This is a genomic window from Ruegeria sp. HKCCD8929 (genome assembly GCF_013031405.1).
Lineage (GTDB): Bacteria > Pseudomonadota > Alphaproteobacteria > Rhodobacterales > Rhodobacteraceae > Ruegeria.
Genome location: NZ_WPZY01000004.1, coordinates 343,532 through 440,880, shown reverse-complemented (window position 1 = coordinate 440,880; position 97,349 = coordinate 343,532). Strand labels below are relative to the sequence as shown.

The 97,349-nt window shown below is 62.4% G+C and carries 96 protein-coding genes (1 of these 96 cut by a window edge); 45 read left to right on the top strand and 51 right to left on the bottom strand.

Going from position 1 to position 97,349, the window contains the following annotated elements; translation table 11 throughout:
* Positions 1 to 397: 397 nt before the first annotated feature.
* Positions 398 to 1,015, bottom strand: coding sequence for a TetR/AcrR family transcriptional regulator (locus GOX53_RS09240; RefSeq protein ID WP_171175570.1), 618 nt, complete (start codon positions 1,013 to 1,015; stop codon positions 398 to 400).
* 129 nt (positions 1,016 to 1,144) lie between these two features.
* Between GOX53_RS09240 and mbfA the strand changes: the two genes are divergently transcribed.
* The 8 genes from mbfA (at position 1,145) to GOX53_RS09200 (ending at position 8,671) form a co-directional block, all read left to right on the top strand.
* Positions 1,145 to 2,119, top strand: coding sequence for an iron exporter MbfA (gene mbfA / locus GOX53_RS09235; RefSeq protein WP_171175569.1), 975 nt, complete (start codon positions 1,145 to 1,147; stop codon positions 2,117 to 2,119).
* Positions 2,120 to 2,164: 45 nt separating this feature from the next.
* A complete protein-coding gene (locus GOX53_RS09230; protein ID WP_171175568.1) occupies positions 2,165 to 3,094 on the top strand; it encodes an AEC family transporter in 930 nt (309 codons plus the stop codon).
* Between the two features lie 114 nt (positions 3,095 to 3,208).
* Complete coding sequence (gene fghA, locus GOX53_RS09225) at positions 3,209 to 4,042, top strand: S-formylglutathione hydrolase (RefSeq protein ID WP_171175567.1); 834 nt, start codon at positions 3,209 to 3,211, stop codon at positions 4,040 to 4,042.
* Positions 4,043 to 4,045: 3 nt separating this feature from the next.
* A complete protein-coding gene (gene sthA / locus GOX53_RS09220; protein WP_171175566.1) occupies positions 4,046 to 5,527 on the top strand; it encodes a Si-specific NAD(P)(+) transhydrogenase in 1,482 nt (493 codons plus the stop codon).
* Positions 5,527 to 5,979, top strand: coding sequence for a YaiI/YqxD family protein (locus GOX53_RS09215; protein WP_171175565.1), 453 nt, complete (start codon positions 5,527 to 5,529; stop codon positions 5,977 to 5,979). Before sthA ends, GOX53_RS09215 begins: the two co-directional genes overlap by 1 nt.
* Before the next feature lie 228 nt (positions 5,980 to 6,207).
* Entirely contained in the window at positions 6,208 to 6,828 is a 621-nt protein-coding gene (locus tag GOX53_RS09210) for an HAD family phosphatase (RefSeq protein WP_171175564.1), read from the top strand.
* Positions 6,825 to 7,739, top strand: a complete 915-nt coding sequence (locus tag GOX53_RS09205) for an ornithine cyclodeaminase family protein (RefSeq protein ID WP_171175563.1) — start codon at positions 6,825 to 6,827, stop codon at positions 7,737 to 7,739. The genes GOX53_RS09210 and GOX53_RS09205 overlap by 4 nt, the downstream gene beginning before the upstream one ends.
* Entirely contained in the window at positions 7,721 to 8,671 is a 951-nt protein-coding gene (locus GOX53_RS09200; RefSeq protein ID WP_171175562.1) for an alpha/beta fold hydrolase, read from the top strand. The genes GOX53_RS09205 and GOX53_RS09200 overlap by 19 nt, the downstream gene beginning before the upstream one ends.
* On the opposite strand, the gene GOX53_RS09195 is transcribed toward GOX53_RS09200, so the two are convergent.
* Positions 8,672 to 9,913, bottom strand: a complete 1,242-nt coding sequence (locus GOX53_RS09195) for an MFS transporter (RefSeq protein ID WP_171175560.1) — start codon at positions 9,911 to 9,913, stop codon at positions 8,672 to 8,674. It lies immediately after the preceding gene.
* Positions 9,914 to 10,060: 147 nt separating this feature from the next.
* Here GOX53_RS09195 and zapE point away from each other — a divergent pair, with 147 nt between their 5' ends.
* Entirely contained in the window at positions 10,061 to 11,119 is a 1,059-nt protein-coding gene (gene zapE, locus GOX53_RS09190; protein ID WP_171175558.1) for a cell division protein ZapE, read from the top strand.
* 148 nt (positions 11,120 to 11,267) lie between these two features.
* On the opposite strand, the gene GOX53_RS09185 is transcribed toward zapE, so the two are convergent.
* Genes GOX53_RS09185 through GOX53_RS09170 form a run of 4 tightly spaced genes read right to left on the bottom strand, consistent with a single transcriptional unit; the run spans position 11,268 to position 17,530 of the window.
* On the bottom strand, positions 11,268 to 12,542 hold the full coding sequence (locus GOX53_RS09185) for a folylpolyglutamate synthase/dihydrofolate synthase family protein (RefSeq protein ID WP_171175557.1): 1,275 nt from the start codon (positions 12,540 to 12,542) through the stop codon (positions 11,268 to 11,270).
* Complete coding sequence (accD, locus tag GOX53_RS09180; protein ID WP_171175555.1) at positions 12,539 to 13,474, bottom strand: acetyl-CoA carboxylase, carboxyltransferase subunit beta; 936 nt, start codon at positions 13,472 to 13,474, stop codon at positions 12,539 to 12,541. The genes GOX53_RS09185 and accD overlap by 4 nt, the downstream gene beginning before the upstream one ends.
* A gap of 59 nt (positions 13,475 to 13,533) precedes the next feature.
* On the bottom strand, positions 13,534 to 14,433 hold the full coding sequence (locus GOX53_RS09175) for a CPBP family intramembrane glutamic endopeptidase (protein ID WP_171175552.1): 900 nt from the start codon (positions 14,431 to 14,433) through the stop codon (positions 13,534 to 13,536).
* Positions 14,423 to 17,530, bottom strand: a complete 3,108-nt coding sequence (locus GOX53_RS09170; RefSeq protein ID WP_171175551.1) for an ABC transporter transmembrane domain-containing protein — start codon at positions 17,528 to 17,530, stop codon at positions 14,423 to 14,425. Before GOX53_RS09170 ends, GOX53_RS09175 begins: the two co-directional genes overlap by 11 nt.
* Before the next feature lie 273 nt (positions 17,531 to 17,803).
* Here GOX53_RS09170 and GOX53_RS09165 point away from each other — a divergent pair, with 273 nt between their 5' ends.
* Complete coding sequence (locus GOX53_RS09165) at positions 17,804 to 18,565, top strand: DUF6478 family protein (protein ID WP_171175549.1); 762 nt, start codon at positions 17,804 to 17,806, stop codon at positions 18,563 to 18,565.
* 13 nt (positions 18,566 to 18,578) lie between these two features.
* Positions 18,579 to 18,950 carry a metallophosphoesterase gene (locus GOX53_RS09160; protein ID WP_171175547.1) on the top strand — a complete coding sequence of 124 codons (372 nt, stop codon included), beginning with the start codon at positions 18,579 to 18,581 and terminating at the stop codon, positions 18,948 to 18,950.
* Between the two features lie 95 nt (positions 18,951 to 19,045).
* Here GOX53_RS09160 and GOX53_RS09155 read toward each other — a convergent pair whose 3' ends face one another.
* The 9 genes from GOX53_RS09155 to GOX53_RS09115 all read right to left on the bottom strand — a co-directional run bounded on the left by GOX53_RS09155 (position 19,046) and on the right by GOX53_RS09115 (position 27,121).
* Complete coding sequence (locus GOX53_RS09155) at positions 19,046 to 19,510, bottom strand: PTS sugar transporter subunit IIA (protein ID WP_171175545.1); 465 nt, start codon at positions 19,508 to 19,510, stop codon at positions 19,046 to 19,048.
* A gap of 61 nt (positions 19,511 to 19,571) precedes the next feature.
* On the bottom strand, positions 19,572 to 20,135 hold the full coding sequence (gene hpf / locus GOX53_RS09150) for a ribosome hibernation-promoting factor, HPF/YfiA family (protein WP_171175543.1): 564 nt from the start codon (positions 20,133 to 20,135) through the stop codon (positions 19,572 to 19,574).
* Between the two features lie 252 nt (positions 20,136 to 20,387).
* The gene (lptB, locus tag GOX53_RS09145) at positions 20,388 to 21,146 is read right to left on the bottom strand and encodes an LPS export ABC transporter ATP-binding protein (protein ID WP_171175541.1); all 759 of its coding nucleotides are present in this window, start codon (positions 21,144 to 21,146) and stop codon (positions 20,388 to 20,390) included.
* Complete coding sequence (locus GOX53_RS09140) at positions 21,146 to 21,637, bottom strand: LptA/OstA family protein (protein ID WP_171175539.1); 492 nt, start codon at positions 21,635 to 21,637, stop codon at positions 21,146 to 21,148. The genes lptB and GOX53_RS09140 overlap by 1 nt, the downstream gene beginning before the upstream one ends.
* 3 nt (positions 21,638 to 21,640) lie before the next feature.
* Positions 21,641 to 22,240 carry a hypothetical protein gene (locus GOX53_RS09135; protein WP_171175537.1) on the bottom strand — a complete coding sequence of 200 codons (600 nt, stop codon included), beginning with the start codon at positions 22,238 to 22,240 and terminating at the stop codon, positions 21,641 to 21,643.
* A gap of 12 nt (positions 22,241 to 22,252) precedes the next feature.
* The gene (locus GOX53_RS09130; protein WP_171175535.1) at positions 22,253 to 23,221 is read right to left on the bottom strand and encodes an SIS domain-containing protein; all 969 of its coding nucleotides are present in this window, start codon (positions 23,219 to 23,221) and stop codon (positions 22,253 to 22,255) included.
* On the bottom strand, positions 23,218 to 23,832 hold the full coding sequence (locus GOX53_RS09125; protein WP_171175533.1) for a ribonuclease D: 615 nt from the start codon (positions 23,830 to 23,832) through the stop codon (positions 23,218 to 23,220). The genes GOX53_RS09130 and GOX53_RS09125 overlap by 4 nt, the downstream gene beginning before the upstream one ends.
* Positions 23,833 to 23,902: 70 nt before the next feature.
* On the bottom strand, positions 23,903 to 24,805 hold the full coding sequence (locus GOX53_RS09120) for a hypothetical protein (protein ID WP_171175531.1): 903 nt from the start codon (positions 24,803 to 24,805) through the stop codon (positions 23,903 to 23,905).
* A gap of 63 nt (positions 24,806 to 24,868) precedes the next feature.
* Positions 24,869 to 27,121, bottom strand: a complete 2,253-nt coding sequence (locus GOX53_RS09115) for a glycosyltransferase family 2 protein (RefSeq protein WP_254446511.1) — start codon at positions 27,119 to 27,121, stop codon at positions 24,869 to 24,871.
* A 254-nt stretch (positions 27,122 to 27,375) separates the two neighbouring features.
* Between GOX53_RS09115 and glf the strand changes: the two genes are divergently transcribed.
* From glf to GOX53_RS09060, 11 genes are all read left to right on the top strand, one after another.
* On the top strand, positions 27,376 to 28,533 hold the full coding sequence (gene glf / locus GOX53_RS09110) for a UDP-galactopyranose mutase (RefSeq protein ID WP_171175529.1): 1,158 nt from the start codon (positions 27,376 to 27,378) through the stop codon (positions 28,531 to 28,533).
* A gap of 116 nt (positions 28,534 to 28,649) precedes the next feature.
* On the top strand, positions 28,650 to 28,901 hold the full coding sequence (locus GOX53_RS09105) for a metal-sensing transcriptional repressor (protein WP_171175527.1): 252 nt from the start codon (positions 28,650 to 28,652) through the stop codon (positions 28,899 to 28,901).
* 3 nt (positions 28,902 to 28,904) lie between these two features.
* Positions 28,905 to 30,224 carry an MFS transporter gene (locus tag GOX53_RS09100; RefSeq protein WP_171175524.1) on the top strand — a complete coding sequence of 440 codons (1,320 nt, stop codon included), beginning with the start codon at positions 28,905 to 28,907 and terminating at the stop codon, positions 30,222 to 30,224.
* A 59-nt stretch (positions 30,225 to 30,283) separates the two neighbouring features.
* Positions 30,284 to 30,712: an Lrp/AsnC family transcriptional regulator gene (locus GOX53_RS09095; RefSeq protein ID WP_171175522.1), complete on the top strand. Its 429-nt coding sequence runs from the start codon at positions 30,284 to 30,286 to the stop codon at positions 30,710 to 30,712.
* A gap of 114 nt (positions 30,713 to 30,826) precedes the next feature.
* Positions 30,827 to 31,933: a saccharopine dehydrogenase family protein gene (locus GOX53_RS09090; RefSeq protein ID WP_171175520.1), complete on the top strand. Its 1,107-nt coding sequence runs from the start codon at positions 30,827 to 30,829 to the stop codon at positions 31,931 to 31,933.
* A 3-nt stretch (positions 31,934 to 31,936) separates the two neighbouring features.
* Positions 31,937 to 33,451 (top strand): aldehyde dehydrogenase family protein, encoded by a 1,515-nt coding sequence (locus GOX53_RS09085; protein ID WP_171175518.1) that lies wholly within the window; start codon positions 31,937 to 31,939, stop codon positions 33,449 to 33,451.
* A gap of 140 nt (positions 33,452 to 33,591) precedes the next feature.
* Positions 33,592 to 34,287, top strand: coding sequence for a transglycosylase SLT domain-containing protein (locus GOX53_RS09080; protein WP_171175516.1), 696 nt, complete (start codon positions 33,592 to 33,594; stop codon positions 34,285 to 34,287).
* Between the two features lie 69 nt (positions 34,288 to 34,356).
* Complete coding sequence (gene flhA / locus GOX53_RS09075) at positions 34,357 to 36,384, top strand: flagellar biosynthesis protein FlhA (RefSeq protein ID WP_217351723.1); 2,028 nt, start codon at positions 34,357 to 34,359, stop codon at positions 36,382 to 36,384.
* The gene (locus GOX53_RS09070; RefSeq protein WP_171175512.1) at positions 36,381 to 37,154 is read left to right on the top strand and encodes a flagellar biosynthetic protein FliR; all 774 of its coding nucleotides are present in this window, start codon (positions 36,381 to 36,383) and stop codon (positions 37,152 to 37,154) included. The genes flhA and GOX53_RS09070 overlap by 4 nt, the downstream gene beginning before the upstream one ends.
* Positions 37,151 to 38,239: a flagellar type III secretion system protein FlhB gene (gene flhB / locus GOX53_RS09065; RefSeq protein WP_171175510.1), complete on the top strand. Its 1,089-nt coding sequence runs from the start codon at positions 37,151 to 37,153 to the stop codon at positions 38,237 to 38,239. The genes GOX53_RS09070 and flhB overlap by 4 nt, the downstream gene beginning before the upstream one ends.
* Positions 38,236 to 38,664, top strand: coding sequence for a hypothetical protein (locus GOX53_RS09060; protein ID WP_174867710.1), 429 nt, complete (start codon positions 38,236 to 38,238; stop codon positions 38,662 to 38,664). Before flhB ends, GOX53_RS09060 begins: the two co-directional genes overlap by 4 nt.
* 39 nt (positions 38,665 to 38,703) lie before the next feature.
* Here the strand turns inward: GOX53_RS09060 and GOX53_RS09055 are convergent, their stop codons facing one another.
* From GOX53_RS09055 to GOX53_RS09015, 9 genes are read right to left on the bottom strand one after another with little or no spacing between them, the layout of a single operon-like run.
* On the bottom strand, positions 38,704 to 39,246 hold the full coding sequence (locus tag GOX53_RS09055) for a flagellar basal body-associated FliL family protein (RefSeq protein ID WP_171175508.1): 543 nt from the start codon (positions 39,244 to 39,246) through the stop codon (positions 38,704 to 38,706).
* Positions 39,247 to 39,255: 9 nt separating this feature from the next.
* The gene (gene flgH, locus GOX53_RS09050) at positions 39,256 to 39,993 is read right to left on the bottom strand and encodes a flagellar basal body L-ring protein FlgH (protein ID WP_171175505.1); all 738 of its coding nucleotides are present in this window, start codon (positions 39,991 to 39,993) and stop codon (positions 39,256 to 39,258) included.
* Entirely contained in the window at positions 39,993 to 40,409 is a 417-nt protein-coding gene (gene flgA / locus GOX53_RS09045) for a flagellar basal body P-ring formation chaperone FlgA (RefSeq protein ID WP_171175503.1), read from the bottom strand. Before flgA ends, flgH begins: the two co-directional genes overlap by 1 nt.
* Entirely contained in the window at positions 40,409 to 41,194 is a 786-nt protein-coding gene (gene flgG / locus GOX53_RS09040) for a flagellar basal-body rod protein FlgG (protein WP_171175502.1), read from the bottom strand. Before flgG ends, flgA begins: the two co-directional genes overlap by 1 nt.
* Before the next feature lie 18 nt (positions 41,195 to 41,212).
* Positions 41,213 to 41,926: a flagellar hook-basal body complex protein gene (locus GOX53_RS09035; protein ID WP_171175500.1), complete on the bottom strand. Its 714-nt coding sequence runs from the start codon at positions 41,924 to 41,926 to the stop codon at positions 41,213 to 41,215.
* The gene (locus tag GOX53_RS09030) at positions 41,926 to 42,198 is read right to left on the bottom strand and encodes a flagellar biosynthetic protein FliQ (RefSeq protein ID WP_171175498.1); all 273 of its coding nucleotides are present in this window, start codon (positions 42,196 to 42,198) and stop codon (positions 41,926 to 41,928) included. Before GOX53_RS09030 ends, GOX53_RS09035 begins: the two co-directional genes overlap by 1 nt.
* 3 nt (positions 42,199 to 42,201) lie before the next feature.
* A complete protein-coding gene (gene fliE / locus GOX53_RS09025) occupies positions 42,202 to 42,492 on the bottom strand; it encodes a flagellar hook-basal body complex protein FliE (RefSeq protein WP_171175496.1) in 291 nt (96 codons plus the stop codon).
* Between the two features lie 12 nt (positions 42,493 to 42,504).
* Positions 42,505 to 42,891 (bottom strand): flagellar basal body rod protein FlgC, encoded by a 387-nt coding sequence (flgC, locus tag GOX53_RS09020; protein WP_171175494.1) that lies wholly within the window; start codon positions 42,889 to 42,891, stop codon positions 42,505 to 42,507.
* Between the two features lie 11 nt (positions 42,892 to 42,902).
* Positions 42,903 to 43,283 carry a FlgB family protein gene (locus GOX53_RS09015; protein ID WP_171175492.1) on the bottom strand — a complete coding sequence of 127 codons (381 nt, stop codon included), beginning with the start codon at positions 43,281 to 43,283 and terminating at the stop codon, positions 42,903 to 42,905.
* 87 nt (positions 43,284 to 43,370) lie between these two features.
* Between GOX53_RS09015 and GOX53_RS09010 the strand changes: the two genes are divergently transcribed.
* Both GOX53_RS09010 and GOX53_RS09005 read left to right on the top strand, forming a co-directional pair.
* The gene (locus tag GOX53_RS09010) at positions 43,371 to 44,705 is read left to right on the top strand and encodes a FliI/YscN family ATPase (protein ID WP_171175490.1); all 1,335 of its coding nucleotides are present in this window, start codon (positions 43,371 to 43,373) and stop codon (positions 44,703 to 44,705) included.
* 87 nt (positions 44,706 to 44,792) lie between these two features.
* Positions 44,793 to 45,644: a flagellar motor protein MotB gene (locus GOX53_RS09005; protein ID WP_171175488.1), complete on the top strand. Its 852-nt coding sequence runs from the start codon at positions 44,793 to 44,795 to the stop codon at positions 45,642 to 45,644.
* Between the two features lie 15 nt (positions 45,645 to 45,659).
* Here GOX53_RS09005 and GOX53_RS29795 read toward each other — a convergent pair whose 3' ends face one another.
* Complete coding sequence (locus GOX53_RS29795) at positions 45,660 to 45,815, bottom strand: hypothetical protein (RefSeq protein ID WP_254446522.1); 156 nt, start codon at positions 45,813 to 45,815, stop codon at positions 45,660 to 45,662.
* Here GOX53_RS29795 and GOX53_RS09000 point away from each other — a divergent pair.
* From GOX53_RS09000 to GOX53_RS08985, 4 genes are read left to right on the top strand one after another with little or no spacing between them, the layout of a single operon-like run.
* Positions 45,751 to 47,028 carry a flagellar hook protein FlgE gene (locus GOX53_RS09000; protein ID WP_254446520.1) on the top strand — a complete coding sequence of 426 codons (1,278 nt, stop codon included), beginning with the start codon at positions 45,751 to 45,753 and terminating at the stop codon, positions 47,026 to 47,028. The genes GOX53_RS29795 and GOX53_RS09000 overlap by 65 nt on opposite strands.
* 34 nt (positions 47,029 to 47,062) lie before the next feature.
* Positions 47,063 to 48,514 carry a flagellar hook-associated protein FlgK gene (flgK, locus tag GOX53_RS08995; RefSeq protein ID WP_171175484.1) on the top strand — a complete coding sequence of 484 codons (1,452 nt, stop codon included), beginning with the start codon at positions 47,063 to 47,065 and terminating at the stop codon, positions 48,512 to 48,514.
* A gap of 3 nt (positions 48,515 to 48,517) precedes the next feature.
* A complete protein-coding gene (locus GOX53_RS08990) occupies positions 48,518 to 49,525 on the top strand; it encodes a flagellin (RefSeq protein WP_171175482.1) in 1,008 nt (335 codons plus the stop codon).
* On the top strand, positions 49,522 to 50,619 hold the full coding sequence (locus GOX53_RS08985; protein ID WP_171175480.1) for a flagellar basal body P-ring protein FlgI: 1,098 nt from the start codon (positions 49,522 to 49,524) through the stop codon (positions 50,617 to 50,619). The genes GOX53_RS08990 and GOX53_RS08985 overlap by 4 nt, the downstream gene beginning before the upstream one ends.
* A 139-nt stretch (positions 50,620 to 50,758) precedes the next feature.
* Here the strand turns inward: GOX53_RS08985 and iolB are convergent, their stop codons facing one another.
* The 9 genes from iolB to GOX53_RS08940 all read right to left on the bottom strand — a co-directional run bounded on the left by iolB (position 50,759) and on the right by GOX53_RS08940 (position 61,567).
* A complete protein-coding gene (gene iolB, locus GOX53_RS08980) occupies positions 50,759 to 51,583 on the bottom strand; it encodes a 5-deoxy-glucuronate isomerase (protein ID WP_171175478.1) in 825 nt (274 codons plus the stop codon).
* A 46-nt stretch (positions 51,584 to 51,629) separates the two neighbouring features.
* Entirely contained in the window at positions 51,630 to 52,805 is a 1,176-nt protein-coding gene (locus GOX53_RS08975; protein WP_171175475.1) for a phytanoyl-CoA dioxygenase family protein, read from the bottom strand.
* Positions 52,802 to 53,737: a myo-inosose-2 dehydratase gene (gene iolE / locus GOX53_RS08970; RefSeq protein ID WP_171175474.1), complete on the bottom strand. Its 936-nt coding sequence runs from the start codon at positions 53,735 to 53,737 to the stop codon at positions 52,802 to 52,804. Before iolE ends, GOX53_RS08975 begins: the two co-directional genes overlap by 4 nt.
* A gap of 85 nt (positions 53,738 to 53,822) precedes the next feature.
* Positions 53,823 to 55,649 carry a 3D-(3,5/4)-trihydroxycyclohexane-1,2-dione acylhydrolase (decyclizing) gene (gene iolD, locus GOX53_RS08965; RefSeq protein WP_171175472.1) on the bottom strand — a complete coding sequence of 609 codons (1,827 nt, stop codon included), beginning with the start codon at positions 55,647 to 55,649 and terminating at the stop codon, positions 53,823 to 53,825.
* Positions 55,646 to 57,556: a 5-dehydro-2-deoxygluconokinase gene (gene iolC / locus GOX53_RS08960; protein ID WP_171175470.1), complete on the bottom strand. Its 1,911-nt coding sequence runs from the start codon at positions 57,554 to 57,556 to the stop codon at positions 55,646 to 55,648. The genes iolD and iolC overlap by 4 nt, the downstream gene beginning before the upstream one ends.
* A complete protein-coding gene (locus GOX53_RS08955; protein WP_171175468.1) occupies positions 57,553 to 58,332 on the bottom strand; it encodes an ATP-binding cassette domain-containing protein in 780 nt (259 codons plus the stop codon). Before GOX53_RS08955 ends, iolC begins: the two co-directional genes overlap by 4 nt.
* A 1-nt stretch (position 58,333) precedes the next feature.
* Complete coding sequence (locus GOX53_RS08950; RefSeq protein ID WP_171175466.1) at positions 58,334 to 59,458, bottom strand: ABC transporter permease; 1,125 nt, start codon at positions 59,456 to 59,458, stop codon at positions 58,334 to 58,336.
* 78 nt (positions 59,459 to 59,536) lie between these two features.
* Entirely contained in the window at positions 59,537 to 60,487 is a 951-nt protein-coding gene (locus GOX53_RS08945) for a sugar ABC transporter substrate-binding protein (protein ID WP_171175464.1), read from the bottom strand.
* Positions 60,488 to 60,745: 258 nt separating this feature from the next.
* Positions 60,746 to 61,567 carry a MurR/RpiR family transcriptional regulator gene (locus GOX53_RS08940; protein ID WP_171175462.1) on the bottom strand — a complete coding sequence of 274 codons (822 nt, stop codon included), beginning with the start codon at positions 61,565 to 61,567 and terminating at the stop codon, positions 60,746 to 60,748.
* A 112-nt stretch (positions 61,568 to 61,679) separates the two neighbouring features.
* On the opposite strand from GOX53_RS08940, the gene iolG reads away from it, so the two are divergent.
* The 4 genes from iolG (at position 61,680) to GOX53_RS08920 (ending at position 65,033) form a co-directional block, all read left to right on the top strand.
* The gene (gene iolG / locus GOX53_RS08935; RefSeq protein WP_171175461.1) at positions 61,680 to 62,669 is read left to right on the top strand and encodes an inositol 2-dehydrogenase; all 990 of its coding nucleotides are present in this window, start codon (positions 61,680 to 61,682) and stop codon (positions 62,667 to 62,669) included.
* Between the two features lie 212 nt (positions 62,670 to 62,881).
* Positions 62,882 to 63,511, top strand: a complete 630-nt coding sequence (locus GOX53_RS08930) for a glutathione S-transferase (RefSeq protein ID WP_171175459.1) — start codon at positions 62,882 to 62,884, stop codon at positions 63,509 to 63,511.
* A 19-nt stretch (positions 63,512 to 63,530) separates the two neighbouring features.
* Positions 63,531 to 64,220 carry a cupin domain-containing protein gene (locus GOX53_RS08925; protein ID WP_171175457.1) on the top strand — a complete coding sequence of 230 codons (690 nt, stop codon included), beginning with the start codon at positions 63,531 to 63,533 and terminating at the stop codon, positions 64,218 to 64,220.
* 243 nt (positions 64,221 to 64,463) lie between these two features.
* Complete coding sequence (locus GOX53_RS08920) at positions 64,464 to 65,033, top strand: TetR/AcrR family transcriptional regulator (protein WP_171175456.1); 570 nt, start codon at positions 64,464 to 64,466, stop codon at positions 65,031 to 65,033.
* Positions 65,034 to 65,132: 99 nt separating this feature from the next.
* Here GOX53_RS08920 and fliP read toward each other — a convergent pair whose 3' ends face one another.
* The 4 genes from fliP to fliF are packed head-to-tail and all read right to left on the bottom strand — an operon-like array spanning position 65,133 to position 68,344.
* Positions 65,133 to 65,864, bottom strand: a complete 732-nt coding sequence (gene fliP / locus GOX53_RS08915) for a flagellar type III secretion system pore protein FliP (RefSeq protein WP_171175455.1) — start codon at positions 65,862 to 65,864, stop codon at positions 65,133 to 65,135.
* Positions 65,864 to 66,151 carry a FliM/FliN family flagellar motor C-terminal domain-containing protein gene (locus GOX53_RS08910; protein ID WP_171175454.1) on the bottom strand — a complete coding sequence of 96 codons (288 nt, stop codon included), beginning with the start codon at positions 66,149 to 66,151 and terminating at the stop codon, positions 65,864 to 65,866. The genes fliP and GOX53_RS08910 overlap by 1 nt, the downstream gene beginning before the upstream one ends.
* The gene (locus GOX53_RS08905; protein ID WP_171175453.1) at positions 66,144 to 66,743 is read right to left on the bottom strand and encodes an ABC transporter ATP-binding protein; all 600 of its coding nucleotides are present in this window, start codon (positions 66,741 to 66,743) and stop codon (positions 66,144 to 66,146) included. Before GOX53_RS08905 ends, GOX53_RS08910 begins: the two co-directional genes overlap by 8 nt.
* The gene (fliF, locus tag GOX53_RS08900) at positions 66,743 to 68,344 is read right to left on the bottom strand and encodes a flagellar basal-body MS-ring/collar protein FliF (RefSeq protein ID WP_171175452.1); all 1,602 of its coding nucleotides are present in this window, start codon (positions 68,342 to 68,344) and stop codon (positions 66,743 to 66,745) included. The genes GOX53_RS08905 and fliF overlap by 1 nt, the downstream gene beginning before the upstream one ends.
* A gap of 118 nt (positions 68,345 to 68,462) precedes the next feature.
* Between fliF and fliL the strand changes: the two genes are divergently transcribed.
* From fliL to thpR, 10 genes are all read left to right on the top strand, one after another.
* Positions 68,463 to 68,951 (top strand): flagellar basal body-associated protein FliL, encoded by a 489-nt coding sequence (gene fliL, locus GOX53_RS08895; RefSeq protein WP_171175451.1) that lies wholly within the window; start codon positions 68,463 to 68,465, stop codon positions 68,949 to 68,951.
* A gap of 9 nt (positions 68,952 to 68,960) precedes the next feature.
* On the top strand, positions 68,961 to 69,398 hold the full coding sequence (locus tag GOX53_RS08890) for a DUF6468 domain-containing protein (RefSeq protein ID WP_171175450.1): 438 nt from the start codon (positions 68,961 to 68,963) through the stop codon (positions 69,396 to 69,398).
* 47 nt (positions 69,399 to 69,445) lie between these two features.
* Positions 69,446 to 69,988: a MotE family protein gene (locus GOX53_RS08885; protein WP_171175448.1), complete on the top strand. Its 543-nt coding sequence runs from the start codon at positions 69,446 to 69,448 to the stop codon at positions 69,986 to 69,988.
* A gap of 42 nt (positions 69,989 to 70,030) precedes the next feature.
* A complete protein-coding gene (motA, locus tag GOX53_RS08880; protein ID WP_171175446.1) occupies positions 70,031 to 70,900 on the top strand; it encodes a flagellar motor stator protein MotA in 870 nt (289 codons plus the stop codon).
* Positions 70,897 to 73,074, top strand: coding sequence for a hypothetical protein (locus GOX53_RS08875; RefSeq protein WP_171175444.1), 2,178 nt, complete (start codon positions 70,897 to 70,899; stop codon positions 73,072 to 73,074). The genes motA and GOX53_RS08875 overlap by 4 nt, the downstream gene beginning before the upstream one ends.
* A 265-nt stretch (positions 73,075 to 73,339) precedes the next feature.
* Positions 73,340 to 75,442: a hydantoinase/oxoprolinase family protein gene (locus GOX53_RS08870; protein WP_171175442.1), complete on the top strand. Its 2,103-nt coding sequence runs from the start codon at positions 73,340 to 73,342 to the stop codon at positions 75,440 to 75,442.
* Positions 75,439 to 77,088 (top strand): hydantoinase B/oxoprolinase family protein, encoded by a 1,650-nt coding sequence (locus tag GOX53_RS08865; RefSeq protein WP_171175440.1) that lies wholly within the window; start codon positions 75,439 to 75,441, stop codon positions 77,086 to 77,088. Before GOX53_RS08870 ends, GOX53_RS08865 begins: the two co-directional genes overlap by 4 nt.
* Entirely contained in the window at positions 77,085 to 78,152 is a 1,068-nt protein-coding gene (locus GOX53_RS08860; RefSeq protein ID WP_171175438.1) for a histidinol-phosphate transaminase, read from the top strand. The genes GOX53_RS08865 and GOX53_RS08860 overlap by 4 nt, the downstream gene beginning before the upstream one ends.
* Entirely contained in the window at positions 78,149 to 78,886 is a 738-nt protein-coding gene (locus tag GOX53_RS08855; protein WP_254446510.1) for an Asp/Glu racemase, read from the top strand. Before GOX53_RS08860 ends, GOX53_RS08855 begins: the two co-directional genes overlap by 4 nt.
* Positions 78,887 to 78,891: 5 nt before the next feature.
* A complete protein-coding gene (gene thpR / locus GOX53_RS08850; RefSeq protein ID WP_171175436.1) occupies positions 78,892 to 79,410 on the top strand; it encodes an RNA 2',3'-cyclic phosphodiesterase in 519 nt (172 codons plus the stop codon).
* Positions 79,411 to 79,461: 51 nt separating this feature from the next.
* On the opposite strand, the gene GOX53_RS08845 is transcribed toward thpR, so the two are convergent.
* From GOX53_RS08845 to betB, 3 genes are all read right to left on the bottom strand, one after another.
* Positions 79,462 to 80,814, bottom strand: a complete 1,353-nt coding sequence (locus GOX53_RS08845) for an MmgE/PrpD family protein (protein WP_171175433.1) — start codon at positions 80,812 to 80,814, stop codon at positions 79,462 to 79,464.
* Positions 80,811 to 83,255, bottom strand: coding sequence for an FAD-dependent oxidoreductase (locus tag GOX53_RS08840; RefSeq protein ID WP_171175431.1), 2,445 nt, complete (start codon positions 83,253 to 83,255; stop codon positions 80,811 to 80,813). The genes GOX53_RS08845 and GOX53_RS08840 overlap by 4 nt, the downstream gene beginning before the upstream one ends.
* A 149-nt stretch (positions 83,256 to 83,404) precedes the next feature.
* Positions 83,405 to 84,859 carry a betaine-aldehyde dehydrogenase gene (betB, locus tag GOX53_RS08835; RefSeq protein ID WP_171175429.1) on the bottom strand — a complete coding sequence of 485 codons (1,455 nt, stop codon included), beginning with the start codon at positions 84,857 to 84,859 and terminating at the stop codon, positions 83,405 to 83,407.
* 197 nt (positions 84,860 to 85,056) lie between these two features.
* Here betB and GOX53_RS08830 point away from each other — a divergent pair, with 197 nt between their 5' ends.
* Entirely contained in the window at positions 85,057 to 85,386 is a 330-nt protein-coding gene (locus tag GOX53_RS08830) for a hypothetical protein (protein WP_171175427.1), read from the top strand.
* An 11-nt stretch (positions 85,387 to 85,397) separates the two neighbouring features.
* Here the strand turns inward: GOX53_RS08830 and GOX53_RS08825 are convergent, their stop codons facing one another.
* Positions 85,398 to 86,303: a rhodanese-related sulfurtransferase gene (locus GOX53_RS08825; RefSeq protein WP_171175425.1), complete on the bottom strand. Its 906-nt coding sequence runs from the start codon at positions 86,301 to 86,303 to the stop codon at positions 85,398 to 85,400.
* Positions 86,304 to 86,400: 97 nt separating this feature from the next.
* Between GOX53_RS08825 and pncA the strand changes: the two genes are divergently transcribed.
* Positions 86,401 to 86,994, top strand: coding sequence for a bifunctional nicotinamidase/pyrazinamidase (pncA, locus tag GOX53_RS08820; protein ID WP_171175423.1), 594 nt, complete (start codon positions 86,401 to 86,403; stop codon positions 86,992 to 86,994).
* Positions 86,995 to 87,113: 119 nt separating this feature from the next.
* Here the strand turns inward: pncA and GOX53_RS08815 are convergent, their stop codons facing one another.
* On the bottom strand, positions 87,114 to 87,665 hold the full coding sequence (locus GOX53_RS08815) for a hypothetical protein (RefSeq protein ID WP_171175421.1): 552 nt from the start codon (positions 87,663 to 87,665) through the stop codon (positions 87,114 to 87,116).
* A gap of 161 nt (positions 87,666 to 87,826) precedes the next feature.
* Here GOX53_RS08815 and pncB point away from each other — a divergent pair, with 161 nt between their 5' ends.
* Entirely contained in the window at positions 87,827 to 89,119 is a 1,293-nt protein-coding gene (gene pncB, locus GOX53_RS08810; RefSeq protein WP_171175419.1) for a nicotinate phosphoribosyltransferase, read from the top strand.
* Here pncB and GOX53_RS08805 read toward each other — a convergent pair.
* The 8 genes from GOX53_RS08805 to GOX53_RS08770 all read right to left on the bottom strand — a co-directional run.
* Positions 89,116 to 90,027, bottom strand: coding sequence for a DMT family transporter (locus tag GOX53_RS08805; protein ID WP_371810270.1), 912 nt, complete (start codon positions 90,025 to 90,027; stop codon positions 89,116 to 89,118). The genes pncB and GOX53_RS08805 overlap by 4 nt on opposite strands.
* Positions 90,024 to 90,542 (bottom strand): hypothetical protein, encoded by a 519-nt coding sequence (locus GOX53_RS08800; RefSeq protein ID WP_171175417.1) that lies wholly within the window; start codon positions 90,540 to 90,542, stop codon positions 90,024 to 90,026. The genes GOX53_RS08805 and GOX53_RS08800 overlap by 4 nt, the downstream gene beginning before the upstream one ends.
* Positions 90,535 to 92,454: an aldehyde dehydrogenase family protein gene (locus tag GOX53_RS08795; RefSeq protein WP_171175415.1), complete on the bottom strand. Its 1,920-nt coding sequence runs from the start codon at positions 92,452 to 92,454 to the stop codon at positions 90,535 to 90,537. Before GOX53_RS08795 ends, GOX53_RS08800 begins: the two co-directional genes overlap by 8 nt.
* A complete protein-coding gene (locus tag GOX53_RS08790; protein WP_171175413.1) occupies positions 92,451 to 94,049 on the bottom strand; it encodes an ABC transporter ATP-binding protein in 1,599 nt (532 codons plus the stop codon). Before GOX53_RS08790 ends, GOX53_RS08795 begins: the two co-directional genes overlap by 4 nt.
* The gene (locus GOX53_RS08785) at positions 94,046 to 94,861 is read right to left on the bottom strand and encodes an ABC transporter permease (protein WP_171175411.1); all 816 of its coding nucleotides are present in this window, start codon (positions 94,859 to 94,861) and stop codon (positions 94,046 to 94,048) included. Before GOX53_RS08785 ends, GOX53_RS08790 begins: the two co-directional genes overlap by 4 nt.
* Positions 94,858 to 95,805: an ABC transporter permease gene (locus tag GOX53_RS08780; protein ID WP_171175408.1), complete on the bottom strand. Its 948-nt coding sequence runs from the start codon at positions 95,803 to 95,805 to the stop codon at positions 94,858 to 94,860. Before GOX53_RS08780 ends, GOX53_RS08785 begins: the two co-directional genes overlap by 4 nt.
* Positions 95,806 to 95,845: 40 nt before the next feature.
* Positions 95,846 to 96,919, bottom strand: a complete 1,074-nt coding sequence (locus GOX53_RS08775) for a hypothetical protein (protein WP_254446509.1) — start codon at positions 96,917 to 96,919, stop codon at positions 95,846 to 95,848.
* Between the two features lie 68 nt (positions 96,920 to 96,987).
* Positions 96,988 to 97,349, bottom strand: the end of a protein-coding gene (locus GOX53_RS08770) for an ABC transporter substrate-binding protein (RefSeq protein WP_171175406.1). Its footprint extends 1,126 nt past the window's final position; the window shows 362 of its 1,488 coding nt (coding positions 1,127–1,488); its start codon lies beyond the right edge, outside the window; its stop codon occupies positions 96,988 to 96,990.

Genomic DNA, 97,349 nt, shown 5'->3' with positions numbered 1-97,349 from the left:
GACACCCAACCGGAAGATTCCAGATCAAACCGGCCCTGATCGCGGGGGAAGGTCACTTGCAGCCCTATGCGCGGCATGGGGCCACGCCCGCGTTTGAACGAGCCAAGTCCAAACATCGTTTGTCTGGTTATCTGGATTTGAATTACCGCGTTTAGGCGATTGCCAGTCACAAAACTGAGCAACCACCTTCGCAGGCGCCTTAAGTTCTTTTTTCATGGATTTAGTCGGCCAACCCGACTGTATGATGAACTACGATCATTGTCGTATATTCGTCGCCTCGTCCAAATCCAACCACGTTTCTACCAATAAAGCGGTCATTGGTGGAGCATGCAGCATCTGTCAAAATGGGCCCAAACCATTCATCAAGACATTCGACGCATATCCGCCCTGGAACGCTTCACGCGCCATACCGCGCCATGAAGGTGTCGACGGCGTGTTTGGCGACGTCGTCGATCTCGTCCTGGGTAAAGCTGTTCTGAATCCCCAAGACGGCCCGCATCCAAAGACGCACCTTGCAAAGCTCCGAGAACTGTTCGGCGGCCATCGGGATGTCGTCGATCACCAATTCACCCGCCGCCACGGCCTTTTCCAGGTACTCGCACATCTGGCGCTGGCCGTTTTCGGGGCCTGCCGCGTAGAACGCGCAGCCCAGTTCGGGGAAGCGGTCGCGCTCGGCCACGCAGATGCGGAACACCTGCTGCGCGAATTCCGAGGTCAGGAAGGCCACCAGCTGCGTGGCGGCGATTGTCATCACCTCGCGCACCGGTTTGGTCTCGTCGATCATCGACAGGATGCGCTCGGACATCAGGCGGCATTCGGTCTCGGCCACCTCCATGAACAGCAGCCGCTTGTCGGGGAAATAGCTGTAGAGCGTCGCCTTGGACACGCCTGCCGCGCGGGCGATGTCGTCGACGCTGGCGCCTTCGAACCCGTCGGCCATGAACACCTCGCGCGCGCCCTTCAATACCTGGTCGAATTTCCGGCCCGTGCGCAGGATGGTGGCTGGCTGGTTCATGGCTTCTCCTGGGGAATGTCACCTTTCAAACTTATAAACCGGGCGGTTTAGTTTCAATGATTTTCCGGGGCCGGGTTGCAGGGGTACACGCAATTGCTATGTTAGAATCATTCTAAACAGGGGCAGCAGATGCGATTTCTTTCTCACCGTAAACATTTTCGCGACCTGTCCGGGCAGGAGGTGATCGCGCTGGCGATTTCGTCCGAAGAGGATGACGCGCGCATCTACCGATCCTATGCCGAGATGCTGCGCGCGGACTATCCGGCGACCGCAAAGCTGTTCGACGGGATGGCGGCGGAAGAGGATGAGCATCGCGCCCAGTTGATCGCGCTGCATGAGGCGCGGTTCGGCCCGGTCATCCCGCTGATCCGGCGCGAGCATGTGGCGGGCTATTACGCCCGGCGTCCGGTCTGGCTGGTGGAGAACCTCGGGATCGAGCGCATCCGCGAAGAGGCCGAAGCGATGGAGCGCGATGCCGAGCGGTTCTATCTGGCCGCCGCCGCGCGCACCTCGGACGCGGCCACCCGCAAGCTGCTGGGCGATCTGGCGGCGGCGGAGGCCGGGCATCAGGCGACGGCGTCCGAGTTGGAGAACACTCATCTCGACGACGACAGCCGCGCCTCGGAAGAGGCCACGGCGCGGCGGCAGTTCATCCTGACCTGGGTGCAGCCGGGGCTGGCGGGGCTGATGGATGGCTCGGTCTCGACCCTGGCGCCGATCTTTGCCACCGCCTTTGCCACGCAGGACACCTGGACGACCTTTCTGGTCGGTGTCGCGGCGTCGGTCGGCGCGGGGATTTCGATGGGGTTCACCGAGGCCGCTTCGGACGATGGCGAACTGTCGGGGCGCGGCTCGCCGGTCAAGCGCGGGATCGCGTCGGGGGTCATGACCACGCTTGGCGGGCTGGGCCATGCCCTGCCCTATCTGATTCCGGATTTCTGGACCGCCACCACTGTTGCCATCATCGTCGTGTTCTTCGAGCTGTGGGCGATCGCGTGGATTCAGAACAAATACATGGAGACGCCCTTCTTCCGCGCCGCGTTCCAGGTGGTGCTGGGCGGGGCTCTGGTGCTGGCGGCGGGCATTCTGATCGGAAGCGGCTGACGGGCCGCCATTGCGGATCGGTCAAAAACTGTTACCAATCCCGCCATGGTCGAGATCTTTCTGCGCACCCTGCCCTTCTTTGCGATCATCGGCCTGGGCTACTGGGCTGGGCGCAGCCGGTTTTTCAGCGAAGACGCGACGGCCTATTTGACGAAGTTCGTTTTTTACTTTGCGCTGTCGGCGATGCTGTTCCGCTTTGCCGCAACCCTGCCCTTTGCCGAGATCTTCGACGCCCGCCTGATGCTGGGCTACCTGCTCGGCACGGTGGGGGTCTACGCGCTGGCCACGCTGGTGGCGTTCCTGCGTGGCCTCGATATCCCCACGGCAGCGGTTGAGGCGCAATGTGCGGCCATCGGCAATGTGGGCTTTCTGGGCCTGCCGATGCTCGCACTGCTGTTCGGTGAGGCCGCCATCGGGCCGGTGATGCTGGTGCTGACGGTGGATCTGGTGGTGTTCTCGTCGCTCATCGTGATCCTGATCAATGGCGGGCGCGACGGGCGGCTGACGGCAGGGACGCTGAGGCTCATTGGGCTGGGTCTGCTTAAAAATCCCATGATAGTATCTATTTCGGCTGGTTTGATCTGGTCCGCCCTGCGCCTGCCCGTGCCTTCGCCGCTGAGTGATTTCCTCACCATCCTCGGGGGCGCGGCCACCCCCGGTGCGCTGTTTGCCATCGGCGCATCGCTGGCCAGCAAATCCGCCGAGCGGGTGCAGATCGCCGGTTGGCTCAGTTTCTGCAAGCTGACCATCCACCCCGCCCTGGTCGCCATCGTCCTGCTCTGGCTGATCCCCGTCGCCCCGTTCTCTGCTGCCGTTGCCATCGCTGCCGCCGCGCTGCCGGTTGCGGGCAATGTCTATATGCTGGCCGCGCATTACGGCGTGGCCCCGCACCGCGCCTCGGCCGCCATCCTGCTGTCGACCGCCGCCAGCATCCTGACCGTGCCGCTGGTGATCGCCTGGGTCGGCACGCCCTGACTTCATCTTTTCGAAAAATACTCCCGCCGGAGGCTCCCGCACTTTACGCAAGCGCCTCGGACCGGTAGCGATAGCCAAGCACCAACGCCCGATACCAGACAAGGACCAAGCCAGATGGAAACCGTTTCGGAAAACACCTGTTTCGGAGGCGTGCAGGGCGTCTACCGCCACGCTTCGACCGCCTGCAACTGTGACATGACCTTCGGCCTGTTCCTGCCGCCCGAGGCCAAGGACGGGCCGGTTCCGGTGTTGTGGTATCTGTCGGGCCTGACCTGCACCCATGAAAACGCCATGACCAAGGCGGGCGCGCAGGCCTGGGCCGCCGAGCAGGGCATCGCGCTGGTCTTTCCCGACACCTCGCCGCGTGGCGAAGGCGTGGCCGATCACGAGGATTACGATCTGGGACAGGGCGCGGGGTTCTACGTCAACGCAACGCGAGACCCCTGGGCGCCGCATTTCCTGATGTGGGATTATGTGGCCGAGGAGCTGCCCGCGCTGATCATCGGGAACTTCGCCATCGACGCCGAGCGGCAGGCGATCACCGGGCATTCCATGGGCGGGCATGGCGCGCTGACGCTGGCGATGAACCTGCCGGGGCGCTACCGCTCGGTCTCGGCCTTTGCGCCGATCTCGAACCCCACGGGCAGCGACTGGGGCCGCAAGCAACTGAGCGCCTATCTGGGCGATGACGAGGCTGCGTGGGCGAAACACGATTCCTCGCTGCTGATGAAGGACAAGGGCTTTGACGGGCCGATCCTGATCGACACCGGCACCAGCGACCAGTTCATCGACCTGCTGCGCCCCGAGGCGCTGGCCGGGGCCATCGCCGAACGCCGCCAGCAGGCCACCAACCGGCTGCAGCCCGGCTATGACCATTCCTATTTCTTCGTCTCGACCTTCATGGAGGATCACGTCGGTTTCCATGCCGAGGCGCTGTACGAGGGCTGAGCGATGAGCAAATACGACTACGATCTGATCATCATCGGGTCCGGTCCCTCGGGCAGAGCCGCCGCCATCCAGGCGGGCAAGCTGAAGCGTCGGGTGCTGGTGATCGACCGCAAGGACCGGCTGGGCGGGGTGTCGGTGCATACCGGCACCATCCCGTCGAAGACGTTGCGCGAGACTGTGCTGAACCTCTCGGGCTGGCGCGAGCGCAGCTTTTATGGCCGCTCCTACCGGGTAAAGGACCAGATCAGCGCCGAGGACCTCAAGGCGCGCCTGCACATGACGCTGGACTACGAGGTCGATGTGCTGGAACACCAGTTCAACCGCAACCATGTGGACACGCTGAACGGGCTGGCGAAATTCGTCGGGCCCCATGAGGTTGAAGTGGCAACCGAGGCCGGGGACACCACCCGGCTGACGGCGGCCAAGTTCCTGATCGCCACCGGCACCAAGACCTATCGCCCCGATTACGTGCCCTTCAACGGCAAGACCGTGGTGGACGGGGACGATTTTCTGGAGATGGGCGAGATCCCCCGCTCACTGGTCGTCATCGGCGCCGGGGTGATCGGGGTGGAATATGCCACCATGTTCTCGGCGCTCGATGTGCGGGTGTCGCTGATCGAGCCGCGTGACAGTTTCCTCGACTTCATCGACCGCACTTTGATTCAGGAGTTCACGCATCAGATTCGTGAGAACGGTGTCGATCTGCGGTTGGGCTCAGCCGTCGAAAAGATCGAGGATGCGGGAACGCATATCGAGGTGAGCCTGGACAATGGCCGTCATGTGCGGGGCGAAATGCTGCTGTTTGCCGCTGGGCGGATGGGCGCGACCTCGGCGCTCAATCTCGATGTGGTGGGGCTGGAAACCGATCATCGGGGCCGGCTGGAGGTGGATCGCAAGACCTATCAGACCGCCGTGCCGCATATCTATGCCACCGGCGATGTGATCGGGCATCCGTCGCTGGCCTCGACCTCGTTGCAGCAGGGCCGCGTGGCTGCCTGCGACGCGCTGGAGACGCCGACCCTGCCGGAGAGCCCGTGGTACCCTTATGGCATCTATTCGGTGCCCGAGATGTCCACCTGCGGCATGTCCGAGGAGGAATTGCAGGAGCGCGGTATTCCCTATGAGGTGGGCGTGGCGCGGTTCCGCGAGACCTCGCGCGGGCATATCATGGGGCTGGAGCACGGCATGCTGAAGATGCTGCTGAGCCTCAAGACCCGCCGGGTGCTGGGGGTGCAGATCGTCGGTGAAGGGGCGACCGAGCTGATCCATATCGGTCAGGCGGTGATGAACCTGAAGGGGACGGTGGATTACTTCGTCCAGAACACCTTCAACTATCCGACGCTGGCCGAGGCCTACAAGATCGCCGGGCTCGACGCATTCAACCGGATGCCGATCCCGGATGAATTCAAGGTCCGCAAGCCCGCGAAACCGGCGAAGAAGGCCGAGCCCAAGGCAGAGGTCAAGCAGGACAAGGCGGCGGAGTAATGGCGCTTTATGTCGACGCCGATGCCTGCCCGGTCAAGCAAGAGGCCGAGCGGGTGGCCACCCGTCACGGGCTGACCATGTATCTGGTGTCAAACGGCGGGTTGCGCCCGTCGCAGAACCCTCTGGTTCAGGTGGTGATCGTGTCCGAGGGTGCGGATGAGGCCGACAAGTGGATCGCCGAGCGCTGCGGCGCGGGCGATGTGGTGGTGACCTCGGACATCCCGCTGGCCGCGAAATGCGTCAAGGCCGGGGCGCGGGTGCTGCGCCACAATGGCGAGGCGTTCACGGCGGCCAATATCGGCCAGCAACTGGCGATGCGTGATCTGATGGCCGACCTGCGTGCCGCCAACCCGCTGGGCGCGGGCGGTGGCGGCAAGGCGTTCTCCAAGGTCGACCGCTCGCGGTTTCTGGACGCGCTGGAACGGGAAATCCGGGCGGCTTCGCGCACCTGAAGGGCCAGAGGCTCCCGCCCGTCGGCGCCGCATCGAAGATGCGACCCCTCCCGTTGGGCCCGGCAGCGCGCGGGCAGGCCCGCGCGCTGGTGCCCCGAATTTCGCAGGTTTCAGCGATGTTTGGCCCGGTTGTGGCTTGATCATTGGCACAAGGATTGTTTCAGTTCGGCGCAAGGTATTCTGTTTGCTGCGGGAACGCCGCGGCCTGTTCAATTGGGAAGGCACTTCATGCCCGTCAACGCCGTCATTTTCGACATCGGCAATGTGCTTATCGAATGGCAACCCGAACGCTATTATGACCGCGTGATCGGCGCGGACCGCCGCAGGGCGATGTTTACCGAGGTCGATCTGCATGGGATGAACGATCTGGTGGATCAGGGGCATCACTTCACCGACACCATCTATGGCTGGGCCGAGAAATACCCCGAATGGCGCGACGAGATCCGCATGTGGCACGACAACTGGATCGAGCTGGCGGCACCGGATATCCCGCACTCGGTCCGTCTGCTGCGGGCGCTGCGCAGCAAGGGCTTGCCGGTCTTTGCGCTGACCAATTTCGGGGTGCAGAATTTCGATTATGCCACCACCGTCTACGCCTTCCTGAACGAGTTCGACCGGCATTATGTTTCGGGTCGGTTGAAGGCCGTGAAACCCCATGCGCCGATCTATGAGATGGTCGAGGCCGATTGCAGGCTGGCGCCCGAGACGCTGCTGTTCACCGATGACCGGATGGAGAATATCGACGCGGCCACCGCGCGCGGCTGGCAGGCGCATCACTTCGAAGGTCCTCAGGGCTGGGCCGCGCGGCTGGTATCCGAAGGCCTGTTGACCGAAAGCGAGGCGGCATGAGCGTTCTTCACATCCCCTTTGCCGAAGGTGAGGCGAACCTGGACTGGCTGGAACTGACCCGCGCGCTGGCCGACGGACACACTCTGCCCAAGGCCGAGATCGGGGATACGTTCCTCTATCGCGATCCGGACACCCTGCTGTCGCGGGCGGCGTGGATCGACGGGCTGGGCATGGCGGTCAAGACCGCGACAGTGTTTCCGGGCAATCCGAACCAGGGGCAGCCGATGATCAACGGGGCGGTGTGCCTCTATGGCGATGGCGACGGGACGCTGTCGGCGCTGATCGACTTTCACCTCGTGACCAAGTGGAAGACGGCCGGAGACAGCCTGCTGGGCGCGCTGCGGCTGGCCGATCCCGGCAGCCGCGAGGTGCTGATCGTCGGCGCGGGCACTGTGGGCCGGTCGCTGTGCGAGGCGTTCGGGGCCGGTTTTCCGCAGGCGCGCATCCGCATCTGGAACCGCACGCTGTCAAAGGCCGAGGCGTTGGCGGAGACGCTGGAGGGCGTGGGTGTTGCCGAGGATCTGGCAGAGGCGGTGACCCGCGCCGATATCGTGGTCTCGGCCACCATGTCGACCGAGCCGGTGATCAACGGCGAGTGGCTGCGCCCCGGTCAGCATCTGAACCTGATCGGTGCCTACCGCCCCGACATGCGCGAGGCCGATGATACGGCGCTGAGGCGGTCGCGCATCTTTGTCGACAGTTTCGACACCACCATCGGCCATATCGGCGAGATACAGATCCCACTAGACGACGGCACCATCACACGCGGCGATCTGATCGCCGATTTCTACGATCTTGAGGCTTTTGTGCGGCGCGCGGATGAGATCACACTCTTCAAGAATGGTGGTGGTGCCCATCTGGACCTTATGACCAGTCGCTATATTCTGGACAAATGGCAAGCGGTATCCTGATCCTTATCCTCGTTCTTCTCGTTGTCGTCATCGGGGCGGCTGCCCTACCCTATTGGGCAGAGGCTCGGCGCAGGCCCATGGACGAGTGGGAGCGACGAGACGCGCCCGGTACATGTGTGCAGCTGTCGCAGGGTGTCACCCATTACCAGTGGCATGGGGCGGTGCGCGGACCGGTGGCAGTCTGTGTCCACGGGCTGAGCACGCCGTCCTTTGTCTGGAACGGGCTGGCGCGGGCGCTAGGGGCGATGGGATACCGGGTGCTGACTTATGACCTTTATGGGCGCGGCTATTCGGACCGACCCGAAGGGTCGCAAAACGACGACTTCTTCATCAAGCAACTCGAAGACCTGCTCGACGATCAGGAGATCGAAGAGGATTTCACCCTGTTCGGCTATTCCATGGGCGGGGCGATTGCCACGGTGTTTGCCGCCAAGCACCCCAACCGGGTCCGGCATCTGGTGCTGCTGGCCTCGTCCGGCATGGTGATGACAACCGACCGGGCCACCCAGTTCATCCGGCAGAAGCAGGGGCTGGGTGACTGGCTGATGCTGGCGCTGTTTCCCGGGCGCCATCGCCGGGGTACCGAGGCCGAGCGTGCCCTTCTCAGTTCGGTTCCGGACATCGTGGACCTGCAACAGCGCGAACTGCACTATCGCGGGTTTGTTCCTGCGGTGCTTTCCAGCCTGCGCGGCATCCTCTCGCGCGAGTTGCAGGACGAGCACCGCACCATCCACCGCGCCGGTGTGCCGGTGCTGGCGATCTGGGCGCGCGAGGACGACGTTATCCCGCTGTCCGCCATGGGGCGCCTGACCGAATGGAGCCGCGACGCCTGGCAGGAGGTGATCGAGGATGCCGGGCATGGGATGACCTATACCCATACCGATCAGATCGCGGCGATCCTGGGCGAGCGGCTGCGCGACGGGTTGAACTGATCAGGCCGGTTGCGCTGCTGGCCCACGGTTTTCCCGGATCGGCAGGTGCACGATGGCGCTGAAGGCGCCGACGCCCACGCCGACCCACCAGACCATGGTGTAATCGCCGTAGAGGTCATACATGCGACCGCCCAGCCAGACGCCCAGGAACCCTCCGATCTGGTGGCTGAGAAACACGATGCCATAGAGCGTGCCCATGTAGCGCAACCCGTAGAGATGCGCGACCAGCCCCGAGGTCAGCGGTACCGTGGCCAGCCACAGCGAGCCCATCACTACCGAGAAGATGATGACCGACATCGGCGTGATCGGCAGCAGGATGAAGGCAGCCGCCACGATGGTACGAGCGGTGTAGATGCCTGCCAGCAGGTATTTCTTGGGGAAATGCTTGCCCGCCCAGCCCGCCGCCAGCGTACCGCCGATATTGGCCAGCCCCACCAGCGAGATCGCCACCGCGCCCAGCGCCGAGGTGGTGGTGATGCCCATCGAATGCAGCACGCCACCCGGCTGGATCGGCCCGCACATCTCGGTCACGAAGGCGGGGAAGTGAGCGGTGATGAAGGCCAGTTGGTAGCCGCAACTGAAAAAGCCCAGGAAAATCAGCGTGTAGGACGGGTCGCGAAAGGCCTTTTTCAGGATCTGGCCCATGCTTTCCTCAAGCTCCTGCTTGCTGGCGGGTTCCGGTGCACGCATGAAGGGCAGCGTCAGGATCAGGGCAAGGATCATGGCTGCAAAGACCAGAAACACCTGTTGCCATGGCAGAAAGCTCAACAACCATTCAGCGGCTGGCGCGCCGATCACCTGTCCGGCGCTGCCTGCCGCCGTCACGATGGCCAGCGACATCGAACGGTTCTCGTCCGACGACGCCCGTCCGACCACGGCCAGCACCACGCCAAAGCCGGTCCCGGCGATGCCGAACCCCACGAGCCAGGCGTAGATCTGGTGCCCCAGCGGCGTGACCGACCACGCCGACAGCACCATGCCGGCGGCATAGGTCAGCGCGCCGAGGATAATGGCTCGGCGGTCGCCGATCTTTTCGGCGATGGCACCGAAGATCGGCTGGCCGATACCCCAGGCGAGGTTCTGGATCGCGATGGCCAGCGAGAAATCGGTTCTGAGCCAGCCGAACTCCTGAGCGATCGGAATCTGGAACACTCCGAAGGACGCGCGCACGGCAAAGCTCGCGGTGATGATGATGCATCCGACGATCAAAACGGGGGTCATCAGGCGGGCCGAGCGGTCCATGCAAATCTCCGGTTGCGTGTCCGTCGGACCCTAAGCTGAATCCCGTTTACGTCAATTCAGGAGTTTTGCGCCCACACTTAACCAAAATTGATGCGGGCTGCCCCGGCACCGCTTTTCAAGCCGAATCCGCCGCGCTATGGCTGCGATATGTTGGACGTTTCCGCATTCTACGCCACCCGGGTGGCCGATGGCATCCTGCAGGCCGATCCCGCGCAGGAGGCGGTGCTGCCCGAATTCGAGCGCATCCGCGCCGCCATATCCGCTCCGGTCAAGCGCGGGCTGTTCCGCAAGGCGCCGCCGCCGCCCAAGGGCCTGTATCTGTGGGGCGGAGTCGGGCGCGGCAAGTCGATGCTGATGGACATGTTCGTGGAAACGCTGGGTGACGTGCCGGTGCGGCGGGTGCATTTCCACGCCTTCATGCAGGAGATTCACGCCAAGATGCACGAGGCGCGGCAGCGCGGGGTCGAGGACACTCTGGCCCCGGTTGCGGCCGAGGTGGTGAAATCGGTCAAGGTTCTGGCCTTTGACGAGATGCAGATCACCGACATCACCGATGCGATGATCGTGGGACGGCTGTTCGAGTTCTTGTTCGACGCGGGCGTGGTGGTGGTGACCACCTCGAACCGGGTGCCGGATGATCTCTACAAGGACGGGCTGAACCGGCAGCTGTTTCTGCCCTTCATCAAGCTGATCAAGGAGCAGTTGGTGGTGTGGGAGATGGTCTCGCCCACCGACTACCGGCAAAACCGGCTGGAGGGTGCGCAGGTTTATTTCACGCCGATCGGGCCCGAGGCGCGCGAGAGCATCCGCGGGGTCTGGCGCGATCTTTCGGGCGGGCCGGCCGAGCCGCTGACCCTGCATGTAAAAGGGCGCGAGGTGGTATTGCCCGCCTTCCGCAACGGGGTGGCGCGCGCCTCGTTCTATGATCTCTGCGGGCGGATGCTGGGACCGGGGGATTATCTGGCGATCGCCGAAGAGGTGAAGGTGCTGGTGCTGGAAGACATCCCGCGCCTGTCGCGCAACAATTTCAACGAGGCCAGGCGGTTTGTGACCCTGATCGACGCTTTGTACGAGGCGAAGGTGCGACTGATCTGTTCGGCGGCGGCGGAGCCGGAGATGCTGTATGTCGAGGGCGAAGGGACGTTTGAATTCGAACGCACCGCGTCGCGTCTGCGGGAGATGCAGGCGAAGGACTGGGGAAAATAGGGGGCGCTGCCCCCGTCACGACAAGCCGTGACTCCTCCGGGATATTTTTGAACAGAAGAAGCTGCGGGATCGCCGCGCAGCGGCGCCCGGCCCAACCGCCCCGGAGCGCAAGGTCCTTGGGTGGGCGGGAGCAGCCCCTGTCCCGGTGTCAGCCGTTTTCGCGCAGTATGTTTCCAGCGAGGTAAAGCGAGCCACAGATCAGGATACGGGCCTGCGGGTCCTGGGCGGTTATTCGGTCGACGGCAGAGGCGACGTTGAGCGCGATGATTGACGGCAGGTTGACCGACTCGGCGGCCGATGCGGTGTCCTTGGCGCTGAGCGTGTTGGGCTCGCCGGGGATGGAGACCGCCGTGAGGCTGTCGGCGTGTTCGGCCAGCGGCGCGAGGTAGCCGGTCACGTCCTTGGTGTTGAGCATGCCGCAGATCATGTGGGTGGGCCGTTTGGGGAGCTTGTCCAGCACATCCGCCAGCGCCTGTCCGGCGGCGGCGTTGTGGCCGCCATCGAGCCACAGCTCGGCCTGCGGCGCGGCCTCGACAAGCGGCCCGGTTTTCAGGCGTTGCATGCGGGCGGGCCAGTGGGCCTCGGTCACCGCGCCCTCGTAGGCACTATCGCCAAGACCGAGATGGCGCAGCACCGCCAGCGCGGCGCCGGCGTTCTGGACCTGGTGCGCGCCCATTAGGTTAGGCAGCGGCAGGTCGCGCAGGCCGGTTTCGTCCTGATAGATCAGGCGGCCATTTTCCTCATGCACCTGCCAGTGCTGGCCATGCGCCAGCAGCGGGGCGCCGAGGCGGGCGGCGGTGGCCTCGATGACCTCCATCGCCTCATCCGGCTGCGGGCCGACGATGCAGGGCACGCCGCGCTTGATGATCCCGGCCTTTTCGGTGGCAATCTTGGTCAGCGTGTCGCCGAGGAACTGCTCATGGTCGATGGAGATCGGGGTGATCACGGTGACGGCCGGTTTGTCGATGACGTTGGTGGCGTCGAGCCGCCCGCCGAGGCCCACTTCGAGCAGCGTGTAGTCGGCCTGTGTGCGGGCAAAGGCCAGCAGGGCGGCGCAGGTGGTGATCTCGAAATAGGTGATGTTTTCACGCGCATTGGCGGTGTAGCACTCGTCCAGAACCGCCGTCAGATCGGGTTCCGAGATCAACTCTCCCGCGACTCGGATGCGTTCGTGGAAGCGTGCCAGATGGGGGGATGTATAGGCATGTGCGGTCAGCCTCACACCTTCGAGACCGGCGCGGATCATCGCCTGGGTCGAACCCTTGCCGTTGGTTCCGGCGAGGTGGATCACCGGCGGCAGCTTGTCCTGCGGGTTGTCCAGTGCGGCCAGCAGACGCCAGACGCGATCCAAGGTCAGGTCGATGATTTTGGGATGCAGCGCCATCATCCGGTCGAGGATGACGTCGGATGTTGGCGGGGTCATTTTTCGGCCTTGGCCTCGGCGGGGGCCTCTTCGGCGGCCGGGGCTTCATCTGCGGGCGCGGGCAGATCGCCCATGATCGCGGGCGGCAGGCCCATCAGCATCCGGGTGATGGTGATCAGCTCGTCCCGCATCTCGGTACGTTTGGTCACGCGGTCGAGCATGCCGTGATCCAGCAGGTATTCGGCGCGCTGGAACCCTTCGGGCAGTTTCTCGCGGATGGTCTGTTCGATGACGCGGGGACCGGCGAAGCAGATGAGCGCGTTGGGTTCCGAAATATGCACGTCGCCCAGCATCGCGTAGGACGCGGTCACGCCGCCCGTGGTCGGGTGGGTCAGCACGACGATATAGGGCAGATCAGCCTCTTTCAGCATCTGCACCGCGACGGTGGTGCGGGGCATCTGCATGAGGCTCAGGATCCCCTCCTGCATCCGGGCACCACCGGCGGCGGAGAACAGGATCAGCGGGCGCTTGAGCTTCACCGCCTCTTCCGCGGCGGCGATGATGGCGTTGCCCACATACATGCCCATGGACCCGCCCATGAACGAGAAATCCTGCGCTGCCGCCACGATGGGGGTTCGGCCGATCTCACCCGAGGCGACCAGCATCGCCTCTTTCTCGCCGGTCTTTTTCTGCGCCGCTTTCATGCGGTCGGGATATTTCTTCTGATCGCGGAACTGCAGCGGGTCGTCCTTGGGCGCGGGCACCGCAACCTCGGTGAAGATGCCGCCGTCGAACAAGTGACCGAACCGGTCGCGCGGGGTGATCGCCATGTGGTGGTCGCACTGGGTGCAGACATTCTGGTTTTCCGCCAGTTCGCGGTGGAACAGCATGGTTCCGCATTCGTCGCATTTGTGCCAGAGGTTTTCCGGCATCTCCCTGCGCGAGAAGATCGAGTTGATCCGGGGGCGGACGTAATTGGTGATCCAGTTCATGACGGAACCTTGGTTGTGCTGCGTTCTGGTCAAATAAGACGCTGCGTCAGGAAATGCAATCAGCGCCGCAAGGCAAGACGTGCCACCAGCCAGGCAATCAGCATCAGCACGAAATCCACCCCAAGCCAGACGCGCAGGTTGGTTGTGTCCGACATCTCGTAAGGAATGAGGAACAGCGCCAGCCCGTCCAGGCTGCCCGGCAGGGCAACGAACAGCAGCGCCACGATATTGTTGAAGAGGTGCAGCGCGATGGCCGGGCCCAGGGTTCCGGCGCGCGCGGTCAGGTCGGCCATCAGCAGGCCGAACACACCTGACCACAATGCAATCAGCAGCGCGTTGTCCCCGGCCTCGGACGGCACATAGTGGCCCATGGCAAACAGGATCGAGGGCAGGCCCATCCAGATCACCGGCGAGCGGAACCGGGCGGCGAGGCTTTGCTGCAGGTAGCCGCGGAACAGAATCTCTTCGGCGCTGGTCTGGATCAGCACGGCAAGCAGCGAAAACGGCAATACGGCCAGCCAGACGGTGACGGGCAGGTTCGGCTGCATCGGCGCGCCCATGTCATAGGGCGGCAACACCAGAAGCACCGCCCCCAGCAGCAGGAGCCCGCGCAGGACATGCCAGAACTGGGTCAGCGCCAGATGGTACGGCCCGACAATCGTCTGCAGCGAGCGCCGCTGCAGCTGCCGCGCGGCCAGCGTCACCCCGAGGGTGACAAAGGCGAAACTGGCCAGCAGGATCAGCATGGCCACAGGCGTCGCTCCGGCCAGGAAATTGCGCAGCCACAGCTCGGACCCCAGGCTGCCGGCCACGGCAAGCACGCCGGCGTTGAGCGCAAAGACCACGACGGCGATCAGTCCGAGCCCGGCCAGAAGGCGCCAGATTTCGGGCCGGAGCCGGGCCGGGGCGACCAGCCGTTCGTGCGCAGCGTAAACGCCCTTGGTCGTGTCAGCGTCCATGCATCTGTTCCACCTGCATCGGCTCGTCCTCGGGGTCGGCCAAATCGGCCAGGTTGATGCCTGCCGACTGCAACCGCCCGGCCAGACCGCCCAGATAGCCTGCAACGGTCTCAAGCAGCTGCACTGCCACCGTCGGGTCGCTTTCCACCACCGCGCGGAACTCTTCATCGCCGATCCGCAGGAAACTGCTGTCCTCTTCGGCGATCAGATCGAGCTGCCGGGGTTCGCGGGTGATGATCGACAGATCCCCGATCAGGCGTCCGGGTTCGACGGTTGAGATCGGGCGGGGCACGCCGTTTTCGTCCGGCCAGACCAGTGCGGCGCGCCCCTTGAGGCACAGATAGGCCGCGTCCGGCGCCTGTCCCTTGGAAAAGATCACCTGCCCCGCCGCCACGTCGTACCATTGCGCCGAAAAGGCCAGCAGCCGCTGGTTGCGGGCGTCGAGTTTCGAGAACAGCTCGGTCGCGGCGATGATCTTGAGCTTGCGGCTGAGATCGGCGGCCGCGCCCTCGCCCAGTTCCAGTTGTGAGCGCGACACACCGTCGATGCGGCCATCCTTGATCTCGATGAACAGGTCATAGGCCTCGGGGTGGGCGAAGTGATCCTCCATGAATATCATGATCGACTCGGGCAGCAATTCGCGCAGTTTCTGCCGGGTGCGCAGGCGGCTTTCCGAGTCGTGGCTGGCCAGCGCCTTGTCCAGCACCAGAATGTCGGGCCGCTTGATACCGGCGCGGGAAAAGGCGGCGCGTTCCTGGAACACGGTGGGCAGGTTGGTGCCGCCCAGCCCGGAAGGCAGGTCGTAGATGATCGAGGCGATGCGGCGGCGCAGCCCGGCCTCGTTCAACACCTCGGCCACCACATCCTCGATCTCGTCCGCCCGCGCGCCCGCCATGATCGACACCCGCCCGAACAGGGCGTTTTCGGTCACCGTCAGGCGCGGCACGTATTGTCCGGGATCGACCGCCACGAACAGCCCGCCCATCGAGGCGCGCAGCCTGTCCGCCTGACCGCGCCGGATGGCCAGGATCTTGTCCTTGTATTCTTCGGGGAAGCTGGGCCCGATCTGCTCGGCGGTCAGCAGGAACGGCACCGTCAGCAGCAGCGCGCGGTCCTCGTCGCTGAGCGCGGCATTGCCCTTGGCCGAACGGCGCTCGACGATGTCGAGCAGGCGGCCAAACATCTCTTCGGACATGCCGAGGCGCAGGAACAGCGGGTGGTCAGTGCCGTCGCGGCCAAAGGTCTGTTTCAGCGTCTCGATCACGCCCAGCGCGATGCCCTGCGCCTCATCCGCCAGCCCCTGAGCCTGCAGCATCCCGATAAAGCGCGGATCGCCCGCCAGAAGCTCGGGCGCGATGTCGCGGGTGGGCGCGGCGTAGAGCAGGTTGCCGCCAAGCGGCACCGCCGGGTTGAACCGGTCGGGTTCGAACCGGTGTACGAATTCGTCCAGACCCCGCGCCCGGATGCGCTCGGCCACCGTATCGCGCAGTCGGACGATCTCGCTGGCCAGACGCGGGTGCAGCAGCGGGTCGAACCGCGACCGCAGGGTGCGGCGGAACATGAACTCGTCAATGCCCATCGCCTCGACCAGCTGGAACCACCAGTCGCGGATCTGGTCGCCGTCGCTCAGACCGGCAAGTCCGGGATCGATCCAGTCGGCATCGAGCACATCCGCGCTGTTGCCTGCCCGCACCGCATCGATCTGTTTTCGGCTGGGACGCGGCAGGCCGTCGCCCTCCTTTCGGGGACCGGTGCGCAGCGGCATCAGCAGGTTGTCACCCAACGTGCCGTCGAACAGGTAGGGCCGGGAATGGGCATAGCCGACCCGCGCCGCGATCACCGCCTGATGCAGTTCGTTCAGCTTGTGATCCGCGATGATCACCTCACCGCGCACCGGCAGAACCTCGCGCGTCAGAAGCTGCGCGATTGCCGTGCGTTCCGAGGCGCGGCTGGACTGGATCGCAACCCGCGCGCCGGGCGGGATGGTCAGGTCGATATCCTCGAGAATCGTGTTGCCGTCCTGATCGCGCACGGTCACGTCGCGCAGCTCAACCGTGCCGTTCAGATGCGGGATGTGGTCGGGCTGACCCAGAAACAGCTCTTCCGGGATCATGTCGCGGGGCGCGAAGCGCTCGGTCACGATATCCCAGCGCAGCGACATGTCCTGCACCTGGTTGTAGTAGAACAGCAGCTCCTTCCACGGGCTGGAGAGGTCCTTGTACGCCCCCAACGCGGCGACCAGCGCGCCCACCGTGATCTCACCCTTGATCGCCAGATAACCGCCCACCGAGTAGAACAGGAACGGCGTCATCTGGGTGATCAGATTGTTGAGGAACTTCATGAAGAATTTCTTGTTGTAGATCCGGAACCGGATCTCGAACAGCCGCCCCAGCCGGTCGGTGAACTGCGCCAGCCGGTAGCGCCAGCCGCCATTGGCGCGCAGGTCGCTGATGCCCGCGGCGCTTTCGCCGATCTCGGAACTGAGCCTACGCACCTCCTGAATCCGTTCCTTGTTCAGCAGGTTGATCTGGCGCTGCAACATCGGAATCAGCCAGGCCTGAAGGGGAATAAGCGCGATCGAGGCCAGCCCGAACCACACGCTCTGCATGAACAGGAAGGTCACGATGGTCAGCATCTGCCCGGCCTGGAACACCGGCTGGGCGATGGCGTCGCCCATCAGCCCGCCCATCGGCTCGGCCTCGGAGGTGATCATCGACACCAGCTCACCCTGGCTGGTGGTGGCGAAATAGGTCTTGGGAAAACGCATCATCCGGCTGATGAGCTTGAAGCGCAAACGCCGTAGCATCCGCTCGGACAACACACCCTTCATCGTGTTGATCCGCATCTTCATGAGGCCGCTGACCAGCACCGTGGCCAGGAACGCAAAGCACAGCGCCATCAGGTACTGCACCTGTGTCAGCGAAACACCGAGTAACGTGACATTGTCGGTGGTGGCGCCGATGGCATCGTTGATGATCCGCTTGGGCAGTTCCAGCGAGGCGTAGAGGAACGGGAAGGACAACACCGTCAGGAACAGCAACACGAATTGCTGCCGCTTGGAGTATTTCCATATGAAGGAAAACAAGCTGGATTCCATGCCCGGTCCTTATCTTGGCTTGAGCGCTCCGCGGCACGGCGCGGAAAACCCACTGCTACCGGGACCCAGACGGTAAGCACTGGTCCGTGCGATTACAAGAACACCCCGGGCCATCCGGTTGGATTGAATTTGGCCAACGATCGCGGAGCCGGATCGCGGGCATCGCCTGACAAGGTCACAAAAATATTCTACAAATCTTCGTTACGTGCTTTAACTCGATAACGTCCCTTCGATAAAGAAAGGCCAACCCGGCCCCTGCGCGACGGACAGGTCATGAACACGTTATTGGACAGATGGTTTCACAAACGGACTCTGCAGCGCTGGCGCAGCGTTGCGGGCAGTCTGGAAGTGTCCGATCCGGCCGATTTGCGGGTATATCGCGACCGCGCGCGGGCCTTGCTGACTTATATCGACCGGACGATCCATTTCGCGGACGGCCAGCTTGCCCTGCCGCGCATCGGCTCGTCCAGTTTTCCGAAACCGCATGGCACCGACTGGTCGTGGCGCCCCTCGCTGTGGCGGGGGCCGCTGGCGGCCCGCGGACTGGCGTCGCCGGACAGAAAGGTCAGGCTGGATGAGGACGTGGTGCTGTTTCACGACTGCGACACGTCCGAGATAACCCTGCGCCAATTGCGGAACACGCGGGTGGCCGATCTGGCGCCCTTTGGCCTCAAGCTGGACGTGTTCAAGTTCAACGGATCGTTTCTGTCGCTGGCCATCACTCTGCCACCCGAGGCGCGCCAGGGGATCACCCGGTCGCATCTGTTCCGGCTGGATACGATTGTCGAAAAGGAACAGCCGGTGGGCATGATCGCCCGTCTCAACGTTCAGCATGGCCCGAACACCGAGCAGATCGTGCGTCAACTGCCGCACGACGCCACCGAAGCCAGCGCCGAGTTCGATCTGGCCTACACCAAGATGAACGACAAGCGGATCGAGAAAATCTGGCTGGACCTGATCCTGGAGCAGCCTGCGATGAACCAGGTCGTCCTGCGTGACCTGACACTCTGCCGCCACCATCGTGCCGATTTGTGAGAGCCCGCCAGACATGAGCCCCCTGACACTGACCAAGACGCGGCTGAACAACGGCATCTGGGAAGGCCGCCTTTCGGGTGATTTGCCCGTGGGCCAAAACCCCGAGATCCGTGTCGACTATCGCGACCGGCCGGTTGAGGGGGTCGATCTGACCGAGAGTCCAGAGGGATGGAACCTGCGCATTCCGGTGCCGCCCCGTGCGATGGCCGATGGCGTGCACAGCTTTCTGATCTATGACGGCGCGACCGATACCAAGCTGGGCGATTTCGTGGTGATCGCGGGGGATATTGCCCACCACAGCCTGCGCGCCGAAGTCGAGCTGCTGCGTGCCGAACTGGACATGCTGAAACGGGCGTTTCGGCGGCACTGCATGGAAACCCAGTGAGATACGTGGGTCACCTGCAAAGGCAATAGTGCTGCTGTCCTTTGGCAGCAGGACCGCGCCTATTAGCTGATTTGTCCGTCGGGACCGGCCCGTTTTTAGGCGGCCTGGACCGAATGGCTTTCGGTCAGGATCGCATAGAGCTTGGTGGGGTCCGGGTTGGCGCGCAGCTTGGTGCAGACGGCGGAATCGCGCAGGGTGCGCGATACCAGCGCCAGTGCCTTGAGGTGTTCAACCCCGGCGTCTTCCGGTGCAAAAAGCGAAAAGGCCAGATCGACCGGCTGGCGGTCGACCGCGCCGAAATCGAGCGGTTTTTCCAGCAGGACGAAGACACCGGCCACCGCATCCAGACCCGGCAGGCGGGCATGGGGCAGCGCAACGCCGTGACCGACCCCGGTGGGGCCGAGGCTTTCCCTCTCAAGCAGCGCCTCGACGGTGGCCTGGGCATCGAGGCCCAGCGCACTTGCGGCGACATCGCCGATTTCTTGAAACAGCCGCTTCTTGCTCGAAGCCGCAGACATAGTGCGAACAGCTTCGGATTTGAGGATGCTCGAAAGCTCCATTTATCAACGCTCCATGATGGTGCCCCCGCGTGGCGGAGGCACATCCCGCTTTGCTTGCCTGTTACGGATCGATCCAGCCGATATTGCCGTCATCGCGACGGTACACGACATTCAACCCGTCCTTGTTTTCGTTCCGGAACACCAGCACCGGGGCCCCAGCCAGTTCCATCTGCATGACGGCCTCCCCGACGCTGAGAGACGGGATCTTGGTTTCCATCTCGGCCACAATGATCGGTTGCAGCGACTCCGGCTCTGCAACCGCACCCGATTCTTCAGAAGCGAGGATATAGGATGAGGCTCCGAAGAGTTCAACCGGCTCGGCCCGATCGCGGTGGTGGTCCTTAAGGCGGCGTTTGTAGCGCCGCATCTGTGTCTCCATCTTGTCGCAGCATGCCTCGAACGCCGCATAGATTTCGTTTGCATATGCCTTGGCCTGCGCGGTCAATCCGGTGGACATGTGGACCGTGGCCTCGCACACATATTCATGCGCCGAACGGGAAAAGACGACATTGGCGTCGGTTGGCCTTTGGGCATATTTGCCCACAACCTCGCCCAGCTCGGTCTGCACGTGTGTCTGCAGCGCTTCGCCGATGTCGATCTGTTTTCCGCTGATTTGGTAACGCATGTGATCTCCTTCACAATTCGCACCCGTTTTGACGCCACGGAACGCGGCGTGCCTGTTGTTATCGGGTGGTGGGTAGAAGCACAGTCCCCGGTAGCCTGCCATCCGTCCCTTCCGAGAAGGGGCATCGAGATCCAGCATGGAGCCGAGGAAATGCCATACGCCAATTGAGGCAAGAGACGCGGGCAGAGTCAATCAAAACAGGTGTGATTCCATAAGAAATCCGCCGTGCAGCAGGCGGGTGTCTGCCAATGGTCAGGAAATCCGGAAGTTTTCGCCCAGATAGACGCGGCGGACATTTTCGTTCTCGACCACCTCTTCGGGGGTTCCCGACATCAGAACCTGCCCGTCATGCAGGATATAGGCGCGGTCCACGATCTCGAGCGTCTCGCGCACGTTGTGGTCGGTGATCAGGACGCCGATGCCGCGTTTCTTGAGGTCGGCCACCAGATGTCGGATATCGCCGACGCTGATCGGATCGACCCCGGCGAAGGGTTCGTCCAGCAGCAGGTATTTCGGATCGGCAGCTAGGCAGCGCGCAATCTCGACCCGACGCCGCTCCCCGCCCGACAGTGCCAGCGCGGGCGCGCGGCGCAGATGTTCGATGGAGAAATCCGACAGCAGTTCCTCAAGCCTTTCCTTGCGCTTGTGGCCGTGCTTGACGGTGATATCGAGCACGGCGGCGATGTTGTCCTCGACGCTCATGCCGCGAAAGATCGACATTTCCTGCGGCAGATAGCCGATACCCATCCGGGCGCGGCGGTACATCGGCAACGTCGTGGCGTTCTGCCCGTCGATGGTGACGGTGCCCGCCTCGGGGAAGACCAGCCCGGCCACCGAGTAGAACGTGGTCGTCTTGCCCGAGCCGTTCGGCCCCAGCAGCGCCACAACCTCGGACCGGCCCAGCGACATGGACACGTCCCGAATCACCGTCTTCTTGCGGTAGGACTTGCGCAGCTTCTCGATCTTGAGGCCCGAGGAGCCTTCGGCGACTGTCAGTTTCGGACGGTTCATCAATTGCCGTCCGTTTTTAGAATTGTCTTCACACGGCCAACCATCTGGGCCGTGCCGGTGATCAGATTGACCGTCATCTTGTTCGAACTCAGCGCGTTTTCGCCCTGCGTCAGCAGCACATCGCCGGTCATCACGATGACCCCGGATTCGATGGTGTAGTCGGCGCGCTGCGCCTGCGCCGCGTCAGGCCCGTTCACCAGCACGACGTCGCCGGTGGCTTCCATCCGGTCGATGCCCGAGTTTTCTTCGTTGTAGATGACCAGCACCCGCTGCGCCGACAGCCGCATTTCGCCTTGCCCCACGAGGACATTGCCCTTGAACTCGGCCGAGCCGTCCTCTTGGTTGACATCAAGGGAATCCGCCGTGACCTCGACCGGCAATGTCGGGTCCGCCTTGATCGATCCGAAGGCGACGTTGGTTTCCTGCGCAAGGGCCACAACCGGGCCCAACGCCAAAGCAATACCGAAACTCAAAGCACGAAAATGGATCACAGGTTATCTTTCTGACTTCTGAGGGTCATATAGCAGCTTCACGCCGTCTGTAAAAATAATATGCAGCGGGCCGCCCTTTTTTTCCTCGCCGAAGACCATGGTTCCAGCGGTAAAATCCCCGATCGGGCCGGTGCCGGTGACCTGGCCCGGAGTGTCGCCGCGGATCTCGTTGAGAGAGGTGTTGAGCGTGTCCGTGGTGACCCGGATGCCGTCGGCGGTGGTCATGATCACATTTCCGGAAAACGTGGCCATACCGCGGTCCACGGCCACCGATCCAAGGTCGGAATCCAGCGTCAGTTCGCGCCCGTTGACCAGCCGGAAGCGGGCGCGCAGATCCGTGGCCTCACCCGGAACCCGGTCGCCGCCGGGGCGGACCAGATCGGCTGAGACCAGGATCTCTTCGCCCTTTTCGGTGACACCGGAAAAGAACGGGCGCGTCACCTGCTGTCCGCTGAGCCGTTTTTCGATGTCGTTTTCGGCAAAGGGCACCGGAGTGTTGGTGTCGATGCTGCGCGACAGCAGGAACATGGTGGACAGCAGCACGATGGCGGCCAGCGGCAGCAGCACCTTGAAGAACTGCACCATGCGCGAATAGCCGTCCACCGGAGCGCCCCCTTATCCCAGCCCGACGCGCAGGCAGTCGTGGATGTGCAGCAGGCCTTCGGCCCGCGCAGGGCCGTCGGGGTCCACCACGAAGAGCGAGGTGATCTTGCGCTCGTTCATGATCGCGACCGCCTCTTCGGCGAGCGCGCCGGGGGCGATGGTCGTGGGGTTTTCGGTCATCACCTGGGCGGCAGTGTTGTTCAGCAGCCCGTCCATGTGGCGACGCAGGTCGCCGTCGGTGATGATGCCGGTCAGCGCGCCGTCCGCATCGGTGACACCGGCGACGCCGAAGCCTTTCTGGCTGATCTCGATCAGGACCTCGCCCATCGGTGTATCGGACCCGATCAGCGGCAGGGCCGTGCCCGTGTGCATCAGGTCGCGCACCTTGCTGAGCCGCGCTCCCAGCTTGCCGCCGGGGTGGAAATCGCGAAAATTCTCGGGCCGGAAGTCGCGGTATTTCATTAACGCAATCGCCAGCGCGTCGCCCATCGCCAGTGTCAGCGTGGTCGAGATCGAGGGCACCATGCCGAACCCGCAGGCCTCACCCATCGACGGGATCAGCAGATGCACGTCGGCCTGTTTCATCAGCGTGCTTTCAGGCTTGCTGGACAGACCGATGAGCGGAATGCCGAAGCGGCGGGTAAAGGCCAGCAGGTTGGCCAGTTCCGGCGCCTCGCCCGAGTTCGAGATGGCAAGCACCACGTCGCCCTTGGACAGCATCCCCAGATCGCCATGGCTGGCCTCGGCCGGGTGCACGAAATAGGCCGGCGTGCCGGTGCTGGCCAATGTGGCGGCGATCTTGTGCCCGATATGGCCCGATTTGCCGATGCCGCTGACGATGATGCGGCCCGTGGCGTTCAGGATTGTGCGCACGGCTTCGGCAAACCGCTCATCCAGCCCATCGGCCAGCACCTCAAGCGCCTTGGCCTCGTCGGTGATGACTTGGCGGGCCGTTTTCAGAAAGGACTCGTTTTCGGTCATGAGTGGGCAAAGATATCCGTTTCGGGCCATCCGGCGAGGTCGAGCCGGGCGCGCATGGGCAGGAAGTCGAAACAGGCCTGCGCCATGTCGCTCCGGCCTTCGCGGGCAAGGCGCTTGTCCAACTCCTCGCGCAGGCGGTGAAGGTAAAGAACGTCCGAGGCCGCATAGTCGAGCTGCGCGTCCGTAAGGGTCTCGGCACCCCAGTCGCTCATCTGCTGCTGCTTCGAGATATCGACGCCGATCAGTTCCTGACACAGGTTCTTGAGCCCGTGCCGGTCGGTATAGGTGCGCACCAGACGGCTGGCGATCTTGGTGCAGTAGACCGGCGCGGCCAGCGCGCCGAAGGTGTGGTACATGGCGGCGATGTCGAAGCGGCCAAAGTGAAACAGCTTCAGCACATCGGGGTTTTCCAGCATGGCACACAGGTTCGGGGCATGCGCCTGACCCTTTTCCACCTGCACGATGTGGCTGTTGCCATCACCGCCCGACATCTGGATCACGCAGAGCCGGTCGCGATGCGGGTTCAGCCCCATGGTTTCGCAGTCGATGGCCACGATCGGGCCAAGATCCAGCCCGTCAGGCAGGTCGTTTTTGTAGAGATGGTTAGCCACGCAAATGTCCTTTGTGCCGTACCGGCCCCGAGATAGGAGGTTTGGTGGGCAAACTCAACTGCGCGCGGATTCAGGCGGCGATGTGATCAACACCTTCGAGTGCGGCGAGCGCTTCCACGTCGGCGGCGTAGCGCGCCTCCATCTCTTCGTGCTTCTGATCGTCCCAGCCTGGGATCACCAGTTCTTCCTCCAGCTTTTCGGGGGCCGCGAACTTGTCCAGGAACAGCGAGATGACCCGTGCCCGCATCTCGTCCGAGAAATCGGGGCGGTCCTGCAGATAGGAGTCGAGCCGGGCCATCGCCTCGGGGTCCAGAACGCTTTCTAGCGGGGTCAGCTTTCCGGGGACATCCGCGTCAGGCGGGAGGGCAGCGGCGGCGCGCAGCACGCGTTCCCAGACAAACGGAAGTTCCTCGGCGCACCAGGTGGTGATCGGCACATCGGGCAGCTCGGTGCGCAGTTCGTTGACCAGACCGCACCAGCTGAGGGCAAACGGATCGGGATCGTCGGGCAGTTTTGAGCCGCGGGTCAGCGCATCCGAGAGCAGCCGGTCTGGGCTGCGCAGGCTGAGGAGGAACCGAAGCTGTGCGTCGGGGAACAGCGCGCGGATCTGCGCGGCCCGCCGCCCCAGACCGGGAAACCAGGTGTGACCGTCCCACATGCGCAATCCCGGCTCCATCAGGTCGATATCCGAGAGGACCAGATGCGTGCCCTCGTCCAGCGTTGGGAGCCGCTTGGCCACTTCCTCGGCGTTTGCCGTCTGAGGGGACTTTATGAACTCGGCAATTGCGGCGCGATAAGCCGCAGGTCTTGGCGTTTTGACATTATGCGATCCGTAGTCGTCGGCGTCGCGGCGCAGCGCCCAAGGCAGGTCCCGGCACCCGTCGAACGGATGGCCGATCTGATACGAAATGCTGCCCTGCCCGCCCAAGTTCTGGCCCTTGTCCCGTGTTTTGACGCGGGCTTTGCTGCACACGCCCTAGTCCTCATCCGGATATAGCCCCAGAGCCTGCGGCGCACAACGCCGCGGCCGCTGGGGCTAGTGCTCGGTTTCTCCGCGCTCGACGGTGAAAAAGAACTCCTCATCCGGGTTTTTCTTCAGCACCTCGTCCGGAACCGATTCTGGACCCTGCAAGAACACGTTTGCACCGAAATGCGCGTGCATATGAGACAGTTTCTCCATCCGTGCGCCCGTCAGTTCCGCATAAAACTGCGCCTGTTTTGGCATCGCCTGTAGTTCGGCGATCTTGTCCCGATGCGCCTGGATCGCCGCGCTATGTGCAGCCGCCAGTTCCGGGTTCTCCATAAGCCGGTCAAATTCGGCCCGCACCCGGGGCAGCATCCGCTGGATCGAGGTGTCGCTGTCGGCGTTGTTGTTCATCCGGAACCAGTAGGCCAGACCCTGATCGCGATCCACATGGTTCACCCGGCCCCGGTCGCGCTTGACCAGAAAGCTCTCGGCCGAGCGGACCGCATAGTGGTTGAGCTGCACAAGATCGTAGCCGTAGCTGTCGATGGTCGAGCGCCAAGCGTTGCGGAAGGTATGGCGTGGCATCGGTTTGCCCGACCCGTTCACCCAGCGGATTTCCTCCCACAATTGCGGCTTCAGGCCCTTGGGGCGGTGCACGCCCATCTTGCGGTAGATGCCGGTGTTCTTGAACAGCGTCTTGAACCCCCAGGCCTGATGCGGTTTGCGGGTGTATTCGGGCGCGCAGCGGGTGAATTGCCGGGTGATGAAGTCCGGATCGAAGGCGTGAATGCCGGCATTGCCGAACAGACGCCATGTCATCGAGATCATGTTGACGTCGCCCAGTTCGGCAAACAGCGCGTCGAGTGTCCCATCGCCGCATTTGATGTTGATGTATTCATCGACATCCATGCACATAATCCATTCCGCTTCGGAAATCACCGGCTCGGATTCAGCCGCGCCCAGCGCTGCGTGCTGCGGTTTCAGATCGGTCTGCCGGAACGGGTTTTCGCGATGCTGAACGACCCCCATCTGCTGCAACAGATCGAGGATCGTGTCGGTGCCATCCGTGCAGTCATTGGTGTAGACGAGGAAATCGTCGATGCCGATGGCCCGGTGATAGGCAATCCACTCCAGAATGAACGGGCCTTCGTTCTTCATGGTGGTGACGATTGCGCGCTTGCCATTGGTTTTGACCTGCAGCTTTTCGGGCGGCGGGCGAACCGGGTCTTTTTCGAAATGCTGCGACAGAGTTTGCAAGAGCGGCGGATGCTTGACCAAGCTGGATCTGGGCACGATCAGGGTGACCGGCTTGGCGGGATGGCGGAGTGCCATGCAGCGGTAGAACTCCTGAACCTGATCCGGCTCTGGCGCCGCGCCGCCGATACGGAGAAAGCGCCAGACACAATCGTCCGGCAGCTTGTGCGGAGCGACACACCAGCGGCGGCGGATCTGGGGCGTGTCAAACTGTACGCAGGCATGATCCGCGAATTCGGGCGCGTCGCCATTGCGCACGCGCCACGGATAGCAATGGCGTCCATGCAGGGAGATGTACCCTGTCTGGGCGTCAGCCGCCCGGTCGAAAATCCCCGGTCCCTCAGGCTCGGGCAGCAGATCATGCACGTCGATATTCGCCACGGCCCTTGCGGCACCCAGATATCGCGCGCGTGCCCATTCGTAATACAGCACATCGGCCAGCGGCGCGTGCCACGGGTCTGGCTCAGGTATCTCCATCCGGTCCTTGCCCGGCGCTTCGGGCACGCAATAGGGATGCGCTTCGGACGGCAGGGTTTTGTGGCCCAGAGGGTGATTCACATCGACCAGCAGAACAGCGCAATCAAGCCCGCTCTCGGTGATTGCTGCGCTCAGGTCCTCGGCAAATTGCGGATCGGAGCCCGGTCGGGCGCGCGACAGGATTACGGCGCCGTTCATCCCGTGTAAGCGGTGATTGCAGCGCAGCCAGTCCATTACCAGGGACGCCCGCTCTCCGTTGCGGATGGCAAGCGCCACGTTGCGCGCCTCCATCAGGTCCCTTTGCCGGGGAGAGGGCGAAACCGTCACCGGCACCTGGTCGAACAACATGGGGATCGGGCCGTCTGCCTCATACGACACCGTGATCCTTGGGGCGCCGCCGACAGAATGTGCCATGATGACTGACACGCCTTCACCCGGCGCGATCCGGTCCATGGGCGTGTCGTGGGTGAAGAACAGGTGGGTGATGCCCGGAGCATCTCCGGTCACCGCGTCCAGCAATGTCACGGGCCCCTGACGCACGGCGTGCAACGTGCACAGCGACATGTTGCCGGATGATGCCGCCTCAGCCATTCCTCTGCGCTTACCTCTGTCTCGTTTGCCCGTTTCGGCCTGTTCTGCCCTATTTAAGAAGGCTTGCTGGCGAAAGCCAACGGGAAACCGCGATCCGACCCGTGTGTTGCAGTTAGATCGAATGCGACTGGCAGAGACTTGCCGGGTTGCAAGCCAAGGTTGCACTCCCCATTCGCAACGGGCACAAGGCCCCGACCGATGGCTGCGGTCCCGGACCGGCCAAGGTGCGTTGAGCCAAGCGAGAGGTACTGAGCATGCCCAAGGGCAAGTTGTTGATGGTAGGAGCGGGTCTTTCCGGCGCGGTGATCGGGCGTGAACTGGCCGAGCAGGGATACGAGATCACGATTGTGGACAGCCGCGACCATATCGGCGGCAACTGCCACACCGAGCGCGATGCCGAAACCGGGGTCATGGTGCATGTCTACGGGCCGCATATCTTTCACACCGACGATGAAGAGGTCTGGACCTATGTGAACCGGTACACGACCTTTCAGCCCTACAAGAACCGGGTCAAGACCACCTCGCGCGGGCAGGTGTTCTCGCTGCCGGTCAACCTGCACACGATCAACCAGTTCTTCGGCAAGACCATGCGCCCGGACGAAGCGCATGCCTTTATCACCGAAGAACAGGCCGATACCTCGATCGAGGACCCTCAGACCTTCGAGGAACAGGCGATGCGGTTCGTGGGCCGCGATCTCTACGAGGCGTTCTTTAAGGGCTACACCATGAAGCAGTGGGGCTGTCACCCGTCCGAACTGCCCGCCTCGATCCTCAAGCGCCTGCCGGTGCGGTTCAACTACGATGACAACTATTTCTTTCACAAGTTCCAAGGCATGCCCGAGAACGGCTATACCGTGATGATCGAAGGTATCCTGGACCATCCGTCGATCACGGTGAAGCTGAGCACCAGTTTCGACCGCAGCATGGCCGACGGGTTCGATCATGTGTTCTATTCCGGGCCGCTGGACGGGTATTTCGACTATGAGCTGGGCCGCCTCAGCTATCGCACGCTGGATTTCGAACGCTTCACCTATGAGGGCGACTATCAGGGCTGTGCGGTGATGAACTATGGCGAGGAATCGGTGCCCTATACCCGCATCACCGAGCACAAGCATTTTTCGCCTTGGGAGAGTCACGAGGGCTCGGTCTGCTACCGCGAGTTTTCGCGTGCGGCGGAACCGGATGACATCCCCTACTACCCGATCCGTCAGATCGAGGAAAAGGCGCTGCTGGGGGAGTATGTCGAACTGGCCGAGCAGGCCAGCGGCGTGACATTCGTGGGTCGTCTGGGGACCTATCGCTATCTCGACATGGACGTGACCATTCGCGAGGCGCTGGACACCGCGCGTGGGTTCCTGGACCGGAGCGGCAGGGGCGAGGCGATACCGGCCTTTTTCAAGTCACCGCTGTAAAACGGGCATCGCATCCCAAAGAACCGCTGATCGGCGCGCCATCCGGCGCGCCTTTTTCCTCGGCGTATCCCATTTCCGCTTTGACTCTATCCTTATGGGGAGGATAGGGATAAGACATGACACAGCCACACGCATCCCACCCGCAGATCACCGCCCGACTGAAGCGGGCGCATGGACACCTGGCCAAGGTGATCACCATGCTCGACGCGCAAGCGCCCTGCACCGATATCGCGCAGCAGCTCTTTGCCGTGGAAAAGGCGATCACCAATGCCAAACGGGCGCTGATCCACGATCACATCGATCATTGCCTTTCCCCAGGCGCCGAGGCCGACACCGCGGATTTCAAAACCATCACCAAGTTTCTGTGAGCCGTGCTGAGTGTTCTGGGAAACCGGGTCTATCGCCACCTGTTCGCGGCCCAGATCGTTGCGCTGACCGGCACCGGGCTGGCCACCGTGGCGCTGGGCCTGCTGGCCTACGATCTGGCCGGAGACGCGGCAGGGCTGGTGCTGGGCACGGCGCTGACCATCAAGATGGTGGCCTATGTGGTCGTGGCGCCCATCGCGGCGGCCTTTGCCGAGCGGATCAACCGCCGCCGGATGCTGGTGGCGCTGGATCTGGTGCGCGCGGCGGTTGCCGTCTGCCTGCCGTTCGTGACCGAGATCTGGCAGGTCTATGTGCTGATCTTCGTGCTGCAATCGGCCTCGGCCGGGTTCACGCCGGCGTTTCAGGCGACCATCCCGGACGTGCTGACGAATGAGGAGGACTACACCCGGGCGCTATCCCTGTCGCGGCTGGCTATGGACATGGAAAGCCTGCTCAGCCCGATGCTGGCGGCTGCGCTGCTGATGCTGGTGAGTATTGACAGCCTGTTCTGGGGCACGGGGTTCGGCTTTGTCGCCTCGGCCCTGCTGGTGGTGTCGGTGATCCTGCCATCGCCGAAACCGGCGGCCCCGCGCGGGATCTATGACCGGACGACCCGGGGGATACGTATCTACCTGAAAACACCCCGCCTGCGCGGGCTGCTGGCGCTCAGCTGGGTGGCCGCAGGACTGAGTGCGATGGTCATCGTCAATACGGTGGTCATCGTGCGCGCCGATATGGGCCTGGGCGAAAGTGCGGTGGCGCTGGCGCTGGCCGGATTCGGCGGCGGCTCGATGATCGCCGCGCTGCTGCTGCCGCGTCTGCTGGCCCGGATTGAGGATCGGCGGGTCATGCTGGGCGGCGCGGTGATCGGGACCGGGGCGATGGCGGTGATGACGGTACTGACCGTGACGGCGCCCCTGACCCTGCCGGTTCTGGTGGCGGGCTGGGCCGCGATCGGGTTCGGCTATTCGGTCACGCTGACCCCCTCGGGCCGGTTGCTGACACGCTCGGCCCACCCCGAGGACCGCCCGGCCGTCTTTGCCGCGCAGTTCACGCTGTCGCATGCCTGCTGGCTGGTCTTCTATCCCCTGTCCGGCTGGCTGATGACCACAAGCGGTGCCACAGTGGTGATGGCCGCGGTCACCGTCGCGTCGGCGGCGGGCATTATCGCAGCATTGATGGTCTGGCCCAGAAACAGCGCCCGGTCGATGCAGCACAGCCATCACGATCTGCCGCTGGATCATCCGCATCTGGCGGGCGGCGCTCCGCACAGCCACGCCATCATCATCGACGAGTTGCACCCTCGTTACCCGCAACAGCCTTGAGCGCCGGGCGTGATCTGCCCTAAACCGGGACAACACACGACCCGCAATTCGGAGCCTTCATGGACCAGCTCGACCGCCGCATCATTGCCGCCCTGCAGCACAATGCGCGGGACTCGACCACCAGGATCGCGGCAAAGCTGGGCGTGGCCCGCACCACCGTGCATGAGCGTATCAGCCGGATGGAGGATCGCGGGGTGATCGCCGGATACTCGGTGGTCCTGCGCGAGCCACAGGATGAGGGCAAGGTGCAGGTGGTGGTGATGCTGGAGGTTCAGCAGAAAGAGACCGCGCGCATCATCAAACGGCTGGAGGCTTACCCGGAAGTTAAGCTGTGCCTGTCGATCAATGGCGAGTTCGACCTGCTCTTGTCGGCCGAGGCGCCACGGATCGAGGATCTGGATGTGCTGGTCGATGAACTGGCCGAGATCCCCGGCGTGCAGCGCACCAATACCAGCGTGGTGTTTGGGCGGAGGATCGACCGAAGCTGACGAATTGAAGGAATTGTCGTCATTTTGACGGCATGATGAGTCATTCCGTCACTCTGATCCCTACAGACCGAACAGCGGATACGTCACACTTTCTGACAAAGAAGGAGACGTGCCATGCAATGGAATATCTGTGTCGTCGGGGCCGGGAAGATCGGCCAGATGATCGCGACTTTGCTCAAGACCTCGCCCAATTATTCCGTCACCGTTGCCGATCACGATCTGGCGGCGCTGTCGGTGCTCAAGAAGATGGGCGTTGCCACCAGACAGATCGACGCCGGGGATGAGGCTGGGCTGGCCGAGGGGCTGAAAGGCTTCGATGCGGTGATCTCGGCTGCGCCATTTTTCCTGACCCCGGCGATTGCCAAGGCCGCCAGGGATGCGGGCGCGCATTATTTCGACCTGACCGAGGACGTGGCCGCCACCAACGCGGTGCGTGAGCTGGCGCAGGACAGCGATACGGCCTTCATGCCGCAATGCGGGCTGGCACCCGGTTTCGTGGGCATCGCAGGCGCCGCGCTGGCGGCGGAGTTCGATGCGCTGGACAGCCTGCACATGCAGGTGGGCGCCCTGCCGCTCTATCCGACCAACGCACTGAAATATAACTTGACCTGGTCCACCGACGGTCTGATCAACGAATACTGCAATCCGTGCGATGCCATCGTGAACGGCGAGCGGGTCAAGACCGCACCGCTGGAGGATTATGAAATCCTCGGCCATGACGGGGTGGAGTATGAGTGCTTTAACACCTCCGGCGGTCTCGGCACCCTGCCCGAGACGCTGGAGGGTAAGGCCCGCGCGGTGTCTTATCGGTCAATCCGTTACCCGGGCCACCGCGATATCCTGAAGCTGCTGCTGAGCGATCTGGGGCTGGAACGCCGCCGCGACCTGCTCAAGGAGATTTTCGAGGCCGCCCTGCCGCGCACCGATCAGGATGTGGTTCTGGTCTATTGCACCGCCAAGGGTACGATTGACGGGCAGTTGCGCGAGAAATCCCTCATCAACAAATCCTTCAGCCGCCTCATCGACGGACAGGTCTGGAGCGCCATCCAGATCGCCACCGCCGCCGGTGTGCTGGGTGTCGTCGACCTGATGCGGACCAGCGCGCTGCCCGCCCGCGGCTTTGTCCGGCAGGAGCAGGTGAAGCTCTCCGATTTCCTCGATACCGAATTTGGCCGCCTCTACCGGGCGGGGGACGTAACCGAACAGAACAAGGCAGCCTGAGACATGAAAGACATCGTCATGACCGCTGAAACCACCCTTTCGAACCTGGGCCTGACCGCTGCCGAACTGACCGGCGGTACGCTCAAGATACATTCCCCGATCGACGGCAGCCTGCTGGGCGAAGTGCCCGAAACGCCTGCCGCCGAGATGGGCGCGATCCTTGCCAAGTCCAAAGCCGCCTTCACGGCATGGCGCACCGTGCCCGCCCCACGCCGGGGCGAGTTGATCCGCCTGCTTGGCGAAGAACTGCGCGCGGCCAAGGATGACCTCGGCGCGCTGGTCAGTTGGGAAGCGGGCAAGATCACCTCGGAAGGCTTGGGCGAAGTGCAGGAAATGATCGACATCTGCGACTTCGCCGTGGGCCTGTCGCGCCAGCTCTACGGCCTGACCATCGCCAGCGAGCGCCCCGGCCACCGGATGATGGAGACGTGGCATCCGGCAGGGCCTGTGGGCGTGATCACCGCCTTCAACTTCCCCGTCGCCGTCTGGTCCTGGAATACCGCGCTGGCGCTTGTCTGCGGCGATCCGGTGATCTGGAAACCGTCCGAGAAAAGCCCGCTGACCGCGCTGGCCTGCCAGAAGATATTCGAGCGCGCCGTGGCCCGGTTCGGTGATGCGCCCGAGGGCCTGCTGCAGACCCTGATCGGGGGTGCCGATCTGGGCAAGGCTCTGGTCGAATCGGAAGACGTGCCGATCATCTCGGCCACCGGCTCAACCCGCATGGGCCGCGCGGTTGCGCCCATCGTGGCGGCGCGTTTCGGCAAGTGCATTCTGGAACTGGGCGGCAACAACGCGATGATCGTCGGCCCCTCGGCGGATCTGGAAATGGCGGTGCGCGCCATCGTGTTTTCGGCTGTCGGCACCGCCGGTCAGCGTTGCACGACCCTGCGCCGCCTGATCGTGCATAACTCGATCAAGGACGATCTGGTTGCGCGGCTGAAAAAGGCCTATTCGGGTCTGCCCATCGGCAACCCGCTGACCGATGGCACCCTGATCGGCCCACTGATTGATGAGGCCTCGGGCGCGGCCATGACTGCCGCGTTGGAGGCCGCAAAGGCTGAGGGCGGCACGGTGCACGGCGGCGCCCGCGTGACCGATCGCGTGCCCGCGGGCGGCGTCTATATGGAGCCCGCCATCGTCGAGATGCCCGCCCAGAGCGAGACGGTGAAGACCGAAACCTTCGCCCCGATCCTCTATGTGATGGGTTACGACGATTTCTCGGGTGCGCTTGAGATCCAGAACAACGTGCCGCAGGGGCTGTCCTCTTGTGTCTTCACCCTGAACATGCGCGAGGCCGAGCAGTTCCTGTCGGCGGCAGGCTCGGACTGCGGTATTGCAAACGTCAATATCGGCCCTTCGGGCGCCGAGATCGGCGGTGCCTTTGGTGGCGAAAAGGAAACCGGCGGCGGGCGTGAAAGCGGCTCGGACGCGTGGAAAGCCTATATGCGCCGTCAGACCAACACCGTGAACTACTCTGCAGAACTGCCACTGGCGCAGGGCGTGAAGTTCGACATCTGAGCCCGTACGGCCTTAGACCCACCCCGGACGCGTTTCGGGGTGGGTTCTTCATGACAGGTTCGGGAATGCGCCGCCGCTAACCCTCTGTAAACAAGTGGCGACTAGCTTGGCCGGGAGAGACAGAATCCCGGACAGGCAGAATGCCCAGACCCCTCTTTGCGTTTGTTGTGCCGTTATTGTGGCTGTGCCAGCCCGCTTTGGCGGCTGTTGACGCCCGCACCGCCGAAATCTGCGATGCCGCCGCGCGACGGGCTGCGGTGGCCGAGGATGTGCCGCTGGACATCCTGCGCGCCATCACACGGGTCGAAACCGGGCGGCAGGTCGGTGGGCAGATTACCCCCTGGCCCTGGGCCGTGAACCTCGAAGGCAAGGGATACTGGTTCGCCACCGAGACCGAGGCCAAGGCCTATGTCTACAAGGTGTTCAAGGCTGGCGCGCGCAGTTTCGACGTGGGCTGCTTTCAAGTCAATTACCGCTGGCATGGTCGCGCCTTCCGCTCGATCGACGCCATGTTCGATCCCGACGAAAATGCGGCTTATGCGGCGCGCTTCCTGCGCCAACTTCATGCTGAGCTTGGGTCGTGGCCCGAGGCGGCGGGCGCCTATCATTCCCGCACGCAGGCCTTGGCCGCCTCGTACAGACATCGGTTCGAGACAACGCTGGCCGAATTGCGGGACGATCCACCGCTTCGCGTAGCCATTGCGCCGCGCGATCTGATGGCAGGACCGGGACAGCCGCTCTTTGCCCGCCCGCAGGCGTCTTCCGTTCAGCGGGGCACATTGGGGTCGCTGGTGCCGGTGAGCGGCGCCCAGACCGTCTTTATCAGCTTCAACTAGGAGCGCGCGGTGCCCCGGATCGACAAACAGGCCCTGTTTTCTCCGACCGTGCTTCTGGCGCTGGCGCTGATGGCGATCATCGTGATGATGATCCTGCCGGTGCCCGCCTGGGTGCTGGATGTCGGGCTGGCCGCCTCGTTCGCGCTGGCCATCCTGATCTTCACACTGACACTGTTCATCGAGCGTCCGCTGGATTTCTCGTCCTTCCCGACCATCCTGCTGGCCTCGCTGATGCTGCGCCTGTCGCTCAACGTGTCCTCGACCAAGCTGATCATCGGGCAGGGGCATACCGGCCCCAACGCGGCAGGCGATGTGATCGAAGGTTTTGCCCAGTTCATCATGAGCGGCAGCGTCTTTCTGGGCCTGGTGGTGTTCGGCGTGCTGCTGATCGTCAATTTCATGGTCATCACCAAAGGTGCTGCCCGCATGGCCGAGGTTGGCGCGCGATTTGCGCTGGACGGGATGCCGGGCAAGCAGCTCGCCATCGACAGCGACATGTCCGCAGGCGCCATCGACCACCAGCAGGCCAAAGAACGCCGTGAGCTTGAGCAGCAGGAGACCACGTTCTTCGGCTCGCTCGACGGGGCTTCGAAATTCGTCAAGGGCGATGCCATTGCCGGGCTGCTGATCACTTTGCTGAACTTGGTGATGGGTCTGGTCATGGGCGTGGTCGTGCACGGCATGCCCATCGCCTCGGCCTTTGAAACCTATGCGATCCTGACCGTGGGCGACGGGCTGGTCTCGCAAATCCCCGCCGTCATCATTTCGATCGCCTCGGCCCTGCTGCTCGCGCGCGGCGGGGCACAGGGCGCGACCGACAACGCCATCTTCTCGCAGCTTGGCCGCCATCCCGCCGCGCTGGTGACAGTCGCGATGCTGATGGTGGTCTTTGCGCTGGTGCCTGGGCTGCCATTCCTGCCCTTCATTCTTGGGGGTGGCGTGTTGGGGTTTGCCGCCTATTCCGTGCAGAAGCGGCAGACGGAAGAGCAAACAGCGGCAGAGGATGCATCTGCAGAAACGCAGGAACCGGTCTCGCAGGCCATTGGCGACATTCTGGACCTGGATGACGTGCATCTGGAATTCGCCCCCGATCTGGTGGGTATGGTGCTGAACCCGGGCACTGGGCTGGACGCGCGGATTGCGAATATGCGTACACACGTGGCCTCGGTTTTCGGGCTGATCCTGCCCGACATCCGCCTGACCGATCAGGCCGAGCTGCCCACCGGCACTTATGTGATCCGCGTGCAGGGTGTTGAGCAAGTGCGCGGCGTGCTGCATCCCGAACTGGTGCTGGCGCTGGTGCCCGAAGGGCCGGACCTGCTGCCCGACGGTACCGACGTGACCGAGCCGGTTTATGGCGCCCCGGCCCGCTGGATTCTGCCGCAGGATCAGGAGACAGCAGCCATGTCCGGCGCGACCATCGTGACGCCGCCGGAAATTCTGGCCACGCATCTGCTTGAGGTGATCAAGCAGAACTTCGCCCGTCTTCTGACACTCAAATCCCTACGACGCTTGCTGGCTGAAATGACCCGCCTCAGCGATCCGGTGCGAGCGGAGGCGAACCGGAAACTGCTGGACGAGTTGATCCCCGACAAGGTGCCCATCGACACGCTGCACGCCGTCCTGCGCCTGCTGCTTGAGGAGCGGGTGTCGATCCGCAACATGCCGTTGATCCTGGAAACTGTGGCCGAGGCGCGGCTGATGACGACCCAGCCCGAGTCGATATGCGAACAAGTGCGGCAGCGGCTCGGCTTCCAACTGGTGGCTGAGATGAAGCGCGAGGACGGGTCGATCCCGCTGGTACAACTCGCCCCCGAGTGGGAGGAGACATTCGCGACCTACCAGATCGACGCCAATCCTTCGGGCCTCGATATCGCGCTGCCGCCGGATCTGTTCAATAAGCTGGCCGACGGCGTGGCCGACCGGATGGCGCGGTCGGCGGAACAGGGGCTGTTCCCGGCCCTCGTCACTTCGACCCGTCGCCGCCGGTTCCTGCGCACAATCATGCGGGCCCGCGGCGTGTCAAACCCGGTGCTGTCGTTTGAGGAAATTGGAATCGAAGCACGCCCGGCCCTGGTGGGGATGGTCGCGGCATGATCGACCTGCCACCGGATCTTTTGACCTATCTGACGGATGAATTCTGGCGGCTCTTTGCCATCTTCCTGCGCGTCTCGGCGCTGGTCTCGGTGCTTCCGGCCTTTGGTGAGCGCTCGATCCCGACGCGGGTGAAGTTCACCATCGCATTGGCCTTCACCCTGATCGTCGCTCCGGCAGTGGCAGGGCCGCCCGGGATCCCCGATCCTCTGGCCTTTGCGTCGCTGGCCGGAACCGAAATCCTGATTGGGTTAGCCATGGGCGTCGCCATGCGCCTTTTCGTCCTCGCCTTGCAGACCGCCGGGTCGATCGCCGCGCAGGCGACCTCGCTGTCGCAGCTCCTTGGCGGGGCCGCCGTCGAGCCGGTTCCGGCCATGGGTTACTTGCTGGTTCTGTCGGGCCTGACGCTGGCGGTGTTGCTGGGGCTGCATGTGAGAGTGGCCGAGTTCCTGATCCATTCCTATGATCTGTTCCCCATCGGCACTCTGCCCGCAGCGCCGGATCTGAGCGAATGGGGCGTGCGGCAGGTCTCACGTATGTTCGCGCTGGCCTTTGCGCTGGCCGCGCCTTTCGTCATCGCCTCATTGGTCTATAACCTGGCGCTTGGCGTCATCAACCGCGCCATGCCGCAGCTTATGGTCGCTTTCGTCGGCGCCCCGGCAATCACCTTTGGCGGTCTGTTCCTGCTGTTTGCCGGGTCTCCGCTGATCCTGTCGGTCTGGACCGACGCCTTGTTCGAGTTCTTCCAGGACCCGGTTGGGATGCGGCCATGAGCGGGCAGGACGACGACAGCGAAAAGTCCTTTGACCCGACACCGCAAAAACTGCTGAAGGCACGGGAAAAGGGTGAGATCGCCAAGTCGAATGACCTCTCGGTCGTGGCAGGTTACGCCGGGCTGCTGCTTGCGCTGCTGGCCGTCGGTAAGGTCACGGTAGAGCAGTTGGGCACCACGCTGATGGTGCTGATCGACCAGTCGGACCAACTGTCGGCGCTTGTTCTGGATGGCCCGGCGGGCGGTTCGGTCGATGGCATCCTGGGTCGGGTGGCGCTGTCGGTTCTGACCCTCTTCGCCGTCCCCGCTGCCGCCGTGGTGCTGAGCCTTCTGGCGCAGCGCGCGCTGGTTTTTGCGCCCAGCAAGCTCAAGCCGAAACTGTCCCGGATCTCGCTTGTCTCCAATGTGAAAAACAAGTTCGGTCGTGGCGGGCTGTTCGAGTTTGCCAAGAGCTTTGCCAAGCTCCTGCTTTATTCGGTCTGCCTGGCCCTGTTTCTGCGTGCGAACCTGACCGAGATCGTGGCGGCCAGTGCGGCGCAGGCACCGATCGCGATCATGCTGATGATGAGCCTGCTGACACGCTTCATGTTCATCGTGATCGCCGTGGCGCTGGCGATCGGAGTGGTCGACTATCTGTGGCAATATTCCGAACACATCCGCAAAAACCGGATGTCCCGCAAGGAGATCATGGACGAGACCAAGGATGCCGAGGGTGATCCGCACATGAAACAGCAGCGCCGTCAGCGCGGGCAGGAGATCGCGATGACCCAGATGATGGCGGATGTGCCGACGGCGGATGTGGTCATCGTGAACCCGACGCATTTTTCTGTGGCGCTGAAATGGTCCCGCGCGCCGGGGGCGGCGCCTGTCTGTGTCGCCAAAGGGGTGGACGAGATCGCGGCGGCGATCCGGGCGGCAGCAGGCGAGGCCGGCGTTCCGATCCACTCCGACCCGCCAACCGCGCGGGCGCTGCATGCCACGGTGGAGATCGGGCAAGAGATCGCCGAGGAGCACTACCGACCCGTCGTCGCCGCCATCCGGTTTGCCGAAGCCATGCGCAAACGTGCCAAGGGAAGCATCCGATGAAACTGTCCAACCTATCCCGGATAAAACAGGTTACCGAGGCACTCTATCTCGACGAATACGACCGGATGCGGCCGGTTCTGCAGGAAGAGGCGCGGCTGCGCGGTCAGCTTGCGCAGCTCGACGCACAGATGGCACATGCCAGGCATGATGGCGAGCATACACCCGGTTTCAAATCACTCGGCGCCGACGTCCTGTGGCAGGGCTGGGAATCCCGGACGCGTCGGGCGTTGAACACCGATCTGGCACGGGTTCAGGCGCAGAAACTGACAGCAATGGATCGCCTGCGCGCGGCGTTTGGCCGGAAAGAGGCGCTGGTCCGGTTGACCGAAGCGGCGGGATCCGAGGCGGCTCGCAAACGCCGGGCAGCGGAAAGTGCCGCGCTGCGTCAGGATGCCGTTCTCAAACACGCATCGCGCGGCAATTGAACCAGAAGATCGGGCCAGCGAGCGGCTCGACCTGCTAGGTCACGTGTCCTGCCGTGCAATGCTGGTGATCAGCACCTTCGTCACGTCGTCTCCGAACTCACTCTGGACCACAGTCAGCAGGGCCGAGCGGAGCGTTTCCAGGTTCCTGGACTGCGTGAATGCGCCGTCGAACCCGCCCATATTGGCGTGATCGAACAGAATCTGCAGAAACCCGTCCCGCAGCTTGGGCTCGACGGCATAGAAGGCCTCGCTGATCCCGGGATTGGCCTCGAGGCTCAGCGACAGGGTGACGAGCCCCGAAATCCGGTCCTGTTCGACGATGGGAACGACGAACTGCTTGGTCAACTTCAGGTATTCATAGTCCGAGCTGTCGTGATCCCCGTTGTCCTTGGATGCGGAATGTGAAGCGGGCTTGCGTGCCTTGTGATCCGCCTTTTCGGCCGCTGGCTCTTTCTCAACATGCGCGGGGTCTTTTTCTGACGAGGTCTTGTCAGACCCGGCAGGCCCCAGGACCAACCCGGCACCAGCACCGGCGCCGAGACCCACGATCAGAAACACAACGGGAAGCAGTTTCTTGATCATCGCGTCACCTCAGAACGGTAGAATGGCATCGAGGATCTGCTGGCCATAGCGCGGCTGTTGCACATCGGTGATCTGGCCACGACCGCCATAAGAGACGCGCGCGGAGGCGATCTTATCATAGGTGATCTCGTTCTGGCGCGAGATATCCTCGGGCCGCACGAAACCCGAAACCAGCAGTTCGCGCAGCTCGAAATTGACCCGCAGCTCCTGCGAGCCGGATATCGACAAAACCCCGTTGGGCAGCACATCCACCACGGTGGCCGCCACCCGCAAGGTCAGCTTTTCCCTGCGCTTGACCGACCCTTTGCCCTTCGTCGAACTGGTGGAATCGATCGAGACCGCGTCTGATAGCGAAGCACCGTCAGGCAAATGTTCATCGGCCCGCTGAGGCAAACCCAGCAGGTGCGGGACGCCCAAGCTCTCGGACCCGGTGCGCGACCGGTTGGTGTCGTTGGAAATCTCGGCCTTTTCGTCCAGTTCGATCACAACCGTCAGAATGTCTCCCTTTTTCATCGCGCGCTGGTCGCCCAGCAGCGAGTTCTGCCCGCCGCTCCAGAGTGACGCCCGGTCGACCGTGCGTTGCGGCTGGCTGTGCAGAGGCAGGCCGGGCCAGAGCATGGCCACATGTTCAGTGGACTCCGCGTTCGGCGTGAAGCTGGGCGGTTTGCCCAGATGATCAGCGCGGCCACAGGCGGTGACCAGTAGCAGCGCGGCGAGAAGCGGTTTGGTGAAGAAAAAGTGTTTCATCAGTTGACCTCGATGCTACCGTCAGGCCGGATTCGGCCGGAAACGGTTGTTCGGGAAGACAGGTTCATGACCCGGATGACCTCACCCGCTGAACCGCGGCCAAGCGCCCGTCCTTCGGTTTTGATCGACAGCGCGCCGTGGTCGAAGATCAGGGTGACCAGATCGTTGCGATCGACGATTGCAGGTGGGCCCACATCGGTAAGACGGATGGGGCGGCCGGCATAGAGTGCCACGCGGGCCTCAAGACCTATCACATCGTTGGGGTCGCTGACGGCCCCTTCGACATCGGCTGAGTTGACGGCCAGATCCTCGGTCGAGATGACCTCTTTGGCGCGGATCGTTCGGGCCGGGACCACGATATCGGCCCAGGCAGGTAGAGCTGAGATCACCAGGAGTATCTGAAAAAGCCGCCGCATCATCGCACCTGTGTGGTGGCGCTCATCATCTGGTCGACGGCGGTGATCACCTTGGCGTTCATCTCGTATCCGCGCTGCGCCTCGATCAGTTCAGTCACTTCGCGCACCGCGTCGACGGAGCTGTCCTCCAGATAGCCCTGCCGCAGCGTCCCCAGCCCGTCCTCGCCCGGGGTGCCGACCACCGGCGCACCCGACGCCTCGGTTTCCTTGAACAGGTTGCTGCCAATGGCCTCGAGCCCCTTGGCGTTGGAGAAGCTGGAGAGAGTGAACTCCCCTAGTAGCTGGCCCTCGGCGGCATCGTCGAAATAGGCATAAACTTCGCCTGCACCATTGATCGAGATCGAGCGGGCGTCGCTGGGGATAGTGATTTCGGGTGAAACCGCGTAGCCGTCCGAGGTGACGATCAGCCCTTCGGCGGAGCGTTTTAGACTGCCATCACGAGTGTAGGCGGATTGGCCGTTGGGCAGGCTGATTTCAAGATAGCCACGCCCTTCGATGGCCACATCCAGGTCACTGCCGGTGGCCGACAGGGTCCCCTGCGTCAGGTTCACCGTGACTGCGGCGGGTCGCACGCCCAGACCAAGCTGGATGCCGGTGGGTAGAACGGTGCCGTCGGAGGCGTTCACCGTCCCGGCGCGGGCCATCTGCTGATAATGCAGGTCGGCGAACTCTGCCCGGCGGGCGTTGTAGCCTGTGGTGTTCATGTTGGCGAGGTTGTTCGAGATCGTCTCGACCCGCATCTGCTGGGCGGTCATGCCGGTGGCGGCGATTTGCAAGGCACGCATGAGTAAGGCTCCTTATGATCAGCGCATCAAGGCCTTGACGGCGTTGCGGATGCGTTCGTCTTCGGTTTCGAGAAAGCTTTGGCCCAACTCGTAAGCGCGCTGGATTTCGACCAGGCGGGTGACCTGTTCGATGGCGTTGACGTTCGAGCCTTCGAGGAATCCCTGCAGGATGGTCGGCTCATCCACCGGCTCGGTTCCGCCGTCGGCGCGGAAGGTCACGCCGCCCTCGCGGATCAGCCCGTTCGGGTCGGTGGGCCGGTAAACGCCGATCTGTCCCAGAAGTTGCCCATCGGCGCTGAGGGTCCCGTCGCTGGCCACATAGACCGATTGCGCGTCGGGCGGGACAAACAAGGGGGCGCCATTGGCATCCAGAACCCGCTGGCCATCCATGTTCACCAGATCGCCATCGGCATTGGGCGTGAAACTGCCCGCGCGGGTCAGACGGTTGCCAGCGTCGGTTTCGAGCATGAAGAACCCGTCGCCCTCGATGGCGAAGTCGAACCGGCCCATGGTCTGGGTCAGCACGCCTTGCTGCAACGATGTGTTGCGCACCTGCGCGCGCGCCATCGACAGCGAGGGCTGATGCCGGCTGTCCTGAATGTACTCAGAAAACACGAGGCCCTGTTGCCGGTAACCGGTGGTGTTGGCATTGGCGATATTGTTGGCGACCGCGCGGATTTCATTCATCAGACCGGTTTGGCGGGACAGGGTGATATAGCTGGTGGAACCCATCAGAGACCTCCTGCAATCAGGGGAAGGATCGTTGCGGTGAAAAAGGTGACCAGCGTCTGGGTCATGAAACCCATCGAGATCCAGAACACCACGACGATGGCGGCAAGCTTGGGAACGAAGGTCAGCGTCATTTCCTGAATTGACGTCAGCGCCTGAAACAGGCCCACGACCAGACCCGTCACCAGCGCAACCGCCAGAATCGGGACCGAGGTGATGACCGCGATCCACAGCGCCTGGCGCAGGGTGTCGTAGAAGAGACCTTCGCTTAGCATGGCTCAGACCGGCATGCGCAGGATTTCCTGATAGGCCTCGACCACCTTGTTTCGGACGGTCACCGCGGTTTCGACCGCCAGCTCGGTCTGGGCCAGCGCCTGCACCAGCGCGTGCGGGTCGGCCTGTCCGACCATCGCAGATTGCGCCACCTGTTCGCTGTGCTGCAGAGTGGCCGCAAAGTCGCGGAAAGTGTTGCGCAGCCCTTGTGTGGCACCCTCGTGGGTGGGATCGGCCTGCGTGGCCGGGCGCGCCGAGGCATAGCTCTGTGCGGCAGAGAGTGAGCGGATATCCATTCTGGTCGTCCTTTATTTGCGGAGAAGGTCCATCAGGCCCGACGACATCTGCCGGGTCTGATCGAACATTTTCAGGTTGGCCTCGTAACTGCGCTGCGCCTCACGGGCGTCGGCGATCTCAATCATCAGATCGACGTTGGAGCCTTCATAATTCCCGGACGCATCAGCCATCGGATGCGAGGGGTCGTAGATTCGGGCCAGTTGCGTGCGGTCGAGGCGAACGTGGCCAGTCCTGACCATATCGCCGTCATCCCCCTTTGCGGTTTCAAACGGCACGGTCTTGCGCCGGTAGCCCGGAGTGTCGGCGTTCGAGATGTTTTCGGACACATGACGCAGGCGGGTGGCCTGGGCGCGCAGACCGCTGGCCGAGACCGCAAGGGATTTGGAAAAATCACTCATGAGCTGCCTCCTCAGACCTTGCCGAGGCTGGCGCGCAGGATAGTGAGCGACGAGCGGTAGATTGCGAGGGCGCGGTCATGCTGGCGCTTGACGTCCACGGCCTTGAGCATCTCATCTTCGATGGAAACGCTGTTACCGTTGGGATCAGTCGGGTTTTCGGGCGTGAACTCGGCCCAGTCCCCGCGTTCGATCCCGTTCAGGTGACCGTTGCGCGAGGCGATCATTTCGGTGCGAGGACCGCCAGAATAGACGCTATCAAAGGCTTCGATATCCCGCGCTTGGTAGCCGGGCGTGTCCGCATTGGCCATGTTGCGCGAGATCACAGCTTGTCGCTGTCCCGCATGTGTTGCCATGGCGTACGCCGTCTTAAAGACGTTCAAATCAGAGAACATCGGGGCTTCTCCCTCGATCAATTTCAATCAAGGCTTAACCCCGATTCCTTTAGAAACCGTTTTCAGGAAACAGATGGAGGTGGCGCGATGACAGCCCCTGACCCGATGCTGCTGAAAGCGGAGTTCGACAGCCTGAGCCTGGTGCGCCATGTGGGTCGCGTGACCGGCGTTGCCCGCGGCGTGATCGAGATTGGAGGGCTGGCCGACAGGGCGCGGATCGGCGACCGTCTGGAGTTGCAACGCGATGCAAGTTCGCCGCTGGTGGGTGAGGTGCTGCACGTCGAGCGTGATACTATCCACATGCTGCCCGATAGTGCGCCTGAGGGCGTATCACTGGGCAACCGGGTGATTTTGCGGCAGATGCCCGCCTTTGCGCCCGGGCCGCATTGGCTGGGGCGCGTGGTGGACCCGTTCGGGCGGCCCCTGGACGGTCGGCCTCTGCTGCGCGGGGGCGATGAGCGGGACATTATGCAGGCGCCACCGCGCGCGGTCGAGCGCAAGCCTCTGGGCGAGCGGATGGCGACCGGGCTGGCGGTGCTGAACACGATGCTACCGGTTGTGCGGGGGCAACGAATCGGTCTGTTTGCCGGGTCAGGCGTCGGGAAATCGACCCTGATGGCGACGCTGGCGCGGTCGGTGCAGGCGGATGAGGTGGTGGTCGCGCTGATCGGCGAGCGAGGTCGCGAGGTGAACGAATTCGTGGAGAACGCACTGGGCGCCGAGGGGATGGCCCGCGCTGTGGTGGTCGCCGCGACCTCGGACCAATCGGCCCTGGCGCGCAGGCGCTGTGCCTGGGCGGCGATGTCGGTGGCCGAGATGCTGCGGGACCAGGGTCTGAACGTGCTGTTTCTGGCCGATTCGGTGACCCGCTTTGCCGAGGCCCATCGTGAGATTTCCGCCGCGATGGGCGAAGCTCCGGCGCTGCGCGGCTATCCTCCGTCGGTGACGCCGCTGATCACCGGGCTATGCGAGCGGGCCGGACCGGGAACGACGGAACAGGGCGACATCACCGCCGTGTTCAGCGTTCTGGTCGCCGGATCGGACATGGATGAGCCGGTCGCGGATATTCTGCGCGGGGTTCTGGATGGGCACATCGTGCTGGACCGCGAAATTGCAGAACGGGGGCGATTCCCGGCGATTGACGTCAGCCGCTCGGTCTCACGCAGCCTGCCGGGAGCGGCAACGCCGGAAGAGAACGGGATGATTGCCGAGACGCGCAAACTGCTGGGCAGTTACGAGCAATCCGAGGTCATGATCAAGGCCGGGCTTTATTCCGAGGGTTCTGACCCCGTGCTGGATCAGGCCGTGCGCGTCTGGGGAGAGCTGGACGGCTTCTTTGGCAAGCCCGATCCCGATGGCGTTGCGAACAGTTTCAATCGGTTGGCGCTGATTCTGCGGCGGGCGAAATCGGGACCGCACTGACGGAAATCAAGACAGTTTTAGTTGTTAGACATCTCTTAACGCCTGCCCTGATATCCCGGTTGTCGGGTGATATAAAAGGTGGTGGAGATGGGTGCGCAATCCAATGCGGCGCCGGTCATCATCAAGAAGAAGCGTAATGGCGGCGGTGGCGATGGCCATCACGGCGGCGCGTGGAAGGTCGCATATGCGGACTTTGTCACGGCCATGATGGCCTTCTTCATGTTGATGTGGCTGCTGAACGCGACGACGGAAAAGCAACGCAAGGGTCTGGCGGATTACTTCTCGCCAACGATTCCGGTCAACCCGGTATCGGGTGGCGGGGACGGAGCCTTTGGCGGCGACAACATGTTCTCGGAAAAGACGATGGTGATGGACGGCTCGGGGGCGACCGACAAGAACCCGACCAAGGCCAAGCGCGCGCGAGGCTCGACCGGGGTGAACGCCGAGGGTGGCGGTCAGGGCGCGCACGAGGAATTCACTTCGCTTGAGGCAGAGCTGCTGGGGCGTGGCGGTGAGAGCCTGGTGTCCAAGAAACTGCGTCAGCATATCGTGACGCGGGTCACGGATGAGGGTCTGATCGTCGAACTGTTCGCCACCAGCGATTCGCCGCTTTTTGAGGTAAACTCGGACCGGCCTACGCAGCTGATGAAGGATCTCATCCGCGTGATTGCCCGATCCTCGGATCTGGTGACCAACGGGATCGCCGTGGGTGGGCATATCCGGGCACACCCGGTGGTTCTGGCGGAAAATCCGGTTTGGGAACTGTCCACCGCGCGCGCCGAGAAAACCCGAAACCTGTTGGAGGGTGCAGGGCTGAAATCGGAGCGTATTCAGCGAGTTACGGGGCATGCAGACCGCAAACTGGCGGACAAGAATCCGATGGCGGCGCGCAACAACCGGATCGAGGTCATCTTTCTGCGCAACCCCGGCGAGGAATAGCGAGCATTTTAGCTGTTAGCCCGCTGTTAAGACGCCGCGCGTTACCTGTTGCATCAACACATGTTTGACGCAGAAGAAAGGCGTGCCGATGTCCATTTCCTCTTCGCTGAATGCCGGTGTTGCGGCGCTGTCCGCAAATGCCAGCAGGCTGGCGACCATCTCTGACAACATCGCGAACTCCTCGACCTTTGGATACAAGCGCGTGGAGACCGATTTTCATTCGATGGTTACGACCAATTCCGGCGGCGCCTATTCAGCGGGCGGCGTGCGCACGACCAGTCAGCGCATGATCGACCAGCGCGGTTCGCTGGTTTCGACCAACAACTCCACCGACCTCGCCGTGCGTGGCCGAGGCATGCTGCCGGTTGTGCGCAGCTCGCAGATCGCGTCGGGCACCAATGAGATGCTGCTGGCCACCACCGGGTCGTTCCGAACCAATGAACAGGGGTATCTGGTCTCGGAATCGGGCCTTGTCCTCATGGGCTGGCCGGCGCAATCCGATGGGTCGATCCCGAACCTTCCCCGCGATACATCGGCCGGTTTGGTGCCCGTTCAGCTGAGCGTCAATCAGCTCTCCGGATCGCCGACGACTCAGATGAATCTGCGAATGAACTTGCCGGCAACCGCGACGGATGCGGGATCGCCGGGGGATACGCAACCGCTATCGGTGGAGTATTACGACAACCTCGGAAAGTCGGAGAATGTCGAGATCGAACTGATCCCGACGGTTCCGGCCACCGGATCCAGCAATGCCTGGACCATGGTCCTGCGTGACACGGCATCCGGTGGTGCTGTGATCGGTGAGTACAACCTGACCTTCGACGACAATCGGACCAGCGGCGGAACGTTGGCCAGCGTCACGGCTGTTTCCGGTGGGGCCTATGATCCCGCCACGGGCAGCTTCGTCGTGAACGTTGCGGGTGGTCCGATGGAGATCAACATCGGCCAGATCGGCGATTCGAACGGCATCACGCAGCTTTCCGACACCTTCGCTCCCGTTTCGATCACACGGGACGGGGCCGCGGTCAGCACCATGACCAGCGTCGAGGTTGATGAAAACGGATATGTCTATGCGTTCTACGATTCAGGCGTCAGCCGCCGGGTGTTTCAGATCCCGCTGGTGGATCTTCCCAACCCCAACGGGCTGACAGCGCTGGACAGCCAGACCTACGCCCCGTCACGCGACAGCGGCACCTATTTCCTGTGGGATGCCGGTGATGGCCCGACCGGCGATCTGGTGTCCTTCGCGCGCGAGGAATCGACCACCGATGTCGCCAGTGAACTGACCGATATGATCCAGACCCAGCGCGCCTATTCGTCAAGCGCCAAAGTGATCCAGACCGTGGACGAGATGTTGCAGGAAACCACGAATATCAAGCGTTGATCCGGCCCCCTGATTTGATGAGAGGACCTTTCCCATGAGCATTTCCACCGCCTTCCACAACGCGCTGAGCGGGCTTTCAGCGGCCAGCCGGGCCTCGGTTGTGGTGTCGGACAATATCGCGAACGCGCTGACACCGGGCTACACGCGCCGCTCGTTGGAAGTGGCCACAAGCCACGTGACCGGCAATGGCGTGCAGGTGGTCGGGGTCAACCGCCACGACGCTCCGGTTCTGACTGCAAACCGCCGCAGTGCCGACGCGGGATATGCGCATGCCAAAGCCACTTCGGAGTTCTTTAGCGGGTTGGAGCAACTGGTTGGCACGGCCAATGACCCGAACTCGATCACCAACAAACTAACGAATTTCGAAAGCAGCTTGATTTCAGCAGCCAGCATGCCGGAGTCCGCCACACGCCTGGACACGGCGGTGACCGAGGCACGCCACTTGGCAAACGCGATCAACGATGCTTCCGAAGGATTGCGCCGCAGGCGCTCGGACGCGGATCGCCGTATCGGTCAGCAGGTGGACCGTCTGAACACTGCGCTCAAGGATGTCGAAGACCTCAACGCTCGGCTCTCCAAGATCCGGGCGGCGGGGGGCAACGTTGCCGCTTTGCTCGATCAACGTCAGGTGCTCGTCGATGAGATCAACGAGATCGTTCCGGTCAACATCGTCGCGCGAGACAATGATCGGATCGCCCTCTATTCCGATGGCGGCGCCATTCTGCTCGACGACCGGGCGGCAGAGCTTTCGTTCGATCTGACCGGCGATACGATGCCGCATATGACCGTCGGCAACGGGCTGCTTTCGGGGCTCGAGATCAATGGCCGGCCGGTCGCGACCTCCGGTGGCACCTCGGCGATCAGGGGCGGGAGCCTGGCGGCCCAGTTCGAAATCCGCGATGAGTTGGCGATTGAGGCGCAACAAGATCTGGATGCACTGGCGCGCGACCTGATCGAGCGGTTCGAAACACCGGGCCTGGACCCGACCGTCGCCGCGACCGACGTCGGCCTCTTCACCGATGACGGCAGCCGGTTCGATCCGGCAGTCGAGATCGGGCTGGCCGGACGGTTGGCGCTGAATACCGTTGTTGATCCTGACAATGGCGGCGACAGTTGGAAGCTGCGCGCTGGGTTGGGGGCGACGGTCCCGGGCGCGCCGGGCGACGCAAGGCAGTTGAAAGCCTTTGGCGATGCGCTGACGACAGTGCGCACTCTGCCAACGACCCGGTTCGGGACTGGCAGCCTGACGGCGGCGGATATCAGTGAGGGTCTGCTGTCGCGGGTCGGGCAGGACGCCAATACCACCGCGGGGCGCATGGCCTTTGCCTCAACGACCAGAACCGAGCTTGAGCGGATCGAAAAGGAACAGGGCGTGGATACCGATACCGAACTGCAACGTATGATGCAGATCGAACAGGCTTACGCCGCCAATGCCCGCATCATCGAAACGGTCGATGAATTGATGGATACCTTGTTGAGGCTGTAAACCATGGCTCTGAATTCAATCGGCGATCTGGCCCGAGGGCTGATGCTTCAGACCCGCAGCACCCAGATCAAGACCGAGATCGAAACCTTGTCCTACGAGTTGTCCTCAGGGCAAGTCGCCAATGTGGCCGAGCGTTTGGGCGGAGATTACGCGCAGATCGCGGATATCGACCGCAGTCTGGCCCGCCTTGACGGGTTTTCCATCGCGACGTCCGAGGCCGGGCTTTTCGCGAACGCGATGCAGATCAGTTTGACCACGTTCGACAAAAGTGTCGCAGAGCTTTCGTCGACGCTATTGGCCTTTGGGACGTCCAATCAGGCGGTGACACAGACGCAGGCCAGCGTGCAGGCAGCCGACGAGTTGGACACGATGATTTCGGCTCTGAACACGCGTGTCGGCGGCCGTAGTCTGTTTGCAGGAACTGCCACCGACGCAACGCCGCTTGCCTCTCCGGACACACTGCTGACGGCATTGCGGGCGGAATTCACCGGTCTGACCACAGCGTCCGACATCCTGCAGGCAGCCGAGACCTGGTTCAATGATCCGGCGGGATTCGAGGCGGTGATGTATCAGGGATCGGCGGATGTTCTGGCACCGATGCAGATTTCGGAACGCGAACAGGTCCGCCTGCCATTGAAGGCCGACGACCAGGCGTTTCGGGATGCGTTACGCAGCGCCGCCGTCGCTGCGCTGGCCTCCGATCCCACGCTCGCTATGTCCCCGGATCAGCGAACGGCCCTGTTCAAGGAACTCGGAGGTCAACTGGTCAATTCCAAGGATGACATGGTGCAACTGAGAGCACAGATCGGCGCGGCTGAGGCGCGCATCGATCAGGCGGCGACCCGAAACTCTGCCGCGAAAACCAGCCTGGAATACTCAAAGGGAGAACTGATTGGGGCCGATCCTTATGAAACCGCAACGCGGCTGCAGACCGTACAGTTTCAACTGGAAAGCCTGTATTCCGTAACGGTCCGAAATGCCAATCTGTCACTGGTGAATTTCCTGAGATGAAATTTTTGTTAGTGTTTATCGCCCTTCTGATGCCGGGTCTTGCATTGGCGAACTCCATCCGGCTCAAGGATCTGGTGGACTTCGACGGGGTGCGCGGCAACGACCTGGTTGGATATGGCCTTGTGGTCGGTCTGAACGGCACTGGTGATGGATTGCGAAATGCGCCGTTCACCGAGGAGATCATGTCGAATATTCTCGAGCGCCTTGGGGTCAACGTGACGGGCGAGCAGTTCCGGCCCAAGAATGTGGCGGCGGTTTTTGTGACTGCAAGTTTGCCGCCGTTTGCTCGGGTGGGCGGCCAGATCGACGTGACGGTGTCTGCAATCGGGGATTCCAAAAGTCTGCTGGGCGGCACACTGATCATGACGCCCCTGAACGCAGCTGACGGGCAGATCTATGCGGTCGCACAGGGCACGGTACTTGCCGGGGGAGCGGTGGCCGAAGGTGATGCGGCTTCTGTCGTACGCGGGGTGCCGACCTCGGGTGTTATCCCCTCGGGCGCGCGCGTCGAGCGTGAGATCGAGTTCGATCTCGGATCGCTCACCCAGTTGCGGCTAGCCTTGCGCGAACCCGACTTCACAACAGCCGGTCGGATCGAGGCGGCCATCAATGGCGAGTTCAACCGCGCCGTTGCCCTGATGCGGGACTCTGGAACCATCGAGTTGAACATCGCCGCGACGCGGGCGGTCTCGACCGCCCACGCCATTGGGCGGATCGAGAACATTCTGGTCGAGCCCGAGCGCAAAGCGCGGGTTGTGGTCGATCAAAGGTCGGGCACGATCGTGATGGGGGATGACGTGCGCATTTCGCGGGTGGCGGTGTCTCAGGGCAACCTGACCTTGCGGGTCGAGGAGGCCCCGATTGCTATCCAGCCCAATCCCTTTGCGGATGGCCAAACCGTCGTGGTGCCAAGGACAAATGCCGAAATCGAGGAAGAGGAAGGAACCCGATTGGCAGAGGTGCCTGAAAGCACCTCATTGTCCGAAGTGGTGGCAGGCCTGAACGCGCTGGGCGTGTCCCCACGGGACATGATCGACATCCTCAAGACGATCAAGGCGGCGGGCGCTCTTCATGCCGAGTTTGTTGTAAGGTGACCTCTTCGTAACCAACCCCAAGAGTTTTGATGGGGTTGAAGGGGGTCGAGCAGCAACGGCGCGAAATCCCTTGGTCAAAAACTGGAGTGGCAAGTCTCGGCGAGACACCGGCGCGATCCGCTGCCAGACAGTGACCAGCTCAGGCGTCGCGCTGTGCGATCCAGTCGTGATCGGGGTCGTTCTTGAACCGCCATTTTCGCAGCGGCCCAGCCATAACGTTGAGGTAGTACATCTCGTAACCATAGGGCGCGCCGCAGGGGTGGTGACCACGTGGAACCAGAACGACGTCGCCATCCCTGACGGCCATGGTCTCGTCCAACGTGCCGTCTTCGGAATAGACCCGCTGAATGCCAAAGCCCTGGGATGGGTTCAGCCGGTGGTAGTAGGTTTCCTCCAGGTACGTCATGTTGGGATAGTCGTCTTCGTCATGACGATGGCTGGGGTAGGAGGACCAGTTGCCGTCCGGCGTGAACACCTCGGTCACCAGAAGGCTGTCGGCCACATCACGGCCTTCCATGGCGATGTTGTTGATATATCTCATGTTCTGCTCCTTGCCACGTGGAGTCAACTCGATACCATCGGGCCCCAGCCGTTGTGCCGGGTGGTTGCCTTTGCCCGGCGCTGTACAGACCGCCAACACACATTTGGTGGTGGCGGTGGCGGACCAGCTGTTTTCGTTCGGAACATAGGCACAATGAGGTGGGGTCCTTTCGAACACGCTCATCCGGTCGCCCAGTTCACCGAAATCGGCGGTATCGCAGGCGATCTTGGCCTTGCCCTCGACCAGTACCAGGATCACCTCGGTCTCACCGGTGGGCTCGGCCACGGTTTCACCGGCCTCCAGATGGTAAAGGCCAAATCCCACATAGGACCAGTCGGGGCTTTGCGGTCCGCGGGCGTTTGCGGGAGTGATGTCATGCACCTTGCCGGTTTCGGCAACGAGTTTGCGCAGAAGGTCTGTCACGGTTCATCCCCTTTTCATTTATGCAGGGCCATATCGGCCCGCCGGTTTACGCGACGCGCCGTGTGGTTTGCGCGTCCAGTTCCGCTTTGACCTGATCCGCGCTCCACCCCACGTCAAGCGCCCGCGTCAAAAGGGCTGCCTGTGTCTCGGGGGCCAGCCCACCAACCGGAGGGTCGCGATCGAGATTGGTGGGGAAGGAATAGCCTTCGGCAGCGGCAGCAATCGCAGCGCGGATTTCACCGGCAGACAGTTGGTCCTTGAGCCGAACCAGCGCGGGATAAAGCAGGGCAGACATCGCCGCCCGATCCAGGCTTTCCATGGCGCGGCCAAAAGCGCATGAGACCTGCAGCAGGTTCGCCATGCGCAGAATGTCTGCGCTGGTGTTGGCGCCGGCGGCGTGAAACAGTGCTGGGTTGAAGAATACCGCGTCGCCCTTTTGCAGCGGCAGTTGCACATAGTTCCCCTCGAAATATTCGCGGAAATCCTCACGCCGCCAGGCAACGTAGCCGGATGTAAAGAGCTGTGAGAAGGGCAGCAGCTTCGTAGGCCCGCTTTCCACCGGCATATTGGTGTGGGCGATCCCTCCTTGCAGGGTCAGCACCGCCGAGAGATGGTGGATATGCGCAGGGTATTCCGCAGCGATATCTTCCGTCTGAAAGCCCAGATGATAGTCGCGATGGGCCTGCTGCGCCGTGCCGCCGGGCCGGACCTGGTTGACCTGCGCCGTCATCTGGTAATTCGGGCCGAGCCAGGCCTCACATACGGCGGCAATCGGGGTGTTTCCGAAATAGCGCACGAAAACGTCCGGATTCCGTTCGCAGAGTTTCTGGGCCGAGTTCCAGATCCGGTCATTCGCACCGGCGGCGGCGAAGTGGTCGCCCTTCCCGCCGGAAGCCTCGCGTTCCTGCGCGATGATCTCGTCAAAAATCCGTGTGGCCTCGTCGAGAACAGTTTTATCCGCATAGGCCGATTTCAACACCAGAACCCCGGCCGATTGGCCCAAAACCCACGCCCATTCTGCCATCAACGCCTTGCGCGCGGCGGGCGTTTCCAGCCGGTCGCGCAGAGCCGTCATGTCATAGAGCGGTATGTTCTTCTGCACTTCGACGGCGTGCGGGACGGCCTCTGGCGCGAGGGACTGCGAGGTCAGCGTTCGAAACTCATCCAGATCGCAAGCGTTGCGATCGTAATACCCGACATACCCGGCTTCGGCCTGTGTCATGTCAGCTCCTTCCCCTGGTCCGTCGTTTGGCCGCTGTCGAGCCCGGCCTCTCTGGCCATCTGTTTGAGGGATTTCAGGCCCAGCGTCTGGTAGTGCAGCGGATTGTGAACCTCTGGATCCTGTTCGGCCTCGATCACCAGCCAACCCTCGTACCCTTTGTCCTTGAGAATGCTCAACAGCGGGGCGAAGTCGATGCCGCCCTCGTCGTCGCCGGGAACGGTGAAAACACCCTTGCGCACGCCGTCCATGAACGAGAAACCCCGTTCGCGCACCTCGGCCATGACCGCCGGGCGCATGTTCTTCGCGTGGAAGTGGCTGACGCGGTCCGCGTATTTCTCCAACACCGGCGCGGGATCGGCGCCGTTGGACCCGAAATAACAATGGCCGGCATCGAAGAGCAGCTTGGTGGCGGGGCCGGTTGCGGCCATGAAGGCGTCGATTTCATCCGGGGTTTCCACGACGGTGCCCATGTGGTGGTGATAGACCAGCGCGATGCCCTGATCGGCGCAGTATTGCGCGACCTCTTCGACCTTGGCGCCAAACGCCCTCATCTCCTCGTTTGACAGAACCGGGGCGTCATTCACCGGCACGTTGAGGCCCTGCACCGAGTTCGAGGTCTCGCAGGCGATGCAGACGGCGCAATCATTGTGCTTGAGCTTGTCCAGATGCGGCTGGATCGCGGCCTTTTCGTCCTCAACGCTATGGGCCAGCAGATTCAGCGAATGCCAGCCCGAGATGAATTTCAGGCCATAGCCGCCCAGCAACTGTTTCAGCGCCTCAGGGTCGTCCTGCGGCCAGCGGTGGCCATTTTCGATGCCGTCAAAGCCGATTTCGTGGGCCTCGGTCAGGATCTGTTCGGTCGGGATATGCGCGCCCAGAGACTGGTCGTCGTCATTGGCCCAGGCGATGGGGTTGGTGCCGTAAAGGATCATCGCAGGTGTCCGTTCATGTATTGCGGTCGGGTGTTGGCGCCACCCGATGGGTCCGTGCGGCCCGGCGGTGCCGCCGGGCGGGCGTTCAGTTCAGCCGGGCGCGCAGGGCGGTCTCGTATCCCTTGCGGGCTGCGTTGACCTCGTCGCGGTCGCTGACTTCGGGCACCGCCACGTCCCACCAATGCCCACCATCCGGTGTGCTGGGATAGGGGTCGGTGTCGATCACGACGACGAAGGGGCCTGTAGCGGCCTTGGCACGGGCCAGCGCGTCCTCCAACTCGGCAATCGAGCCGACATGGACCGAGGCCGCCCCCATCGACGCGGCATGGGCCGCAAAGTCGATATTCGAGGGGTTTTCGTGATGTGCATGATCGAGTAGGTTGTTGAACTCGGCCCCGCCGGTGCCCATTTGCAGCCGGTTGATGCAGCCGAAGCCACGGTTGTCGGTGATCACAACGGTGATTTTCACACCCATCATCACTGCCGTTGCAAGCTCGGAATTGGCCATCATATAGGACCCGTCGCCGATCATGCAGACCACGTCGCGGTCGGGCTCGGCCATCTTGATGCCCATGGCGCCCGCGATCTCGTACCCCATGCAGGAATAGCCGTATTCCATGTGATAGGCGCCGGGGCGAGGGGCTTTCCACAGCGTGTGCAGCTCTCCCGGCATGGTCCCGGCGGCGCACATCACCACCGTGTCCGGGCCGCTTGCGCGTTGCACAGCACCGATTACCTGCTGGTCGGTGGGGAGGGCATTGCCGTCTGCGGGCGCGTTGGTCAGCGGGTCGACCGCCGCGAACCAGCTCGATTTGAGCGTGGCGTCGGGGGCCGAGGCGGCATAATCGCCTAGAGCCGCTCCGAGTTCCTGCAACCCGATCCGGGCATCGGCCATGAGCGGCAACGCGCCGTGTTTGACCGCGTCGTAGGCGGCGACATTCAGGCTGACCAGTTGGCGGACGGGGTTCTTGAACAGCGCCCACGAACCGGTGGTGAAGTCCTGAAAGCGGGTGCCGACGCCCAGCACCAGATCGGCCTCTTCGCAAACGGCGTTGGCGCTGGAGGCGCCAGTGACGCCCACGGGGCCGAGGTTCAGCGGGTGATCCCAGGCCAGGACCGACTTGCCCGCCTGGCTTTCGACCACCGGGATCTGGTGCTTCTCGGCGAAGGCCTGCAATTCAGCGCAAGCGCCCGAGTAATGCACCCCACCGCCTGCGACGATCACCGGGCTTTTCGCGGCTTTCACAGCGTTTGCAACCCGCGCGAGCTCTCTTTCATCGGGACGCACGCGACGCTGGTGCCAGGTTCTTTTGTCGAAGAAGCTCTCGGGCCAGTCATAGGCCTCGGCCTGCACATCCTGACAGAAGGCCAGCGTCACCGGACCGCATTCGGCGGGGTCGGTCATGGTGGCGAAGGCGCGCGGCAGCGCGGTCAGCAACTGCTCGGGCCGAGTGATGCGGTCGAAATAGCGGCTGACCGGGCGAAAACAGTCATTGGCGCTGATGGTACCGTCGCCAAAATCTTCGATCTGTTGCAGGACAGGATCGGGGCCGCGATTTGCGAATACATCGCCGGGCAGCAGCAGCAGCGGCAGGCGGTTCACATGGGCGAGTGCTGCGGCGGTCACCATGTTTGTGGCGCCTGGGCCGATAGAGGAGGTGACGGCCATCGCACGCCGCCGTCTGGACTGCTTGGTATAGGCGATGGCGGCGTGCGCCATGGTCTGCTCGTTGTGCCCCCGGTAGGTTTGCAGCGTGTTGCGCGCGGCATAAAGCGCCTCGCCCAGACCGGCGACATTGCCGTGTCCGAAGATCGCCCAGACCCCGGCGATGAAGGGTTCGCCATCCTCGTTCAATTGCACCGAGAGATAGCGGACCATCGCCTGTGCCGCCGTTAGCCGGGTCGTTCTCATGCCGCCTGTTCCTTTGCTTGCGCGCGCGCCTGATTCCAGACCACGCAAAGATCTGAGTATTTCTTTGCCATCTGCCCGACGGCCTCATCATCCGTGATCGCACCCGCCAGCCAGGCCGGCGCCGCATCGCCGAATATGGTGCGACCTACGGCAAAGCCCTTGACCAGATCGAATTTCGCCGCCTGCGCGAATGAGGCAAACAGCTCTTCCGAGGGCGCGTCCAGGCCCAGCACCACGATGCCGCGGGTGTGGGCGTCATTGCGTTCGATCGCATCTACCACGGCGGCCCATTCGGCATCTGTCTTGAAGGGTTCCAGCTTCCACCAGTCGGGGTAGACACCGATATCGTAGAACCGCTGGATGATCGCCGGGGTGGTGGCTGCGTCAACGGGGCCGACCTTGGACGGGATCACCTCAAGCAGGAATTCCAGCCGGTTGCGGCGGGCGGCGGCAAACAGGCGTTTGACCACGTCCTCTTGCCTGGCCTTCATCTCGTCGCTGTCATCGGGGTGATAGAAGCACAGGCATTTGACCACATGTTCCAGCGGCCACTCGGCCAGCCCGCCGAAATCCTCGCCAATCTCAGGCTCTAGCGTCAGGGGGCGCGAGGCGGGCCATTCCACTGGATGGCCGATCCACAGCCCCTGACCGGCAGCCTTGTAGAGTGCATCGCGACCCAGGCGCGAGTCGCACAGCAGGCCATAGCCGGAATTACCTTTCGCCACCTGCATGACCGCATCGAGGCAGAGCGACTTAAACTCGCCGATCTTTGCAGGCGTGGCGCCGTCCATCTCTTCGAATTGGATGCGGTGATCGAAGGCAAAGACCCGCATCTCGGGCCAGTCGCCCTTGCGGTTGGTGGACCAGTGCAACTGTTCCAATTCGCCATCCTTGCGCAGGGCCTTTTCCTTGACGCCTCGGTTCAGGAAGAACCGCAGTTCCTCCCAACTGGGATAGGCAGGTGTGCAGCCATGGCGGCTGACCGCGAAAGCGCCGCAGGCATTGGCGTAGCCCAGCGCGGTGGGCCAGTCCTCACCATCCAGCCAGCCTTTCAGCAGGCCCGACATGAACCCGTCGCCTGCGCCCAGCACATTAAACACGTCGATGGGGAAGCCGGGGCCGATCTGGCCCTGATCCAGCGTATCGGGGATGGCGCCGGTGAAGGCCGAGGCGCCCATCGGGCCGCGTTTGCACACCAGCACCGCGTCGGAAACCGCGCGGACGGCGCGCAACGCGGCGATGGTGTCTGTCGTGCCGCCCGCGATATGGAATTCCTCTTCGGTGCCGACGATCAAATCAAACAGGTGCAGAGTCGATTGCAGTTTCTCGGTGACCTGGGCGCTTTCCACATAGCGGCTCTCACCCTCGCCATGGCCGGCCACGCCCCAGAGATTGGGGCGGTAATCAATATCCAGAGCCGTCTGGGCGCCGTTCTCGCGGGCCAGTTGCAGCGCCTTCAGCGTTGCGGCCTCAACCTGCGGATGGCTCAGATGCGTACCAGTCGCCACCACCGCGCGCGCCTCGGCAATGAAAGCAGGGTCGATGTCATCCTCGCACAGGCCCATATCGGCACAGTTCTCGCGGTAGAAGATCAGCGGGAATTGCTCCTGATCGCGGATGCCCAGCAACACCAACGCGGTCAGGCGCTCGGGATCGGTTTTGACACCACGCACATCGACGCCTTCACGTGCCAGTTCCTCGCGGATGAACCGACCCATATGCTCATCCCCGACCCGGGTGATCAGAGCCGATTTCAGGCCCAACCGCGCGGTGCCCGCCGCAATGTTGGTTGGCGAGCCGCCGATATATTTGTTGAACGAGGACATTTCCTCCAACCGGCCGCCCACCTGTGCCCCGTAGAGGTCCACAGACGAGCGACCGATCGTGATGACGTCGAGCGCCTTCATACGGTGCCTCCCAGGCTCCCTTCGAGTTGGGCCAGTTCCTGCCCCCCGGCCATCATGTCCTGCAACTCTTCGTGCTCGATTTCACCCTTCATCGCGGTGCCCAGCGTCTTGCCGCGATTGAGCACGGTGAACCGGTCGCCCACCGCCATGGCATGGCGCACGTTGTGGGTGATGAACACCACCCCAATACCCTGTTTCCGCACCTTGTCGATGGTGGCCAGCACGTTCGACGTCTGCCGCACGCCCAGGGCCGAGGTCGGTTCGTCCAGGATCAGCACCTTGGCGCCGAAGTGGACCGCGCGTGCAATGGCCACGGTCTGACGCTCACCACCCGACAGGGTGCCGACCGCCTGATCCGGACCGCGCAGGTTGATGCCCATCTTGCGCATCTCTTCCATGGTCACGCGATTGGCGTAGTCATGGTCGAAGAACTTCAGCGGCCCGACGCTTTTGACCGGTTCGTTGCCCATGAAGAAGTTCCGGCTGACCGACATCAGCGGGATCATCGCCAGATGCTGGTGCACGGTGGCGATGCCCGCCGCAATTGCATCGCGGGGGTCGGCAAAGCTCATGGGTTGACCTTCGAAGAAGATCTCGCCCGCCGTCGGTTTGTGCACACCAGACATGGTCTTGATGAAGGTCGACTTGCCAGCACCATTGTCGCCCAGCAGGCAGTGGCATTCACCTCCGAACACGTCGACCGAGACGCCGGCCAGAGCGATCACACTGCCAAAGTGCTTTTCGATGTTCTTCATCTGGATGATAGGTTCAGACATCTTAACGCTCCCCAGTGATGATGCGGCGGATATAGGTGTTCAGGATCACCGCGAAGAGCAGGATCACACCCAGGAACACCCGGAACAGCGAGCTTTCGACCCCGGCAAAGAACAGACCTTGCTGCACCACGCCAAAGATCAGCGCGCCCAGCGCCGCCCCGATGACCGAGCCATAGCCGCCGGTCAGCAGCGCACCGCCAATGACCACGGCGATGATCGCCTCGAATTCCTTGAGCAGGCCGCGATCGGCCCCGGCTGAGCCGAACTCCATCACCTGACAGGTGGCGAAAACACAGGCGCAGAAGGCGGTGAACATGAACATCAGGATCTTGACACGGTTGACCGGCACACCCGAGTTGCGGGCCGCTTCGGCGTCGCCACCCGAGGCAAAGATCCAGTTCCCGAACTTGGTGCGGGTCAGCAGGATGTGGCCGAAGATGATCAGCACGATGGCCCAGACGATGAGCATGGGCAGGCCATCAACGACCGGTTTGCCAATGTTAGAGCCGCGTTCGAAGGTGGCGATGATGCCCGCGTCGCCCATCCACTGGAACAGTCCGGTCAGGATCTTGCCGCCGAAGATGGCCGCCAGCCAATCCCCCTCGGCTGCGTCCTTGACTCCGCCGATGATGGTTTTGCGTTCCAGCGTTTGCGGCAGGTAGATGGTGAAGCCCCGCAGGATGAACAAAAAGGCCAGCGTCACGATGAAACTCGGCAACCCGGTGCGGATCACGATAAAGCCGTTCAGCGCACCGATTGCGATGCAAAGGGCGAAGGTGACGATGATGGCAAGCCAGACCGGCCAGCCCATGGTGACCGAGAAGATGGCGATCATCATGCCGCAAAAGCCGATCATCGAGCCCACGGACAGATCGAACTCGCCCGCAATCATCAGCAGACACGCACCGACGGCGATGATCATGAATTGCGCGGAAACTTGGGACCAATTGAGGATACCCTGGCTGTTGAACATGCCTGAGTCCGAGGCGAAAAGCAGAAACAGCACAAAGACGATGGCAGTGCCCATGATCCCACCCAGTTCGGGGCGGATAAGGGCCTCGCGCAGAGGCGAACGTTCCTTGATACGCTCGTCGACAGCTGCGGGTTGATTAGGGGAGTCGGTCATGTCGGGACCTCTCGTTGTCCGGATTTTGGATGGAAAAAGGGCGGCCGATTCCCATTGGCCGCCCGATCCGTTCACGTGTTAGCGGTATTCGCCCGCAAACTTTTCGACCAGGGTCAGCCCGTCAGCGGTGACAAAGCCCGGACCCGAGTTGATGTTGTTGCCCGGCAGCACGCCATAGCGGTGATAGTTGGTCAGGATCACCACCGGCAGATAGGCCTGCAGGAACGGCTGCTGGTCGATGCCCCAGTTGATGGTGCCCGACTTGATCGCCTTGACGATTTCGTCGCCCAGATCGAACGTACCGAAGTAGATCTCACCGGCCAGACCAGCCTCTTCCACCGCCAGAATGGTCGGGTCAGCCGAAACCGGACCCAGGGTCAGGATCGCGTCGGTGTCTGGATTGGCCGACAGATAAGCCAGCACCTTGTTCTTGACTTCCGCCGGGTCGGTGCCGCTGTCCAGCATCGCCGCACCCAGTTCCACGCCCAGGCCGTCGGCAAAGCCCTGGCAGCGCTCGGCCAAGGTCGGCTGTTGGATGGTGTGGTTCACGCACAGGAACGAGGTCACGCCGTCGCCCTTGGCCCGCTGCCCGGCCGCATAACCGGCGTCATATTCCGGCTGACCCACATACATTAGCGCGCCAAGCTCGCGGGCCTGATCCGGGCTGCCGGTGTTCATGATGATTACGTCGACGCCGGAATCCACCGCTGCCTGAATCGGGCCGCTCAGCACGTCGTAGTCGGCCAGAGTGGTGATAATGCCGTTCGGCCCCGAGGCCGTTGCCTGTTCGATGATTCGCGCCATGTCGGCGATGTCACCGGTGGGCGGGTTGCGATACTCGACCTCGACCCCCATCTGCTCGCCCGCCAGCGCGATGCCGTTCTTGATCGTGTTCCACCAGCTGTCGCTGTCCGGCGCATGGCTGACCAGAACGTATTTCTCGCCCTCAGCCGACGCGGTGGTGACGGCCATGAATGGCGCGGCGACAAGCGCCGTGGCAAAGGCCAGTTTCCTTACCAGTGAAGTCATGAGTATCCTCCCAGATTTAACACTATTCTTGATGGCGAAAGTGCGGTTCCAGCCCGCAACCCCAACCTAAGGTAAACACACCTCGGTCATTTTTGCAACCGGTTGCAAAACTGGGCAATCTCATTCCCTGAAACCCTCTCAAGATTTCAGACCCGGGAACTTGGGGTCGGTTGGACGTTTCGCTATCTAGAATCAGCCCACGCGTGGCGGGATAAATAGAATAAACATTCTATTGATAAAAAAATCAACCCTGGAATTCTACGGCCGGGGTTTGCGCTGCGCCCCGACAGCGACCGCCAACGTAATCGCCAGCGACAATGTGGCTGACAAGGCCCGGAACGCACCAAAGTCCACTTCCGATACAGAAAGCGGCAGAACGCCCTCGATCTGCACCGGGCTGATCACCGTGTCGGTGATAGCAACCACCGGGATGCCGCGCGTGGTGCAGTTGCGCGCCAAAGCCACCGTATCCTCGGTATAAGGCGCAAAGGTTATGGCGATCAGCGCATCGCCTGGCCGCACGGCGTGGGCTTGGTTCAGCTTGCCCACCCCGTCATGCAGCATCGCCGGGATCTCCATCTTTTCAAAGGCATAGGTCAGGTATGAGGCTACGGGAAAAGCCCGACGCAGCCCGATCACGTGGAGCATTTGCGCCTGCGCCAGCCGGGCCACCGCTTCGTCCAGAACCCGCGAATCCACTGTATTCGCAAGGTTTTCCAGTGACATCCGCCCGGCATCGACAAACTCGGCCAACAGGGCCGAGGGGCTGCCTGCGCCTCGCTCGCGCAGGTTGGCGAGGCGGCTGGCATAGTCGGGAAAGCCCTTCGCCACCGACTCGCGGAACAGTTTCTGCATCTCGGAGAAGCCGGAAAACCCCATGATCTGGCAGAACCGCATCATGGCCGAAGGCTGCACCTCGGCCCCTGCAGCCAGTTCGGCCACGGTACTCAGCGCGATACGATCGGAGTTGGCCGCCAGATATTCCGCACATTGTTTCAACCGCTTGGGCAGACCATCCGACAGTTCGCGCAGGCGTTGGTGAAATCCTTCGATGCTCTGCGGCGCGGGGCGGTCTTGCATGGGCGGTCCTGTTCGGCCTTGACAGAATGGCTGATGATGACGATAGCCATAATGGAACGAATATTCCATCAGATAATCTCGCCGCGGTTCGCGAGATCAAGGAGCATCGATCATGACCCTTCGCATTGCAATTCTTGGCGCTGGCCGCATCGGTCAGGTCCACGCCAAGGCCGTCTCGTTCAACCGCGACGCCACACTGGTTGCGGTGACCGACGCCTTCCCCGAGGCCGCCGAGCGCCTTGTGGCGACCTATGGCGGTGAGATCCGCAGCATGGACCAGATCGAAACTGCCCAGGATGTGGATGCCGTCATCATCTGCACCCCGACTGACACCCATGCCGATCTGATCGAACGCTTCGCCCGCGCGGGCAAGGCAATCTTCTGCGAAAAGCCGGTGGATCTGGATGTCGCCCGCGTCGAGGCCTGCCTTGCCACCGTGCGCGATACCGGCGCGCATCTAATGGTTGGCTTCAACCGTCGTTTCGATCCGCATTTTGTGGCTCTAAAAAGAGCCATCAAGGCTGGTCAGATCGGTGACGTGGAACAAATCACCATCACCTCGCGCGATCCCGGATTACCACCTCGCGAGTATATCGGCGTGTCAGGCGGCATATTCCGCGACATGACCATCCACGATTTTGACATGGCCCGATTCCTCCTGGGCGAAGAGGTCAAGAATGTTTATGCCACAGCATCGGCGCTGGTTGATCCGTCAATACGCGAGTTGAGTGATTTTGATACCGCGACAGTGGTTCTGAAGACGGAAAGCGGCAAGCAGGTCGTCATTCAGAACTCGCGCCGCGCGACTTATGGTTATGATCAACGGATCGAGGTTCATGGCTCCAAAGGCATGATACACGCCGAAAACCAACGCCCCGTCAGCATTGAGGTCGCGACCGAGGCTGGCTATACCCGCCCGCCCCTGCACGACTTTTTCATGACCCGATACCTTGCGGCGTATGACGTGGAACTCACCGGGTTCATCAATGCTTTGACTCAAAAAGTCCCTATGCCGGTCACAGGTGAAGACGGTCTCAAGGCGCTGAAACTAGCTGAGGCCGCAGTGGAGAGCGTCGCGACCGGTAAGACCGTTTCTGTCTGAAGCCAAGGCCGAGGATCCCCACTGGACGCGAGCTGTCCTGAGATGGGTCTCGCATTAGCCGGCTCCCCACTTGTCCACACGGGTGCGACGGCAGTCGCTTTCATGGTTCGCCCGGCATTATCGTCGCCATTCACGCAAGCGTGATCAGAATGAGCTTTCCATATTTAGTGTATCTATCTACTACTAGGTAGACAACTATAGGAAACACTGCCATGAAGATTTACGATGTTGAAGGATTCCCAAATCCGGCCCGTGTGCGCATTGCGCTGGCTGAAAAAGGGGCAACCAACGAATGCGAGTTCGTTCCGGTGGACGTGATGAACGGCGAGCATCGCTCTGAGACGTTTCGGGCAAAAAATCCGGACGCGAGCGTTCCCTGCCTCGAACTTGAAGATGGAACATACATCTCACAATGCACCGCGATCACCGAGTACATCGATGGTGCCTTCGACGGCCCCTCGCTCTGCGGCGCGAGTGCCAAAGAGCGTGCAGTTGTTCACATGATGAACCGGCGCGCCGAGATTGGTCTGCTTGATGCCGTCGGCGACTATTTCCACCACGCCACGCCCGGGCTGGGGCCAGAACTCGAAACCCATCAAAATGCCGAATGGGGAAACCACCGGAAAAGCATCGCCCAAAGCACGATGTCCTATCTGGACGGTGTTCTGGCCGAGAACGCTTATCTGGGGGGCGACACGTTTTCGATGGCAGACATCACCGCGTATGCCGGCCTCGCCTTTGCCGATTTCGCCAAGGTCGAGGTGCCGTCAAACCTGACCAACCTGATCGCATGGCGCCAGAAAGTTGCTGGCCGACCGAGCGTTTCAGGCGAGCCCAATTGACCATGAAGGAACCAACATCATGGAACTGAACGCAGATTTCAATCAGCGCGTGCTGATTCACACCGACGAAGAACCCTGGCGAGCATCGCCAATGCCCGGTGTAGAACGGCGAATGCTGGACCGCATCGGAGACGAGGTCGCACGCGCAACGACAATCGTTCGTTACGCGCCGGGCAGCAAGTTCTCCGCCCACACTCACTCGGGTGGCGAGGAATTCATAGTGCTCGAAGGGGTGTTTCAGGATGAGCATGGCGATTTTCCCGCCGGCACATATGTCCGCAATCCACCGACGACCAGCCACACGCCCGGGTCCGATCAGGGATGCACGATCTTCGTGAAGCTTTGGCAATTCGGCATGGATGATCGCAATCAGTTCCGGAAAGACATGAACGCGTCCCTGTCCCAGCCCGAAAACGGAGTTGCTACGGCGAATCTGCATCAGGATGAACGCGAAGCTGTCACCTATCGCGCCCTGGATCCCGGTGCGCACCTGACCGTCTCGGATGCGGGCGGCATCGAATTGCTTGTCCTTCAAGGAACAGCGACCGAAAACGGACAAACCCTGCGCAAGGGATCCTGGCTGCGTTTGCCGGACGGTCAATCCCTGTCAACGATTGCAGGCGCTGAAGGCGCGCGCATCTGGATGAAAACCGGCCATCTCAGGTTTGCAAAGCCGCCAAGTGCGGGAATGCAGAGTTCCACGGCCTAACCAACGCATGCGTGGATCTTGAATCTTGAAAGTTGAACAAGCACCCCGATGCGACAGGATCATTCAATTCAAAACGGGCCGCGATTCCGCGGCCCTTCATCTTCATCCTTGATGGGGATGATGGATATGCGTTCGATTTGGCAAGGCGGGTTGCTTTCCTTTGTTCAACCACGCTTATTGAGAGGGTGGTGCAACGGTTGACGCTCCGACCGCTACGGAAGTTGCTGCTGAGGGAATAAGCCGATGGAGAAAGTCGACACGAAGACCGCGTTGATGGACGCTGCCGAACATGAGGTTCGCCAAAAGGGGGCCGATGGCTTCAGCTACAAGGACCTCAGCGAAAAAGTTGGCATTCGCAAGGCAAGCATTCACTATCACTTCCCGAACAAAGCAGACCTTCTGACCGCAATCATGGCACGCTATGCCGAGAAAACGCTGAACGCGGTCGAAGATTTCTCCGCCAGTCATGATCTGGCTGGACCTCAACTGATTGAATTCGTGACCTTGTATCGAAACGCGTTACAGGACTGCTCAGCCCTGTGCCTTTGCGTGGCTTACACCGTTAGTCAGGATGCGCTGGATACAAAGACGACCTCCGAAATAGATCGGTTCCGGTCAAGACTGCTGGACTGGCTGACGCAAGTGTTTGCCGCTGGCAAACGGGATGGCAGCGTAGAAGGCGTTGGCGATCCCGGTTTCGAAGCGGCGGCGGCTCTTGCACTGGTGGAGGGTGCGCAGATCACCGCGCGGATCGGTGGTCAGATTTCACTCTACGATGCGGCCACAAAGATCTTTCGTGACCGCCTAGATTGATTTCAGAACGCATGCATCCACAGACGATTTACCAACCTTATTTACAATTATCACTATCCCAATTTCCGCGCGGCCGTGGCAAACGATGCGTTTTGGCGATCAGCCTACATAGCTGCGCACCAAGGCACCCGCAATGAGCGACCACCCGTCCGCGATCACGAAGAATCCCAGCTTGAAGGGAAGCGCAACCGTTGCGGGTGGAACCATCATCATACCCATCGACATCAGCACCGCCGCGACGACGAGATCGATGATCAGAAACGGAAGAAAGATCAAAAACCCGATCTGAAAGGCGCGGGCAATCTCGGACAGCATGAAGGACGGGATCAAAACCGAGATTGGCGCATCGGGGGACATGCCGACGGCCTCGGCCCCGGGCCGAAGGGCCATCATGGAGTGAAAGGTATCGGCATCCACCCGCGCCGCCATGAACGCCTTGAAGGGAACGATTGCCCGCTCCATTGCAGGTTCCACACCCAGTGTTTCGTCCATCATCGGCTGTATCCCGGTCCGCCACGCCTCGGCAAACACCGGCTCCATTATGAAATAGGTTAGGAACAGCGCCAGGCTGACGATCAGCATGTTGGGCGGAGATTGCTGCAACCCGATGCCCTGCCTGAGGATCGCAAGCACGGTCACGAGAAACGGGAAACAGGTGATCATGATCGCCAGCCCGGGGGCTAGGCTAAGAACCGTGATTAGCAGGATGAGTTGAATGGACCGGGCCGAGATCGACCCGCCGTCGCCCAAGGACAGGGACAGATCTTGCGCCACCGCAAATGAAGGCAGGACGAGCGCCAGAACGAGCGCCGTCGTGAAACCCGCTCGCATCACCCGATGCCGTTCTGCAGATCCGAAATCTCGGTCAGTCGTACCGCCAGTTGCCCGGATTGATCGCCCCCGAGTTCCTCCAACAAACCTCGCGCGACCAACTGGTCGCCCACATATAGATCCACCGGATCCTCGACCCGTTTGTCGAGCGTGAGTACCGCGTTTTCGCCAAGGCTCAGCAGGTCGCGCACCAACGGGCGGGCACGGCCAACCGAGACCGTAACCTCGATGGGCACCGCGTCGAAGGGGGACGATTTGTCAGGGCTGGTTTTTTGAGCATCAGTCATTCAGCGAAATCTCCTTTGCCTGATAGAGAAAGGCATCCATGGCCTCGGTGATCGAGGCCAAAAGGGCATTGCAATCCACATCTCGCTCGGCCGTACCCACCCGCAGGCAGGCTTGCCCCGGGGGCAGAGAGGTTTCCTCGACCAGTTGCACCGGCAGCCCGGATTGCTGATCCAGAAGCGGCTTGAGCTGTGCCCCGGCACCGGCGGGCACGATCAACAGGGCAGGTTGGGCCACCTGCTCCTCGGCCATGGCCGTGAGCTGTTCCACGATATGATGACCGAACCCCTGCTCGATGGTCTGCGGCAGCACGGTTGTCATCAGGCTCTGGAACATCGGTTCCAGCGACTGGGTCATCTGCGTCAGCGCCTCGTGATAGGTAAAGGACAGGTCCTCGAGGTTGCGGGTCAGCGTCGCCTCCAGATGCGCGTGATCCTCGCTCTGGGCATTGACCGCATCCTCCCACCCGGCCGAATACCCCTGTTCAAAGGCCGCCAGCCTTTGCTCCTCCAGCGCGTCCTCGTGCAGCAGGTGCATCATGCCGCTGTTCAGCGGATCAAGGTCAAAATTTTCCAGAAGATGAGCAATCGACATCAGGCCTTCTCCTCGCTCTCTTCCAGCCAGCTGCGCAAGATTTCCACCGTTTCTTCCTGCTTGTCGCCGATCATCGCGCGCAGACGCTGCACGGCATCATCTGAGCTGCTGCAGGCAATCGCGGGAACCCCTGCGGCGGCCGATGACCCATCCGGAATCGCCGCAAACCCATCCTCAGTCTCGATCTCGCCGACCAAAACCGGAGCGCCGTCTCCACCGCCCGAGTTATCCAACCCCGGCGAGGCCAGCCGCGCAGGATTGGACGCCGGGTTGGCCAGAATCGGGCGGATGACGAACAATCCCAGAAACAGCGAGACCACGGCCAGCGTCGCCATCTGGACCAGCGACATTACGTCGATATGTACCTTCTGCCAAAAGGAGGCAGCGGCCAGCGTTCCCTGCGGCTTGACCGCGGGCAGTTCCATGGATTTCAGCGTGATCACGTCGCCGCGGTCGCCGTTGAACCCGACGGCCGAGGCCACCAGTTCCCGCAGCGCGTCGAGCTCGGCATCAGGCAATGGCTCAAAAACCTGCGCGCCGTTTGCATTCGTTCCGCGCGTTCCATTGACCAGAACCGCGACGGTCAGCCGTTTGATCGCCCCGGGTACGCGGAGTATCTCCAGTTCGGTTTCTGAAACCTCGTAATTCACCCGCTCACGCGTCTGGCTGGTGGATGAGTTCGATTCGTCACCGCCCGCGCCGTCACCATCTGGCAGGTTCGAGGCCACCGTCACCTCAGAGGATTGGTTGCGGGAGTTGTCCGATTTCTCTTCGACGTCGGTGCTGATGGCGACCCGCCCGTTGGGGTCAAACCGTCGCTCGCGGATCGATTCGGTTTCGGTGACGGTATCCAGGCTGACCTCAACCACCGCATTGCCCTGCCCGACCCGCGCCTCGACCAGCCGCAGGACGCGTTCCCGGATCTGCTGCGCCCGGTCGTCTGCGGTGCTGGCGGAGGCGGTCGTCTCCTGCGCCCCGATCACCGAACCATTCGAATCGATCACGGCCACGTTCTCGACCGTCAGGCCGCTGACCGCCGAGGCGACCAGAAAGCGGGTCGCGTTGGCCTGCGCGGGCGTGATCTCAGCCCCTGCAGGAATCACCGAGACCGAGGCCGTTGGCTCGACACTGCGCTGGAACGGATTGGTCGAGCCATTGGCGATATGAACCCGGGCCTGACTGACATGCGGGCTGCCGACAATTGTGCGGGCCAACTCGCCCTCTTTGGCACGCCAGTAGGCGGCATGGAACATCTGAGACGTCGTGCCGAACCCGCTCAGCGAATCGAGCAGCTCATAGCCCCGTCCGCCATTGGCGGGCAGCCCCTCGCTGGCCAGGGTCATGCGCAGCTCGTCGCGTTGCGCACCGGGCACGTAGATTGAACCGCCGCGCACCTCATAGGCAACTCCGCGCTGATCGAGCGCGCGCACGACATCGCCCGCCGCCCCATTCTCCAACCCGGCATAGAGCAGAGTCATCGACGGCGCGCCGGCGATTCGCGACATCGCGAGAATGCTGAGAAACACCAGCATCGCGGCCCCGGCGACAATAACCTGTTTGCGCCTGTCCAAACTTGCCCAGACAGTTCTGATCTGCTGCACGTCCACCTCCGTCACGCCGACATTCTGTGCGGCTCGCCCCCTGTTTGCGCGATTGCCCTTAACAATCGGTTAGTTCCTGAGGGGTTATGACTCGGCCAGACAGAACGAGAGGGACGTCATGACCGATGCGACGGCGGACGAGGCCGAACAGAAATCCGGAAAGGCGGGATTGATCCTGGCTGGCGTGCTTGCGTTGGCCGGAGCGGCGGGGGGATATGTCCTGACAACCTCTGGCTTGCTGGGTGGTGCCGACAAGGCCGAAGCGAAGATGGAAAAGCAGGCAGAGACAGTTCCGGAGGTGCTGCCGGAAGTGAGTTTTGTTGATCTCGCGCCGATCATCGTCGCCCTGGATATGGGTGGAGAGCTGCAACACCTGCGGTTTCACGCTCAGCTAGAGGTGCCGAAGAAATACGCCGCGGATGTCGAGTTGCTGCGCCCCCGAATCATCGATGTTCTGAACGGTTATCTGCGGGCGATCGAGGTCTCGGACCTGCGCGATCCGCTCGCCCTGACCCGCCTGCGCGGGCACATGCTGCGCCGCATCAACATTGTCGCGGGCGAGGGGCGGGTGCGTGACGTTCTGGTGATGGAATTCGTGCTGAACTAGGAGAGAGAATTGGAACTTGTCGCGGATATTCTTCTGGTTGCGGGTGCTCTGGGCGCAGGGCTCTACTGTTTTGTCCTGGCGCGGCGCCTGAAGCGGTTCAATGATCTTGAAAAGGGTGTGGGCGGGGCTGTGGCCGTGCTGTCCTCGCAGGTGGACGAGCTCAACAAATCGCTTGCCGCCGCACGGTCGGCATCGGATCAGTCCAGTACCGCCTTGGGCGACCTTACAGGCCGTGCCGAAGCGGTGGCCCAGCGGTTGGAGTTGATGATGGCCTCCATGCACGACGTGGTACCAGAGAAACCCACCGATAATGAACCGGACGATGCGCCAGAGGCCGAGGCCGCCGCTTCACCCGAACAGCCCGCACAGCCGGACAAAGAAACTTCCGCGCCCGCAGGGCTCATGTTCTTTCGCCATGACCGCAAAGCGGACGGGCTCGCGTCGTGAAAGGGTCGTCGGGCAAATCGCGTTCGACTCGCGGCGGTGCGCTGTTGATGATCTCGCTCCTGTTGATCGGCTCGGCCCTGATCCGTTTGGGTCTGGAGGCTGGACCGGCCCTGGCTCGGGAATTGGTTGAGGACCCGCCAAAAAGCAAGATGGCGAAAAACCACGAACAAGCGCCCGGTGCGGAGGATCTGCACCGGCTTTTGCAGATGCTGCGTCAGCGTGAAAGCGACCTGAAACAGCGTGAGGCAGACTATACAGACCGGATGAAGGCGCTTGAGATCGCCAACAAGGCGCTGGAAAACCGGCTGTCCGAACTTCAGCAGGCTGAGGAGTCACTCAAGGCCACGTTGGCGCTGGCCGATGTGGCGGCAGAGAACGACCTCACCCGCCTGACGGATGTCTACCAGAACATGAAGCCAAAAGAGGCGGCCGCTCTGTTCGAAGAAATGGATCCCACCTTCGCGGCAGGTTTCCTCGCAAGGATGCAGCCCGAGGCGGCGGCGGGCGTGATGGCCGGGCTCAGCCCGCAGGCCGCTTACACGATCAGTGTGGTGTTGGCCGGGCGCAATGCCTCGGTGCCCAAGGAATAGAGCAGCAGCCATGTCCGAAATCGTTTTGAGTGGAGTTTCAGCATGATCGGGATCGTCGGGATCGTCGTCATCTTCGCCATGGTGTTCGGCGGCTATCTGGCCGCAGGCGGCAAGATGACGATCATTGTCAAATCGCTGCCGTTCGAAATGATGATGATCGGAGGGGCGGCGATCGGCGCCTTTCTCATCAGCAACGACATGGGCGGCATCAAGCATACGGCCAAGGATATCGCAAAGGTCTTCAAGGGGGCGAAATGGAAGCCCGAGGACTATCGCGATCTGCTCTGCCTGCTGTTCTCACTGATCCGAATCGCGCGGGCGAATCCGGTCGAGGTTGAACAGCATATCGAGGATCCTGCGAACTCTGCCCTGTTCTCGAAATATCCAAAGATTCAGTCTGATCGTGAGGCGGTGGACCTGATCTGCGACACCATGCGCTCGGCTTCGATGAACTATGACGACCCGCATCAAGTGGAAGAAGTTCTTGAAAAGCGGATGGAGGCAAACTTCCATCACGCCATGCATTCCAGCCACGCGTTACAAACCGTCGCAGACGGTCTGCCCGCTCTGGGGATCGTTGCCGCAGTTCTGGGCGTGATTAAGACCATGGGTTCCATTGATCAGCCACCCGAAATTCTCGGCAAGCTGATCGGCGGCGCGTTGGTCGGGACGTTTCTCGGCGTGTTCCTGGCATACGGTCTGGTGGGTCCGTTTGCCGGCAAACTGAAAGCTGTGGTCGAAGAGGACAACCATTTCTACCAGCTCATCAAAGAGGTGCTGGTTGCCAATCTGCACAATCATAACCCGGCCATGTGCATCGAGGTCGGTCGCCAGAACACGCCGACGCACAACCGGCCTGCGTTTGCTGAGCTTGAGGATGCCCTCAAGGAGCTTAAGCAGGACGCCGCATGATATTCCGCCTCGCGCTTGGTCTGATCTTGATGGCGACCTCGACCATCGCCGAGGAACTGTCCGTGCGCTCGGGTGAGCACAAGGACTTTACCCGACTTGTGATCAAGGTGCCTGAGGGAACAAGCTGGACCCTTGACCCGAGTGATAACGGTGCCCGTCTGAATGTCGAACTCCCGGATGTAACTTACGACATAGACTCTGTGTTTGGGCGGTTGTCACAAAACAGACTGCTCTTTCTGGAACAGGAAAAACCGGGAGATGGCCTGGATATAGGCTTCGCCTGCAATTGCGTGGCAAATGGGTTTCTTCATGCAGGCGCGATGATCGTCATCGACATACGAAAGTCAAAAGACAAACCGTCCGCACCGCCGGTTCTACCCTTGGCACGCCCAAAACCGCAGAAGACGTTGCACGCCGCGCATGGGAACTCGCTTCCAATCCCAGAACAAGCTCCGAAAACCGGTAGTCGCGCCCTTCCTAACCCGGCACCCTCGTTAAAGACAGCTCAAACAGGCCAAGAAATCGAAACCCAGTTGTTGACGCAAATCCTCAAGGGAACCGATCAAGAGGTTCTCGATCTTGATCTGGCAGCAGTCGGGCCCCGGCAATCGGGCGCCAGCCTGCAAACGGCACTTGAGCGAACGCTGAACCTCCACAATATTGCCGTGGGGACCGTCGTCGATCGCGACCTGACCGGTGATCCGACTGGCGTATCGCTGTTGGAATCTGAGACCGCTTGTATATCAGACAATGTCCTTGATTTCGCTTCGTGGTCCGATGGAACGAGCTTTTCTGCGCAAATTGCCGATGCGCGATCCAACTTATTCGGTGAGTTTGACCGGCTGGATCGCGGTCAGGCTCTAAGGCTGGCAAAACTCTTCGCCTATTTCGGGTTTGGCGCCGAGGCGGAACAGATCCTTGAGCTTGCTGACCACTCATCTGACGAAAGCTCGATGATCAGGGCGGTTGCCGCCGCCGTGGAAAAACCGACAGCGCTTGCGGAGAACCCTTTTGCCGGACAGCAGAGATGTGGCGGAGACGCAGCCCTGTGGGCGACATTGACCGAAGGCCATGTGGCCGAAGACGCGGATACGAGGGCAATCGAACTCGCATTCCTACGGCTACCGGATCACCTCGCGACGCATCTGGGCCCGGAGTTGGCTCGCTTGCTGACAAAAGCCGGTCAGTTGGAAGCGGCCCGGCGGGTTCTACGGGCTGTGGAACGCGCCGGCGTGAATTCCGAGGCCGCAATGGCTTTGGTCGAGGCCGAATTGGCCAGTGCGGAAGAAAACCCGGATACGGAAGAAAACAAGCTCAAAGATGCGGTTGAAGCGGAACAGGCCACGGCTGAGGCTCCCCTTGCGCTGATCAGGTTGATCGGAAAACGCTGGGAGGAACAGGGTGTTGTCTCGGGCAAAGAGGTGGAGTTGGCGGCCGCGTTTGCATTGGAATACAGGCGATCGGAGCTCGGGGACCGCCTGAAAATGGCGCATGTGCTGGCGATGGCCCTCAACCAGCAATTCGATGAGGCGATGGGTACATTGTTTCGCGTGAGTGACAACCGGCCGCGCAAGATGTGGGGACAGACGCTCGAACGTGTGGCGTTGGCGATGACCGAACGAGCCGACGACATCACCTTTTTACGCCACACGCTCGGTTTAAATTCTGATCTGATCTCCGTGATGCCCGACGACACTATAGACATGATCGCTGGCCGGTTGGTGTCACTCGGGTTTCATGAAACCGCACTGAGCTTGGCTGGTGACCAAGGCGTTAAACGCGAAGCGAGGGCTATGATCCTGGCCCGCGCCGCTCTCGAAACGGGGCGTCCCCATCGTGCAGTGCTGGAAATTGAGGGGTATACGACGCCAGCCGCATCGCTTGTGCGGGCAGACGCGATGTACGCCAGCGGAAATTATGCGGCGGCAGCTGAACATGCCTCACAAATGGGGGACAACGAAACCGCCACCCGGTATCTTTGGCTGGCGGACGCCTGGGACCGTGTTTCAGGTGAAGCAGACACGAAGTACCCGCTGATTGTGGGGTTGAGCCGCAATTTGAGCGCGCAAGCAGCGCATGATACGCTTCCGCCTCTGGCCAAGTCAAAACGCCTGCTGGAAAAGAGTACCCAAACAAGAGAAATGGTCGGCGAACTGATGAGACAGTTTGACTAGCCGGTAGCTAAATTACTGTTGCCCAAGATGCCTGTCTGGAATTCCGAGGGTTGTTGCGGGCTTGGAAAACCGGGTGGTGTCGTCGTAATCGAGCGGTCATGTCGCCTTTGGAACAGACGCGACGGGACACCGAAGTAATCGTTCCTACATGACTGCCGTTACTCCGAAACAACTGCATCGCCGCGCCACAGGGGCGGATCTGGTTACGTCATGAACGACCAGCCGCGCCTTCCTTCCAGCAATGCAATGATCTTCGGACGACCACATGACTGCATCCCGCAAGCTGAGACTTGCCGTCGATATTGGCGGTACTTTCACGGACACCGTTCTGGTTGAGGGCTTGGATCGGATCCTTGCTTCGACAAAAACTCTGACTACTCATGGTAGTCCGGCAGACGGCGCGCTTGAGGGGGTTCAGCGGGTTTTGAGCCAATCCGGTCACCGGCCCCAAGATGTGACCGGCTTCATCCATGGAACGACCCTGGCAACCAACGCGCTGATCGAGCGTCGTGGCGCTCGCGTCGCGACAGTGACCACCGAGGGGTTCCGCGATATCCTCGAAATCGCCTACGAGCGGCGCTATGCGCAGTACGACATCAATCTGGAAAAGCCTGACCTTCTGGTGCCGCGTGAGCGGGCGCTGACAGTGCGCGAAAGGATGTCGGTCGAGGGCGAAGTCCTGATCTCTCTCGACCAGACAGCGATCGACGCGCTGATCACCGAGATCGATTCAAGCGGCGCCGATGCAGTCGCCATCTGCCTGATGCACGCCTACGCGAATCCTGCACACGAGCAGCGGCTGCGGGATGTTCTGGCAGAACGCCGCCCGGACCTGACCGTCTCGATTTCCAGCGAGGTTAGCCCCGAGGCGCGGGAGTTCGACCGGCTCTGCACTACCGTCGCCAATGCCTACATCCAGCCGCTGATGGAAGGGTATCTGACTCGGTTCTCCCAGACCTTTGAGGCCGAGGGGGTGGCCTGCCCGATCCTGATGATGACGGCGGGGGGCGGCATGTGTTCGCTGCGCAGCGCCATGCGGTTTCCGATCCGACTGGTCGAATCAGGACCAGCGGGCGGCGCCATTCTGGCGGCCCGGATCGCGGCGCAGACGGGGCTGGATCAGGTGGTCTCCTTCGACATGGGCGGCACCACGGCCAAGCTGTGCCTGATCGATGATGTCCGCCCGCAGACCGCACGCCAGTTCGAAATCGCGCGCGCCGCGCGGTTCATCAAGGGGTCCGGAATGCCGGTGCGGATTCCGGTGATCGAGATGATCGAGATCGGCGCCGGCGGTGGCTCAATCGCGAGCGTGGACCGGTTAGGCCGCCTGACCATCGGCCCCAAAAGCGCGGGCTCGGAACCCGGCCCGGCCGCGTTTGGCCGGGGTGGGATCGAACCCACGGTGACCGACAGCGACATCGCGCTGGGCTATATCCAGCCCGACAGCTTTGCCGAAGGGCACCTGCGTATCGACCGGGAGGCCGCGCAACAGGCTCTAAAAAGGGAAATCGGAGCCCGGCTTAAAGTTGGCGAAACCGAGGCCGCAGACGGGGTCAGTCGCATTGTGGATGAGAACATGGCCAGTGCTGGGCGCATGCACGCAGTGGAATCCGGCAAGGATCTGGGCGTGCGGACGATGATCGCCTTTGGCGGCAATGGCCCGCTGCACGCGACCCGGGTGGCCCGGTCGGCGGGCGTGTCGCGCATCGTCGTGCCGCCCAACCCCGGGGTCGGCTCGGCGGTCGGGTTCCTGTTCGCTCCGGTGAGTTTCGAGGTGATCCGCAGCCGCTATTCGCTGTTGGACCAGCTTGATCTGGACGGAGTGAACGCGGTGTTCGACCAGATGATCACCGAGGCGCAATCGGTGGTGGCGCAGGGCGCGGCGGGTGCCGACACCGAAACCCGGCGTAGCGCGTTCATGCGCTATCACGGTCAGGGGCATGAGATCGAAATCCCGTTGCGGGACAGACCGCTGACCAAGGGCGATATCGAACCACTGAGAACCGCGTTCGAGGCGGAATACCGCACCCAGTTCTCGCGCCCGGTGCCGGGAATGGAGATCGAGATCCTGAACTGGGCGGTGCGCGTGGCCACCGCCGACCTGCCCGCGCCACCGATCCCGGAGGCTCCTCCGTCCAAGCGGGTCGACCCGGTGGAACGACGTCCGATCAACTGCGATCTGGATGGGCAAACCCGGCAGGCAGGCCTGTTCCCGCGTGACCACTTGACCCCGGGCGATCTGGTGCAGGGCCCGGCGCTGATCACCGAGCCGCAGACCACCACGCTGGTCTCTGCCGATTTCACCGCGCAGGTGGATGCCATTGGCAATCTGGTGCTGACCCGAAACGCGAAAGGAGTTGCCCAATGACCCACCTTTCCCCCGCCCGCCTGCAAGTAATGTGGAACCGCCTGTTGGCGGTGGTCGAGGAGCAGGGCCGGACCCTGATCCGCGCTGCTTTTTCGCCCATCGTACGGGAATGCGGCGACATCTCTGCCGGCATATTCGATGCGCAGGGCCGGATGCTGGCCCAGGCGGTGACCGGCACGCCGGGTCACATCAACACGATGGCCGAGGCCGTCATGCATCTGCGCGAGCGCTTTCCGGTACAGACCATGAAACCGGGCGATATCTACATGACCAACGACCCATGGCTGGCCTCGGGGCATCTGAACGATTTTCTGCTAATGATGCCCACCTTCCGGAATGGCAAGGTGGTGGGCTTCACCTCATGCACCTCGCATCTGGTCGATCTGGGCGGTCTGGGCATGGGCCCCGAGGGCTCGGACATCTATGACGAGGGGTTGCTGATCCCGCCCTGCAAGCTGGTCGATCAGGGAGAGCTGAACGCCCTGCTGATGGACATCGTCCGCGCCAACTCGCGCGAACCCATTGCGAACGAGGGCGACATCTACGCCCTGATCGCCTGCTGCGAGGCCGGGGGGACGCGCCTGACCGACATGATGGACGAGTTCGGACTGGACGATCTGGAGGCGCTCGGCAGCTACATAATCGACACCTCGCGCCGCGGCACGCTCGAGGCCATTGCAGAGGTGCCGCCGGGTGTCTACAGGAATGTGCTGCGGGTGGATGGCCATGAGGAAGAACTGGAGTTGCACGCCACGCTGACCGTGACCGAAACCGGCATGCATGTGGATTTCACCGGCACTTCGGGCTGTTCGAAAAAGGGCATCAACGTGCCGCTGAACTACGCCACCGCCTATACGGTCTTTGCCCTGCGCTGCATCGTCGGGCCAGATATTCCGAACAATGCGGGTTCTCTGGAGCCCTTCACCGTCGACGGCCCGCCCGGCTGCATCCTGAACGCGCAGCGTCCGGTGCCGGTGGCCATGCGCCATACGCTGGGGCAGGTGACGCCGGATCTGGCGCTGGGTTGCCTGCATCAGGCCCTGCCCGACAAGGTCCCGGCCGAGGGTGCGTCCTGTATGTTCGACCTGCCCATGCGCCACGCGCCGGAGGTGGCGGCAAATGGCGGGCGCGAATTTGCCATCGAGCCGGTGCATAACGGCGGCACCGGTGCGCGGCCGCATTCCGACGGGTTGTCGGCCACCGCCTACCCTTCGGGTGTCTATGGCAGCCAGGTCGAGATCACCGAAAGCGTCGCCCCGGTCACCATCTGGAAGCGCGAGCTGCGCCCCGATTCCGGCGGCGCGGGCCAGTATCGCGGCGGGCTGGGGCAGCGGATCGAGATGACCTCGGCCAATAGCGCGCCCTTCATCGTGTTCCTGTCGGTCGAGCGGTTGAAATTCCCGGCGCTGGGCCGCATGGGCGGTCAGCCTGGCGTGCCGGGCCGCATCCGGTTCCGAGGCGCGGATACCGATATCCCCGGCAAAGGAGAACTACGGGTCCAAGGCGATGACTATTTGATCTTTGAAACGCCGGGAGGCGGCGGCTTCGGCGACCCGGCGGATCGTGACCCGGAAGCACTGGCGCTGGATCTCAAACGCGGGTTGGTCACTCCAGCGGGCGCCAAATCCTACGGGGGCACATCATGATCCGGCCCGTTCCCCACGTCGCGGCCATGGCGCCGTATGCGCTGGCCGATCTGGGCGGGCCCGGCACGGTCTCAATGGCCCAGCACGAAAGCGCCTTTCCCGCCAGCCCTGCCGCCATCGCGGCGGGGCAGCAGGCGATGGCCGGATTACCGCTCTATCCCGACCCGGGCTGGACCGATCTGCGCGCGGCAATTGCCGAGGTGCATGGGCTCGATCCTGCGCGTATCCTTTGCGGAGCGGGGTCGATGGAACTGATCGGCTGCCTGATCCGCGCCTATGCCGGGCCGGGCGACCGGGTGTTGGGCACGGAATACGGCTATGCCTTCGTGGCGACGGCCTCAGCCCAGGTGCAAGCGGATTACGTGAAGGCGCACGAGGTGGGCCTGACCATCTCGGTTGATAACATCCTCACCACCGTGACGCCTGAAACCCGGATCGTCTTTGTCTGCAACCCCGGCAACCCGACCGGCACTCTGGTCTCGAATGCCGAGATCATCCGGCTGCGCCACGCCCTGCCCACGGACGTGATGCTGGTGGTGGACCAAGCCTATGCCGAGTTTTCTGATGCGCTCCACGATCCCGCCGAAATCTTCGCGCTTACGGATCGCAGAGACACCGTAGTCCTGCGCACCCTGTCCAAGGCTTATGGGCTGGCCGGAGCGCGTGTCGGTTGGGGGTACTTCCCTCTTGAGATCACCACCCAACTGCGCAAGCTGCTGAACCCAAACAACATCTCGATCCCGTCTCAGGCGGCAGCAACGGCAGCGATGCGGGACCAGGCCTATATGCACGACGTGGTCGCCAAAACCGCCGAACTCCGCGACCGGTTCGCCGAGGGGTGCCGCGCACTGGGCCTGACGGCACCGCAATCCCACACCAATTTCGTCCTGCTCCGCTTCGCCTCCACTGAACAGGCACAACTGGCCGACGCGTCCCTGCGCGCGGCGGGTCTGCTGATGCGCGGAATGGGTGGATATGGCCTGCCCGATTGCCTACGCGCCACCATCTGCGCGCCTGATATCATGGCCCGGGCCCGCGACGTGCTGAAAGGAGTGCTGTCATGACCGCCCCCAGAACCCTCGCCAAGATCGGCGTGCTGGTCCCCTTCACCAACACCAATCTGGAACCGGATCTGGAATTGATGCGCCCGCCCGGCACCACCCTGCACTTCCAGCGCCTCGGCGGCTACCACGTGGATGAAATCCCCGGTGTCGATCAGATGGCGGGGCTGGGCGCGTCCGATATCGCCCATGACCTGCGCATGATCTCGGGTGTTAGGCCCTCGGCGGTGCTCTATGGTTGCACGTCGGCTACGCTGACCCACGGCCCCTCCTTCGATGCCGATCTGGCCGCCCGGATCAAGACGGGCTCCGGCGCGCTTTCGCTTACTGCAGCTGGTTCACTGATCGCTGCAATCAAGGCCATTGGCGCCACAAAGGTCGGCTTTTCCTCGCCCTATGTCGGCGAGATCAATGATCAGGCCATAGCCTTCCTGGCCGAAAACGGGATCGAGACCGCCAACCGCGCAGATATCGGCCGCGAGCTTGGCAATTACGGGCAGGGAGAGCTGACCCCGGACGAGGTCTTCGACCTCTCCTGCCGGGCCGACCACCCGCAGGCACAGGCTATTGTCCTCAGTTGCACCGACATGCGCTCGGTCGAAGCCATCGACCGGATCGAAGCCACGCTGGGCAAACCGGTGATCACCTCCAACCAGGCGATGATGTTCTGCCTAATGCGTGCGCTGGACCTGCCGCACCACGATGGGCTACCCGGACACCTGTTCGACCGCCTGTAAAACCCATGCGTAGCTTCATCGCCATTCCGATGACCGAAGACGCAGCACAGGCGCTGATCCGACAACAACAGCGCCTGCAAACCGGACGCCCGGTCCCGCGCGAGAACCCGCACCTCACCTTGGCCTTTCTCGATGACCAGCCCGAGGAAATCCTGGAAGCCCTGCACGAAGACCTGCTGCGTCTCCGCTTCGATCCCTTCACGCTCAGCCTCTCCGGCATCGGTCAGTTCGACTCCTCAATCCATACCGCCGTCACCGCCTCCCCCGAACTGACCGCCTTGCAAAACCAGATCAGCCGCACCGCTCGCCACGCTGGGATCGTCTTGCCCCGCCGCCGGTTCCGCCCACATGTGACGATTGCGCGCCTGCAACCGAATACGGCTCCAATACTAGATGAAAGCACCACCACATTCCGCTATCCCGACATGCTCGTCACTCAATTCGCACTTTACGCGTCAATCCTTCACCCAAAAGGCGCGCGCCACGAATGCCTCGCGACCTACCCTTACACTTCTTCTGTTTGAAAATATCCCGGGGAGCGCGAGGGGCTGGCCCCTCGCATCCGACGGCTCACATCAAGCGCCTGGCACGTCGTAAAGCAGCCCGGCCAGATCCGAGAACCGACTGCCCGGATCGGCCAACCCCAGCATCGCATCCCGGATCGCGGCGGCGCGGACCTCGCCCACGCCAGGTGAAGCGAATTCCATGAACTTGGCCACCACCTCGTCATGGCTCAGCGGCGCCTCGATGCCGCCCCGGGCCGGGGTGTCGCCCGAATCCAGAACGCGCCCATCCGTCGTGGCGATCTGAACATCCGCCCAGCGGCCCTGCGGGAACCGGGCGTTGTGTCGGTCGGTCTCGGCAACACTGATCCGTTGCATGACATCCGCGACCACCGGGTCCTGCAGCCCCGCACCCGAGATATGTTCGACCCCGATCCGCCCGTACACCGCCTGAACGGCCACCGCAAAGGGCAGCGAGTATTGCGCCTGCGAGGTCGTGCCTGGAAGCCCGGGATAGAGGCACGCCGCTTGATGAAAGCTGTTCACCTGAATAAGCCGCACCTGATCGTGGGTCAGGCCGTGATCCCGCATGACCGCCCGCACGCCGTCGATGGCGGCATGCGCCCAGCGGCAGATCGGATAGGGCTTCACATATTGATGTTCCGTCTGCCAGAACGTCCCCAGATCCGCCCAATGCGGCGCGGCGCGGTCCTCTTCGATGGTGATCGCTGGCGCCCCGGTAAAGCCGCGTTCGGCGAGAATGGCCGAGGAGATGCCCACCATCGCCCCCCAACCCGAGCCGTCATGCAGCATGGTGGGGTTGGCGATCTCACGCATCATCTGGCTGCGGGGGCCGTGATATTCGGCGATGCCCAGCCCGTGACGCAGCTGATCCGCCGAATGTCCCCGCAGGCGGGCGGCCATCGCCACCACGCCTAGTGCGTTCCAGGCGCCCGAGGTGTGGTAGTCGCTGACCGTTGCATGCAGCGCCAGCCCGGCGCGTCCGGCGACTTCGTAACCCACGGTGATCGCCGCCAGCGCCTCGGGGCCGGTCAGGTCCGGGTGGTGCTCGGCTAGCGCGGCCAGAGCTGGGACTACGACAACTCCGATATGCCCCTTGGTGGGGTTATAGCCGTCATGCCCATCCAGATTGTCGGTCTGTGTGGCCGCCGCATATGACGCGCCCGCCATGCTGACCTCTCGCCCGTCAAACATCATCCGAGCACTGAAGGCTGGGTCCGAACTGCCATAAAGCAGCGCTGCCGTGTCGCGCGCGATCACGCCCGCCTGCATTGGGCCCGAAGCGATCACGATCCCCATCGTGTCCAGCGCCATCAACGCCGCCGCCTCGCGGGTGCTGGCGGGAATGTCCTCGGGCGCGCGGTTCAGCGCGAACTCGGCGACGCGGGCGAAGACGTCGGTCACGCGGCCACTTCTTTCGCCGGTTGGATGTCGCGCAGCCGATAACCGGCCGGATCGAAGGGCGGTTTAGCCAGCAGCGTCGCCTTGTGCGGCTTGCCGAGGATGAAAATCTCGACCGTGTCACCCGGTCCGGCCACCTTCGGATCGGCATAACCAATCGCCAGAGATTTGCTGACCGAATAGCCATAAGCGCCCGAAGTCACCCGGCCCACTGGTGTACCATCCGGTGTGAAGATCGGCTCCCCGCCGGTGGCATCGGCATCGCTGGTCGCCTCGACCTCAAAGATCGACAGTATCTCGCGCGGGGCGTTGTCCTTGACCCTCAGATAGGCCTCCTTGTGCAGGAACTCCTTGTCGAGCTTGATGAGCCCTGCCAGCCCAACCTCTTGCGGCCAGTATTCCTGAGAGTATTCGCGACCCCAGGAGCCATAGCCCTTTTCGATCCTGAGAGAGCCCAGGGCGCGGCCACCGACCGGACCACCATCGAACGCCTTCGCAGCCTCAAGAAGCGCGGAATAGAGCCTGATTTGGTCCGCCTCGGCGCAATGCAGTTCCCACCCCAGATCACCGGTGAAGCTGACGCGGATGGCCAGGCAGATGACGCCTGCCACCTCGATTGTCCGGGAACGCATGAAGCGGAACGCTTCGTTTGACAGGTCCGCGTTGGTCATCCGTTGCAGCATGTCGCGCGATTTCGGACCGGCCACATTGAAGCCCGCGATGCGGTTGGTGGCAACCTCGAAGGTCGCGCCTTTGGGCAGCTCGACCATGTTGAAGAACCGCTGATGATAGCGTTCGGCCATACCCGAACCGACCATCATGTATTCATCGTCAGCCACCTTGGTGATGGTGAAATCGCCAGCCACGCCGCCGCGCACCGAGATCAGCGGCGTCAGGCAAGACCGCCCCACCTCGGTCGGCACCCGGTTGGCGACGAGGGCATCAAGCCAGTCATGGGCGCCCGGCCCCTTGATGACATAATTGGCAAAGTTCGAGATGTCGATGACGCCCACATGCTCGCGCAGCATCTTTACCTCGCGTCCGACCGGCTTCCACCAGTTCTGGCGTGTGAAACCGTTGGTCTCGACCGCGCCGGGCTGATCCGCAAACCACAGCGGGTGTTCCCAGCCGCAATTGAGACCAAAGACGCAGCCCATCTCTTTCTGCATCTCATGAGCCGGGCGCACCCGTGCAGGACGGCCCGCGCTGCGTTCTTCGTTCGGGAAATGGATAGCAAAGCGGTGGGTGTAGGCGTCTTCCACCCGCGCCTTGGTGAATTTCTTGTCGGCCCAGTCGCCGAAGCGGGCCAGATCCCAGGCGAACATGTCGTATTGCGGCTCACCCTCTATCATCCATTGCGCCGCCAGCAAGCCCAGACCGCCCGATTGCGAAAAGCCCGGGATGATGCCGGTGCAGCAGAAATAGTTCTTCAGTTCCGGCACCGGCCCCCAGATCGCGTTGCTGTCCGGCGACCAGATCATCGGGCCGTTGATCACCCGCTTGACGCCAGCCGTCGCGGCGACGGGCACACGTTCCGTGGCGCGGATCACGTTCTCCACGATCCGGTCGAGGTCATCGGGGAACAGGTCGTGGGCAAAGTCCAGCGGCGTGCCCTCTTCGGCCCAGAACCGCATGTCCTTCTCATAGGCGCCGATCAGCAACCCGTTGCCCTCCTGCCGGAAATAATACTCGCCATCCCGGTCGGCGATGGATGGGAGGCGGCGGCCCAAATTGGCAACTTCGGGGATGGCTTCGGTGACGAAATACTGGTGCTCGGTCGGTTGCAGCGGCAATTCGATCCCGGCCAGCGCCGCAACCTCGCGACCCCACAGCCCCCCGGCATTCACTACCCAATGCGTGTGGATGTCACCCTTTTCTGTACGCACGATCCACGACCCGTCGGGTTGCTGTTCAGTCCCTATTACGGGGCAAAAACGCTCAATCGTGGCTCCCATGGCCCGCGCTCCGGCGGCATAGGCCATGGTCACACCCGAGGGATCCACATTGCCACCATCGGGTTCGTACATGATGCAGCGGATATCGTCGAACTGCGCCAGCGGGTGCAATTCCAGCGCTTGCTCGCGGCTGATCTCATGGAAGTTCAACCCATAGAACCGCGCCTTGGCCTCTTGCAGGCGCAGCTGATGCTCACGATCCTCGGTCTGTGCCAGATAGAGCGAGCCGGGCTGGAATACGCCGCAGCCCTGGCCGGTCTCCTTCTCCAGCTCCTTATACAGGTTCATCGTGTAGTGCTGGATGCGGGTGACGTTGTTGTTGTCATGCAGCCCGTGAATGTTCGCCGCCGCATGCCAGGTCGAGCCGCTGGTCAGCTCATCCCGTTCCAGCAGGACCACATCGGTCCAGCCGAGCTTGGCCAGGTGGTAGAGGATCGAACAACCGACAAGGCCACCTCCGATCACGACGGCCTGCGCGTGGGTTTTCATGGGGCTTCACTCCTGATTGGCAAGCGATGTCGGATCATCGCCGTTTCACTGGAGTCAGCCACAGGTCATGGTCAGCGTATGCTCTGTTCCCGACGCGAAATGTCGGGAACAGAGCAGGGATCGCCGGTATTGCGTGGCCTTGAGCGCCGTCAGAATGGCGCCTCGACATCGTTCATCGAGACATAGACGGTCTTCATCTCGCTGAAATGATTGATCGCCAGTTTGGAGTTCTCGCGGCCCACGCCCGACATCTTCGACCCGCCAAACGGCGCCTCGACCGGGGCAAGGTTGTAGGAGTTGATGTAGCAGGTGCCGGCCTCGAACCCCGCGACGATGCGGTGCGCGCGGGTCAGGTCGTTGGTGAAGACACCGGCGGCAAGGCCGAATTCGGTGTCGTTGGCGCGGGCCATGACCTCGTCTTCGGTGTCGAAATCGAGCACCGACATGACCGGGCCAAAGATCTCTTCACGGGCGATGGTCATGCCGTCGGTTACATCGGCAAAGACGGTGGGCTGCAGGTAGAACCCGTCGCCGTCGATCCGCTCGCCGCCATGGATCAGCCGAGCGCCTTCTTCCTTGCCGTTTTCTATGTATCTCAGAACGATGTTCATCTGGTTTTCGCTGACCATCGGGCCGAAATTGGTGTCCTCATCCAGCGGGTCGCCGATCTTGGCGGTGGCGAGGCGTTCGGACAGGCGGTTCAGGAAGGCCTCCTTGATCCCTTTCTGCACAAACACGCGGGTGCCGTTGGAGCAGACCTGACCCGAGGAATAGAAATTGCCCAGAATTGCGCCGGACACGGCGTTTTCGATATCCGCGTCGTCGAACACGATCATCGGGGATTTGCCGCCCAACTCCATCGTCACGTGCTTCATGCCGTCGGCCGCAGCGGCATAGACCTTGCGCCCGGTGGGCACCGAGCCGGTCAACGACACCTTGGCCACGCGCGGATCGGTCACTAGCGAAGCGCCCACATCGCCATAGCCCTGCACCACGTTGTAGACACCTTTGGGGGCACCCGCCTCGACCAGGATTTCGGCCACTTGCAGAGCGGACAGGGGCGTTGTTTCCGACGGCTTGAACACCATCGTGTTGCCGCAGGCCAACGCCGGGGCGCCTTTCCAGCAGGCGATCTGGGTCGGGTAGTTCCATGCCCCGATGCCAACGCAGACGCCCAGCGCCTCGCGAACGGTATAGACGAAATCGCCGCCGCCGAGCGGTATGTGTTCGCCGGTCAGCGAGGCGGCCAGACCACCGAAATACTCCAGCGCATCTGCGCCCGAAGTGGCATCCGCCACCAGCGTTTCCTGCAGCGGTTTGCCGGTATCGTAGGTCTCGATGATCGACAACTCGCGGTTACGCTCGCGCATGATATCAGCGGCGCGGCGCAGGATGCGGCCGCGCTCGGTTCCGGACAGCGCGGCCCAGGCGGATTGGGCTGTTTTTGCGGCGTTTAGAGCCTGATTCACGATCGCGGGGGTGGCCGAATGCAGGCGGGCGATCACTTCGCCAGTGGCCGGATAGACCACGTCAATGGGCTTGCCAGAGGTATCCTCGACATATTCGCCATTGATGAAATGGCTGGCCTTGGGCTGAAATTCCATGTTGCGTCCTTTTCGTTGAGCACGGCCCCGGTCGCCGAGGGGTGCGAAGGAAACCTGTCAAACCCGCCCCTATCGTTTGTTGACTGACGGGTCAATTAAAACCCTGCACCCGAAATCTCAAGAGACCGTCGCGGCGCGATTCTTGAAAACCTCAAACAAATGTTCTATATTTGTTCACACGTGAGCGGAGGTTAGATATGCCCCATCCACAGCAAAGATCGTCGGTGAACGGACCCAGCAACGACTATCATCTGTTGCCTGTGACCGAGAAGCAGATGCGCTATGCCCGCGCTATCGCCGAGAAGTCCGCGCTGGAGATTCCGGTTGAGGCACAGCGAGACCGGCGATCGCTGTCGGCCTGGATTTCGGCGCATAAGCCAGCCGATCCCTCTCCGTTCGCCAATTATCCCACTGGCAAACAGGTCGCTTTTGCCGAACGGATCGCGCGAGCCAAACGCCGCCCGGTGCCGCAGGAGTGTTTCCGCGACAAGGCAATGATGTCCGAATGGATTGACCGGAACCGCTGATCGCGCCCCGCTTACTGAGCGCCCAGATGCTCCTGACCGCGCGCGCGGGCCAAAGCGATCTGCTTCTGCCGCTCGCGGAACCGCATCTTGTCCGCTTCCGAGGTCTCACCCGCACACTGATGGCACGATACGCCGTGCTCGTATTCGGGACGCTCGCGATCCTCGGGCAGGATCGGGCGGCGGCAGCCGTGACACAGCTCATGCGGCCCCTCGACCAATCCATGACCGACTGACACCCGGTTGTCGAAGACAAAGCACTCACCCTGCCAGGTGCTGTCATCCGCGGGCATCTCTTCCAGGTAACGCAGTATGCCGCCTTTAAGGTGGTACACATCCTCAACCCCTTCCCCCAGCAGGAAGTTGGTCGACTTTTCGCAGCGGATGCCGCCGGTGCAGAACATGGCCACGCGTTTGTTGTGAAACCGTTCCTTGTTCTCGTCCCACCACGCAGGAAACTCCCGGAAACTCTCCGTTTTAGGGTCTATTGCGCCCTCAAAGGTGCCAATCGCCACCTCGTAGTCGTTCCGGGTATCGATCACCACCACATCCTCGGAGCGGATCAGATCGTTCCAGTCCTCGGGCTCGACATAGTGGCCAACTCGGGCAAGCGGGTCGATATCCGGCTGGCCCATGGTGACGATCTCTTTCTTCAGCCGCACCTTCATCTTGCCAAAGGGCGGATGGTCGGCAATGGCCTCCTTCCACTCCAGATCAGCGCAGCCGGGCAGGCCGCGCACATGGGCCAGAACCGCGTCGATGCCGGCGCGGGGCCCGGCAATGGTCCCGTTGATCCCCTCTTTCGCCAAAAGCAGGGTGCCTTTGACGTCCTGAGCCTTGCAGAGCTCAAGCAGAGCGGGTTTCAGCGCGGCCGGATTATCGAACCGGGCGAAGTGATAGAGAGCGGCAATCGTGTACATGCGCGCGATTTAGTCCCGGGCGGACAGAGTCGCAAGAGACCGGATTGACGCGGGCTGCGCGCCTGCCTACCGATAAGGCAGTGTAACGGAGGCCACCATGACCCACGCCCTGCTTGTGATCGATGTTCAGAATGATTTCTGCCCCGGCGGCGCGCTGGCCGTTCCAGGAGGGGACGAGGTCGTGCCGCTGATCAACGCGATGATGGCCGAGTTCGACAGTGTGATCCTGACGCAGGACTGGCACACGGCTGGGCATTCCTCATTCGCAAGCAGCCATGCGGGCAAGGCGCCGTTCGAATTGACCGAGATGCCCTACGGCCCGCAAGTTCTGTGGCCGGACCACTGCGTGCAAGGCACAGAGGGTGCCACGTTTCACGCCGACCTGCGAACCGATGCCGATCTGATCCTGCGCAAGGGATTTCGCACCGCAATCGACAGCTATTCGGCCTTTTTCGAAAACGACCACACCACGCCGACGGGGCTTGAAGGGTATTTGCGCACACGCGGGATCGATACGCTCACGCTCGCCGGATTGGCGACGGATTTCTGCGTGTACTACTCAGCGGTGGATGCGGCCAAGCTGGGATTTGATGTTTCTGTCCGAATGGACGCCTGCCGTGCCATTGACCTCGATGGCTCGCTTGCCGCCGCCGAAACAGCGATGCGCGCGTCCGGCGTGAAACTGGACTGACAGCCCGGTCTAACAGGCGAAAGCGCTTCCAGTTCGTATTGGATCGGTTTCCGCTGCCTCTCGCCTTTGGCTCGAACGCGGAGAACCGATGCCGTGCGTCAAGTCAAACTGGAAACGCCCTAGTTCGGTATCGTGGCGGAAAGCCACTTGAGCGCCAGCAACGCCAGCACCGCTATCGAGACGGCAAAGATTACGCGACCTAATACCGACTTGCGCTCCGGACGCTGGACTTCCTGCTCTGGCTCCGGTGTCGTCTTTTTGGTCATATCGCGCTCTTCCAGTATCGGCTTGGCTGCCAGAATGTGTTCCATGAACTCCGAGAAATCAAAGTCACCGCAATATTCCCCCCTCAGCGGCGTATTCTTCATGTTCTCGACAAAATTCGACAGAATCAAGTGGCGAACTGCCTCATCTTCGGCCGGATAGAACCCTTCGGGGGCTCCGCTGTCATAGACATCCAGCCGGAAACCCGAGTCCAGAAACAGTTGCCGCACCCTGGGCGACGCCCGGCGCAAGGCATCGGAGGTCCTGACATCCCGGAACATCGCGACGGGGCGGGGCGACGACGCAAATGACCCGGCGGCCTGCCCCTGCAGGTCCGCGCGCACGTCATTCTCAACGATTTCCTCCGACACCTCTGGGCAAATGTCGAAATCGTATTTGAGACCCATCAGAAAGTCCGGCCTTGGTGTCGTTCTTGTTTTTGACCGGTGAAACCCTGACCAGATTTTACGCCGATATTGTGACCTGAGCGGGGCAATGTGGTGTATGTTCAGGCTCTTGCCATTCGGGATGGCCCTTGTTCTAAGTGATTTGAGAACAGGAGCTTGTCATGGTTGATATCGCGACGCGCGTCTACAATCACAAGTGGAAGATCGATCCGATTGTCCGATCGCTGATCGACACGGATTTCTACAAACTGCTGATGTGCCAGTCGGTCTTTCGCAACAAGCCCGACACCAATGTGACCTTTTCGCTGATCAACCGTTCGACCCGGATTCCACTGGCAAAACTGATCGACGAAGGCGAATTGCGCGAGCAGCTTGACCATATCCGGTCACTTTGCCTCAGCCGGGGTGAAAGCACCTGGCTGCGCGGCAACACGTTTTATGGCAAGCGCCAGATGTTCCGGCCTGACTTCATGGAATGGTTCGAGAACATGCGCCTTCCGCCTTATCATCTGGAGCGCAATGGCGATCAGTATGAGCTGACCTTCGAAGGCAAGTGGCATGAGGTCATGCTGTGGGAAATCCCGGCACTGGCGGTGCTGATGGAACTGCGCTCGCGCGCGGTGCTGAACGGCATGCGCCGGTTCGAACTTCAGGTACTCTATGCCCGCGCCATGACCCGGGTTTGGGAAAAGATCGAGGCGCTGCGCGGGATCAACGAGCTGAGCATCGCCGATTTTGGTACCCGGCGGCGGCATTCCTTCCTGTGGCAGGATTGGTGTGTTCAGGCGATGATCGAGGGGCTGGGCACGGCCTTCACCGGCACCTCGAACTGCCTGATCGCGATGCGTCGCGAGGTTGAGGCGATCGGGACCAACGCGCATGAGCTGCCGATGGTGTATTCAGCATTGGCCGGGGATGACACGGCACTGGCGCAGGCGCCCTATGACGTGCTGAGCGACTGGCATGAGGAGCATGATGGCAACCTGCGGATCATCCTGCCCGACACTTATGGAACCAAAGGGTTTCTGGATCGCGCGCCGGACTGGCTGGCCGGCTGGACCGGCATCCGCATCGACAGCGGCGACCCGGCCAAAGGGGCCGAGATCGCTATCGACTGGTGGAACTCGCGTGGCGAGGACCCAAAGCAAAAGCGGATCATCTTCTCGGACGGGCTGGATGTGGACAAGATCCGCGAGCTGCATGCGCAGTTTGCCGGGCAGGCCAATATCTCGTTCGGGTGGGGCACGCTTTTGACCAACGATTTCCGCCGGTTGGTGCCGGGCGACGGGTTGGCACCGTTCTCACTTGTGTGCAAGGCGGTGTCAGCCAACGGGCGCTCGACGGTAAAACTTTCGGACAACCCGGAAAAGGCGATGGGCCCCATGGACCAGATCGAACGCTACAAGCGCGTGTTTGGCGTCGGTCAGCAAGAGGCAATCCAGGTCGTGGTCTAGGCCCGGGGTACTACAGGCGCCCGTTTCAAATGCCGCTCGCGCCAGATCACCATCAGCCCGCCCGCGATGATCAGCAGAGCGCCGGGAAACAGATCGGCCCACGGCGTTTCGTCGAACACCAGCCACCCGGCGGCAAAGGCGATGGGGATGCCGAAATAGCTGAACGGCGCCAGATTGCTCTGCTCGGTCATCCGGTACGACACCACAAGGCACAGCACCGCCGTTCCACCCACCGCGCCCATGGCCACGATCCAGAAGATATCCCGGACGTGCGGGACCGGAGAAAATCCACCCATCGCAAGGGCCAGTGCCAGAGACCCAGCCAGGGCAGCAACCACGGAATAGAGGTTGATCAGCGGGCTCGGCACCTCGGCATCCATCTGCCGCGCCGACACCCCGGCCAGCGCATAAAGGAACGCCGCCCCAAGCGGTGCCATCGCATCAAGCGAGAAGCTGTCGCTGCCCGGCTTCATCACCATCAGCACGCCGCCAAACCCAAGCAGCACAGCCGACCAGCGGGTCAGACCCACCTTTTCACCCAGCAGCGGCACCGCCAGCGCAGTCATGAAGATCGCGTTGGCAAAGGTGATGGTGGTCGCGGTCGCAAAGGCCAGCTTGCCCAGCGCGTAGTAGAACAGGAACTGCGCAAAGGTGACGTACAGCCCGCGTATCAGCCCCAGCTTCCATTGCCGCATCTTCAGCGGCCGGCCGCCTTGATGCCAGGATTTCGAGGACCAGAGCGCGATCAGGCTGGGAAAGATGCCGAAAAAGTTACGATAGGCCGACAGCTCAGCCGCCGTGTAGCTGGGCGAGAGATACTTGATGATCAGGCCCATCACATCGAACAGCACCAGCGCCAGAAGTGACAGGGCGATGGCCAGCGCCACATTGTCCCTCTGTCCAGTCACGTACTGCGACTCGCCCGGAACACGATCCACACGCCGACAAAGATGCCGATGAAACCGCCAAGATAGCTTGCGTCGTGCATGATCCCTGCGCGCAGGAAGCCGACCGGGTCCGAGATGTGGTCCGGCAAGGTAATCACTGCGGCCACGTCTTCGTCCACCGCAACCTGACCGAAGACCAGCGCCACGGCCGCGGCCAGTGCGGTGATAAGAATGACCGCTATAATGACCTGAACGCCGACCCGCCAGAGTTGCCGTGCCGACGATAGCAGCAGCAGACCGAGTAAAAACGGCGGCAAGCCGACAAACAGGCCCATCCACCAACTGGCCCGGAACCCGATCTGAGCCGCGCCCAGACGCGGCGGCGTTTCCGCGGGGATGCCGAACTGGAGGAACTTGAATTGGTGGAAATAATCCGGCCCGACCGTGTAGCTCACCTGATTGTGTACCGCGCCGAACAGGGCTGCGACTCCTACTGACGTCGCCACCAGCAACAGAAAAACACCCAGCCTAGCCATGATGCACCGCCACGGTCTTGAGCTGAGAAAATCCATACAGTGCCTCGAACCCCTTCTCGCGCCCGTGTCCCGACTTGCCGACACCGCCAAACGGCAGCTCGACCCCACCGCCTGCACCGTAGTTGTTGACAAAGACCTGCCCCGAGCGCAGCCGTTTCGCCAACCGCATCTGTCGCCCGCCATCGCGGGTCCAGATGCTGGCGACCAGCCCATAGTCGGTGCCGTTGGCGATGGCGACGGCCTCATCCTCGGTCTCGAAGGGGATCAGCACCTGCACCGGGCCAAAGATCTCATCTCGCGCCAGAGGGTGTTCGGGTGGTACGTCAGTAAAGAGCGTCGGCGCGACATAGGCCCCTGCCTCGGGCGCGCGGTCCACGATCCGGCCCCGTGCAGCAATGGTCAGGTCCGCGCCTTTGGCGAGAAAGCCGGTGACGATCTCTTTCTGCCGGGCGGAGATCAGCGGGCCGAGGCGCAGATCCTCGGTGGCGGGACCAACGGTCAGCTGGTCGTAGGCCTCGGCCATCCGGCTTTTGACCCTTTCATAGATACTGTTTTGCACCAGAATCCGGGAAGAGGCGGAACAGGTCTGCCCCGCATTCTGGATGCCGGCATTGACGAGAAACGGCAGCGCGGCGTCCAGATCGGCATCATCGAATACCAATTGCGGAGACTTACCGCCCAGCTCCAGCGTCACCGGCACCACGTTGCGCCCCGCCGCCTGCTGTACCAGGGCACCGGTGGCGACCGAACCAGTGAACGACACGTGCTGCACGCCCGGATGACCCGCCAGCGCCGCCCCGGCCTCGGCCCCGATCCCGGTTACCACGTTCAGCGCCCCTGCGGGCAGCCCGGCCTCAAGAGCCAGATGGGAAAAGGCCAGCGCGGTCAGACAGGCCTCTTCGGCGGGTTTCAGGACGCAAGAATTGCCCATGGCCAGCGCTGCGCCCACCGAACGCCCGATGATCTGCATCGGGTAATTCCACGGCACGATATGGCCCGTCACCCCATGCGGCTCGCGCAGGGTATAGACGGTGTAGCCGTCGAGGTACGGAATGGTCTGCCCATGCACCTTGTCTGCCGCACCGCCGTAGAACTCGCAATACCGCGCCAGCGCCGCAGCGTCGGCGCGGGCTTGGGTCAGTGGCTTGCCCACATCCGCCGCCTCCAGTGCCGCCAGATCGTCCGCCCGTTCAAGGACCAACTGCCCCAGCCGAGTCAGGATGCGCCCCCGCTCCAGCGCCGTCATCCGGCCCCAGTCACCATCCAGCGCCGCCTGCGCCGCCCCAACCCCGGCGTCGATATCCACCGCGTCACCACGCGCGATCCGGCAGATTTCAGTCCCATCCGAGGGGTTGATCAGCGGCAGGGTCTGGCCTGAGGACGCCGCGCGCCAGTCACCACCGATCAGGCACAGGCTCGGGTCAAACCAGATGGGGTCAGTCATGGACGGCTCCTCGATAACAACAAAATCGAAACTATGACTTTGATAAGGGGTTTTAGCGCTCAAACGACGGATGTCCCGTACCTGTGGACAGGCGCCGAGGCAAGCTTGCCAGAATGGCGCCGCCTGCGGAGACCCAGCCGAGACGCCGAATGTCCACGAGCCGGGGAAGCGGCGGAACAGCATGTGGGCCGCGGCGGAACCCAGCCCCTGGCGCCGATGCGGTGGGAAGATGGTAAACTCGGTCACTTCGCGTTGACCGTCGGGATGGATGACCATCAGGGCAAATCCAACGCCGGTGCTGTTCTGTTCAATCCAAAAGGCGTGGCGCCCCGCCTCATGCCAATACCGGTCCACCACCTCGTGCGAGGGGATACCCGCATCTGGCGCAATTTCCGAAAAATAGGCTCTTATATCAGTGAGCAATCTCGCGCGCTCGGCAGGGTGGATCGGGGTCAGCCGCAGTGTCATGCCACGCCCCTTCCCAGATCGGGCAAGCGCGGAGCGGCGGTGATCAGCGCCTTGGTGTAGGCATGCTGCGGCGAATCGAAGACCTGGCCCGTCACCCCCTGCTCGACAATCCGCCCCGCCTGCATCACCAGCACCCGGTCGGTGATGGTGCGTACCACGCTCAGATCATGGCTGATGAACAGATAGGTCAGATCGTAGGCCTCGCAAAGCTCAGCAAGCAGATCGAGGATCTGGGCGCGGACCGAAACATCGAGCGCCGAGACCGCCTCGTCAAACAGGATCAGTTCGGGCCGTATGATCAGAGCGCGCGCAATGGCGATCCGCTGCCGCTGTCCGCCCGAGAACTCGTGAATGTATTTCCGCGCGTCGTCCGGTGAGAGACCCACGGCTGTCAGCATCTCGGCCACCCGGTCCCGCCGCTCGGCGCCCTTGGGTGGGGTGTCGAGCAGGTGGAAGGGCTCGGTGATAAGCCGATCAACCCGGTGGCGCGGATTGAAGCTGCCAAAGGGGTCCTGAAACACCACCTGCATCTTGCGGCGCACATCCGGGTTGGGCCTGTGGCCGGTAAAGACCGGCTGCCCGTCGAGCAGGATCTGGCCGCTCTGTGCCTCTTCCAGCCCCAGAATCGCCCGCGTTAGGGTCGATTTTCCACATCCGGACTCGCCCACTAGGCCAAGGCGCTCACCCCGGTTCAGAGTGAAACTCACATGATCCACCGCCCGGGCATGGCCCGGTTTGGCAAACAGGCGCGTGCGCGCCAGGCGGTAGTCGCGCACCACCTTGTCCACCGTCAACAGGGGTGCGGGATCCGGGGTGGGCGGCAGGTTCACTTGATGGTCCGAGGCCTCAAACAACATCTTTGTGTAGGGGTGCTTCATGTCCGTCAGCAGGCGCCTGGTGGGGCCGGTTTCGACCACCTCTCCGTACCGCATGACGACGATGCGATCGGCCAAGTCCGCCACTACGGCCAGATCGTGGGTGATCATCAACAAGCCCACGCCGTATTCGGTCACCAGACCCTTGAGCAGGTCGAGAATCTGCGCCTGCGTGGTCACGTCCAGCGCGGTTGTGGGTTCGTCCGCGATCAACAGCTTGGGGCGCAACGCGATGGCCATCGCGATCACCACGCGCTGGCGCTGGCCGCCGGACAGCTCATGCGGATAGCGACCCAGCGGGAAGCGGTCGGGCGGCAGGCCGACGCGGGTCAGCACCTCGCGCGCGCGCTCCTCCGCCTGGACGCGCGGCATCGCCTTGTGGATCAGGATGGTCTCCATCACCTGATCGCCGATGGTCCGGACCGGGTTGAGCGCCGTCATCGGCTCCTGAAACACCATGCCCACCGAGGCGCCACGCAGGGCGCACATCTGGGGCTCAGCCAGCTCCAGCACCTCTTGCCCATCCAGCGTGATCGAGCCCGAGGTCCGCGCCCCGCCCGGCAAAAGCTGCATCACTGCCAGCGCCGTCATCGACTTGCCGGAACCGCTCTCACCCGTGACCGCCACGATCTGACCGGGCTCGATGGTTAGGCTGACCTCTTTCAGCACCTCAGTGTCATGAATTGCCAGCGACAGGTTATGGATCTGCAGCAAGCTCATGCGCGGGCCACACGGATGCGGGGATCGAGCCAGTCGCGCAGCCCGTCGCCCATCAGGTTCAGCCCCAGCACGGTCAGGATGATGGCAAAGCCGGGGATCAGGGCCAGATGCGGGGCGAAACTGACCATGGTCTGCGCATCAGCCAGCATCCGGCCCCAGCTGGGCGTCGGTGGTTGCGCGCCAAGCCCGACATAGCTGAGCCCTGCCTCGGCCAGAATACCTAAGCTGAACTGGATAGTGCCCTGCACGATCAGCAGGTTGGCGACATTGGGCAGGATATGCTCGGTCGAAATCCGCGCCGCGCCCTTACCCGCGACGCGGGCGGCAAGGATGAACTCCCGCTCCCACAGCGACAGCGCGGCGCCCCGGGTGATGCGAGCAAAGACGGGGATATTGAAGATACCGATGGCGATGATGGCGTTTATCGCACCGGCGCCGAACACGGCGGTGATCAGGATGGCAATGACCAGCGAGGGGAAGGCAAAGACCAGATCGTTGCCGCGCATGATCAGTTCATCCAGCCACGAGCCCTTGCGCGCTGCTGCCGTCAGCCCCAGCGGCACGCCCAGCGCCATGCCGATGCCCACCGCCACCAACGCCACCGCGATCGACGTACGCGCGCCGACCATGATCATCGAAAACATGTCGCGTCCGAAATGATCGGTGCCGAACCAATGCTGTACGCCGGGGGTCTGCAACTTGTCCGGGATGTTCAGGGCGGCGTGGTCATAGGGTGTCCATGCGAACGAAATCAGCGCCGCCAGCACCACCAGAGACGACAGGCACGCGCCGAGGATCAGGTTGCGACTCATGTCCGGCTCCTCAGCCGCGGATCGACGGCGGCATAGGCGAGATCGACCAGAAAGTTCACGGTGATGACGGCAAAGACCAGCAGCATGACCACCGACTCCACCACGATCAGGTCGCGGGACGAGATCGCCTGAAACACCAGCCGCCCGAGGCCGGGCAGATAGAACACCTGCTCAATGATGATCGAACCGGCCAGCAGGAACGAGAATTGCAGCCCGATGATTGTCAACACCGGGATCAGCGCATTACGCACCCCGTGCCGCCACAGCGCCTGACGGCGGGACAAGCCCTTGGCGCGGGCGGTACGCATGAAATCCTCGCCCAGAATGTCCAACAGTGCCGAGCGCATCACGCGGGCAAGGATTGCAGCCTGCGGCAATGCCAGCGCAATGGCGGGCAGAGTCAGGGAATGCAGACCGGTCCACAGGCCGCCCTCCCACCCCGCAAAGCCACCCGCGTTGAACCAGCGCAGGTTGATGGCGAAGATCAGCACCAGCATCATCGCAAACCAGAAATTCGGAACCGCGACACCCAGCTGGGTTGCCCCCATCACCGCGACATCCCCCGGTTTGCCGCGCCGCGCGGCGGCGTAGATGCCTGCCGGAAAGGCAATCGCGGTGGACAGCGTCAGCGCATATAGCGACAGCGGCAGCGACACCCATAGGCGGTCGGCGATCATGTCCGAGACTGGCGTTCGATAGGTGTAAGACGTGCCGAAATCGCCTGTCAGCATGCCACCGACCCAGGCCAGATAGCGCTGAGGCTTGGACACATCCAGTCCCAACTCGGCCCTGAGCGCCGCCAACGTGTCGGGCTGTGCATTGACCCCCAACATGAACGAGGCCGGATCACCCGGCGCCACCTCGATCACCGCGAAAATGACCAATGAGGCGACGGCCAGGCTGAGGATCAGGGAAAGCAGTCGTTTCAGCGCGTATCTTAGCATCAGAGTCACGTTAGGCGCGCGGGTCAGGGCGGTCCAGTGCCTAGTGGATGACCAGATAATTGCCGACCGCAAAGCCTACGATGGCCACATAGGCTAGTGGATAGATCCATTTGACCGCGTAATTGTCGAGCTTGACCGCCAGTGCCTCGCGCCCCGCCACCTTCATTCGTCGCAAGATCACGTTGAAGGCGATGATGGCGCCGGTGACCACGAACATCCATTGCAGGATGAAATCCAGAAAGGTCAGATACCCCAGCTTGGGCAGATCGTCCGACACCGCCCAGTTGAAGGCGACAAAGACCAGCAGGTTCGCGCCTGCGATCTCGATCCGTTTACGGTATTCGTCCAGAAAGAACAGCGTCCAGCTAACCACGATCAGCACCACCATCGGCAGGAAGATACGGATGACGTAATACATCACATGCCGCCGCCCCTCGAAGGCCAGCGCCACCATGTCGCTTTCCATCCCCGACAGGCCGGTGGCTTTCGAAAGCTGCATCCGGGGCTTCTCGAGAATCCATTCCTCCTCCCCCAGCAGGCTGCCGAGGCCGGAGTCGTCCTCGAGCACAGTGTAGGTCACCATGTCGGACGGGTAGACCGAGACGATCTCGAAATAGAACCGCTGCTTGTCGAACGGGTACTTACGAAAGTTGAAATGCGGTGCCTGCAAGGTGAGGGAAGACTTCTCAAGATACCGCACCCGCCCATCGGACCAGACGGCAACAACTGATTGATGAATCCAGCGGTTCGACTGCTGGTTCTGTATCACGAAGGCGGGCGCGATGGTGGGCAGGGACAGGGCGTGCTCGGTAAAGGCCTCAGGCTTGAAAATGCGCACGTCGCTGCCGAACTCTGCCTCGTCGAAGGCCAGCGCCGGATCGCGCCATTCGGCCCGGATCGTGGCCACGGCGCGGTAGTTTTCAGATTTCTGATTGACCTCCACGATCTGGTCAATGTGGATGCCGATGGCCACCTCAAGCGGCTCGTCCCGCGAGCTGGGCGCCGGGCTCGATCCCGAATGAAACAGGTTCTGCGCCGCAGACATCGCGGGCCACAGCAAGAACACCATCAGGAGAAAAGGCAGGAACCGGGTAGTCAGTCCAGATCGGCGCATATTGGTTGACACTTCTCTGAGTGAAATTCAGGACCGGGGCCCGATCTGGGACCCCGGCAATGGCCGGGTCATTCCACCCAGCTGACCTCGGACAGTTCGAACGCGGCAGTGGGCGCGTTGACCCACAGGCCCTGCACACCCGCCTTGGCAACCCCGGTCTTGGCCAGTTGAAACAGGTAGCCGTTGACATAATCCTGCGCGATCATGGTCTGCGCCTGCCCCAGCAGCTTGGTGCGCTCATCGGGATCGGTGGTTGTGTTCAGGGTCTCCATCAGGGCCTGAAACTTGGGGTTGTCATACTGGAAGTAATAGTCGGGCCGGGCATAGATGCCGATATCCATCGGTTCGGTATGGCTGACGATGGTCAGACCGAAATCCTTGCCCTTGAACACGCTTTCCAGCCACTGTGCCCATTCGACGTTGATGATCT

Bases quoted from the DNA above. Each gene is read 5' to 3' on its own strand.
- GOX53_RS29795 (WP_254446522.1), bottom strand. From the start codon at position 45,815: ATGTTGTCAGAGATGGTCGCCAGCCTGCTGGCATTTGCGGACAGCGCC.
- flgH (WP_171175505.1), bottom strand. From the start codon at position 39,993: ATGAAACACTTTTTCTTCACCAAACCGCTTCTCGCCGCGCTGCTACTG.
- GOX53_RS09195 (WP_171175560.1), bottom strand. From the start codon at position 9,913: ATGGACCGCTCGGCCCGCCTGATGACCCCCGTTTTGATCGTCGGATGC.
- GOX53_RS09215 (WP_171175565.1), top strand. From the start codon at position 5,527: ATGGCGCTTTATGTCGACGCCGATGCCTGCCCGGTCAAGCAAGAGGCC.
- GOX53_RS08860 (WP_171175438.1), top strand. From the start codon at position 77,085: ATGATCCGGCCCGTTCCCCACGTCGCGGCCATGGCGCCGTATGCGCTG.
- GOX53_RS09205 (WP_171175563.1), top strand. From the start codon at position 6,825: ATGAGCGTTCTTCACATCCCCTTTGCCGAAGGTGAGGCGAACCTGGAC.
- GOX53_RS08875 (WP_171175444.1), top strand. From the start codon at position 70,897: ATGATATTCCGCCTCGCGCTTGGTCTGATCTTGATGGCGACCTCGACC.
- GOX53_RS08985 (WP_171175480.1), top strand. From the start codon at position 49,522: ATGAAATTTTTGTTAGTGTTTATCGCCCTTCTGATGCCGGGTCTTGCA.
- GOX53_RS08925 (WP_171175457.1), top strand. From the start codon at position 63,531: ATGGAACTGAACGCAGATTTCAATCAGCGCGTGCTGATTCACACCGAC.
- GOX53_RS08940 (WP_171175462.1), bottom strand. From the start codon at position 61,567: ATGCAAGACCGCCCCGCGCCGCAGAGCATCGAAGGATTTCACCAACGC.
- GOX53_RS09115 (WP_254446511.1), bottom strand. From the start codon at position 27,121: ATGGCTGAGGCGGCATCATCCGGCAACATGTCGCTGTGCACGTTGCAC.
- GOX53_RS08930 (WP_171175459.1), top strand. From the start codon at position 62,882: ATGAAGATTTACGATGTTGAAGGATTCCCAAATCCGGCCCGTGTGCGC.
- flhB (WP_171175510.1), top strand. From the start codon at position 37,151: ATGAGCGGGCAGGACGACGACAGCGAAAAGTCCTTTGACCCGACACCG.
- betB (WP_171175429.1), bottom strand. From the start codon at position 84,859: ATGGAATTTCAGCCCAAGGCCAGCCATTTCATCAATGGCGAATATGTC.
- GOX53_RS09105 (WP_171175527.1), top strand. From the start codon at position 28,650: ATGACACAGCCACACGCATCCCACCCGCAGATCACCGCCCGACTGAAG.
- GOX53_RS09080 (WP_171175516.1), top strand. From the start codon at position 33,592: ATGCCCAGACCCCTCTTTGCGTTTGTTGTGCCGTTATTGTGGCTGTGC.
- hpf (WP_171175543.1), bottom strand. From the start codon at position 20,135: ATGCGTTACCAAATCAGCGGAAAACAGATCGACATCGGCGAAGCGCTG.
- sthA (WP_171175566.1), top strand. From the start codon at position 4,046: ATGAGCAAATACGACTACGATCTGATCATCATCGGGTCCGGTCCCTCG.
- GOX53_RS09200 (WP_171175562.1), top strand. From the start codon at position 7,721: ATGGCAAGCGGTATCCTGATCCTTATCCTCGTTCTTCTCGTTGTCGTC.
- fghA (WP_171175567.1), top strand. From the start codon at position 3,209: ATGGAAACCGTTTCGGAAAACACCTGTTTCGGAGGCGTGCAGGGCGTC.
- motA (WP_171175446.1), top strand. From the start codon at position 70,031: ATGATCGGGATCGTCGGGATCGTCGTCATCTTCGCCATGGTGTTCGGC.
- mbfA (WP_171175569.1), top strand. From the start codon at position 1,145: ATGCGATTTCTTTCTCACCGTAAACATTTTCGCGACCTGTCCGGGCAG.
- GOX53_RS09005 (WP_171175488.1), top strand. From the start codon at position 44,793: ATGGGTGCGCAATCCAATGCGGCGCCGGTCATCATCAAGAAGAAGCGT.
- fliP (WP_171175455.1), bottom strand. From the start codon at position 65,864: ATGCGAGCGGGTTTCACGACGGCGCTCGTTCTGGCGCTCGTCCTGCCT.
- GOX53_RS09130 (WP_171175535.1), bottom strand. From the start codon at position 23,221: ATGACCGAAAACGAGTCCTTTCTGAAAACGGCCCGCCAAGTCATCACC.
- GOX53_RS08830 (WP_171175427.1), top strand. From the start codon at position 85,057: ATGCCCCATCCACAGCAAAGATCGTCGGTGAACGGACCCAGCAACGAC.
- pncA (WP_171175423.1), top strand. From the start codon at position 86,401: ATGACCCACGCCCTGCTTGTGATCGATGTTCAGAATGATTTCTGCCCC.
- GOX53_RS09010 (WP_171175490.1), top strand. From the start codon at position 43,371: ATGACAGCCCCTGACCCGATGCTGCTGAAAGCGGAGTTCGACAGCCTG.
- GOX53_RS09155 (WP_171175545.1), bottom strand. From the start codon at position 19,510: ATGGAGCTTTCGAGCATCCTCAAATCCGAAGCTGTTCGCACTATGTCT.
- GOX53_RS08780 (WP_171175408.1), bottom strand. From the start codon at position 95,805: ATGCTAAGATACGCGCTGAAACGACTGCTTTCCCTGATCCTCAGCCTG.
- GOX53_RS08955 (WP_171175468.1), bottom strand. From the start codon at position 58,332: ATGTCTGAACCTATCATCCAGATGAAGAACATCGAAAAGCACTTTGGC.
- GOX53_RS08910 (WP_171175454.1), bottom strand. From the start codon at position 66,151: ATGACTGATGCTCAAAAAACCAGCCCTGACAAATCGTCCCCCTTCGAC.
- iolG (WP_171175461.1), top strand. From the start codon at position 61,680: ATGACCCTTCGCATTGCAATTCTTGGCGCTGGCCGCATCGGTCAGGTC.
- lptB (WP_171175541.1), bottom strand. From the start codon at position 21,146: ATGAACCGTCCGAAACTGACAGTCGCCGAAGGCTCCTCGGGCCTCAAG.
- GOX53_RS09165 (WP_171175549.1), top strand. From the start codon at position 17,804: ATGAACACGTTATTGGACAGATGGTTTCACAAACGGACTCTGCAGCGC.
- fliL (WP_171175451.1), top strand. From the start codon at position 68,463: ATGACCGATGCGACGGCGGACGAGGCCGAACAGAAATCCGGAAAGGCG.
- flgK (WP_171175484.1), top strand. From the start codon at position 47,063: ATGAGCATTTCCACCGCCTTCCACAACGCGCTGAGCGGGCTTTCAGCG.
- GOX53_RS09035 (WP_171175500.1), bottom strand. From the start codon at position 41,926: ATGGGTTCCACCAGCTATATCACCCTGTCCCGCCAAACCGGTCTGATG.
- GOX53_RS08800 (WP_171175417.1), bottom strand. From the start codon at position 90,542: ATGGCTAGGCTGGGTGTTTTTCTGTTGCTGGTGGCGACGTCAGTAGGA.
- GOX53_RS09170 (WP_171175551.1), bottom strand. From the start codon at position 17,530: ATGGAATCCAGCTTGTTTTCCTTCATATGGAAATACTCCAAGCGGCAG.
- GOX53_RS08785 (WP_171175411.1), bottom strand. From the start codon at position 94,861: ATGAGTCGCAACCTGATCCTCGGCGCGTGCCTGTCGTCTCTGGTGGTG.
- GOX53_RS09175 (WP_171175552.1), bottom strand. From the start codon at position 14,433: ATGGACGCTGACACGACCAAGGGCGTTTACGCTGCGCACGAACGGCTG.
- GOX53_RS09030 (WP_171175498.1), bottom strand. From the start codon at position 42,198: ATGCTAAGCGAAGGTCTCTTCTACGACACCCTGCGCCAGGCGCTGTGG.
- GOX53_RS08905 (WP_171175453.1), bottom strand. From the start codon at position 66,743: ATGTCGATTGCTCATCTTCTGGAAAATTTTGACCTTGATCCGCTGAAC.
- GOX53_RS09185 (WP_171175557.1), bottom strand. From the start codon at position 12,542: ATGACCCCGCCAACATCCGACGTCATCCTCGACCGGATGATGGCGCTG.
- GOX53_RS09240 (WP_171175570.1), bottom strand. From the start codon at position 1,015: ATGAACCAGCCAGCCACCATCCTGCGCACGGGCCGGAAATTCGACCAG.
- flgC (WP_171175494.1), bottom strand. From the start codon at position 42,891: ATGAGTGATTTTTCCAAATCCCTTGCGGTCTCGGCCAGCGGTCTGCGC.
- thpR (WP_171175436.1), top strand. From the start codon at position 78,892: ATGCGTAGCTTCATCGCCATTCCGATGACCGAAGACGCAGCACAGGCG.
- GOX53_RS08975 (WP_171175475.1), bottom strand. From the start codon at position 52,805: ATGACACAGGCCGAAGCCGGGTATGTCGGGTATTACGATCGCAACGCT.
- fliE (WP_171175496.1), bottom strand. From the start codon at position 42,492: ATGGATATCCGCTCACTCTCTGCCGCACAGAGCTATGCCTCGGCGCGC.
- flgA (WP_171175503.1), bottom strand. From the start codon at position 40,409: ATGCGGCGGCTTTTTCAGATACTCCTGGTGATCTCAGCTCTACCTGCC.
- pncB (WP_171175419.1), top strand. From the start codon at position 87,827: ATGGTTGATATCGCGACGCGCGTCTACAATCACAAGTGGAAGATCGAT.
- GOX53_RS09085 (WP_171175518.1), top strand. From the start codon at position 31,937: ATGAAAGACATCGTCATGACCGCTGAAACCACCCTTTCGAACCTGGGC.
- iolD (WP_171175472.1), bottom strand. From the start codon at position 55,649: ATGAGAACGACCCGGCTAACGGCGGCACAGGCGATGGTCCGCTATCTC.
- zapE (WP_171175558.1), top strand. From the start codon at position 10,061: ATGTTGGACGTTTCCGCATTCTACGCCACCCGGGTGGCCGATGGCATC.
- GOX53_RS09015 (WP_171175492.1), bottom strand. From the start codon at position 43,283: ATGTTCTCTGATTTGAACGTCTTTAAGACGGCGTACGCCATGGCAACA.
- GOX53_RS08990 (WP_171175482.1), top strand. From the start codon at position 48,518: ATGGCTCTGAATTCAATCGGCGATCTGGCCCGAGGGCTGATGCTTCAG.
- flhA (WP_217351723.1), top strand. From the start codon at position 34,357: ATGGCGATCATCGTGATGATGATCCTGCCGGTGCCCGCCTGGGTGCTG.
- GOX53_RS09230 (WP_171175568.1), top strand. From the start codon at position 2,165: ATGGTCGAGATCTTTCTGCGCACCCTGCCCTTCTTTGCGATCATCGGC.
- GOX53_RS08855 (WP_254446510.1), top strand. From the start codon at position 78,149: ATGACCGCCCCCAGAACCCTCGCCAAGATCGGCGTGCTGGTCCCCTTC.
- flgG (WP_171175502.1), bottom strand. From the start codon at position 41,194: ATGCGTGCCTTGCAAATCGCCGCCACCGGCATGACCGCCCAGCAGATG.
- GOX53_RS08945 (WP_171175464.1), bottom strand. From the start codon at position 60,487: ATGACTTCACTGGTAAGGAAACTGGCCTTTGCCACGGCGCTTGTCGCC.
- GOX53_RS08825 (WP_171175425.1), bottom strand. From the start codon at position 86,303: ATGTACACGATTGCCGCTCTCTATCACTTCGCCCGGTTCGATAATCCG.
- GOX53_RS08815 (WP_171175421.1), bottom strand. From the start codon at position 87,665: ATGGGTCTCAAATACGATTTCGACATTTGCCCAGAGGTGTCGGAGGAA.
- iolE (WP_171175474.1), bottom strand. From the start codon at position 53,737: ATGATCCTTTACGGCACCAACCCCATCGCCTGGGCCAATGACGACGAC.
- GOX53_RS08775 (WP_254446509.1), bottom strand. From the start codon at position 96,919: ATGCGCCGATCTGGACTGACTACCCGGTTCCTGCCTTTTCTCCTGATG.
- GOX53_RS08885 (WP_171175448.1), top strand. From the start codon at position 69,446: ATGATCTCGCTCCTGTTGATCGGCTCGGCCCTGATCCGTTTGGGTCTG.
- GOX53_RS08795 (WP_171175415.1), bottom strand. From the start codon at position 92,454: ATGACACTGCGGCTGACCCCGATCCACCCTGCCGAGCGCGCGAGATTG.
- GOX53_RS09055 (WP_171175508.1), bottom strand. From the start codon at position 39,246: ATGATCAAGAAACTGCTTCCCGTTGTGTTTCTGATCGTGGGTCTCGGC.
- GOX53_RS08870 (WP_171175442.1), top strand. From the start codon at position 73,340: ATGACTGCATCCCGCAAGCTGAGACTTGCCGTCGATATTGGCGGTACT.
- GOX53_RS08840 (WP_171175431.1), bottom strand. From the start codon at position 83,255: ATGAAAACCCACGCGCAGGCCGTCGTGATCGGAGGTGGCCTTGTCGGT.
- GOX53_RS08790 (WP_171175413.1), bottom strand. From the start codon at position 94,049: ATGAGCTTGCTGCAGATCCATAACCTGTCGCTGGCAATTCATGACACT.
- GOX53_RS08865 (WP_171175440.1), top strand. From the start codon at position 75,439: ATGACCCACCTTTCCCCCGCCCGCCTGCAAGTAATGTGGAACCGCCTG.
- accD (WP_171175555.1), bottom strand. From the start codon at position 13,474: ATGAACTGGATCACCAATTACGTCCGCCCCCGGATCAACTCGATCTTC.
- GOX53_RS08950 (WP_171175466.1), bottom strand. From the start codon at position 59,458: ATGACCGACTCCCCTAATCAACCCGCAGCTGTCGACGAGCGTATCAAG.
- iolC (WP_171175470.1), bottom strand. From the start codon at position 57,556: ATGAAGGCGCTCGACGTCATCACGATCGGTCGCTCGTCTGTGGACCTC.
- glf (WP_171175529.1), top strand. From the start codon at position 27,376: ATGCCCAAGGGCAAGTTGTTGATGGTAGGAGCGGGTCTTTCCGGCGCG.
- GOX53_RS09060 (WP_174867710.1), top strand. From the start codon at position 38,236: ATGAAACTGTCCAACCTATCCCGGATAAAACAGGTTACCGAGGCACTC.
- GOX53_RS09070 (WP_171175512.1), top strand. From the start codon at position 36,381: ATGATCGACCTGCCACCGGATCTTTTGACCTATCTGACGGATGAATTC.
- GOX53_RS08920 (WP_171175456.1), top strand. From the start codon at position 64,464: ATGGAGAAAGTCGACACGAAGACCGCGTTGATGGACGCTGCCGAACAT.
- GOX53_RS09160 (WP_171175547.1), top strand. From the start codon at position 18,579: ATGAGCCCCCTGACACTGACCAAGACGCGGCTGAACAACGGCATCTGG.
- GOX53_RS09090 (WP_171175520.1), top strand. From the start codon at position 30,827: ATGCAATGGAATATCTGTGTCGTCGGGGCCGGGAAGATCGGCCAGATG.
- GOX53_RS09210 (WP_171175564.1), top strand. From the start codon at position 6,208: ATGCCCGTCAACGCCGTCATTTTCGACATCGGCAATGTGCTTATCGAA.
- GOX53_RS09095 (WP_171175522.1), top strand. From the start codon at position 30,284: ATGGACCAGCTCGACCGCCGCATCATTGCCGCCCTGCAGCACAATGCG.